We start from the raw sequence: 115,343 nt of genomic DNA, 5'->3' as shown, positions 1-115,343 counted from the left end.
TCCGCCGTCAAATATTGGCTATGGCTCCTGCTTCGCCCTGCAATGTTGATAAATCTTTTAGCTTTCAATTAGCAAATCGTTACTTGCTTGCTCTTGGTATTCAGTCCAAACTAACCACAGAAAAAAACTGGCAGTTTGGCAATGTTGTCTTTAAAAACTTAGAGTCAAATAGCGGCGGCTATCACAGAATCGATAATCTAGGTCATCAAGTGCTACTTAATTATCGCTCTTCCCATCAAGCTGCTACACAAGTAACTCTAACAGATGTTTTGAACAATAAACTCACTTCTGATTTAGTGAAGAATCGGATCGTTCTCATTGGTACAAGTGCTGAAAGTTTTCATGATTATTGGTCTACACCATATAGCGCCAGTCAGTGGTCGTATAATCAAATGCCAGGGGTAATGCTTCAAGCACAGATGGTGAGTCAGATTCTCAGTGCCGTTTTAGATAATCGTCCACTATTGTGGATGTTACCAAAGTGGGGTGAATTTATTTGGGTATGGGGTTGGTCGTTAATTGGAGGCATAATTGTTTGGCAATTTCGGTCATGGTTAAGATTGGGATTGGTAGGAGTGCTAACTGTTTGCGTTTTATATGGTGTATCCTTTGCTGCATTGATACAAGGAGCCTGGATACCGCTATTGCCATCAGTTTTAGTTTTGATAGTTAGTGGTTCTAGCGTAATAAAGCACACATCTCATAGTAGTGACGGTCAATAAAGTGATATGTAGGACTTCTGCTGAAAGAGTTAAAAGGGCTGATATCGCACTGAAAAATTAAAGCCGTTATCTTGCAGCGAACTACCGCGATCGCTTGTGCCCATTAATGGTATACCATAGTCTGCACGCAATACCAAACCGTTAAAAGGTTGCCAGTTCAAACCTAACCCCAAGCTGGCAATGGTTTGCGGGTCGGCATTAATACCGCGATTATTCCAAGCTGTACCGATGTCAAAAAACGGGATTAGCTGTAATTTTTCTACATTTGATGCCAGGGGAATCCGAACTTCCACACCTCCAACTACCCCATTGTCAGCCACAATTTGATTTTGATCGTAACCGCGTACTGTATCAACTCCTCCAATGCTAATTTTTTCCAAGGAAAGTAAGGAATCAGGAGTAAGTTGAGTGTTAACTTTGGCTAGCATCAAGATGCGGGGAGATAGTCGTTGTACCCATTGAAATTGTCCCACCCAAGAAAAAAAGCGCCCATCAGTACCACTATCGTTAACGGTTGCGTCAATTGCATCAATCCCAAAACTAAATTGCGATCGCGCCGCTAGAACACTGTTAGCATTACGTTGTAACCAATCTTGAGAAAAACGGATTACCGTAACTCTTGATTCCCCATCTTCGGGGCCTTCGGTAAAGGAGAAGGGGATATCATTCAAGATGTAAGTTTGACTGCGCCGTAAATCGAATGCTAAACCCAAAGCAAATTCTCTGTTTGGCGTGTGAATTAGCGGTTGACGGAGGTTAAAAGAAACGGTTTCGGCTTCGCTGCGGATATTTAAGTCACGAAATTCGCTTTCAATAATGCGGCTAGCGCTGTTGCTGTAGCGGACACCAATGGTTCCATCTAAAGCGTTGAAGGGAATAGAATAATTGATATTGTAAATGTCTAAACCTTCGCTACCAGCATATTCAGCACTAAATTTATCCCCAAATCCTAATAAATTATCATGAGCAAGAAAAACACTCCCTTGTTCTGAGCCGACGCTAGTTGATTGGTTATTTGCAAAGACAACGCCAAGGTGGAATGGTGGCGATTCGGTAATTGTCACCTGTAAGATATTATTTCCGGGAGTGCTACCTGCGGTTAACTCAGCATTAACTCGTTGAATCACAGGGTCAAGTTGTAATAATTGTAGTGCTTGTTCCAGGCTTTTTTGATTTAAAGGCTTACCTGTAAGCCGTTTAATCCGGGAACGCACATACCCAGGCTGCAATCTTTGTAACCCTAAAATGGAAATTCCTTCGAGTTCGCCTTCGACAACTTGGATTTGCACGACACCGCTAGCGACATTTTGATTGTTAGAAATAAATGCACCACTGGTGATATAGCCATTATCAACATAGAGTTTAGTGATTTGCGATCGCAGTTGCAATAACTGCTCAAATGTGATTTTTTTATTTTCTAAGGGCTGTTTTAATTTGATGATTTCATCTTTTAAAACAGAATAGCCTGTGACTTGAATTTCTTTGACAAAAAAACTTTCACCGCTAGGAAAGATGTTATCGGGTAGATTTTCCTGTGGGGGTGATGGGAGTATGGGGACAGTTGGTGTCGCTGGTGTAGGCGGAAGAGTTGGTGTAGGTGATGGTTGGGGTAGAGTTTCTTCGACTTTCCCTGGTGTATCGGGGGGAATTGTGACTCCTGGCGGGGGTGTCGATTGTGCAAATACTGCAAGTGGATTGATGCTGATACAGGTAAGTAATATGAAAAAAAGCTTTGGAAACCGAAAGTATGAACCCATTGTTGATATATGATATGTAAAATTTGTAAAAGATAAGGTCTAAATTTTTGCAAGTCACTATCGGGTATCTGAGAGGATAAAATACTCAGATATCCAACTTATGTTTAATAATTAATCAAGCAGACATGATGTTATATCATGTCTATATTAATAATTAATCAAGCAGACATGATCTTAGTAGATTCTCTAAAATTGTGTTCTCAGGCTGAAGTCTGGGACAGGATATTATTATTTAATTAAAATACCATAATAGTTTTCTTGATGATTGCATAAAAGTGCAAATCATCAAGAAACGATTTGGAAATCTCTAAGATTATTGATGCTCGCCTCCATGACCATAAAAAGTTATCTCATAGGTACTGCAAAGATCGGTCTGACGCATGACATCATAAGTACCATCGCTATAAATGGCTTTGACATCATAGGTACAATGATTACTATTATTGCCAAAAGTAACGGTGTCAGATGAACCGTTAACAATATCTGAATTGAGAATATTGCTACCCCAATATTTAGATTTTGTAGAGGATACATACAATTGAGTGATTTCTAACTCATTGTTGTTGTAAACTAAAAAATCGCGCTCGTCTGCAAGAGCATTTTGGCTGGTTAATGGCACTATTGGTAATGCCAAAGCTGTTGCTAAAAGTGTGTTGCGGAATAGCTTATAAAACATAATAAACCTCTCAATCTGAGTAAATAAAAATTACAAAATTTTTATCGGCAACGGTTAATCAATGATTTTTGGTTGTTTTTCGATTCATTAACCATTTCTTTAATACTCAGATTAAGGGATATGACTAGGTAATGCATTTACCATTTATGCACATATAGTTGCATGATTTGGATGGTGCGATCGCATGATTGTGTGTGCCATTTTGCAGAAAACTACATATAGGGTTTTTCCGATATGTGCAATATTTCTGTTTAACAACTTCGACTCAAGATTAATTGCCCATTGGGTAATCGATACAATCCAGTTGGTTCAATTATTGGGTCGCCTTTTTTCCAGGGGCGCGATGTTGGTTCAACATTACGCACATCACCAGTTGTGTATGCTGAAACGAATCCCTTTCCTGGAGTATTGCGTAAAGCACCAGAACCTGTAATGGTAAAAGAGTTTTCTTGTCGTTTGGTACCACGGGAAATGCAGCTATTGGCAATGAGTGCGTTGGTATCGATGACGTTTGGTGAGAATCCGGTAAAGCTGTTTTGAATAGAACTGTTATCGGGTGTATTGATATTTGTGATGCCGGAAATGCCTAATTCTGAACTTGCAGTAATATCACTATTCTGGGTTAGTTTTGTCCGCGACTCGATACCGAAGATACCTTGCGAGTTGATTTGAATGTTTCCACCAGTTCCAGTGAAGGCGTTAGCGCTAATATCGCTGTTTTCGTTGGGAGGTGCAACGATAAATCTTGAGATGATATTGATGTTACCGCCATCGCCACCTAATTTTTCTGTACCTGCGCTGGTGGAAATTTGACTGTTGTGACGGAGTAAGAGTAAATCACTGTTGATGTTGATATTACCACCGTTACCGGATGCAGTTTCGGCGTTGAGTTCGCTTTGGTTGTCTAAAGTAATTTTAGGTGAGTTGATTTCGATATTGCCACCCTTACCGACACCTCCGGCTTCCACGGTGCTGAGGATGTAAGCATTACCTGTAAGGGAGATAGTATTTTTTGCACCCACTGTCACATTCCCTGCATTCCCCTCTCCAAAAGTTGAGGCAGCAAGTTGAGCGCCATCACTTAGAGAGAAGTCACCAGAATCGATGGTAATGTTACCCCCCTTGCCAACTGTTCCTGTGCCCACACTGCTGCGAATACCACTTTCAATACCGTTTTTCTGCCCAGCAATATCAACAGCACCTGTTACTTTCACATTGACATTGCCTGCATCCCCTCTTCCTGCTGGTTGGGTATCAGATGCTTCACGAGTAACAGTTACCAGTTGAGCGCCATCAGTAAGTGACAGCGTTGCAGCATTGATGTCGATATTGCCACCTTTACCCACACCTCCTACTTGCACTGTGCTGAGGATAGCAGCATTATCTGCAAGGGAAACAGCATCTTTTGCACTCACTGTCACATTCCCCGCATTCCCCACTCCAAAAGTTGAGGCAGAAAGTTGAGCGCGATCGCGTAATGAGAATGAACCAGAATCGATGATAATGTTACCCCCATTGCCAACTCCTCCTGTGCCCACTACGCTGAAGATAGCAGTTGGTTGACCTGTAAGGGAAACAGTATTTTTTGCACCCACTGTTACATTCCCCGCATTCCCCACTCCTGAAGTTGAGGCAGAAAGTTGAGCGCGATCGCTTAGAGAGAAGTCACCAGAATTGATGATAATGTTACCCCCATTGCCAACTCCTCCTGTGCCCACACTGCTAAAAATCGCACTCTTCAAACCGTTTTTCTCCCCAGCAATATTAACAGGACCTGTTACCAAAATATTGACATTACCTGCATCCCCTCTTCCTGCTGGTTGGTTATCAGATGCACCACGAGTAATGGTTAACAGTTGAGCACCATCAGTAAGTGACAGCGTTGCAGCATTGATTTCGATATTGCCACCTTTACCCACACCTCCTGCTTGCACTGTGCTGAGGATGGCAGCATTATTTGCAAGGGAAACAGCATCTTTTGCACTCACTGTCATATTACCCGCATTCCCCTGTCCAAAAGTTGAAGCCGAAAGTTGAGCGCGATCGCGTAATGAGAATGAACCAGAATCGATGATAATGTTACCCCCATTGCCAACTCCTCCTGCTTCCACTGCGCTCAGGATGGCAGCATTATTTGCAAGGGAAACAGCATCTTTTGCCCTCACTGTCACATTCCCCGCATTCCCCACTCCTGAAGTTGAGGCAGAAAGTTGAGCGCGATCGCGTAATGAGAATGAACCAGAATCGATGAAAATGTTACCTCCGTTCCTAACAGTCCCCGTTTGCACATTGCTGCGAATCCCACTTTGAATACCGTTTTTTCCCCCAGCAATATCAACAGCACCTGTTACCTTAACGTTAACATTGCCTGCATCCCCTCTTCCTGCTGGTTCGGTATTAGATGCTTCACGAGTAATAGTTAGCAGTTGAGCGCCATCACTGAGTGACAACGTTACTGCATGAATGTCGATATTGCCACCCTTACCTACACCTCCGGCTTCCACGGTGCTGAAGATATAAGCATTACTGGCAAGGGAGACAGCATCTTTTACACCCACTGTCACATTCCCCGCATTCCCCACTCCTGAAGTTGAGGCAGAAAGTTGAGCGCGATCGCGGAGTGAGAAAGAACCAGAATCAATGGTAATATTACCCCCATTGCCAACCCCTCCTGTCTTCACAAGGGTGCCAATCCAACTGGGATTACCGTTTTTCTGCCCAGCAATATCAACAGCACCTGTTACTTTCACGTTAACATTGCCTGCATCCCCTCTTCCCGCTGGTTGGGTATCAGATGCTTCACGAGTAATAGTTAGCAGTTGAGCGCCATCACTGAGTGACAGGGTTGCAGCATTGATGTCGATATTGCCACCTTTACCCATACCTCCGGCTTCTACCACGCTGAGGATGTAAGCATTATCTGCAAGGGAAATAGCATTTTTTGCACCCACTGTCACATTCCCTGCATTCCCCTCTCCTAAAGTTAAGGTAGTAAGTAAAGCACGATCGCGTAACGAGAATGAACCAGAATCGATGGTAATGTTACCCCCATTGCCAACCCCTCCTGTGTCCACACTGCTGCGAATACCACTTTCAATACCGTTTTTCTGCCCAGCAATATCAACAGCACCTGTTACTTTCAGATTGATATTGCCTGCATCCCCTCTTCCTGCTGGTTGGGTATCAACTGCACTACTAGTAATGGTTAACAGTTGAGCACCATCAGTGAGTGACAGGGTTGCAGCATTGATGTCGATATTGCCACCATTACCGATACTTTCGGCTCTCACTATGCTCGCGATGCCAGCATTAGCAAGGAAAACAGCATTTCTTGCACTCACTGTCACATTCCCCGCATTCCCCTGTCCATAAGTTGAGGTAGAAAGTTGAGCGTCATCGCTTAGAGAGAAGTCACCAGAATCGATGGTAATGTTGCCTCCTTTACCTTTTGCTCCCAAACGCACTAGATTGCTAATCCCGCTCTCAAAACCAGCAACTTTGATTTCTCCGGTAGCATTTAGGATAATATCCCCTGCAACAGTCTCAGGTGTCCCCAAACCCGCCCCAATACCAGCAGAAAGAACACTTCCGCCTAATATCTCTATATTTCGGGCATTGATAGCAATATCACCGCCACCAGCCCCAGCCACAAACACATGCGCTTGATTGGTAAGCGATACAGAAGCACGAGTCACATCAAGAGGAAATTTCAAGCTGAGATTATCACTATTGAAAACAAGATTAATATTTCCAGGTTCTGCTAACCCTCCTAACTCCACTCTCCCACCAGAAGCAAATAATTGCCCACCATCCATGCTGACATTACCGCCCACTAGCAGCAAACTTTTACCATCTCCTACTCGTAAGCCAAACCGACTAACCCCAGATGAATCTATTCCTGCTGGTGCAATTGAGTTATTTTGAATCCCTGCACCAAGATTTAGCTGATTAAACCACAACGCTGAAGGTTGAATCGTCAACAATGGTGGTGCTTTGGGATTGGTGGCACTGAAAATACCCTGATTCCCAAACTGTACTCCATTGGCTGTTGTCCCGACAAAACTCCCCTGCACATCTAACCGCGCATTCTGCCCAAATAAAATTCCATTAGGATTAATCAAAAACAAATTTGCTGTACCATTAACTCCCAATGTCCCAAAAATATTCGACGCATTCCCACCTGTTATCCGTGTCAATATATTTTCTATACTACTGGGGTTGGCAAAATACACACGTTGCCGATCTTGGATATTAAACTCGCTGAAACTATGAAAAAGATTGTTGCCGCGTGTTGCACCACCGTTAATTTTGTCGCCCAGTGCCCCATTAATTATCTGATTTTGATTGAGTTGAGAAGCTTCTGCACCGAGTGTGTTATCGGGTGTGATTTGTGCTTTCGCTGGCGATGCTTGGCTAAATGCAATCGATATTAGGCATAAAAAAAGAATATTTTTAATACTGGCTTTTACCAGATGAGCTGCTTGATTCATAACTAATTTACTTTGGACAAATTAAAATAAAACTTACAATCAGGTAAACGACTGGCTAATACATCCACCTTTAATGCAAATATAGTTGCATAATTTTGTATCGTGCGATCGCATGATTATGCGTGCGATTTTGCACAAAACTGCACACTTTCCCAAAGCTCAGTTTTCGATGCCTATTTCTGGTAATTTAAAAATAAAAATCACATACACATAAATATTCCCTTTATCAATTAGCTGGGAATAACTGGCGATCGCCAAATAGCCTGTATAAAAATAACTTATTAAAATGGCTAAATTAAAGATGAAATCCCCAAAAAAATATCTCAAATTCTTACTCTTTAAGCCTTTGCAACTACCGTTCGCGCTTTGCGTAAGGTTAATTCATTTCTTCACACAGCAACACCAAAAACTAAACCGTCATCAATTTCTCAAAGTATTATTTTTAGCAACCCTCGTAATCTGTTTATTGTTTGGACAAGTCGTATCTGCACAAACTCAAAATGCTAGTTTACTGGTTGAACAAGGAATTAAAGACTATGATGCCGGAAATTTTCCGAATGCGGTAAAACACTGGCAAGAGGCATTAAATCAGTATAAAAATAATCCATCAGATGCTGCGGTTGTAAATGAAAATTTGGCGCGTGTCTATCAACAACTAGGACAAAACAAAGAAGCTATTGAGTCCTTGTCAGCAGCAATTCGTGACTATGGGGCTGTGGGAAACATCCAGCAAGTCGGACGAATGCAGTCAGAACTTGCCCAAGTTTACAGCAATTTGGGACAACCTCGCAAAGCGATCGCACTTTTGTGTGGCAAATTAGTAGATAAGTCGAAAAGCTCCGAAAATCAACCAAGTCAGGAAATAAAATGCACTCCAGAAAGTGCTGAACAAATCGCCACCAAATACAACGATAAACGCGGTCAGGTTGCGGCTTTGGGTATTCTTGGTGAAGCATATCGCTTAATCGGAAGTTACGACCAAGCAATTAAGTATTTAGACACAGCCCAACAAGTTAGTCCAGAATCTAAATTTTTGGTGTTTAATAGTTTGGGCAATGCTTACAAAAGTCGCGGTCAATTACGAGAGTTACAAGCAGATTCTGCAAATAAAGCTGGGATTTTTAGTAAAGAAAAGGAATTTACTAAAAAGTCACAAGAAGATTACGACAGAGCTTATCAATATTTTCAGGATAGTATAAAGTTCGCCCGCAATGAAAAACAACCTTTAGCAGAGATGCGGGGATTATTAAATTTAATTCAGTTGGGTTCCCAGACAAATCAGAGCAAATTTATTAACGATGGGGAGTTTAACACAACAATTAAAGATGCTTTAGAAGTTCTCGAAGAGTTGCCCGATTCAGCCACAAAAGTCTATGGGGCAATTGATTTAGCATACTTGCAGCACGATGCTAAAGGAACTTCACCCTTTACCTACTGTCCAACTGGGCTGGTTTTATCTGGTGACAACGAAGCATTAAATTTGCTTGAAAACTCAGTATTAACAAGTAAAAAATTACAAGATAATCGTCTAATTTCATTTTCTAATGGTGCTTTGGGCCATTTCTGGGAATGTAGCCCAGATAATGAAAAAGCATTAAAGAATGAAAAAGCATTAAAATATACCCAAGCTGCTATCATCGCAGCAGACAGCAAGTTGAGTGCAAAAGATAGCTTGTATTTGTGGGAGTGGCAAGCCGGACGGATTTTAGATAAACAGAATCGACAAGAAGAAGCGATCGCATCTTATCAACGAGCATTTGATACCTTAGAAGATATCCGCCAGGATATTTTGACTGCCGAACGGGATGTACAGTTTGATTTCCGTGATGTTGTTCGACCACTATACCGGACATTGGCACAGTCGCGGCTCGATTTGCTAGGAGTTGGGGCAATTGCAGACGAAGGACGTGCGAAGGAACTATCGAAAGTAGTTAACACCATCGATGCGTTGAAACTTGCAGAATTACAGAATTATTTTGGCAATGATTGCATTTTGAGCGGGTTGAATCCCAAACAGGTGGGCGAACTTCTCGAAGATAATAGTGTAGCGTTTAAGAATACTGGCTTTTTGAGTTCAATAATTTTAGATGGCAAAACCGGGATATTATTGCAGTTACCCAATCAAGCAACTAAATTTAAGTGGATTGAAGACCCCAATCAACAAGGTGACAAAGTAGTTAGCAGCGATACTTTACAGAAAAAAATTGCCGAGTTTCGCACCGGACTAGTTAAAAGAGAAGAAATTAACTACGATACAACAATTGCATCACAGCTTTATGATTGGATAATTCGCCCCTTTGCTGAGGATATCAAACCGGAGAAAGTCAAAACTCTGGTATTTATTCAGGATGGGTTTTTGCGTAGCATTCCAATGGCGGCACTTTATGACAGCAAACTCAATAAATATTTAGTTGAAACCTACGCGGTTGCCACAACTCCCAGTTTACGACTTAACACACCTAAACTACGCGATCGCAGTACGCAAAAGGCGTTAATTTTGGGTTTGACAAAAGAAGCCACTATCGACGGCAAGACTTTTGAACAGCTTTTTGCGGTTCCCGATGAAGTCAGTGCAGTTGAAAGTATATTCCCCAATCATACCCCCCTAATTGACGATAATTTTCTCGCCGAAAGTTTTCAGCAAACACTTGATAAAACCACATATCCCATTGTTCACATAGCTAGTCACGCTCAATTTGGGATTATTCCTGAAGACACCTTCATTGTCACCGGGAAAAACCAAAAACTTACCATTAGCCAATTAGAAAACTCACTGCGAAACCTCAACAGTAAATCAGATAGCGTCGAATTACTCACACTAACTGCCTGTGAAACCGCAGTTGGCGATGACCGTGCCACACTAGGATTAGCTGGAGTTGCATTACAAGTTGGAGTTAAAACTGCGATCGCATCTTTGTGGAGTGTTACCGATCAATCGACATCCGAACTAGTCAAAACATTTTACACCAACTATCGCAATACTGGCATGAGTATTGCCGAGGCTTTACAAACCGCTCAAATCAGAATGATTCATGCTAAGAAATTACCGCCATCTGAAGGTGTCAATCCCATGTACGATCATCCTGCATATTGGGCACCAATGGTTGCGATCGGTAATTGGCTTTGAAAAAGGGCGTTGCATATTTGCGGGATGATTTTGCTATTTTTGTGGGATGGGCATCTTGCCCGTCCCTTGTATTTCAGGGCGCTCGTGTCGCCCACCCTACAAAAATCATCCCTTGATTCAGCAACGCCTGAAAAAGATTCCCAGTACCGCAAGGCGGAAGTCAAAAGGGACGCATAGTTATGCGTCCCTAAAGCAAATTGCGTAAACTTTTAGAAGGTGAAAGTTGTTCTCAGCGTACCGATAATTGCATCATCGTTATTGCTGTTTTGACCAGGAGAGGTCAACCAGATTACGCCAGGGGTGATTGAGATATTATCTGACACGCGATACTTGTAAAAGCCTTCAAAGTGATAAGGTATATCATTACCAGTACCAGCAAAAGCTCCGCCTCGGTTAAAGGCATAAGGTTCAGCACCTGCAAAAATCCCTAAAACGTTACCCTTTTTACCGAAGTCAGGTAAGGCTACCCCAAGACCGTAGCTCCAAGCTTCATAATCATCACCAGCACCAAAGCCTGTGATATCGTGGTAAGAAACGAAGCCACTGACTGACAGTTTGTCGCTGGGTCTGAAAGCTGCTTCTATACCGTAAGAATTACTGGAAGATCCGTTTAGGGTAGTTAGAGTGTTAGCTTGACCAGTACCTACGACGCGGTTAGTACTACCCAAACCACCACCTAGATCGAATAAATTACCACCCCCAGCACCATGATAACCGTGAACGTAGGTAGCAGCTATAGATAAGCGATCGCCAACACTAAAGTTCAATTGTCCCAAGGCTGCATAGTTACCCTCTAACAAACCTTGATTTGCCCCAGGATTATTAGCATTTGATGCCAAGTAGCCTATAGTCAGTGAACTTGGTTTGAAAAAATTGCCACCCTTACCAAAGGGTAAAGTTAGTGCCGCACCGGCACCACCACCAATGCGATAAATCGGACTTTCAGAAGCAAAGGTAGACAAAGCACCATTACCGCCATCAAAATCCTCAAAGTAAGGGTTATTAGTGGCAACATAATCGCTATGAATACCTCCGGTGCCCGCAAAGTAGACTTGGGCTGGGCCTATGGGTACGTAATACGCCAGCCAGTCAATAATGACACTGTTGTTACTAGTGCTGCCGAGTTGAAATGTTTGCGTACCTTCAGCAGTATCGATAGCACCACCACCATCCCCTACTTGAGTAAAGGCTAGTGCATTCCCGGCTGCAAGACGGGTGTGTAAAACGTCTTTACCCGTGAAGCTGGTTTGCAAGTCTAAACGTACCCTATCTTGGAAAACAGTATTATTGGCATCACCACTATTATTGCCAAAAATATCAGTAACGACAAAAATGGCTTCACCCACCAATTTTGTGGTAGTAGAAAACTGATTAGCTTCAAGTTCCGCAGTCCGTGCTTCTACAGAATCTACTCGACCGCGTAGAGTTGCCAGTTCTGCCGAGAATTCCTCTTGCAAACGCTGGAGAGTCGCCAAATCCTGTTTTGTCACCAAGTCAGCAGTTGCTGTCGCAATCAGTTCATTAACTCGATCTAAACAAGCATTTAAACCTGCGGCAAACTCATAACGAGTCAGTGCCCGATTGCCACGGTAAGTAGAATTTGGGTATCCAGCAATACAACCGTAGCGCTCAACCAGGGATTGCAAAGCTTGAAATGCCCAATCAGTCGGCTGTACATCAGAAAATTGAGAAACTGATGTGACTTGAGACAGTGAATTCTGGTTCTTGCCTTCGTTGCTGTAGCGATTAACCTCTTCTAAAACCTTATTTTCATCAGTCTTTTGAGCAACCAATTGCTGATTAACTTTTGGTTGCTCTGTTTGAATGAATATTGAAGCATTAGCAGCTATTGGCTTTGTATCTTCAGCAGCAGCCATAGCCTTAGCGGAAACCAACACCGTCACTCCCAAAACTACTGGACTTAGTACCAGAGTTTTCCACAATAGATGAGACATTTTTATTTTCCTTTTCCAAAAAATAACCAAAATCAGTTGGTTCAAGAAAAAGAGAACAAGTGATTATTCTACTTGTTGGGAATCTTATCAGATTGCTGTTACCTAAGCTATATGTCTAAGAAAATTTTTCCAGATCGGGAATTGTCAAGTTTTGCAGATATCTTATTTGCCAAAGGTTGAGTTTATAATAAGGGAATTTCGGTCGTTTTTGTGCTATTGATGGACTTGAGCTTCTTGTTTTTAAGGCTGATTTGCGTTAGTTGCTTTTTATCTTTAAATTTATTCCTGAATCAAGGAAGCGTATTTCTATATGGGGTTTTGCTGATAAATTAGTAATTATTGATTATTAATTATTTTGAACCTCCAACCTGCCGAATGTCGGATAAATCAATACTGTTCAGTTAAGCCCAAAATCCTTAGTAAAGACACAAAATTTTACTTCTTACCGCTGCACTAACGCGTCTCTACAGGTTGAAAATCAGTACCAAAAATCTTTATCCAAGGGGATTTGGATATAAATGTTAGTGTAAATAATCTTTAATAGTAGCCAGTTTTGTGTCGAGATAGCTATCCTCAAACACATCTCCATCTTTATTTAAGTCTTTGATTTAGGCAGATAATTTTTCATAACTATCAGCAGTTATTGCTTCTAATCCCAGAATGGGATACACATCTGGTTCAGATGTTCCGTGTATCGTCAGAAGCAGAGCGTCGATTAAGGCTTTGGCTTTAAGCAGCGTTTCCTGAAACTCCATCTCAGGCTCAGAAAGGGCTATAATTCCGCCACCAATACCAATAGAGGTTTGATTGGGAGTCAAAACAGCAGTCCGAATCACAATATTCAAATCGGCTGAATCATTCAACCCCAAAAAACCGATCGCACCTGAATAGACTCCTCGCGCCTCTTGTTCTAAGCGATCAATAATTTGCATGGTGCGGATTTTCGGCGCACCTCGAAAGTTTTCTAGTAATCTTTGCCCATATTCTGTACAAATAGACTCTGGGTGAAATTGTACACCCCAAAAAGGTAGATGCAGATGACGCAATCCCATCACCAATCCTTCTTCAGTCCAAGCAATTTTTTCTAGACACTCAGGTAGTTCATCAGCAACTAACAACGAGTGATAGCGCACCACAGAAAACTGATTAGGAATACCTTGAAATAATTCTGAATTATTATGATAAATTTTACTGAGTCTGCCGTGTCGAACTTCCGGTGCATGAATCACTCTTCCACCATATAAGTAGCCAAGTCCTTGATGCCCTAGACAAACTCCTAGCAAGGGCACATCCACATTCTCAATTATTTGGCGGCAGACTCCAAAATCTTCTGACCTTTCTGGACGACCGGGGCCAGGTGAAATCACAATGTTATCAAATGCAATTTCTTTCAATTCATCCCAATTAAGCCGATCGTTATAAATTACTAGAGGTAGTTCCCCATTTACCTCGGCAATCATCTGGTAAAGATTAAATGTATAAGAGTCATAGTTATCAATAATTAGCGTTTGCATACATAGTCCATTAGCTAGCACATAGAAGGTTTTTGCATCTAGAATAGCACCTAGATCGTAACAATTCTATGTGAGGCTGTGCTTTATTCATCTAGAGGCAATTCATGAATTGCCTCTAGATGTTGTAATTTGGCTTAAGTTCTATAGGCGCATCTTCAAAAAGAAAGGGTTTGAGAACATTTTCCCGGATGAATGATAGCTTGTTTGCCAAAGGTCGCATTTATACGAGAATGTCGCTCGATTTTGTGCCATTTCTAGACTTTACCTTCTTGTTTTTTACCCTAATTTGTGGTAAATCTTTTTTGTCTTTGTAAAAGTAACAGATTTCCACTAGAGTTGGCCATATTTCTAGAGAACCGTGAAATTGGCTAATGACATCATCGATAATTCTGGAAACATTTTGCTGAAAAAAGTCTGGTTCAAATCCATAAAATACTCTCGATAAATTCTCAGCAAATAATTGAAGAGACAGTTTACGTTCTTCATTCTGGGCAGATATTGAGGCTTTGATGACCTGTCTGTGGATAGCAGCGATTTTTTCCAGGATTTCCTCAGAGTCTTGTAAAGTGACTTCACCAGAGTAATCAAACTTGATTCCCAAATCATCAAGATGATAAACACTGCTTTTAATCTTCTTTTTCAGCAAGCTACATATTTCTTCATTAAATAGTTCGCTAGCTAAAGGATTACGCATATAGTTATTTCTAATGTGGTTTTGGACAGCATCAACGTGTGCAGCCACAATCCCTTCTTGCTGTATCCAAATTCTATAAATATAATCTTCAAACCTGAGTCGAGTGGGAAAAAATGGTGGTAAACCTAGCTGATTATCATATCCAGCGACTCCACAATCCATTCTCCAGTTTTTGTTAGTAATAACGGGTCGAAAATTGGTAAGAATATAAAAATCATTCAGATCATTTGGACTAATTTGATTTTCATCATTGAGATACATGTGAATAAAATCAAGTGTATCGATATCATTAGTTCCTGTGCGAAAAGTTTGGGCAATCTTAACGATCGCATTATTCAATACTCTCCCCTGTTGTAATAAAAGGCTATTTTCTCGAAAGTAACCTTTAGTTGTATTAGTTTCTAAATCCATTGCTGTATCAAGGACTAATTCTCCAGCCTCGAAGTTTTCTGGTACATGACTGGCTTTTTGACCTAGAACATCACCAAAAGCCGTGAGTAAGTCAAAAGATTTATGGACGTAGCCACCTTGTTGGCTAGACTTGATTAATTTTCCTCGACATATTTCATCACCTGATAAAGATTCTGGGCTAGTTTCAATTAATGCATCTGGGCGCATATCGTCATCTGCACTAACCATTAAATGTCCAAGGGTATACATCAGCGTGAAGTTGCGATTTCCGCCATAACTAGGTCGGAATAAGTTTTTGACTAGTGATTCTAGCTTGCGATCGCGCAGTCTTTCGTTTAAAAATGTAATAAATTGCTCTTTCTGTTGTGGCCCAACATAAAACACGTCATTGACTGTCTTAGTCTGCTCTAAAAGCGGATAATATTTCTCATGGTTGGCAATGGTAGAATCATCGAAGACGATAATTTTTAAAGCATGACCATTTGCCCAAAAATTCTCATCATACTTTTCGATGGTCTGTGCTACATCTCTCAGTCGATGAGTCGGAATAACAAATACTGTTTCTTTTTGTTTCATAAAACTTGTTTGGGTTTTTCAAATGAAGTTTTCAAGCTTCAAACTTTGTTTAAAGGTTGTCAGGTTAACACGGCATTGCTCTGATTACAGCTACATGAGAATTATATATAGTGAGAAACTCACCTATTTCGGGCTGTAGTCAGAACAATTGAGTGCTTGTTTTGTGAGAGCAGTAGTAGGATGTACTGCACACTTTAGGAAATAGTTATTGTTAAAAAATTGGCATTTTTTACAGGTATGTTGCTCTAAATGTTTGATGCTTACTATTTCGTCTTTATCTTGTGCCGCATTTTCTGGGGGATCTTCTAGTGCCTTGCAGACAGATGAAACGAGAAAAACAACAATTGCCCAAACTAACATGAAGGAAATGTGAGCTAAAAACACTGCTAAAAAGGGAATGTCTCCGTCATGTGGTTTGCTGTTACTATGTGTTGTCTTAGACAAATTAGCTTCAATCAGGGTGGACTGATGAACACTTTTTTGGGCGGATACATAAAGTCGGAAAAGCTCCGAAGTATGCATATTAATAACCTTTAGTTAGTCGAACTCAGATTTAGTAAAGTTAAGGAGGCAGGAGGGAATGGCACACTTGAAAAGCTGAAACCTCCTTGCTGGCAGGGTGTGGGAGGTGTGGGAGGATGGGGAGGCAATGCAGCATTTGTTGATATGCAGTTATTCAATTTCTCCTCTTTCTCCCCACACTCCCCACACTCAAAAATCTTGTTAGATCAGGGCTTTGCGATTAACAAGCGTGCCATTCGAGGCAGGAGGCAAAAATATATCTTCTTACTCTTGTCGCAAACTCGACCTGCCTTCTGCCTTTATTCGGGAAATATTCATCTGTTTAATAATATGTGGAATTGAAAGTACTTGATAAATCTGAGTAATCTGAATTAACAGATTGGCTGTCTGTTAGTCGAGCTTCCAATAAGCAACTATTCAGGGAATAGTAAACAGAATGGATTTTTTTAAGAGTCACTTTGAGAGCGGGAACCATCATGGGATGGGTTGCTATTGCTAAAATGTAATCTCCGGCGAAAATACTAGGATTATCTGTTGCTGAAATGACTTGAGTCTCTCTTAAAACTCCTAGAAAAACGCATTTATTCGGCAACTTAATATCACTTAAATTAATGCCACAGTAAACGCTATTATCTTCGATAAAAACACCAAACAGGCTTGGTTCTAAAGCTTTTTTATTTTTCAACACAAACAAAATGTTTTTTAACTCTAATAGTATTGTCCAATACTTTACGAGGAAAATCTGCTGTTGCAGAGATATATTTTGAAGATATATAAAATGTATTAAGTAAATCAAGGATGTGTTTATTAATTATCTAGACAGGTATATGTTGAGAGATATAGGTTTTATATATACCTACTAAAAAGCAGATTCTCGGCTTATTAAATTAAGTCGAGAATCAAACATTTAGATTTTAAGTAATCATTAAGGATTACTATAGATAACTATTCCGAATAGGAGGCATAGCAAGAATCAGCAGCACTCTCTCAAGCCTTTATCCCTTAATCTTATCCAGAGCTAAATTCAGCTTTAACACATTAACTCCAGGCTCGCCAAAGATGCCAAGAAAGCGCCCGTCGGTGTTTTGAGAAATTAAAGTTTCGAGTTGGTTCGGTTGAACTCCTCGCGTCTTGGCTACTCGTGCAATTTGCGCGATCGCAGCTTCCGGGGTAATATGCGGGTCAAGGCTGGAACCAGAGGTGTAAACTAAATCGCCAGTCGGCTGCACACCCGCTTTTTTCAGACGATTGAAGTCACCTTCAACTTTTTTGCTGGGGTCTGGGTCATCTTTACCTTTGATGCGTTCCATTAATGTGGGATTACTGGGAGCCAAGTTACTAGCACCGGAAACTCCAGTTTGCAAAACTCCCGCATCATCTTTTTTGGGATCGGCTGTGCTGTAACTCGTAGTACTGGGACGGCTGTTAAAATAGCGATCGCTACTAAAAGGTTGACCAATCAAAGCAGAACCGACAACTTGACCTGTAGCATTTTTCAGGAGACTACCGTTTGCTTGAAACGGAAACACAATCTGCCCAATGGCAATCATCGCAAAAGGATAAATAATCGCTCCAATAACCCAGAGTACTAAGGTAGACCGAACAGCTCTACCAGCTTCACGTGCAAAACTCATTAGAATTTCTCCGGTACAAACATTACAAAAAATAAATAGATAGAAAGCCCTAGTGTCGTCAGTCCTAACAATCCCAATCCCCAAGATTGACTGCGGGAAAGTTCTTCACCAGTAGCTGCATAGACCATAGGTGCAACCACTAGGTTGAAAGACATCGCCAAGAATAAATACAGTGGTAGCTTTTGTCTACGCCATTGACACCAGATTTCAGTTATTTCTTCTAATACTTGGGATGTAGCAATCGCGCGGCGGATCTGAATAGGTTTCATAGTAAATTAAGACAAAGGTAGGATAATATCTATCAGTTTGATGGCAATGAAGGGAGCAACGATACCGCCAAGACCAAAGATCAAGATGTTACGACGTAGCAGTTGATCTGCTGTTAAAGGTAAAAACTTCACCCCTCTGAGTGCTAGCGGAATTAGTGCCGGAATAATTAAGGCATTGTAAATCAGCGCCGAGACGATCGCAGATTGGGCACTCTTTAATCCCATAATATTAAGTGCGCCGATTCCAGCAGCGGCAAAGATTGTGGGAATGATCGCAAAATACTTGGCAATATCGTTAGCGATGGAGAATGTTGTCAAGGCCCCACGAGTAATTAGCAACTGTTTACCGATGGTTACTAAGTCAATTAGCTTCGTGGGATCTGAGTCTAAGTCCACCATGTTAGCAGCTTCTTTGGCAGCTTGCGTCCCCGAATTCATCGCCACACCCACATTTGCTTGAGCCAAAGCAGGCGCATCATTAGTACCATCCCCAGTCATTGCCACCAGTTTACCCTGGGATTGTTCCGAGCGAATTACTTCAATTTTGTCTTCTGGAGTCGCTTCGGCAATGAAATCATCCACCCCAGCTTCCTCGGCAATCACCGAAGCGGTAATTCGATTGTCACCTGTGAGCATGATCGTGCGAACACCCATGCGGCGGAGTTGGTCAAATCGCTCCCGCAAACCGGGTTTGACAATATCTTTGAGATAGATAACACCATAAATTTTGTCATCTTGGCAAACAGCTAAGGGTGTACCGCCTAATCGGGAAACTCGCTCATAAGCTGCATCTATATCATCAGGAACGTTACCGCCACGGGAACGGACAAATCCCTTAATGGCATCTACCGCACCTTTGCGAATTTGTTTGCCATCGGGTAGATTCGTGCCACTCATCCGGGTTTTGGCGGAAAATTCTACACCTTCGGCTTTATCAATGTTAAAGTCTACCCCAGCCTGGGACTTTTCTGCTAAAATCACAATCGATTTGCCCTCTGGCGTTTCGTCAAACAAGCTAGCAGCTAGGGAGACTCGTGCCACATCTATGATTGAGTGATTATCCAAGGGAATAAACTCATCAGCCATCCGATTCCCCAAGGTGATTGTGCCTGTCTTATCCAGCACCAAGGTGTTGATGTCACCGCAAGCTTCTACCGCTCGACCAGAGGTCGCAATGACGTTAAATTGAGCAACCCGATCCATCCCGGCGATACCGATCGCACTGAGTAAACCACCGATAGTTGTGGGAATTAATGCTACCAAGAGCGAGATGAGAATAGCAACGCTAGCACCCGCCCGCAAACTGTTTCCCGCCTCAACTCCAAAGGCTGTGCTGATAAAGCTAGCGATGTAGCCCACGAAGGGAGGCATTGTCGCCACCACAATTAAGAACACTTGCGTTAACACTGCCAACAATACCGTCAAAGCAATCTCGTTGGGAGTTTTGCTGCGTTCTGCTCCTTCTACCAAAGCAATCATGCGATCGATAAAGCCTTGACCGGGATCGGCACTAATGCGAATTGTCAACTCATCAGAGAGTAAGCGTGTACCGCCTGTCACCGAACTCGCAATATCTGTACCTGGTTGCTTCAATACCGGGGCAGATTCCCCAGTAATTGCCGACTCATCCACCGAGCCGATGCCTTTAATGACATCTCCATCGGCGGGAATCATATTATTGGCACTGACTTTTACCAAATCGCCCCGCCGCAGTTCTGTAGAATTGACTTTTACTATCGAACCATCGGGGAGGATTTTGTTGGCAACAGTATCCGATCGCGTCGATCGCAGTGAATCAGCTTGTGCTTTACCGCGTCCTTCAGCTACGGCTTCGGCAAAGTTGGCAAAAACGAGGGTGAAAAAGAGAATAAAGGTAATCAACCCGTTTAAGACGCGTTGTTGGTTAATATCTGCCTGGATTGTGCCAAACAGATTTGGGTTTAAGGTAACAAGCAAGGTGACAATTGTCCCTACCCAAACAACAAACATAACTGGGTTTCTGACAGTAATTCGCGGATCGAGCTTAATAAATGACTCACGAATTGCTCTCTGGTAAAGTCCCCGCATATCTGTTTTGGGAGTGTGTTTGCGCGAGTCACGAGTTCCAGATGGAATACGGGAGGAGGGAGAATCAGTAGTAATTGGCATACATTAAATTTTGAGCATGAGTCTTTGAAGTCTATGAACGGAGTTCTGAGGTCGATGAATGGTGTTCCGAAGTGGATGAATGGAGTTCCAAGGTCGATGAATGGAGTTCCGAGGTCGATGAATGGAGTTCCGAGGTCGATAAATGGAGTTCCGAGGTCGATGAATGGAGTTCCGAGGTCGATGAATGGAGTTCCGAGGTCGATGAATGGTGTTCCGAGGACGATGAATGGTGTTCTGAGGTCGATAAATGGAGTTCCGAGGTCGATGAATGGAGTTCCGAGGTCGATGAATGGTGTTCCGAGGTCGATAAATGGTGTTCCGAAGTTGATGAATGGTGTTCCGAGGTCGATGAACGGAGTTCCGAGGTCGATGAACGGAGTTCCGAGGTCGATGAACGGAGTTCTAACTCTCCTCTGCTCCTCTGCTCCCCTGCCCCTCCGCTCCTCTGCCCCCCTGCTCCCCTGCCCCTCCGCTCCCCACTCCCTAGCCGATACCTTTGGCAATAAAGAAAGCTTCACCAATGGGCCCCAATGCTAAGACTGGGAAGAATGTAAGTGCGCCCAGGATTAAAATCACGCCTGCGGTAACGCCTGTAAATAGCCCGGTATCCGTTCGCAATGTACCAGTTGTGTATGGAACAGCTTGCTTACGAGACATACTATCTGCCAAAAACAGCAAACCGATGATGGGAATATAGCGTCCTGCAATTAAACTGAAGCAGGTACTTAAGTTCCACCACAAAGCAGTTGCAGTGGTTTTTGCACCTGTAGCGATCGCCAAAGGAGACGGTTGTGAATCTCCTAAACCTTCAAAGCCAGAACCGTTGTTAGCAGCAGCGGACGCATATTCATAGATAACTTGAGCAAAGCCGTGAAAGCCGGGATTACTAATTCCTGATAGCTGATCGGGAAACGCCAAGGCGATACCTGCGGGAATCATAATTGCGATCGGGTGAACCAGCAAAATCAGGAAACTAGCAAGTACAACCTCGCGCTTCTCAATCTTGCGTCCGAGAAATTCCGGTGTGCGTCCCACCATCAACCCTGTAGCGAACACAGCCAGAATCAGATAAGCGAACAAATAAGCGGTTCCTGTCCCCTGTCCACCCCAAATAATTTGCAGGAACATATTGGAAAGGGTAATAAAACCACCGTTGGGCATGAAAGAGTCGTGTAAACTGTTGACTGCGCCGCACATCGTGCCAGTTGTACTTACCGCAAACAGCACAGATTGCGCCCAACCAAACCGGACTTCTTTACCCTCTAAATTCGGTTGCTGACTACCCAGTACTCCATTCACAGCCGGATTGCCGTTGTATTCACCAATGGCAGTAACGATGATAAATACTAAATAGAGAACGCCTACCATACCGTAGACTAACCAAGCTTGCTTAGTGTTATTCGCAAACAACCCATAAGTGTAGATTAGGGATGTAGGAATCGAAAGCATGGCGACAATCTGAATCAAGTTAGAAAATCCGTTGGGATTTTCAAAGGGGTGTGCCGAGTTGATGGCGAAAAAGCCGCCGCCATTTTCCCCTAATTGTTTGATAATTTCAAAATGAGCAACGGGGCCACGAGCGATCGCCTGACTAATATTCGGATCTTCCAAGGTAGGAAATACAACTGCACCCCCCAGAGTTTCGGGAACGCCAGCTGCCATTAAGACAATGCCACCGACAAGACAAATAGGCAGTAAAATTCGGGTAATCGAGCGAATTAAATCTACATAAAAGTTGCCCAACGATCTACCCGTCAATCCCCGAATAAAGGCTATCCCCACCGCTAAACCAGTAGCAGCAGAAGTAAACATGTGATAACCAAGTCCCCACATTTGGCTACCATAGCTCATGTAGGTTTCACCAGAATAGTGCTGTTGGTTGGTGTTAGTAATAAAAGAAATAGTCGTATGCAGCACTGTATCCCAAGTTGGGGCATTTATCTTGGTTGGATTTAATGGCAACCATCCTTGATTAATGATGATGAAGAAAATCAGTAACCCCATTGCGACGTTACTGTATAAGATTGCCCGTCCATACTGCCAGCCAGTCATATTTTCTTTGGTTTTAACGCCAACCAAAGAATAAAGCACTCGCTCAACCGGATTCAAAATCGGATCGAGAAAAGTACTTTGCTCTAGATAGACCCACGCCATATAGCGCCCAAAAACAGGAGTAATTGCTACTACAATTAGTAGCGTTAATACAATTTGAATCCATCCTTCTAGCATGAGTTAATCAAACTCCAATCTAAGTAAATTTGAGATCAATATCAGATATTTTCTTGTTATGAATCGGAAATATTTATGAAGTATATTGGCATGGTTATTAACCAACCAATCTATAGTTATGGGCTTTCTCAATCAATCATGGAGCTTTTTTTGAAAGAACACAAGGTATAAATTGATATTTAAACTAGGCTATATAAGGAATATATGTTTCTATCTATAAGAGTGTTGCTCTCGATATATATCTGCAAATATAGAAGGACGGCTAAATACTAAACAAATAGCTATTTGACACTAAAACTAGCTGAGTCTTTGAGGATTACAGTAATTTTCAGCTTTCTTGACTACGTAGGGAATGAGTAAGAACCTTAAAAAGGTGGTTGTCAACTGCAACGATACAAACAAAACCACGATTTACGCGCAATTCGTCAAAAACCTTCATTTATTAAATCACTTTCTCTACAAAATGCTACGCTTTGCTTCTTTAAATATTTTACAAAACACCAAATTAACCTAAATATGGATATTTGCTAACATTACATTTCAATAATTGCATCCAATATTTTGTAGCGTTTTTTTGAGTTATTTCTATATCGCGCAAATTATGACCTTTGCCGATATTTAACATATAATATGTCAGTAGTAGAGCTGCAAATAAATAATTTAAACCCAAAGGTTTTAAATGTTGCAAAAACAGGTGATATATAACTTGAAGTTTCTGTCTATGGCGAAAATGTATCCACCATTTTGTTTGATGTTCGGCTATATTTTTTTGTAGACCTAATATAGCCTCAATCTCTATAAATTTATCTTTGACTTGATTATAAAATTTTATTTCTTTTTCAATTTCTCCAGCCTTATATGATAAATCAGCATCATCAGATAACTGATAGGCTTCACTAATTAAACGACCAACATTTTCTGCTTTTTGTTGGTCATATCCAAGTTTAATATATATTTCAGTTGCTGCTTCTGCCAATTCAGCAAATTTTTCAGCATCATGTAGCCAATATATTTTTGTTTGTAGTTCTCCTAAAGTAGAAGCTAGAGTATGATTCATCAATTTGGCTTGAAATATGCTTTCGATTATCTAACTTAAAATTAAACACTAAAATCTAGCCTTTTGAGCATCTGAACTCAACTCGCTCCAAAATTAGAAAATTAAGATTACCTAGTGCTACTCTGATGTATTAGATTTAGCCGATCTTTTTACCCACCAAACTCATTAACTGCTTATCCAGTTCGATGAGGTAATCTCTACCGTAAGCTCCATTCTCTAACCCAGTGACAAGATGATTAGGAATGTCTTGAGTAATTTCCTCGCTACAAGAACCAGCAGCCAAAGCGATCGCGGCTACTGTATCTACATCCCCAGTAAAAGCGATACAATCTTGTAAAAGTTCGCTCATGCTGTCATTACGCATCACCGCAGTAATCGCTGCTCTGACACTCATCCAGCCTTTGGACTTGACTTTACCTTCCCACGGTTTATTCCACTCTCCAGATACATAATTTTCCAGAAACTGTCCTAATTTGCGTTTTGCTCCCAGTCGATAGATGAAATAATGCGACATTAAGGCAGCCGCAACGGCAGCATTGATCCCATCGGTTGTATTGTGGGTAATTGCCGCTTGAATTGTTGCTGCCTCAATGACTTTTTCTGGTGTGAGATAGATGCCAATGGGCGCTGCACGCATTGCCGCCCCACTTTTGTCACTATCAGGGTTAATTTTGGTTAAAAACTCTTCCCCATCCTGAATTTCTAGTAGAAAATGGTAGAATCTTCGAGCATAACCTTCTCTTCGATCGCGTTTAAAAGCTCTAACAAAACTATCGGCTAAAACTTCTGGCGTCCACGGTGCTTGAGCGACAATCACTTCTGCAATGGCAATACTCATCTGGGTGTCGTCGGTGTAGCTGCCAGGATTGAGTCGAAACCGCGGATGTTCAACGTATCGACTCAAATCGTTGTTAGCGATCGTTTCGTCTGCATATTCAAAGCCTGCACCGTAGGCATCTGCGATCGCTAACTCTAACAGCATAAGGGTATTAAATTAAAAACGGACGCGCCAGAAAAAAGCTAGAAACTGATTTAGCATCTACCGACTCTCCCTCCAGAATAGCTTTTTCTAATTCTTCAGGAGTCATAAATACAGTTTCGATATCTTCGTCTCCATCTTGTGGTGGTGGTGTCTCCAGCTTTTCTAAATCTCGCGCCAGAAAAGCATAGATAATTTCATCAGAATAGCCAGGAGCTAGGAAAAATTCGCCTAATTTGTCCCATTTTTGGGCACTATAGCCAGTTTCTTCGGCAATTTCACGCTGTATTGTTTCTAAAGGCTGTTCATTTTTTTCCAATGTCCCCGCCGGAAATTCTAATATCCGTCCCTGAATTGCAAAACGGTACTGGCGCACCAGTATAAGTTTACCTTCCGCTGTCACTGGCACAGCTAACGCACCGCCAGGGTGACGAATACATTCCCATTCTCCTTCCGATTTATTCGGCAAACGCAAGCGATTAACTTCAAAATCAAACTTGCGTCCTTTATGAAACAGGCGTTGTCTCAGCAGTTGTGGTAATTCTCTACCTAATGGCATAGTAAAATCTGATTATCTGTGAATACAGAGGCAAAATCAGTGTTCTTCTGCTTTTAAGGATGGTAATTTTAATTGTCCATCCATAAATCTACATCAGAACAGTCTACCTCTTTCAGCAGCTCTTTAATAACACACCCGGAAACTGGTTCTATCCAATCTGGGGCAATTTCTGCCAGTGGGACTAACACAAAGGCGCGATCCCGCATTCGTGGGTGGGGAATCTGGAGATTTGGTGTATCCAAAGTAATGTCATCATATAATAACAAATCCAAATCTAGGGTTCGTGGTCCCCAGCGTTCCTGACGCACGCGCCCAAATTGTTGTTCAATCCCTAACAAAATTTCTAATAACTCCTGGGGGAGTATTTCTACCTGCAATGTGACGCAGCCGTTGAGGTAATCTGGCTGTGGTGGCCCGACAGCTTTGGTTTGATACCAATGGGATTTGGCTTCTAAAACAATACCTGGCGTTTGGGCTAAAGTCTCTATAGCTGCTTCTAAAATTCTCTGGGAATCGCCAATATTACTACCAAGAGAAACGGCGCTTCGTCTTAGCTCTGCTTCGTCGTAGCCCGATGTAGACATTATACTTTCCTGAAATAAGCCGTTTTCGGGCTGTCTTTGCGGATATTTGTCAATAGCTTTTATATTCGCGGTATTTATCAAAACTGCAACATTTTTTACAAAACTAAATTAACCAAATTTAAAAAACATTATTCTATAGTGAATTCAGTTAATTATTTATAGGATATTATACTAACACAATGGTAGTGCTATAACCCCAAAGTTGATTGATGGTGGTTATATAATAATTGCTTACTACTTTGAGCGAGGAACTGACGTGGGGAAGCTTACCTCCTGGTTCAAGCGAAGACCAACTAATTTGAGTGACTCTGGACGAGGAGGAACGAATGAGAGCTTACCACCAGCATATCTGGCGCAAACGAGGCAGTTACTAAGCAAAATGAAAATTTTACCATCTAAGATGAGGGTCAATCGGGCAACTGGCGCTAGACCACTCTATCGCCGCATCTGGTTTTGGGCAGGTTTGGGTGTTGGTGGTGGGATACTTGCCTTCATCTACGGCATCAGTTTAATAGATCGGACTTTGCCAGATCAGTCCGAGCTGAATGCTGTGTTTCGAGAGCAAACACTGACCATTAAAGCTGCTGATGGCACTATATTACAACAACAAGGTGAAGCGACTAGAGAACAGCTACAGCTAGAACAAATACCAGATAATTTAAAAAAAGCTTTCATCGCCTCAGAAGATAGAAGATTTAGACAACACAACGGAGTCGATCCGCAAGGTATTGCCAGAGCGGGTTTGAATAATTTGCGATCGCAAGGTGTGGTAGAAGGTGGTAGCACCATCACCCAACAGCTAACGCGGATTCTGTTTTTGAAACAAGAGCAGACAATCTGGCGCAAACTCAAGGAAGTCCGCCTTGCCCAAAAAATGGAGCAAGAATTAACCAAAGATCAGATTTTAGAGCGTTACCTAAATCTGGTTTATTTGGGATCTGGAGCTTATGGTGTGGCAGATGCCGCCTGGGTATACTTTAGTAAGACGCCAGATCAACTTTCCCTTGCGGAAATGGCAACGATTGCGGGATTAGCTCCTGCTCCTAGCTTGTACGCCCCAGACAAAAATCCCGAAGCGGCAAAACGGCGGCGTGACTTAGTATTGCTACGGATGCAAGAAGATAAAGTAATTACACCAGAGCAAAGGCAAGCAGCCATTCAGGAGCCATTAACCCTCAAAAGCAGTTTACCCAAACGAGTGCAAGTAGAATCACCCTACTTTACCAGTTACATCCAAAAGGAATTGCCGAAGTATGTTTCTCCTGACGTGCTAAAAAATGGAGGTTTAGTAGTAGAAACCACGCTCAATCCAAGTTGGCAGAAGGTGGCAGAAGAGGCAGTTGCGAAAACATTGCGAAATCAAGGACGCTGGGAAAACTTTAAGCAAGCGGCAATGGTGGCCATAGACCCCCGCAACGGTGAAATTAAGGCAATGGTTGGGGGAAAAGACTTTGGTAAAAACCAGTTTAATCGAGTTACCCAGGCACAACGGCAGCCAGGATCGACATTTAAAGGGTTTGTATATGCGACTGCGATCGCTACCGGCAAAAGCCCCTACGATAGCTACGAGGATGCGCCCTTTGTCGTAGACGGCTATGAACCAAAAAACTATAGTGAAAACTTCCGGGGTTCAATGAACATCCGAGATGCCCTCACCCGCTCTGTTAATATTGTTGCCGTCAAGGTGTTGATTGATGTGGGATTTACACCAACGATTAAACTTGCCCATGATATGGGGATAAAATCTGAACTTAAACCCACCTACTCCTTGGCTCTTGGTTCAAATGAAGTCAATCTGCTAGAGTTAACCAGCGCTTATGGCAGTTTTGCGACTCAGGGATTGCACGCAGAACCTCATGGTATTACCCGCATCCTCAACCGCCAAGGCAAAGTCATCTGGTCAGCTAATTTCAAGTCAAAACGCGCTCTGGACGCTGACAGTGCCGCCATCATGACTTGGATGCTACGCAACGTCGTCGAAGCGGGAACTGGCGGTGCTGCTCAATTAGATAATAGACCAGTTGCAGGCAAAACCGGCACCTCCGACGAAGCCCGCGATTTATGGTTTATTGGCTACATTCCTCAGATGGTAACAGGGGTATGGCTAGGTAACGACGACAACCGCCCCACTTATGGCAGTAGTAGTAGTGCCGCTTACACTTGGCACGAATTTATGGAAAAAGCGGTAGAGGGGATGCCTGTAGAAAAGTTTCCCAAACGACCCAAGTTAGACGGTCGCAAAGGCACTATCAAAGCCCAGTCCATCAAGCCCAAACAAATCCTGAATCGTTCTATTGCCTCTAAAGATGATGACTCAGAAGGGGAAAGTGCGAGAAATTCTGATGACAGTGGTTCATCTGGCAGACGTAGAAGAAGGAGAAGCTATTCTCAAGAAGAACAGCAATCGAGCGATTATACCCCAAGACGGAGAAGGCGCGATCGCAGCGAATCAAGTTCTACTAACTCCTCCTCAGAATCATCTACTCCACGGCGACGCTCTAGAAGAGTAGAATCTGATTCACCCCCGCCGAGAAGAAGTCGGCGAGAGTCCTCTCCTGCAAATAGTTCTGGTTCTTCAGGTTCTTCATCGTCACAACCATCTTGGCGGGAAAGACTTAGACCTTCTAACTAGTAATGAGAAGTGGGCATTGTTGATACTATGCACGACTAGTGCTTAAGTTACCTATCCCACTTACACTTACTTCTATGCTTTATTCCCCGATTGCTGTGTAACAATCTATACGTTTTATCGTAGGGTAGGGGGCAGGTGAGACAAGGAAAGATGAGTGAGAACTTGCAATAAGTCTTTCCCCTTGCCCTTTTACCTTTTTAGTCAAGCAGACTCGATTTCAGAAGTCAAAAGATAAAAACGCCCAGTTAAAAGCATTGCACCCATAAGTAGCCCTAGTACTAAACCCAACCATAAACCTATAGCACCCCAACCGAAAGTGAATGCCATCAGATAGCCCCCACCTAGACCTACTATCCAGTAAGCGAACATAGTAATTAACACTGGCACTTTGGTGTCTTTCAACCCGATTAAAGCACCAGCAGCAATAGTCTGAATAGAATAAAATATTTGGACTATTGCCCCCGCAGCAAGGAAAGAAGTTGCCGTTTTAACTATCTCAATATTATCTAGATTGCTGGTGTCCAAATACATGGCCACAATATAGTTAGGAAACAGCCAAAAAATTAGTGCCACAATACTCACAAAAGGAGTGACAAGGGCAATGCAGATTAATCCCGCTCTGCTTGCACCCTTGAGATCGTTTTGTCCCCTCAACTGTCCTACTCTCATCGTGACGGCATAGGAAATACCTATAGACACTGTTTCGACAAAACTTTCTGTCTCGACAGTAATTTCATGTGCTGCTAATGTCTCTGTTCCAAACCACCCCATCAGTAAAGCTGTGGCAGTGAATACTCCAATTTCTGCTCCATACTGCAATCCCAAAAACCATCCAGTTTGGAAGATATCTATAAACATATCTTTATCGAACTGATGCAAAGCACAATCAAGCTGATAGTCTTTAAAATAGTTATCAAAGCAAATCCAACTGGCGGCAGCGATAAAATTAAGCCAAAAAATGAGTGTGCTTGCCCAACCGATACCGGCTAAACCAAGGGCTGGTAAACCAAATTTACCGAACATTAGCATGTAATTAGCAACTGCATTTAATAATAGTCCAGCTACCGTAATTACAGTTAAGAATTGGGGACGATTGAGGGCAGAGCTAACTTCTTTTAAGATACAAAAACCGAGGGCAGCCGGAAAACCCCAAACAATAGACCGCAAATATGTTTGAGCTAATAATACATTGCTTTCTTCTTGACCCGTTAGCAGCAGGATATAGTCAAAGTGCCAAATGATAAACATCACAGGTAAGCACATCGTCACAGCTAACCAAATTCCTTGACCGGTAGCACGGCTCACTTGGTCTATCTTTCCTGCACCAAAAGCATTGGCGACACTCACACCCGCGGCTGAAAGAACAGAACGACAAACGGAAGCTAGAGTAGAAAACGTAACAGCACCTAAAGCACCCGCAGCTAAAGCTTGGCTGTTAAGTAAGCCCATCATCACCCCATCCAATAAAGGAATGCCCGCTTCTAATATTTGAGTAATTACCAAGGGAACTGCTAATTGCAGGCAGGCTTGGACTTCTAATATCAGTTCTGACTTAAATTCTTTTGAGGTTAACTCCATTGGGGCGCTAAAAAAGCAATACTGAATACATTAAGATATATTAACGCCACAGGTGTAATCAACTCAAGCTATTAGCGATCGCCTCTCAAAAAATTGTGTTTAATAACACTCTTACCAGCACATGACAAGCTATTGGTGTTTAGACTAAGAATTTAAGAGATTTAATAAACTTTTTATCTTTTGGGTGTACAGAATTTCGATTCCAAATTTGTACTTAGATATTCAGTACCTTGTATCTTCAGTACCAGTGCAAAGTGGGAAAGGTGGGAAAGGTATGATGTTTTGGCGTTTCCGTTGATTTTGCTGGTTACAGTTGCTAGCCTGTTATTGAACTGATATTAGGATTTATGAATATGAAAACGATAGAAATCAAAAACCTGCAAGCTCCAGAAATTGAAGAACTTGACGATTCAGAACTAATGGGTGTGGTTGGTGGGGGATTGTTGGATGGTGGTGGGGGAAAGTATATTCCGATTGAGAAACCTTTTAAATTTGTTGCATCTAAACTACCAAACTCTACAGAGTTCAAATGGTGGCCTTCTATTTTTGACGGCAAGACAGACGATGATTAATAAATTATTGGGGTTCGTAATGACCCCAATAATACCTCACACCCCCACATCAAACCTATTTACCAGCTTTAACTGTCAATAATGGCACATCGTCAACCTGGGTAAAAGTGATGCTTTTGACCAGGCTTTGCTATTACCTATGCCCAGCTTCAATGTACCAGCATCGTAGTTAGCATTAAAGGTAATACGTATTAGTAATTAGTTAAACAGATATCACTATGAGTTGTGAACTTTGAATTAAAAAATTGCTTGAACTCAACACTCACAACTCATAACTTTCTCAGATTATCGCGTCGGCAGTTGTGGGTGTGTAGTCGAGTACTTTGTCACTATGCCAGAAATTTCCGGGTTGTAAAGCCTTAGATAATTCCAGTAGTTGCCAAATACTTGCCGCACATAGTTTTTAGTTTCATCAAAGGGAATTTCTTCAACAAACTCATCTGGATCTTTTGTAGTTAGAGTTTGCAACCATTTGGAGACATTGCCGGGGCCAGCATTGTAACTAGCGATCGCCAGCAAGGAGTTATTGTTATATTGATCGTGGGTATGACCCAAATACCATGTACCCAGCATAATGTTATCGTTGGGATTTTCTAGACTTATTGTTTTGAAATCCACCTTGATTTGGGGCGCGATCCATTTAGCTGTACTCGGCAATAGCTGCATTAAACCAGTAGCTTCAGCGACAGATTTGATTTTTGGTTCAAACCGTGACTCTTGACGCATCAGAGCAGTTACTAGCAGAGGATTAAGTTTACGATCGATAGACCACTTTTCAATCTCTCGCTGATAGGGAAATGGATAACGCGCTTGCCAGTAGGTGATTTGTTTACTCAGAGTCTGATATTGGGCAAGTTCGGCTGGTATTTCTCGATCTTCTAATTTAGAAATTTCATCAATTCCGATGAGATTTTCTCCTTTAGCCTGCCGCATCAACCCTTCAGTAAATTGCTCTGCTACTGTTGGCTGAATTTTGTTCTGAAATTCTGTTTGCCATTGTAACCAGGCATCGCGGTCTTGACCTAGCAGATACAACTCTTTGAAAGTTTCAGAACCAGCAGGCGGTACTGGACGCTGGGATGCGATTACTTCTGGGTTCATGACGCGCACGTTGTCAAAGTTGCCGACATTTAGCCCCAACATTGTCGCGGCTCGCCATGCATAGTAAGAGTAGGGAAACTGGCTAACCACATATTCATAAGCAGTTTTAGATTCTTGCTGTTTCCCCAGTGCAGCCGCCCATTTGCCTACCCAAAAGCCCGCTCTTGGAGCCAAAATGCTATTGGGGTTATTGGTGACGATTGGTTCTGCCCATTGCCAAGCACCGACGTAATCTTTGGCATTGGCTTTATCTTGGGCGATTTTCCAACGGTATTCTGCTGCTTCGTCAGAGTTACCGTATTTAGCTATGAGTAATTGCCACGCCGCGCTAGCTGACTTTTGATCCTTGGGAGTTTGGATTTTGGCTTTTTGTGCCAGTGCAGTACCAGCTTGTTTGGGAAATTTACTAATTACCTGGTCAAGATATGGTAAGCCGTCTTGAGGTGTTTTTGCGGTTTCTGCTAACCGCAGTAGTGCCGTCCCAGTTTCCTCACTATTGGGAAATTGCTGCACTAATTGTTTATAGGTGGCGATCGCTTTTTCTTTATCTTTGCCTCCCACCTGTAAGCCTCGTGCAGTACGGTAGAGGTTGCGCGATGTTTTGGGCGCTTTGGCGTAAGCACTGGCCGCTTTGGGAAATTGACTATTTTCCCAATAGCTAGTACCAATGAGTTCCCAATCTTCGGGTTTGAGGGTAGTCTGTTTTGCTAACCGATCCAAAACGCCCACTATACCTGGTTGATCGTAGGCATACTTAGCCAAAATCAATTGTAATTCTGGCTGATTGGGATTTTCTTGCAAGCGTTTGCGGATAATTTCCCAAGTTAGAGGATTGGAAGGAAATTGAGCGATCGCAGTTTCTTGTTGCTTTGGTTGAGCAATCAAATATAACGCTTTCACGCTGGCCGCTTCTTTGGGATACTGTTTCAGCACCCTTTGCCTGAGATCCGAGGCTTTGCCGTCCTCGCCCAGCATATCCTCTGCCTGGGCTTGTTTGAGCAAAATGTAGGGCGCGAGGATGGGATAGTCTTTCTCTAGTCCTTGGAGTAAAACCAGAGCTTTTTGCCCTTGGGTTCTTTCAATATAATCACTCGCCAAAAGATAACGAGCGCGATTCCGATCTGGCGATCGCGATTCTTGAGCGATCGCAGCCAGTTTTGCCGCTCGTTCTGGCAGCGATTGCGATATCAACGGAAAAACGGCTGATTGAGCAACACTACCGTCCGATTTTTGCTCTGCTTGATTCTGACTCAGTTTGAGCCACTTCCCCAGAGACTTGCCAATCTCAGGTGCTGATACCATTGCCCCAGTTAAAAAGGCGAACAGTGCTGCACCCGCAATTATCGAAATTTGCTTTTTCTGTAATTTCTTCAGCATGAATACCCGCTGAAAAGTTTCGGTGAATTTCTTGAAACTTTAACACTCCTAACCATCAGTGTTACCAATTTTTAATTTTAGATTTTTTATTTTATGTAGAAAAATACTAATTTTCAATCCTTCAGTTGGTAGTATTGAGTAATTAGCACATCTTAGATACTATTACATCTATCTTGGGTATATCTTAATGGTTAAATATGGCAGGAGGTAGCTTTTCTGTTGGGGATTCGACTCCTACTCATTTGGGGCCACTGAACTCTCGTACCCTGCAAGAAGCTGACGCTGCAAATCTAAAACTCTTCTCTCGATAGATAAAATTTATCGCCACCACTTGGGCGTTTTTCCAAGCCATTAGTTTTGTAGTGACGTGGCAAGCTTAAAATGATGTATAAAATGTAGGTTGGGTTTCGTTCCTCAACCCAACCTACAAATTTTTTTTGCAACATTTTAGCTGTGTCACGCCAGTAGTGGCTTGGCAAGCCTAAAGTTGTAGATGGAAAAAGCAGAAAACATTAGAGGTTCTTTGAAAAGTAGTTAGCTGTGATTTTAAGCACTTGTCGATCGCCCCTAACCCTCCTTAAAAAAGGGGGGAACTGGGATGAAAGTCACCCAATTTATCGGGGGATTTAGGGGGATCTAAAACTTTTTGTTACCGAGAAAAGGACTTTTCAAACAACCTCTTAGAATTATCTCCATTTTCTGACTGTAGCCGAAACAGTGAGAGGAATGAAAACAGGGTTTCTTAGTATACTTTCAGACTTGACAAACATTCTCTAAATTCCCCATTCATGACATTCTGAATTCTGAATTCTGAATTCTGACTTCTCATTTAAGTTTTTCGTGAGCAGCCAAAATAATTTTTTCAGTTTCTTCCCAGTTAATACATTTATCAGTTACAGAAACACCATATTTTAATTCTTCTTGTTTACCAGTAATTGGTTGACTACCTTCATACAAATGCGATTCCAGCATCATGCCAACAATTGATGTATTCCCATCCACTATTTGCTGAATAATATTTTCTAAGACAGCACCTTGTAATTTGTAATCTTTATTGGTATTGCCGTGGCTACAGTCGATAACAATTCTCGGTGGTAAATTTGCCTGTTTTAATTTCTCTTCTACCAGTTTGACATTTGCTGGGTCAAAGTTGGGTTGACTACCACCCCTTAAAATTACATGACCGTAGCCATTACCTTTAGTTTTAAAGACGCTGACCTGACCGTTTTGATTAATTCCCAGAAAATTATGCGGGTTCCCAGCAGATTGTAGGGCATTTAAAGCTACTTGAATATTGCCATCAGTACCGTTTTTAAAACCCACAGGCATCGAAAGCCCACTTGCCATTTCACGGTGAGTTTGTGATTCGGTTGTGCGTGCGCCGATGGCAGACCATGTAATCAGTTCACTGATGTATTGAGGGATGATTGGGTCTAGTGCTTCTGTGCCAGCAGGTAATCCCAACTCTGTAATTTTTAATAGTAGCTCCCGTGCAATTAATAAACCTTTCTCTACATGGAAAGAATCATCCATGTCTGGATCGTTAATTAACCCTTTCCAGCCTACGGTTGTTCTTGGTTTTTCAAAATACACTCGCATAATTAGTAGCAAGTTGTCCTTGACTCGCTCGGACAATATTTTCAATCTCTCAGAATATTCGATCGCTGCTTTTGGGTCGTGGATTGAGCATGGACCAACTACTATAAATTTTCTGCGATCCTTAAAATCAAGGATATCTTCTATTTCCTGTCTATATGCTAAAACTCTTTGTTCGGCTAGTTGTGTTAAAGGTAATTTTGACTTTACTTCATTGGGGGTTAATAAAATGCGATCGTTCTCAATGTTAGCGTTGTCGATATTACTATTAAATAATTTGTTGTGCATGGGGATGCTTTGGCAATTTTATAGACGCACTTCAACTCAAAAGTGTAACACAAACCTATGAAATTTTAAAATAGCTTATTTTCTGCTTGACAAATTTTTAATTAGACTGTACTTAAACTAAGATAATAACTGAAAAGGGGAAAAGATGTTTCCCCTTTTCTTTGCTATTAGACTACTGATTCAGTGGTAGTGTATATAATTACTGCCATACAAACACTTTCGCTTCATATGGTCCCAAGTCTGTGATGATCCCATCATCACCAGATTCGACATCATAATTACCTGTCCACTCGTGCCATGTCCCAGCGCTAGGAAAGTTAGGAACATGATAGCCAGCTAGAAAATCTCCTGAGAAATTTGCAATTACGACTACACGAGAACCTTCATCATTCCAACGAGTATAAGCTAATACTTTTGCTTCAGGATTTTCGTGGATAAAATCAATATTTTCTGTGTAGAGAGCATGATTGCTTTTACGCAGGTTGGTCAAGCCTTTGTATGATTCAAATAAACTACGATTTAGATCGTTACCTAACAGCGTCCAATCGATTTTGGATGATTCAGGTTGTTTAGGTTTATACTCGCCAAATTCTTCTCCCATCCAAATCAAAGGCACACCAACAGCAGTCATTAAGATGGCTACTCCTAATTTAACCCGCCGAAATGCTTCTTCGTCAAAAATCTCACGGTTCCCCAGTTCAACCATGACATGATTATGGTCGTGGTTGGTGAGATAATTTACTACATTGGTGGCACCCAAAAAGCCTTGACGCTTGCAGTCAATCACATCTTTGAGACACTCCAAATCAAATGTATCACCGCAAATATGTTCTAGAATGCAGTGATAAAAACTGTCATGCCAGCAACCATCCATTGGCCCATCTACATTGGTAATGCTGGGAGTTTCAGGAATGTGTTCGGCAACATTGTAAAAAGGCTTCATGCTAGCAGTTTTTTTGGCTTCCTGAACAATCCAGTGCATGAAATCGTAATTAGCAATTTGCCGCGCCGCATCATAGCGAATACCATCAAGATGATATTCTGATATCCAAAAACGGATTGCCTCACCAGTAAATTTCCAGGCTGGCTTAATATCTAATTTTTCATCATAATGTTCGTAATTAAACTCAGGTCCCCAATTATTATCAGGGTCGCGAGGTTCGTGATGATACCAATAATCGTGGTCAATTTGTGTTAATGGAGCAGATGCTTCTGAGTGGTTATAAATACCGTCAAGAATTACCCGAATACCTTTAGCATGACACTCATCAATCAAATTTTTTAACTCAGCAGTCGAACCATAACTTGATTCTGTTGCAAAGAAATGGCGGGGATTATAACCCCAACTATAATCACCAGGATATTCTTTAAGTGGCATCAACTCAATAGCGTTGATTCCCAGTTCACATAAATAATCTAACTTTTCAATGACGTGTTTGTACTTACCTCGTGCATAAGGATCGTCCTCGCCACCAGAAAAGTCACCGACGTGCAATTCATAAATTACTAATTCGTGGTCAGCAGGTAAAGGTTTATCATCATGTTGCCAAACATAAGTATCGGTAATCTTTTTGCCGTCTTTTATCCTGATAATACCATCGTCTTTTCCACTTTGTTCATCTATATCAGTTGCACAAGGATCTGTAACATCAACCCATTGCTCTGGTTCCAAAAACCATGAATTTGATTGAACGCGGAATTTATATTTATAAACGCCGTCTTCTAATTCAATACTTGTGCGAAAATAACCATCATCACCTCTTTCCATTGGAATCTCTTGCCAATCAGAAAAAGAACCAATTAATGCGGCTCCTTTGTTGTAAGGTGCAAATAAATTAAATTCAATTGCCTTTGCCATAGAAGTATTTGTAATATCAAGGTTTGATATAAATATTCTCTTATGCTGAATTGAATTTGCAAATAGCTCTAGAGAAATAATTAGATCGTGAGTGCTTCTCTCTTCAGGAATAATTTATATCTTATTTATAAAATTTAACTGGATATTTTTGATTTTTGTCTGTTTATAGTATTTTAGTTTTTGACTCAAATACGGATTTACTATTTTGCTTGTAAAAATTGTCTATAAAACTAATGTTTTTTAACCTTCCGCATACAAATGCATAAAAAGATTAAATAAAACAATAGTTTTAATAATGTTCAAAGACAGTATGTATCTGATGAAGAGTGCTGAGTTCCGAGTTCATCAACTTAGAGTTAAAAGACCGCCCACAAACGCGAGTGCGTCTCGCAGAGAGGGGCGGGGTATCAACCTTCTCCCGCGTAAAAATAGGATGTTTTTTACCAAATATATGCTACAAAATTAATCTTTTTTGCTATTAGCTTGTTGTAGATAACTTAATAACCAATTTGCCGCTGTCGCCCTGCGAGTTTGCCGAGGCCCAAATTCCCCAATTTTGTAACCTTTGAAACCCAGTTTTTCTTTTAGCATTTGTTTATTTTCAGCCGGAATGGAACGAGTCAACTTGACAGTTGCGGGGCGAGATTCAATGAAATCTGGTGGTTGTGGGTACTCATTATGCCATTCTGGTGCAACTTGGCTAACGTCCCATTGTGCAATTGAGGAGTCATAGCGATAGCCTAAATAATGCCATAGCAACTGGTTGACTATGGCATCATCAAGTTTATCGTCAAGAATCGCCCAAATTGTTTCTGTATTAAGTGGTGGCAGGTTAGACATAACAATTCAAAATTCCAAGTGGAAAAACTGACTACTGATTAAATTACAGCAGTTTTCAGGTATTTAGACTAGGACTTCAATGAAGAGTAGGGTAGTTCAATTACTTGAAAAGTTCGGGAAATATATAAAAACTAGTAGGTATTGAGAAAGACTGGGATTAATTTGGCGAGTTGGAGTTAAAAACAGATTGTGTATACACAAACTAGGTAGACTGGAATCGTAAAGATTAGACCAGTCTATGCAGAATTCTACAGCACTGCCAAAGATTATCCGCGCCCATGTATTCATTTCTGGCCGAGTCCAAGGAGTGGGCTATCGCTATTCCACTGTCGATACAGCTAGGCAATTGGGATTAACCGGTTGGGTGCGGAATCTCCCCGATAATCGAGTAGAGGCAGTTTTTGAAGGGGGACGAGAGGTTGTAGATGACATGGTTCGTTGGTGTCACTCTGGGCCACCTGCTGCTGTAGTTAAAGATGTTGTGGTTGAGTATGAAGTACCAGAAGGGTTGCGGGGATTTGAAGTTAAGCGGGTTGAGTAAGGAGTTAACAAGGGCACAGGAAAGACAAACTATCCCCTGTACCAGCCTATAAACTATGCTGAAGTAACTTGTATACTCGTGGGTTTTTTCTGTTCATCTTTTGAAGCAGTTTACCGCGTGTGAAAAATTTTGATTACAATGCAGATGTCAACTAGGCGGCGTGCTGTCTATCCACGTAAATCCACAAGATACTCAATGAGTAATCAATTAAAAGACTACAATCCCAGCGGCGTAGGTGAAATAAATGGCAACCTCTTAGGTTTGCCCTGCGATTATCAGTCTGCAAACTTGATTGTCTTTGGTGTACCGTGGGAAGTCACTGTTTCCTATGGTGCTGGCACTGCTAATGGCCCACAGCGAATTCTAGATGCTTCGACTCAATTAGATTTGTTCGATTTTGATAACCCTGATGGTTGGAAGCAGGGAATTTTTATGGAAGAAATTCCCCAAGATATTTTAGAGAAGAACACATATTACCGCGCCTTGGCAGCAAAAATTATCGAACGATTAGCCCAAGGTAAACAACTCTCCGATATACCAGATTTAACATCTGTGCTGACAGAAATTAACCAGGCTGGTCAACAGGTCAATCAATGGCTGTTTGAAAATTGTCAGGCAGCATTTAATAATGGTAAGCGAGTTGCAGTCATTGGTGGAGATCACAGTTCGCCTTTAGGTTATTTCCAAGCATTAGCAGCTAAATACCCAAATTATGGTATTTTGCACATTGATGCCCACGCAGATTTACGCGATGCTTATGAGGGATTTGAGTTTTCCCATGCATCGATTATGTTTAATGCGATGAAAATACCGCAAATTTCTAAGTTAGTGCAGGTAGGTTTGCGTGATATTAGTCATGATGAAGTGCAAATGATTGACCAATCCGATCGTCGCATTATTGCTTATTACGACCCGGCTATTAAGCAAAAGCTTTACTCTGGAACAACTTGGATTGATTTATGCCGAGAAATGATCGGTCATTTACCTGAGCATGTTTATATTAGCTTTGATGTAGATGGTTTAGATCCAAAACTCTGTCCGAGTACGGGTACTCCTGTTCCAGGTGGGTTGGAATTAGAGCAAACTTTTTGTCTGTTTCGAGAATTGGTCAATAGTGGAAGAAAAATTATTGGCTTTGATATCTGCGAAGTTGGTGATGCAGAGTGGGATGGTAATGTTGGAGCGCGGGTAGTTTACAAGTTGGCAAATTTGATGGATTTATCAAACAGAATTCAGGAGTCAGGAGTCAGAATGGGCTAAACCTTAGCTATCCGCTATCAGAATTAATTCTGTACGGCTGGCGGATGAATAAGAGGGTTTATAACCCCCGCTAAATCATTCACGTAACGTCTATGAAAGAGAAGATTTAGTGTTATTTCAATCAGTGGCGGGTCTGTAGCAAGCAAGATCCCACAGGGTATCCCCCACTGATTGTTCTGAATTCTGAATTTTGAATTCTTCTTCAAACAGAATTTATATAAGGAACAAACAATCAGTACATCAACGTCTGTCTTTATATCTCTCTCAAAATATAGATACTAAATTAATTCCAGATAGTGAATGTATGGAATTATATAGTTTATTGTCTATTATAGCGGTTCTCAGTTGAGTGAGGTACAAGAACCCCACCCCCAACCCCCTCCCCGCAAGCGAGGAGGGGACTATGATGTACATCATGTGATTAGTAAACGCTATAGTGGCTGAATACTATTTATTTGTTATATTTTGCTATGAAAATCATGCTGAAAAACTACTTTAACACCAATCAAACGCGAATTTTCACTGCTTTGATTTTGACTGGAATTTTGTCTGTTAGTAGCAGTTTAACACTTATCAAAAGTGCTACAGGCGCTTCTGCAAACTTTTCTCTAGAAACAAGCAATGAAGTTCTCAAAGACAATATTAAACCAAATCGCTTGCCACGTCCAGTAGCTAATGCGGTACTGCGAGATTTAGCCCGTAGGCAGGGAATTTTTACTAGACAACTGCAAATTATTGACTACAATCAGCAGACTTGGCGCAATGGTTGCTTGGAACTACCTCAAGCTGATGAAATCTGCACCCAAGCGTTAATTCCTGGTTGGCGGGTTGTGGTATCTAATGGCAAAGAAAACTGGGTTTATCATACCAATAACAATGGGCGATCGCTACGTTTAGCTTCGGCAAACACTCCCTCAGAAAATCTGCCAAATAAATTACCCACATCTGTCAAAAATACTGTTTTACAAGCCGCATCCAGACGTTTGCAACAGCCAATTTCTCAGTTAACTATTATTGAGGCTCAACAGCAAACTTGGAGAGATAGCTGTTTAGAATTAGCTAATGCTGATGAATTCTGTACCCAAGCTTTGGTATCAGGCTGGCGGGTGGTTGTCGGTGGAGTTGGCCAAACCTTGGTTTATCATACCAATCAAACAGGTTCCGCACTCAGGCTGAATGAAAAGGCTAACGAAAATACATTGGGGCCTGTACAAATTCCAGCTAGCGAGTTACCACCACCGTTAGATCGAGGTATAGTATTTCGCCAAATCTCCAGTGGGGGTTTTGCTGGCAGAACCTATGAGACTGTTTTACTCAAAGATGGGCGACTGATTCGCGTGCGGATTGGTGATGCTAATGATTCTGAACGTAGTGTTCGCCGTGTTTCTGTACAACAGGTGCAAGAATTTGTGCGATCGCTAAAACGTTCTCAGTTTAGTCAATTTCGGAATCTGAGGTACCCAGCCCCCAGTGGTGCTGCTGATTATATCACCTACACCCTCACTAGCCAAGAAGGTACGGTTCAGTACAACGATATTTCTCAAAATAACCTGCCAAAGAATTTACAGACAGCAGTCAAAGCCTGGAATCAAATTGTAGACAACGCACAATCATAAACTTCATTGATGGAATAGAAGAATAAGAGAGTGGCGGGAACCTAGCTATAGACTCGCCACTCTCTTATAAATTGATGGGTTTTAAATTTCCCAGATGCTGGCGATGTCTACGACGGGCTACGCCTACGCGCTATCTTGAAAATAAACTTTCAAGATAGCGAAACTAATGAAAGGTGTTTACGGCAATATTTGGTTGAAATACTTATCTAATTCGCCGTTTTGTAAATACCACATAGGATTAAAATTAAACATGAAGGCAACTGTTAACTAGAAGCTGCTCAGACAGCAATATTATATTAAATTGTCAATCATCCAAAAGAAGTATATTAAAAATATTAATCAAGCTTATTTAGTTTAAATTGATGGGTAAGCAAGTTTGCAGTAATAACTAAAGTGCTTATTACAAAACCTCTTGTACTAGCTTAGAGATTGTACTAGTATAGCACGATGTAAATCTAGCTACTATCTCAATTAACTAGATAAGTTGCTTTGAACAAGTTGTTAAAGGTAGGCAAACTTCCGCCACAGCGAACTAATTCTTTTTGCTCAACTATACTCGATTGCTTTGAAAAAATAGCACACTTAATCAAGTAATATAGATTTGGTAAAAAACTGAGTAATAATAACTTATATAAACTTTAAAAATAATAGGCTTGTATATTAATCAAACATTTGAAAGGATTGCTAAAAAAATCACTAGTTATGTTGAATTATAATTATGATTATTGAGTTATTAATTATCACTATAATTATAGCGTCATCTAGCAAAAATTAGAGATTTTATCTTCCTATCACTTGAAATATTCTCTTTCCTCAATCTCATACATAAATTACATGGAACAAGTCATTACTTCAATGGCAGATGCTTTGTTAGTAACCAGTAATTCAGGAAAAATCAAAAAAGTAAATCGTGCTGCTCAAAAATTATTTGGTTTTGAGGAAAAAGAATTAATAAATCAACCAATTTCACTAATTATTGACGAGGATCAATTTTTAATTAAAGCTATTTATCAACATTCTTATTTAAAGCGTAATTTACAGAATCTAGAAGTAGTTTGTCGAACCAAAACTAGAGAGAAACTGTTGATTGCTTTTTCTTGCTCAGTGATTCCCAAAAAAACAGAAGAACTAGAAGATATTGTCTATATTGGTCGGGATATTACTGCTTGGCAACGCCGGGAACAACGTACAAGTGCCCAGTATTCTATTACTCGCATATTATCAGAATCACAGAGCATAAAGCAGGGAATTCCCCAAATTTTGCAGTCGATTTGTCAAAATTTGGGATGGGATTTAGGCGAACTTTGGACACCAAGCCAATATATTGGCACTTCCGTACAAGGAGATAGTCTCAATGCAGTACTAAGGTGTGTGGAAATTTGGTCAAGTCGATTAGTTTCTGTCCGAGAGTTTAAAGCAATCACCTGGCAAACTACTTATACACCTAGTGTTGGCTTACCTGGTCGAATTTGGATCGGGCGTCTGCCTTTGTGGATTAAAGATATCACAGTAGATGGAGATCAAAGGCGATCGCAACCTGCTGCTGAGGCTGGATTATATGCAGCTTTTGGCTTCCCCATTTTAGACGATAGTGAAATCTTAGGAGTGATGGTTTTCTTTAGCCGGGACGTACAACCAAAAGATAAAGACCTATTACAAATGATGGGTTCTATTGGTAGCCAAATCTCTCAGTTTATCAAACGCAAACAAGCAGAAAATGCTCTTGTAGAAAGTGAAGAACGATATCGAGATTTATTTGAAAATGCTAATGACTTGATTCAATCCGTCAATCCATCTGGTCGTTTTTTATATGTCAATCGTGCATGGCGAGAAACTTTAGGATATAGCGAAGCTGAAATCGCAAATATGAGTGTTTTCGATATTATACATCCAGAGTTTAAGCAACACTGTTTGCAAAGGTTTTATCGGGTTTTATCAGGAGAAAATCTTGGGCAAGTAACAGCCATATTCGTTACTAAAGACGGTCAAACAATCTTTTTAGAAGGCAATATTAATTGTAAATTTGTTGAAGGTCATCCAGTTGCGATTCGCGGCATTTTTCGCAATGTAAGCCAGCGAGTAGCAGCAGAAGAAGCACTTCGTTATCAGCAGAAAGAAACCGAACGTTTATTGCTGAATATTTTGCCAGTCGCAATTTCTAGAGAAGTAAAAGAAGAAGCAGCTAGCATTGCCGAAGACTTTGCTGATGTCACAGTTTTATTTGCAGATATCGTTGGCTTGAGCGAAATTGCTACTTCTATGAAAGCAATTCAACTGCTGAATCTACTCAACCCAATTTTCTCAGTTTTCGATCGCCTCACCGAACGATATAGTTTAGAGAGAATCAGAACTATTAACGATGCTTATGTGGTGGTTGGTGGCTTACCTACACACCGCCATCGTACTCAAGCGATCGCTCTGATGGCACTGGATATGCAAACTGCGATCGCTTTATTTAATACTGAGAATAACCAAAATTTCAGCATCCGTATCGGCATCCATAGTGGTTCGGTAGTGGGGGGAGTTATCGATCTGAATAAGTTTAATTATGAACTCTGTAAAGACACAGTAAACATCGCTAGCTATATGGAATCCCAAGGTATTGCTGGTAAAATCCAGGTTACAGAAAATACTTATAAGTGCTTGTGTGATGAATTTGTATTTGAAAAACGAGGCGAAATTGAAGTTAAAGGCAAAGGGAAGATGACAACTTATTTGTTGATTGGACGGAAGGAATGAGGGCATTGGGCATTGGGCATAAAAAGAGGCAGAGGGGAAAACATTACTGCAATTTCTCCCCTGCTCCCCTGCCCCCTGCCCCCTGCCCCCTGCCCCCCGCCTAATCCCCTAGTGAGTATTCGGAATCATCCGACCACAGGGATAAGTCGCTGTTGGCTGTGAAGCACTTTCAGCAACTGCTGCTGGAACCCGATCTGATGGTTGAGTTTTGGCTGCTAGATAATCTTTTTGCAGTTTATCAAAAATGGCTTCTCGCCTGTCGTAAATACGTTTCAGAGGACGAGGTTGGCATTTGTTTAACACATACGCTGTCACCAGTGGTAGAGCGATCGTGCTATCGGTATAACAAACGATTGTGTTAGGTAACTCATCCGGGTCAATTTTACCCCAGCTGACAGCTTCCGATGGGGTCGCCCCAGATAAACCGCCTGTATCTGGACGCGCATCGGTAAATTGCACAAAGTAATCGTGTCCTCGTTCTTCTAACCCCAAAACCTCGTGAAGTTGCGGTTGGGTTTGTAGCAAAAAGTTTTTAGGACTACCGCCACCAAGAATTACAGCCGCACTTTTACCTCCTGATTCACGGGCATTATATGCGATCGCTGCTGTCTCATTTACGTCAATTGATGGATCTATCACCAGCTGCGAACCTTCCAATGCTAAAGCCGCCACGTTCATCCCAATTGAACTATCTCCTGGAGAAGACGTATAAATCGGTACGCCATATTCATAAGCTGTAGCTAGCAAGCAGGAATGCTGCACACCCAATTGCTTTTCTACTTCTCGGACATATTTACCTAGTAAATGGTGAAATTCAGCCGTTCCCATCCGCTTTTGAAACGCTTCTCCTTGGAGAATCTTGCGGATGAACGCATCAGTTTCTAGCAGCACATCGTAACCAAAGATAATGTCATAAATGCGGATCGTGCCTTCCTGGCGAAGTTTCACATCATCCAAAAACGGATTACCAGCAAAGAGTTCAAAACCCAAACCGTAGTGCATATCGTGATAAAGATTTGCACCAGTGCTAATCATCCAGTCAATAAAGCCGTTGCGAATTAAGGGTGCAAGCGCTGAAACCCCAAATCCTGCTGGCGTCATCGCACCGGAAAGGCTAACTCCCACCGTGACACCTTCCGTTAGGACATCGCGACTCAGTAGTTGGCAGATTTCCCGCAACCGCGCTGAGTTGTAAGCGGTGAAGTATCGATCGATCAAATCCACCACACTAATATCATTTGATATAGGTGTGGGTGCAATTTTTTGACCCAGCTGTTTAGACATTTTGGCACTCCCGAACAGTAAACACGCCGAATCTAATGGTATCTAGCTTTCAGCCAAAGTGACAGCAATACTTTTTTACTACTAGCTTGAAAAAGCAAGTGAGGAGTAGGAGAAGAAACCTTTTTCAGCCCCTTTAGGATTTTCCTATAATTATCTGTCTTGAAACCGAATGACACTAAGAAAAAATACAGCCCTTGCTCTAACTGGTTCTCTACCTCTAGGCAGGGAACCTATTCTGGGAGGGCTGCCGCCTCCAGTAGCTTGACAAGAGGCAGAACCTCTTTTAAATAAATATATTCCCAGCCTCCAGGCTGGGAACAAGACGACACAAGCCTTTGGGCTTTTCTTCGTGCCATTCGTCTTAAAACCTTATAAGCATTTCACAGGCATATTAGTCACATCTCAAATAAAAAATATCCAATTATTTATTGTGAGGTAGTTCTAGAAAGCGGGCTTTCCGTACCACTCTCTAAATAGTAGTAATTTATTTTTGGGAAATCGCTAATACCAATTTCAAAAAAGAATACAAAGGTTTTTATGTCAGTTTTTTCTCTACCTTTGTGAAGGAGAGAAAACTAAATTTCATGTTTTCTCGCAATATGTATTACCGTGTATACACAAGTCTAAAATAGCTGATAAATTACGGTTTTACCCCGCCCTAACCCTCCCTGTATTTATTGGGAAGGGAACTAGATTTTCTGGTTTCCCTCCAATACATCGGGATGATTAAGGGGGGTAATTCGACTTGTGTGTACACCGTAGCAATATATCGGGGGATTAAGTGGGGTAATTCGACCGTAGCCAATACATCGGCGAAGGTGCGCAGGATACGCAAATATTTTTGGATTGCTATAAGCCACAAATGCTTATCCTGATGTGGTTTCAGGTAAACGCGTAATTTTCCGGTTTTGCCACGGTGATGCCTTAATAGACATTATTTGCAAAAATTAACAATTAGTAATTATTCTTTAATAACTATCTTAAATCTTTTAACTATCTGCTTAACTGTCTTAACTGTCTCCTAATTCTTCAATTTTTGATTTAACTATCTGCTTAACTGTCTTAACTGTCTCCTAATTCTTCAATTTTTGATTTAACTATCTGCTTAACGGCTTTAATGTACGGATTGCTTTTTATTTACAACTATGAAAAATTATGAGAACACGACGATCCAGTATTAAAAATTTATCTGCCAACATCGGAAATAAGTAATGACTTAAACAGCTTTTTCAAATGCTCGATCTTTCGGTATGGGAAACTTCAAATAAAACATACATAACTCATTCTTTAGATTAGGAGCATCTTAATATTATCGCCTTGAAACGAGCCACCACAAGCCAACCAGATGTGGGTATCTAACTGGGTAGTGATGATACTTATGAACTGCAACGATGCTCAGATCGGCCGCGAAACAAAGATAGCAAGAAGACCCCAGAGGAGGTTTAGCGCAGATCATGCAACCCTTTGAACTGCCAGAATTTTACACGCCTTGGCCCGCACGGCTGAACCCAAACCTGGAAGCGGCACGAGTCCATTCCAAAGCGTGGGCTTACGAGATGGGGATACTTGGCTCAGAAGAAGAAGCGCAAAGCTCGATTATCTGGGATGAACACACATTTGATTCCCACGACTACGCCTTACTTTGCTCCTATACCCATCCAGATGCGCCGGGAGCGGAGCTTGACCTAGTAACCGACTGGTATGTTTGGGTGTTTTTCTTCGACGATCACTTCCTGGAAATCTATAAGCGCACCCAAGACATGGCTGGGGCAAAGGAGTACCTTGACCGATTGCCAGCGTTTATGCCAGTGCATCCCACTGATACCCCTTCGGTTCCAACCAACCCAGTAGAGCGCGGCTTGGCTGACCTGTGGTCTCGCACCGCTTTTACTAAATCTGTGGACTGGCGACTTCGATTCTTCGAGAGTACCAAGAACCTCCTAGAAGAGTCTCTGTGGGAACTCGCCAATATCAACCAAGATCGAGTCGCCAACCCTATCGAATACATCGAGATGCGCCGCAAAGTTGGTGGCGCTCCGTGGTCAGCGGATCTCATCGAACACGCCGTGTTTATAGAGATTCCGGCCGAAATCGCCTCGACTCGGCCAATGCGTATCCTCAAAGACACATTTGCCGATGGAGTGCATCTTCGCAATGATTTATTCTCCTACCAGAGAGAAGTAGAGGATGAAGGCGAGAACGCTAACTGCGTGCTGGTCTTGGAACGCTTTTTAAATGTCAGTACTCAGGAAGCGGCTAACCTCACCAACCAACTGCTGACCTCGCGGTTATACCAGTTTGATAATACTGCCGTCACCGAATTGCCCCCCCTCTTTGAGGAGTACGGACTAGACCCAGTGGCTCGTGTGAATGTTCTCCTTTACATCAAAGGACTTCAGGACTGGCAATCAGGCGGTCACGAGTGGCACATGCGATCGAGCCGTTATATGAACAAGGGAGGAAACAATTCTTCGACATCCACGCCATTTCTGGGAGGCCCCACAGGGCTAGGCACATCGGCTGCGCGGATTGAATCGCTATACGCCGCCTTGGGTTTGGGAAGGTTCAAGAGCTTTACTCACGTTCCATACCAGGCTGTCGGGCCAGTAACACTGCCGAAGTTTTACATGCCCTTCACTACAAGCTTGAATCCCCATTTGAATGCTGCGCGGAAACATTCCAAGGAATGGGCGCGTGAGATGGGGATGCTGGAATCACTACCTGGGATTCCTGATGCCGTCATCTGGGATGACCACAAGTTTGATGTTGCCGACGTAGCCCTTTGCGGTGCGTTGATCCATCCGAATGGGTCTGGTGCTGAACTGAATTTGACAGCGTGCTGGCTTGTTTGGGGAACTTATGCCGACGATTACTTCCCGGCGCTCTACGGGAATAACCGCAACATGGCTGGTGCGAAAGTGTTCAATGCCCGACTGTCAGCGTTTATGCCTCTGGATGACTCCACCCCCAGCGAGGTTCCGACCAATCCGGTGGAAGCCGGCTTGGCAGATATTTGGTCTCGCACAGCTGGGCCAATGTCTGCCAACGCGCGGACTCAGTTCCGCCGCGCAATCCAGGATATGACTGACAGCTGGGTGTGGGAACTCGCCAACCAGATCCAAAATCGGATTCCCGACCCGATAGATTATATTGAGATGCGCCGTAAGACCTTTGGCTCGGATCTGACCATGAGTCTGTCGCGACTAGCTCAGGGGAGCGAGATCCCGCAGGAGATTTACCGCACCCGAACGATGCGATCGCTGGACAATTCCGCTGCCGACTTTGCCTGTTTTACCAACGATATCTTTTCCTATCAGAAAGAAATCGAATTCGAGGGCGAAATCCATAACTGTGTGCTGGTCGTTCAGAATTTCCTCAACTGCGGTAAACCACAGGCTGTTGAAGTTGTCAACAACCTGATGACCTCTAGGGCGCTCCAGTTTCAACACATCGTCGCCACCGAACTGCCAGTTCTTTTCGATGATTTCGACCTGGATGCAAGTACCCGCAAGAAACTGCTCGGATACGTCAAGAAACTAGAGCAGTGGATGTGCGGCGTCCTCAAGTGGCATATAACGGTAGACCGCTATAAGGAATTTGAATTGCGTAATTCGTTAGCAGGGCGGCTACTTAGCGGGCCCAGAGGGCTGGGTACTTCAGCTAGGCGTATTGGATCGGTAAGGGTTTAAGGTCATTACTCGGTCAATGAAGTTAGGTTTTTTGTCGGTGAATAGAGTTTTCAAGTTTCAAGGTCAGTGTGCGATCGCGTGAAATCGGTTTTTTTAGTAACTAAAAAGTGGAGGATTAAGTTGTGACGTATTCTAACGATCCCAATTTGAATGTAGAAGATCAGCAGCCCCATTTAACTTTAAGTACAGCAGCAGCGCGGAATTTGGCGACAACAGCCAAATCTGCACCGCAAACCCAGGAAATTACATCGCGGTGGTTATTGAAGTTATTGCCGTGGGTGCAGACAAAAGGTGGCGCTTATCGGGTCAACCGTCGGTTGAGTTATTCCGTGGGTGATGGACGGGTGACTTTCACCAACACTGGAGCTGCGGTGCAGGTGATTCCCCTGGAACTTACTGAGTTACCCTTGCTGCGAGGGTTTAACAACCTTGACGTATTGATCGGGTTAGCAAACCAGTTTGTTCAGCAGGAGTACGCTCCAGATGATGTAATCGTTGAACTGGGCCAGCCTGCCGATCGCGTGATTCTGATTGCTCGTGGTAAGGTCAACAAGATTGGTGTTGGTAAGTATGGCGAGCAGATCGTGTTCGATGTGCTAGCTGACGGCGACCATTTCGGCGATGAAACTGTGGTGCAGTCGGAGGATACTTGGCAGTACACCCTCAAGGCGATTACCAGAACCATAGTTTTATCGCTGCCTCAAGCGGTGTTTGAGAGGGCGATCGCTCAGTCTGAGGCGTTGCGAACTCATGTTGAACAGTTCCGCGTTCGCCTGAGCCAGCCACAGACTCCCCAAGGTGAAGCCGCTATTGAGCTGGCGGCTAATCATCCCCAAGAAGCTGAGTTGCCGGGAACCTTCGCCGATTACGAACTCAAACCTAGAGAATATGAGTTGAGCATTGCTCAAACGGTCTTGCGAGTAAGTACGCGGGTAGCCGATCTGTACAACGAACCGTACAACCAGACAGAAGAACAACTGCGGCTGACTATTGAGGCATTGCGGGAACGTCAAGAACACGAGCTGCTCAACAACCGCGAATTCGGGTTACTGCACAACGCCGACCTCAAACAACGGATCTACAGCAGTAGCGGCGCACCTACTCCCGATGACTTGGACGAGCTGTTAGCGACGGTATGGAAGGAGCCGGGATTCTTCCTGGCTCACCCCCGCACGATCGCTGCTTTCGGTCGTGAGGCCAACCGCCTGGGTCTCTATCCACAAAGCGTAGATGTGAACGGCGTTCAGGTGACATCTTGGCGCGGCGTACCTATTTTTCCTTCCAATAAGATTCCCATCACCAATAACCGCACCAGTTCTATCCTTTTACTCCGCACTGGTGTAGAAAAACAAGGTGTAATCGGCTTACATCAAACTGGTATCCCCGATGAATACCAACCCAGTCTGTCTGTCCGCTTCATGGGCATCAGCGAAAAGGCGATCATCTCCTACCTCGTTACCGCCTACTACTCCGCAGCCGTCCTCGTTCCTGACGCACTTGGCATCCTCGAAGATGTTGAAATTGGGCGCTAAATATTCGTGAAAGGATTTAGGCAACTGGCACATAGAACTAATTTGGCTCTAATGCTGAAAAATAAGAGCTTACAAGCATTACAGTAATTTTCAGTTAATTGAACCACAAATATTGGTAAGGGCACAGCATTGCTGTGCCCCTACTGCGTGGTCTATTTACCTACAAAAGGCTGTATGCAATTGAAGTATATGTAGCAGTTGACGCACTTTTATTAATAACTATGAGGATGAGGTGATGACGGATTTTATTGAGTCAAATTTAAATGTTGAGAGCGGACAACCTCAACTGAGTTTGAGTAAAGATGCTGCGCGTAATTTGTCCACCACCACCAAATCTGCACCGCAGACGCAGGAAATTACCTCACGGTGGTTGTTGAAGATGTTGCCGTGGGTACAGACGAAGGGTGGGACTTATCGGCTGAACCGTCGGTTGACCTATACGGTGGGTGATGGACGGTTAAGTTTTTCTAACACCGGAGCTGAGGTGCAGGTGATTCCCCAAGAACTTGGTGAATTGCCCTTGCTGCGAGGGTTTGACGACACCGAGGTGCTGAGGGCGTTGGCAAGTCGGTTTGTTCAGCAGGAGTTCGCGCCTGGTGATATCATAGTCCAGTCAGGTCAGCCAGCCAATCAGCTTTTCTTGATCGCACATGGCAAGGTAAACAAGATTGGTATTGGCAAGTATGACGAGCAGCCTCTATTGGATATGCTAGCTGACGGTGATTATTTTGGCGATCGCGTTTTGGTGGAGTCAGAAAGCAATTGGAAGTTCACCGTCAAAGCTGTCACCCGATGCACCGTATTAGTGCTACCACAACAGGCATTTCGGGAACAGCTCAACCAGTCGCAGGCTTTGCAGGCTCAGGTTGAGCAATTTCGGACTCGCGCAGAACAACCACAAAACAAGTATGGGGAAGCTGCGATCGCGTTGTCAACCAGTCATAGCACTGAGACGACGTTACCAGGAACATTTGTTGACTACGAACTCTCACCCCGCGAATATCAGTTAAGCATTGCTCAGACTATGTTGCGAGTGAATACTCGCGTTGCGGATCTGTACAATCAACCGTACAACCAGACGGAAGAACAATTGCGGCTGACAATTGAGGCATTGCGGGAACGTCAAGAATACGAGTTAATTAACAACCGCGAATTTGGATTGTTGCACAACGCCGACCTTAAACAGCGCATCTACACCCGCAGCGGTCCCCCCACTCCCGATGACCTTGATGAATTAGTCACCCGTCGGCGGAAATCGAGGTTCTTCCTAGCTCATCCCCGCACTATTGCAGCCTTCGGTCGCCAGTGCAACCGTCGAGGCATCTATCCAGACACCATCGATATGGATGGGAGCAAAATAATCACGTGGCGCAATGTACCAATTCTTCCCTGTAACAAGATTCCGATTACCAAGAATCAGACCAGTTCTATCCTTATACTCCGCACTGGTGAGAAAGATCAGGGCGTGATTGGCTTACATCAAACTGGTATCCCGGATGAATACCAACCTAGTTTGTCCGTCCGATTCATGGGCATCAGCGAAAAGGCCATTATCTCCTACCTCGTTACCGCCTACTACTCCGCAGCTGTCCTCATCCCCGACGCACTTGGTATCCTTGAAGATGTGGAAATCGGTTTGTAACTTTTTTGAGTAGAATATGAGTCAATTTTGGTAGTGTCAAAATAAGAGTTAATACGAACTCATAACTCACCACTCAAGACTGATGCAAGATAGGCAAGAACAAATTTCGCAAGTGGTAGTGACTGCTGGGCAGATGCGCGATATTGAAAAGCGGATCTTTGCAGCGGGAATGCCTGTAGTTGCTTTGATGGAAAAGGTGGCGGGATTAATTGCTCGTCGCATTCCAGAGATTCCTGCAAACACCCCTTTGTTAAGGGGATCTCATGTAGGAATTCTTGTCGGCCCCGGTCATAATGGTGGCGATGCTTTAGTCGTAGCCCGTGAATTATACTTTCGCGGGTATGAGGTTTGGATTTATTCTCCTTTTTCTAAGCTTAAAGAATTAACTTCACAGCACTTGCAATATGCCCAGAGTTTGGGCATTTCAATTTATCAAACAATTGAGCAACTGCCAGATTCTGATTTGTTGATTGATGGCTTGTTTGGGTTTGGTTTAGAAAGAAATTTGACCGATCCCATTGCCTCTGCAATTAATCAGCTAAATGAATTATCTATACCGATTTATAGTATCGATTTACCTTCAGGTTTACACACCGACACAGGCGAAGTATTGGGAACTGCCATTCGCGCCACTCACACATTTTGCTTAGGTTTATGGAAACTCGCTTTCTTCCAAGATCGAGCGTTGGAATATCTTGGTAAAGCTGAGTTAATCGATTTCGATATTCCTTTAGCTGATGTAGAAGCCGTTCTCAAAGATGCACCTAAAATTAAACTTATTACACGAGCAAAGGCACTTACTACTTTACCTTTACCCCGTCCAGCAGTTACTCACAAATATAAAGAAGGACATTTACTGCTAATTTGCGGTTCGCGGCGCTATGCAGGTGGAGCAATTTTAACTGGTTTGGGTGCTAGGGCTAGTGGTGTCGGGATGCTTTCGATTGCCGTACCCGAATCGCTGAAATCTCTTTTGGTGTCACACTTGCCAGAAGCGTTAATTGTCGGTTGTCCAGAGACGGAAAGTGGAGCGATCGCCCACCTACAATTACCACAAAACACCGATTTAAGTTCCTTTAATGCGATCGCTTGTGGCCCCGGTTTAACACGAGATGCGACTCCCATTGTGCAAGAAGTCATAGAAAGCAATCGCCCTTTGCTTCTCGATGCCGATGGTTTGAATATCTTGGCACAAATGGGAGCGATCGCCACATTAAAAAAACGCCAAGCAGTAACCATACTCACACCGCACACTGGCGAATTTGAGCGATTGTTTCCTGATGTCGCCGATGCCAAACATGACAGAGTGAAAGCCGTACAAGAAGCAGCCGCGCAAAGTGAGGCAGTAGTGTTGTTGAAAGGGGCAAGAACTGCGATCGCAAACCCTCAAGGTGCTGTTTGGATTGTTCCTGAAAGCACACCCGCCTTGGCACGTGGCGGTAGCGGCGACGTGTTAACTGGGCTACTGGGTGGATTGTTAGCGCAAGCCGCAACTAAACAGATTCCTGTAGAAGATATTGTGGCAACTGCCGCTTGGTGGCATTCCCAAGCTGGTATTTTAGCAGCCCAAGAGCGTACCGAATTAGGTGTAGATGCGTTTACATTGACACAATATTTGATGAAAGCTCTAACTTAGTCAAATTCCTCGTTCCCAGTCTCCGACTGGGAACGAGGAAACGAGGAATGAGGAATTGGGATCAGGGATTGACTAAATACCAACGCTGTAGCGCCAACCGTTGAATTTCGCGCCAGGGAATATTATGTTTTCGGGCTAAGTCTGCACAATCTTCATATTCGGGCTGCACATTTGCAATAACTTTTTCTGGTGATTGCCCTTTCCATGCTATCTTGACGCGCACCTTACCATATTCCGTTTCCACTTGTTGAATTTCCCGTTGTAAAATGGCGCGTTGCTGAGTTGTGCGCCGAATGCCTAAAGTTGTAGTTTCGCGGAATATGACAGCTTCACAACTGAGTAAATTTTCTGGCTGACAAATCACAGTTAGCAAAATTCCAGGACGCGACTTTTTCATACCGATCGCTTGGGTAAAAACATCCAGCGCACCAGCAGCAAACAACGCCTCAAACGCATAGCCAATAGCTTGTGGACTTAAATCATCAATTTGGGTTTCTAATACCGAGATGGTTTCCAAATTTGAGCTAGTTTCTTCAGAATCACTGAAATTTGACTGTAAACTTGTGCTTTCACCCAACCAGAGGCGTAAAATATTGGGAATGGGTAAATTTATGGTTCCCGCTCCCAGTCCTATCTGCTTGATAGCGATCGCAGGTGGTGAACCAAAATCCCTTGCTAAAGTAGTGGCGATCGCGGCTCCTGTTGGCGTTACTAATTCTCTGTCAATGCCATTGCTATAAACTGGACAACCCCGCATTTCCCATAGCTTTAATACCGCTGGGACTGGTACTGCCATCTGACCATGTGCAGCCCGAACAGTGCCGCCACCAGTCGGAAACGCCGAGCAGTAAAGTAGGGGCAATCCTTGCTGATTGCTCTCAATCCCCAACCAATCCAACCCCAGGCAAGTACCCACAATATCTACGATCGCATCTATAGCACCAACCTCATGAAAATGAACTTTTTCAGGTGCAATGCCATGCACCGCCCCTTCTGCCACCGCTAGCTGTCGGAATACCGCCAAACTCCAAGCTTCTACCCTTGATGGCAACTCCGCTTTGAGAATCATCTGCTCTATTTCTGGCAAGTGGCGTGTGTGATGGTGACTGTGTTCGCCATCGTGGTGATGGTGGTGATGGCGATCGCGTACTAAATCCACATGGACTTTAGTTGCCTGTTGACCATTCCGTTGGACAAGTTCTGCCCTTAACTGATATTCCTGTTCAATACCCAACCCATTAAGTTTTTCAATTAAATACTCCACAGGAACACCCAAACTTACCAAAGCACCCAGGCACATATCACCAGAAATTCCTGTCGGACATTGAAGATAAGCGATTTTATTCATAATAAATTTGTCATTAGTCATTAGTCATTAGTCATTAGTCATTAGTCATTAGTCATTAGTCATGGGGCATTGAGAATTGATCAATAATTAATAGTTCTTCTTCCCCTGCTCCCCTGCTCCCCTGCTCCCCTGCTCCCCTGCTCCCCTGCTCCCCTGCTCCCCTGCTCCCCTGCTCTCCTACTCCCTCCCCGTCCTATGGCAAAAATTTTCCCAGTTCATCCGGATAATCCTCAAATTCGCCGAATAGAGGAAATAAAGTCGGCACTCTCTAGTGGCGCAGTCATGCTTTACCCTACTGATACAGTCTATGCCATCGGTTGTGATTTGAATGCTAAGTCAGCGGTAGAACGAGTGCGGCAAATTAAACAGCTAGCAAACGATAAACCATTGACATTTTTATGTCCCTCGCTTTCAAATGTGGCAACTTATGCCTTCGTAAGTGACACAGCCTATCGGATTATGAAACGCTTGATTCCAGGGCCATACACGTTTTTGCTCCCAGCTACGAAGTTAGTACCGCGATTGGTGCAAAGCCCCAAGCGGAAAACTACTGGAATTAGAGTACCAAATCATACTGTGTGTTTGGAGTTGCTGGCAGCCTTGGGCAATCCGATTATTTCAACTTCAGCACATCTGCCACCAGATGAAGCAGATAATGGCATAGTTCGGATAGATCCTGAAACGATTCAGTCGCGGGTAGAGCTATTCGATCGTTTGGACAAGTTGGTAGACATAATTGTAGACACTGGCGAGGAACCTACTTATGAAGTATCTACCATCCTAGATATGACTGGAGACGAAGCAGCAATTATACGGAGGGGTTTAGGTTGGGAAACAGCAGCAGCATGGGTATAAGAATCCCACTTCACAGGCGCACCTTTCCGTTTCGGAAATTGTGATAAAAATAACTCCAGTTTTAAAATTGTCATATTTAAAAGCGATGTCTAGGATGGGCTGTTCCGTGAAGCCGTGGATATAAGAGGATGGTGGCAAAACTTGGCACAGTAAGGTATTTGACAACTTTAAGAAAATAGCGGGTACTCGTGTGCCAGCGTTGAGATGGTGGCTTGTGAAGAAAACCGACACATTGCCATAACTGTAACTCTTTCGTATTTCCTATAGTTTTGATATATGAGCTTTAGATGTGAGCATTATATACGGCAAGTCTTGATGGATGAATGCCTAAAGATTCACAAGCCTTGGACGGTCTTGATTGCTGTGTCTGCGTTGTAATTACGGTGCAATACTACTGGAAAAGTTATGAAAGCTAACGTCGTCAATCTACCAAACTCTACACCAATTTTTGAGAACCACGTTTCAACAGAAGAATTTTCAAATAGCAGCAGCGATCGCTTGATTCAATTGCTGTCTGAGGAAATGCAAGCGCAAGTGAAAGCAACACCCAAGTGTGTAGAAGCTTTAGCAAAGCGCATAGCCGTAGAAGTAGAACGCATTTGCGATAAAAGCTCCCGCATTCAAACATCTGGGGAAATCAAATCCTGGCAGATGACGTTGGGAAGGCATCGGATGCAAAAATGCTTACGTTACTACCAACTAGGCTCCAAACAAGGGCGGGTGGAATTACATAGCAATTTGGGTGCTATGGTTTACCGTCATGTCACTATGTCCGGCTCTGAGTTGGGCTTTGATGCTCGTTACAGCCTGATTGAAGATTTTTTACAAGCATTTTATATCGAAGCGATTAAAGCTTTCCGTAGAGAAAACGAACTACCAGAGAATCACACGCCGCGTACTCAGCTGCAATTAGCTGAATACATGGCTTTTACAGAACAGTATGCCAAACGCCGGATCAATTTACCTGGTGGTGCAAATCAGCAATTGATTATCTTGCGCGCCCAAGGTTTTGCTCGTCGTCAGCCCCAAGAAACTACCGTGGATATTGAAATGGCGGTAGAGTCTGCTAAGGGTGAAGAAGCAGAATCTTACCAGCGTAACTCGGCGGTGCAACAGCTGCGATCGCAAATGATCGCCCAAACTAATTTCGATCCATCTGAAGAATCAGAACGCGATCGCGTCATCACTGAATTGATGAAATATCTGGAGTCTCAAGGTCAATCTGATTGTATGAACTACCTCAGCTTGAAACTTCAAGACCTTTCAGCCCCAGAAATTGACCAAATTCTCGGTTTAACCAGCCGTCAGCGCGATTATCTCCAACAACGCTTTAAATACCACGTCGAAAAGTTTGCCAAACAACACCACTGGCAATTAGTACATCAATGGTTAGGCGCGGGTTTAGAGCAAAAGTTGGGTTTATCTTCCCAGCAGTGGGAAATCTTTGTAAATCAACTCACAGAACAGCAACAGCAAATATTGCAGTTAAAAACTGCACGGGAAAACGACGTTGCGATCGCCAAGACCATCAAATGCACCCCCAAACAGTTGCAAAAGCGCTGGACTCAACTTTTAGAAATAGCATGGTCTATCCGCAACGGCCATACTGAAGCTCAGACAGGTTGAAGTCAAGGCGAAATCACTAAAATTTATCCAAGCTAGATTCCAGTTATTAGAGAGGTTGTTGAAGACGTAAAAGCTAGAATTTCTCAACGTCATGGCTAGACAAGTTAACTATCCTTATAGCGGCAGAACTAGACATTATTGAGGCTTATGACTGGTAAAACGGACGCGAATTTGGGTTAGGCGCTAAGTTCCTACGCTGTATTGATACCTGTTTAAATTTAATTCAGCGTCACCCCAACACATACTAGATTGTTGATGAAACCTATAGCCACGCTACAATTAGGCATTTTCCCTACGTCGTTTTGTACGAGTTAATGAACAGGAGATTATTATCTACACTGTTTTCTACTGTTCCTAAGACCCAGAAAAATGGCGTAGTTGCTTGCAATAGTTGGTCTTTAAGACTAAAGATAAATCCATTATTTTAACTATTATCTAAATTAGTAACTCGTTCCTAATCCAAATTATTAATACATTTGTATTTGTTTAGTACAAAAATACCAATAAATTCGGATTTTTTACCTATTAATCCAACCAGATGTAGCCAAAATCAAAAATTCATATTAAGCAACTGAACCTTTTTTACTGCTTCTGTGAAATCCTATAATAAGCAGGAGTTTTGGCAGAGGGATTGAAGATGGCTCTGACTCAAGGCGGACGGGCAAATAAGTCTGGGAATATTTTAGAAGCAAATGTAGAAGCAATCTTGTATGGGCATCATTATTTCCAAGTAGGGAACTATGTGCAAAAAGAATTTATACTAAATGCTACTTTATTGCCAAAACGTTATGGCAAAGAAGTCTATATTGGAACTGGAATTTATCATACCTATCTGAAAGTTGATTTTTATGTTATCGGCTCATCTGCAATGCCATCTGGTTTAATTTTTGAGTGCAAATGGCAAGAAAGCCCCGGTTCAGTTGATGAAAAGTTTCCTTACTTGAACATGAATATTCAGCACTATTACCCAGCACCAACTATCGTAATTTTAGGCGGTGAAGGTATGCGAGAAGGCGCAAGCAAATGGCTGAAAGCAAGAGTTAATGATAACCATAATTTATTAGCAGTTTATAGCTTAGATAGATTTATTGCTTGGGCAAATAAAAATCTTTAAAAGATGTAATTAATAGTTCGTTAATAACGCCTCTATTTTTTATATTTGAGTTAATTGAACGCGCAGCTTTAATTTTGTAAGTTTCAAAATTGATATCAGTATAAATTTTTTGAATAAATTCACTATCAGAATTGCATACCATAACTTTGACACCACGACTTGCTAATTCTGCACAAGTATCTCTTAAAAGTTCTTGGTCTTTTTTACTAAAACAATTTTGACTATAAGCCGTGAAATAGCTAGTATGACTGATAGGATGGTAGGGCGGATCGAAAAATACAAAGTCATCACTGCCAGTCGCATGATTTAGGACTTCTGTAAAATCTGCTTGTTTAATTTCTGCATGGGAAAGTGCTTGGGAGGCTGCTTTTAGTAAAACCTCAGCACAAATATTGGGATTGTCATATCTGCCTAATGGCACATTGAATTTTCCCTGTGAGTTGACTCGATAAAGACCATTAAAACAAGTCTTATTAAGATAAATTAGACGAGCCGCTTTTTCTATATCAGTACCACTATAATTGTTTCTGACACTATAGTAATAATCTTTATCATGTCGGATTTTATGCTCTTTTAATAGAGAAATTAAATCCTCAACCCGATCTCTAACACAACAATAAGTGTTAATTAATTCGGCATTAATATCAGTTAAAATGGCTGCACTTGGTTGGAGATAGAAAAAAACAGCACCACCACCTAAAAATGGCTCATAGTAATTTTTATAACTCTTGGGAAAATAAGGAATATATTGCTGTATCAACCGACTTTTACCCCCCGCCCACTTCAAAAATGGACGCGGGCTAGTTTCCTTCGAGACTTGAATTACCATTTACTTACTATTTAACTGAAAATAATTATGACTAAATAAAGCCAATATAACCGACAAGCCAAATTTTAGATTAACTGGCTAATTTTCCAGCCGCATATATTACAATTGAGTAGATAAAGCATATCAAAACAAACGTAAGTATATAACAAGGCAGTTTACATTCAGATGTTTGACGGATTTTGGGATAACGTCTTTCGCTACCCCCGATACTTAATTACGATCGTCTTAGGCTTGTTTCTAAACACCTTTGCGCCATTAATGCCATTGTTGAAACGCCCTATCACCTCGATCGCTATCTTGGGTTTATTTGTGAGCAGCCTAGTCTTTCTTACTTTCACCCTACGGGCAATGCTGGGCTTAAGTCCAATCTAGACTAGCGTTATATCGGGGCTGTGCCCCACAGACGGTTGCTCTTGGCGTTGCTCCCGCTAAGTACCCCGTCTACCCTGCATCTATTTTTGTCGTACAACCTCTGTGATGAGGCGAAATTTTTATGGCTACAAATCGTCGGGTTTCCCGCGTTGCTGAACTGATCAAACGGGAAGTTAGCCAAATGCTACTCAACGGCATTAAGGATGACCGTGTGGGTACTGGAATGGTTAGTGTGACTGATGTTGATGTTTCTGGCGATCTCCAACACGCCAAAATCTACGTCAGCATCTATGGAACAGATGAAGCTAAGGTAGAAACAATGGCAGGCTTAAAGTCGGCCACCGGTTACGTCCGCAGCGAACTTGGGGCGCGGGTACGCCTACGTCGTACACCAGAGGTGATATTTCTCGAAGATCGTTCTATAGAACGCGGTAATAAAGTATTGGCATTACTAAACCAACTTAACCACGATCGCCCGCCAGAAAATCTGGTAGCAGTAGAAGACAGCACTGTTCAAAATGATGAAGAATTCTCCGAATAAGTAACTAAAACAACAATGTAACTTCAGAACAATTAATCTCAGCAAATCCGCCAAACAGTTTACAGACGTGACTAGATCGCGTCTGTTTTAATGTGAACATAACCCAATTCAGCAAGACACTTCTCTTCTTCTAGGCGAAACAAGGTTTAAACATTCTTCCTTGCTAAAACTCCATTCCTTTATGGGTGGAATATTCACTAATTCTGAAATTCTGACTCCTGTTTATGAATTAGAGTATTACTCGACCCTTTTACAGATGTTTTTCAAAACAAAACTGGATGGTGTTAGTGCTGAAATTAACTAAGAAATTACAGACTTACTTAAGAAATTGTTAACAGATGCTATGGTTAAAGCCTTCGCAGTATACTTTGTCCGTTATGTTTTGCAACAGTTTATACCCCAGTAACTGACAAATATTATTGTGTTGTTTACCTTAGATGAATACCCGCAGTTATAGATCCAGCTTTTAAGGTGATTATTTGATATGTAAGCGATAGCGATATAAACCCTTCCCACCCACCAAATCTTGCCTAAATACAGTAATGGCAAGACTTTCAGACTTGTGGCATCAAAGTCATACAGCTACATAAGCAGGTTAAGTTAACTACTTGGAATTTTTTTTGTAAAGCGGATTTTCGAGAAATGTCAGGATTCGTTGACTTTCTTAACATTTCTTGAGATAATTTCAGGAGATGTAGCGTCAAAATAAAAATAGTTCCGTATAGCAAACTACAAAATCCTAGCCACAAGTCTAATTTCTGTAATGTTTGTTCCTAATTATTAACGGGAACACTATCGTAAGTGTTAATTTGTGAGTAAAAAACATGAGTGTGAATACGGTGCCTTCTATCAATTACTACTCTCTAGATGTGATTCAAGACGAAGCACGCCGACTGGTGCAAAAGGGAATGGTTAGCCGACAACAGCCAATATATAGCCTCTGCCAATACATTCCAGCTAGAGAGTGGGTTTGCGTCGAATGTGAATTAGAGAAATGTGACTTTTTGTTACGCGATCGCATTGGCGACCTAATTGGTCGCGAACAGTGGGACAACGACTAATCAATGTTTGATTTCAGGTTTGGGATTGGGAATTTGTTTTTGATGTGTGGATGGCACCATCAAAGATTCAACGCTCAATCTGGGGGATAATCTCTAGTTTTGAATGAGCATTGCCCTATACAGAATCTTGCGTTTTTGATTAATACAGAAGCATTTGAGTCTGAACTTATACAACTTTTCAAGTTAAAGAAGGCATCAAAACCATTTGTTCTGTACATCTGGTGTCACGGCTTGAGTTTAGTATATAGATTCTGCGAAGTTCCTACATCGATCCGATAGAAGTGTAGGAACTTCACTTTTGACTCGCAATTTATTGCATCCCTTACTTGAGGGAAGCGATTGTCTACTTGCTGTTAAAAGCCAAAATCGACCTTGAAAAGTTTGCTAAGTCGGGCTAACCGTCACCAGTTGCGACAATACAGGGAACCTCCGCCAGCAACTGGCTCAACTTTCGCAAAATCCAAAATTTTTATAGTATTTTTTCTGAAAGAATCTCGAAAAGCCCAGAAAAAGTGGATGAACTATTATCCTACTTGCTCTAAATATTGATTAATGTCTTCAATGATGCGAGTAAGTTCCGCTTCAGTAGTCAAGCGAATGTTGACATTGCGGACAGTCAGTAAAACTTTGGCTGCGAAGGGCGTTGGCCAGATATTAGGATTACAAAAAACTTCTAAAAAGACTTCACCCGTATAACGATATTCCAGGGGAGGCTGGGGAGTTACTCTACCACCGCCAGGAGTGGGTTTAGCAGCGATCGCTTTTAGGCGTTCCATCAGTTGATCTGTCGCTGCCTTTAATTCTCGTGCTGCTTGGGGTGAAAAACTGAAGGAGACTGAACCTTCAATTAAGTTCAATGTTAGAGGAATTGAAGACATATTTTTTTTATTAAAACTTCTTGATAAGTACTTATATTACCGGAAGAAGGGGTCTGAATCCCACTCTGATAGTTCCCGATGTCTTCTTCAAAGACCATTAGTACAGCTTGGCGTAATTCGTTAGTCTGTCAAGACAAGTATTTTTTCCTCGGTAAATAAGTTTGTAGTAAGGACTTTAGTCCTTGTGTTAAGCACTGAAGTGCTTACTACGTAACAGGCTTTCATTAGTTTGCAACCAGAGTATTACCCTGTCGTTCTGTTACCGCCGAATCAGGCTGCGAAGCCGCCATCAATTTTCAGACTCGCACCAGTGACGAAACCAGCTTCTGCACTGGCAAGATAGGAAACCATGTCGGCTACTTCTTCACTCCGACCATAGCGCTGGAGGGCAATCATACTTCTCATGGTGTCGGCAAAGGAACCCTCCGCTGGGTTCATGTCAGTATTCACAGGGCCGGGTTGGATATTGTTTACTGTGATGCCACGAGGACCGAGATCGCGGGCCAGACCGCGCGTAAAACTAGCGATCGCACCCTTGGTCAAAGCATAGACGGAACCACCCGCAAATGGCATGATGTCACTGTTGACGCTGCCAATCATAATGATCCTTCCGCCCTCGCCGATATGGCGGACAGCCTCTTGAGTTGCCACAAACACGCCCTTAATGTTAACCGCGATGATTCGGTCAAAATCATCTAGTGAGAACTCGTCGATAGTGGCCAAGGTAGCGATCCCGGCGTTATTCACGAGGATATCGAGACGCCCAAAAGCTTTTACAGTCTCGGTGACAGCATTTTTCACCGCTTCAGCATTGGCACTGTCGGCGCGGATAGCCAAAGCTTGCCCACCTGCTGTTTCGATCGCAAGCACCACCTCATCGGCTTTTTGGGGCGAGCTAGTGTAGGTCAGGGCAACAGTTGCGCCATCTTGTGCAAGACGTTTAGCGATCGCTGCCCCCAAACCGCGTGAGCCACCTGTTACCAATGCCACCTTCCCAGTAAGTTTTTTGTTGCTCATAGTATTCTTTTGTCATTAAAGTTTTGTATCGTCTGGTATAGATATAAAGCATGGGGGTAAGGCTGTCAAGAAATTATTATACTGATGAGTATGAAACAGGAAAAAACTACTGCGGCCATAGGCCGACCCCGCAAGTTCGATACCGATGACGCGCTCAATCGTGCAATGTATGTGTTCTGGCGCAAGGGCTATCTAGGCACATCCCTCTCGGATCTGACCGAGGCTATGGGCATTAATCGTCCTAGCCTTTACGCCGCTTTTGGGAACAAAGAATCTCTATTCCGCAAAGTGCTGGAGCGTTATGCCGACGGGCCATCAGCCTATCTTCGTGAGGCTCTCAAAGAGCCAACTGCGCGCCAGGTTGCCGAAAGGATGATGCACGGAGTCGTTGACTTAGGAACCGATCCGCACAATCCACCGGGATGTCTCTGGGTTCATGGGACGCTTTCATGCGGAGATCCAGGCGATCCGATCCGGCAGGAATTGTCCGCACGCCGAGAATCGAGTGAAGCTTCTCTGCATAAGCGTTTCGAGCAAGCGATTTCGGAGGGGGACTTGCCAGCCAATTCAGATCCAGCTGCTCTCGCTCGCTTTGTTGTGACGGTCAATTGTGGAATATCAGTTCTGGCGGCAACCGGAGCTACCCAAACAGAACTCTTGCGGGTTGTGGAGACAGCGTTGCAAGCATGGCCTCAGTAGGATAACACCTATTTGGGCATGGACATCTGAGGTGGAAACTGTCAGATTTCGCGCCTCGAATTTTGACCATTTTTTGAATAAACCATGAGCTTACTTGTCCTTATCAGGCAGTAAATAACACTCATTAAGCCGATCGGTTATTTAGAGTAAATACAGACCACTGATGGTCGTCATAATATCTTTGAATACAATTCAATACGCTCTCAGTTGATGTATTAATAACAAAGTTAATGAAAATATTACTAAAATTAATGCTAACTATACGCGGTTATTTATAAAGCCATTACTAATGCTTATCAAACTTGTAGTAGCACAGTAGTCTCAGAAATTCTAAATCATGCCCTATTCTATGCTGGTTCCCCTTAAAAAGGCTTGCTTTATATTCCCTCATTAAAAGGAGAGTTAGGGGGGATCGAGCCTGAACCTAAGTATATTGTGTTATTACCAACATTTTTTTTCCAAACCAATACCTTACTAAAAGTGATGTTCTATAACCTTAATTTCTTCGTTTAAAAAATATGATAAGGAAAATGACAAATAACGACCGAGAAATAACTGCATCTTTGTATTAACTCTTATAAGAAGCAACCAATTCTGAGACGATCGCAACTAGTTCTCCGGGATCGACTGGTTTAGGTACATGAGTCTGAAAACCCGCTTCCAAAGCACGGCTACGATACTCACTATCGCCATAAGCAGTTAAAGCGATCGCGGGAAGTTTTCCATAAAGATCGGGCTTCAGTGCCCGGATCTTGCGAATCAGGGTGTAGCCATCTTCATCAGGCATAGCAATATCACAAATCAAGACATCTGGTTGCAACTCAGGTAATACTTTCAATGCTACCGCTGCAGATGCAACTGCCATAATGGTGGCTCCATCAGCTTCCAACACGGTAGTAATATAAAAGCGGCTATCATCATCATCATCAACTACGAGGATGTTTAAGCCAGCAAGGGGAAGAGCAGGTTCCATAACATCTCCATTAATGTTGATCGAATGAAATATATTTCCAATCAGCTGCTTGTTTTTTCTCTATCACCATACCATTGGTAATTTTACTGCGATCGCGCCGCTTTTTCTAGAAAATAACTCAATTTGTCTTGTCACCATACAATTGATGCTTAATTATTCACTGGCATTTATAATTATCGACTGGATAAAATTATGTTAGTGCTTAAATTCCTTTACATTAAAAAATTAACTTTCAGGAATAGTTTAAGTTAAAAAATAATTTTACTAGCTACTGACTGCTTTATTAATAACAGGTTTGGATTTTGATAGAGCTTGAAAAAAGTCAAAAAAAATAGACAATGCCGAGTCTTAAAACGAGTCAGGTCAGCATTGTCATTTTTAAATCAATACAGTTCAGATAAGCTCAAAATCCAGATATAGAGGAGCGAGAAATCACGTCGTGAAAGACCAATTATCTACACCAATAACCCTTAACTCAAGCTTATTGAAACTGAACCGAAGACGCTCCAGATCCAGTCAGTAATTAGGAGTCAGAAGTAATATACTTGACTATTAACTTGCAAACTGCTGTATGCGAATCTAAACTCCTGGAAGTAATCTGAAGCATAGCAAAAAGTAATGAGCTTTTAGTTAAGTCAACTCAAAACTTGATTACTCCCATTCAATGGTTCCAGGCGGCTTAGAGGTGATGTCATAAACTACCCGATTCACCCCTTTCACTTCATTCACAATTCGAGTAGAAATCACTTCCAGGACATCATAAGGCACTCTCGCCCAATCAGCAGTCATGCCATCTTCACTGGTAACAATCCGCAAAACAATGGGGTAAGCGTAAGTACGTTGATCTCCCATAACGCCAACACTACGAATTGGCAGCAATACAGCAAATGCTTGCCAGAAATCATGGTACATACCGCGTTGGTTAATTTCTTGCCGTACAATCAAATCAGCATCGCGCAAAATATTTAACCGCTCAGATGTAACTTCTCCCAGAATCCGAATTGCTAAACCAGGGCCAGGAAAAGGTTGCCGTTGAACAATTTCTTCTGGTAAACCAATGGAACGTCCAAGTTTGCGGACTTCATCTTTAAATAGTTTCCGCAGTGGTTCGACCAATTTAAATCTTAGGTCTTTGGGCAAACCGCCAACATTGTGATGACTCTTAATTTTCACCGCTACCCGCTCACCACTTTGGGGATCTACGTTAGTGTCAGCAGATTCAATCACATCTGGATAAAGAGTTCCTTGAGCTAGATAGTCAAAGTGACCGAGGCGCTTGGATGTTTCTTCAAATACACTGATAAATTCATGTCCGATGCGGCGGCGTTTTTCTTCAGGATCTGTTACCCCAGCAACTCTAGCTAAAAAGCGATCGCGGGCGTTAACATATTCAACAGGAATGTGAAACTGTTCTTGAAACAGCTTTACCAATCGCTCTGGCTCATATTTTCGCATAAAGCCTTGATCGATAAACACGCAAGTCAGTTGCTCGCCAATCGCTTTATACAGCAAGAAAGCCAGGGTAGAAGAATCCACTCCCCCAGACAGTGCCAACAGCACCCGTTTTTCACCAACTCTGGCGCGAATTTCTCGAATTGCTTCTTCGACAAAAGCCGCTGTTGTCCAAGTGGGTTCGCAATCGCAGATATGGTAGACAAAATTACGGATTAATGCTATACCACCAACAGAATGCACCACCTCTGGATGGAACTGAACGCCGTAAAGTTTCCTTTCGTGGTCGGCGATCGCAGCACAGGGAGTATTTTCTGTATGTGCCAGCAATTCAAACCCCGATGGCATGTGAGTCACTGAGTCTCCATGACTCATCCACATGGTAGTGCCATCTTCGACATTAGTAAGCAAATCTGTGGGATCGTCAATATATAATGAGGCTTTCCCGTATTCACCTCGATCTGCCTTTGCCACTTCCCCACCGAGTTGGTTCACCATCAACTGCATCCCATAGCAAACACCCAAAATGGGTATTCCCAAATTCCAGATTTCTGGGTCACAATGGGGAGCGTTATCACCATAAACTGAACTTGGGCCACCTGAGAGGATGATTCCCTTGGGATTGAGTTGGCGCAAATGTTCAGAAGTAGTGCGATAGGATAAAACTTCGGAGTATACTTGAGTTTCGCGGATGCGACGGGCAATCAGTTCAGAATATTGAGAGCCAAAATCCAGAATTACAATCAATTGGCGATCGAGCCGCCCAAAAGTTTCTAATGTTTGGGGCGCTTGTTCTGTTGGTAGAGTCACCGCTGTATTCATGACGGAAGTGTTATATCTGTTAAGGATAAATAGATGCTTTGTGGTCTATGGTGATGCTATTATCCAGCCTGGATAGGCTGATAATGGTATAGAAAGCCTTGACAAACGCTAGTTTACGTGCATTTGTCAAACCCCGGAGTTGGAGATGGTATTAAAACGATAAATCTACCCTAGAGTGGTTACTTAAAGGATTATTTTTTTGGATTGTTTACGATTATTCATAATAAATTAACATAATTTTCCCATCAACATACCAGCAGTTTTACTCTTCACGATAATTTTGCGATCGCGATCGAAGAGAATAGAGCCACAGATTGTTACTTTTGTGCCACTTTCGCTATGACTTTGAATGTATTCTTGAGAACGAACATCGATAGTTGCGGCGATCGCACTGTAAACTTGATTTACCCAATCACTACCAGTTGCAGCATCTAGCGATTTTAGGTGTGTTAGTGCTGCTTCAGCAGTTGCACTGTTAAACACAGCTTGGATATCCGGTAATTTTAAACCTGCGATCGCACAGTGAGCTGCTAAAATTTCTCGCCGTCCATCAGCTAAGTAGTGATGGGTGTGAAAAATCCCGCCAGCCAGTTTCATCAGTTTCCCGTGATAGCCAAATAATAAGATTTCTTTTACACCCAGCACATTAGCTTCTACTAACATTGGACCGAGCCAGTTAGCAGTTTTGACCAATTGATCGGGATTAATCCCTAGTTTACGCGCCAAATCTAGGCCATTCTCCCCGATACAGAATACTAAAGTTTCAAAACGACTGGCTTTATTTTGTAATTCCGCCCGAAAAACCGCAAGCTGATCTGGTGTACTTAAGGGTTGCGAAATGCCAGTTGTGCCTAAAAGGGAAAGTCCTTCAACCACACCAAAAGCAGAATTTGAAGTTCTAACAGCTAGCGATCGCCCTTCGGGTAAAATAATTGTCACCGTGATTTTTTGCCCAGGTGCTAGTATCTGTTGTAAATTCTCTTGCAACAGCTTTTGAGCGTATGCATAAATAGCAGGCTTGTCATCGGCATTCATCTGCCTACCAATCCCTTCCCCACCTTTAATAATTACAGCATCATCGCCCTGTTCTCGCCATTCCACCAATGCCCAAATCGGTGTATCTTTAGTCAAATCGAGATTATCACCAGGATCGCTGCGGGTAATTGCTAAAGCTGTATTCTCAGATAATCCTGCTACCTGTTCAATGGGGATTTCTACAATTTGAGCGGGTTCAATCAAATCTATAGATGCTAAAGTTAGGGGTTGGCGATCGTGTAACCAATGTAAAGCTGCAACAGCAGCAGCACACGCAAAGACGGGAAGTGTGTATCCAGAACGGGACATTTTTTAAATTTAAAAGTCAAAATAATTCTTCCAAATTGAACACAGTTTCAGACAAGAATTTAGACAAATCTGTAGCTTGCTTTCTTCAAGATAACGTTCCTAGCCAACGGATGTAAGTAACATTAAACTCAGCACCAGCGGCTTTCGTTCATCCGTTGCATTAGACTTGTTAGGCTGTGTCGCCGTCTGTAACTTGTGGCATTGACTCAATTAGTGCCCTTAGCACCTTATTGACCGATTCTGGTGTTGTAAAAACTTGAGCGACATCTTCATCTAGAACCACAACTTTTAGCAGTTGCTTTCTACTTTGAGCAGCAAAGCGGTTGGGCTTCGCCTTTTTATAATCAAAGTGGTACTCAGCTAGAAGCTCGTCATCTGAATTGTGTGACTCCTCAAAAGGCGTTTTGTTCATAATCTTCACGCTCCCTTCGAGTGGCTAAACGGGCACTGATAATGCGAATGATATTAGAACGTTCGGTGAAAGAAATCAATAGCAAGCGATTGTTTCGGGAGTGCCCAATAATAATCTCTCGCTTCTCATTTACTGAGTGAGCTTCATCATCAAAAATAACTGCTAGCACATTATCAAAAACGGTCTTAGCCTCTTCAAAGCTGACACCATGCTTTGTTAGGTTAGCTGTTGCTTTTAACTCATTCCACTCAAACTCCATATCTAAATCATATCTGATTATTCACTGAGCCAAGCAATCTTCTAGTCCAAACTTCTTTGCTTAAGCACAAGCGTTATTCCAGTGCAATCAATCCCTCATTCTGCATTGGAACAACTTCAAGGTTTTGATTACTGCTGTACTTTGCCTCTGCAATGAGTTTCTTACCTTGCTTGACGGCTGTACGAATTGCATTTTCATACATTTTTTTAGTAAATGTTAACGTTCGTAACGGTTCTGGTTGAATAACAGTCCAACGAATCAAATCTTGATTATGAAATACGTTTACGCCTTTGGTAACACCAGCACACTCTGGAACGCCACACCAACATGTGATGATATAAAATTGACCGTCCCGATCAATAGATTGAATTAACTCCTCTAAGTTCACTGCATAGTATGTAAAGTCAGTTAGCCTCTGACCATTCACAAGAATTTCAAAAACTAGATAATACGCTTCCTGTTTAGTTTTGTCGTCAGGAACAATATATAGATTACTACATATTTTGATATCATCAATTGGGTTCATTCTAATTAACTGATTTATCCACAAAGAACTTCTTATCACGTTCAGCAGCAAAAGCTAAACAGGCTTTGATGTCTTTGGAAGTTAATTCCGAAAAATCCTCTAAGATTTCTGTTTCAGTCATTCCACTAGCAAGATACTCCAAAATATCATAAACAGTGATTCGCATTCCCCGAATACAGGGTTTACCACTGCGTTTTCCAGGTTCAATCGTAATAATGTTGTGGTAATTCATAAAAAAGTAGATGACCTTTCTTTGGCTCTCACAGATCACTCTTGGTCAGTCCCGATCCAACGCAGTGTTAGTCTGCTTCTTGCTGTTTTTTGCTGCTTGCTTCTAGCTTTTGGCGAATCGCTGCTTGAACCTTCTGATCAAAATCGGGATCGTTGGGGCTTGCAACAATCCTACGTGGACGCTGATTAATCCTGTCCAAGTATGCTTGAAAAGCAGCTTGATCCCCACGATGCTTGAGAAAATACTGTTTTAATTCAACATCAGACATTAAATCGTAATTAATTCGGCTCATCAGACAACTCTCCGTTGGGTAAAATTTGGAATTCAATCTCTTCGTCATACCCAGCAAGGATGTATACATTACGAGTCCGATTATCAACACAAATGAGGTATATGGGTTGAAGCATGATATACGTCAGTTGATAGCTAATACGATACAAACTTGCTACTTGAGCAGCAGTAGGCATTTTACTTAATTACACCAAAATTACGAACGAATTACGAATTAGTAATTAGTCAAACACCTACTTCTAATAATAAAGCTTCCATAGCTTCCCAAGAAATTCCTTGTTGAATATAACGGGGTGCTTCAGGATTGTAAGGATTGGCTACTCGGTCAATGTTGAGGATGTTTGCCCCATCTGGTAGAACAGGTACATCTGCATCAAATGCCGTTGGACGCATCAAAGAACTGGAAAAGCCTTTGAAAATAGCAATTGTATCTTGCTCATCAGCAATTTCCACCGTTACAATTAGGACTTCTTTGGTGCGTTTAGCGGTGTATTGTTCCAGTCGCTTGCCAATGGAATTCATTTTTTTTAGAGTAAGGGTCACGTGATGCAGCAACGGTTACTGTGGTGTGGCTGAACGTCCCTGTTTGCCCAGCTTAATCAGAACAAAATAGCTTAAGTAAACCACATAAATGACTAAACTAGTTATACCAAGAAAACCTAAGAACTCAGCCTTGCTGTTAGCATGAAAATATTCTTTGAATAATAACGGAATCTCAAACCAGACGCGACAATAAGCAGTCTTCAGGATATTGCCAGAAAAAGCACAACCCAAAAAAGGGATAAAGGCTAGTGCGCCCAAAAAACAATAAACAGTTGTCGCCCAGCGCCAAGAGGTAAAAATCAGTTTCAAAGATCCACTGGTTTGATACTCAATTTCATCGTTGATATCTACCCAGAACCACAGCGAAATCGGGATCAAAATCTGAGCTATCAACCCAGAGATAAAGCTAACTGGATACTGGGCAATCATTAAGTAAATCGTGATTGCCACCAAGCTTGATACTCGCCAGTATATAGCCAATAAGCGTTGTATGCCTTCTGCTTTTTGTACAAATGCCCAAATTAGAAGAACTAGCGGAATAATTACCAGGAATAATACTGCCAGTCGGTAATCAATCCAGATGAAAGGTCGAAACCAAATATTATAGTCCATATTTTTTCTCAAACAATAGATAAAAAAGAAGTCAGGAGTTCAAATGATCAATCAAGTAGGATTTTATACCACTAATGGATTGTAGACTGCTAAATAAGGCAGGGATATTAAACCCTTTTATTCAGGAGTCAGTCGAACTCCCATTCATCCTGAATTCTTCTTGATAATAGTTTATTGAACCTCGTATGACTAGAAGTCACGAGTATTATAAAAAATTTATAGGGGCGTACAGATGTACGCCCCTAATACCAATTAATTGGTTGTTTAATTTATGGAAATCGCAACTTATCTCGTTGGGAGAAGCATCTTGATTAAAATAAGGAATTAACTTTTTGTTTCCACGACTAAAATCGGGGGTTTAAATAAAACGCTTGCGAGTGGAGGACACTGGTGAGTTTCCACGTCCTCCACTCTAGGCGTCTTCTTTAGTCAATACTGGTTATTTGCTGACCAAACAACAGAAAATCCAGTTGCCTCAATTTCTAGTCGTCGTAAACCCGGCATTCAATTGCATCTGGGTTGTCATCACAATACTGTTCTAGAGAGTTTTTTGGCTTGCTTTGGCGCTTGTGGGAAGCTTCGGCTTGCAATTCTTCTACTGCATCCCAAGCAGCAGCACACTCTGGTGAGTTGCTACCGTTAATATCACAGACAGTACGCGCTTGTTCCACTTCTTCTTGGATTTTCTCTTGGATGTCGCCTTTCGCTGTTTCTTGGATGTTGGTCATTAGCTTTAGTCTCGTTGTGTGTTGTTAATACTAGTATAGAAAATGTTCAGAAATGGCAGTTTTTCTCTTGATTACTAACCATTCTAACCATTTAGCCAATCATAAGTTAGTGTTTTAGCTTATTGATTTATAACCAATACAGCAAGCTACCGTATCTATAGTACATTTACCTTTATTTTTTAAGATTTTGTGGAATTAGTAGCATAGATAAATAATCATACAATATATTTAGATGCCTATATTAGGGAATGACAACCCCAACTTCTTGGGATGGAGGAGACAAAGGGCTGGCATCAATTCTTGTAAGATGCAATTCTTCCCAAAATAAAAAGTCAAAATCTACTAGCCTAAAAAGAGAAAGAAGCTCAAAACTCATGGCAGACCAAATGCAGTGGGCAAATGCCCTATCAACCCGTCATTCTCTGGAAGCCGCTGTTACAGATGTGGTAGAACGAGCTGTTTCATCGTTAACAGCACCTGCGGATCTAGGACTGGTATTCATTTCGTCTGCTTTTGCGAGTGAGTATTCCCGACTGTTACCCTTGTTAGCTGAAAAACTTTCTGTACCTGTGCTAATTGGCTGTAGTGGTGGTGGTGTAATTGGGACGACAGTTAGCGGAGAAACCCAAGAATTGGAAGCCAAACCAGCTATTAGCTTGACTTTAGCACACCTTCCAGGAGTGAATATTCAAGTTTTTCATGTTGTTGCTGAAGAATTACCTGACTTAGACAGTTCACCAGATGCTTGGCTTGATTTGATCGGTGTACCACCATCACCGACACCGCAGTTCATTTTGCTGTCTAGTTCTTTCGCCTCTGGAATCAACGATTTGTTGCAGGGGCTGGATTTCGCTTATCCAGGATCGACGATCGTGGGGGGACAGGCTAGTGGTGGAGGTATGGGTGGTCGTGTTGCCCTTTTTTGTAACGATACTAACGGTGAGGAACAGCAAAATTTGTATCGCGAGGGGACTGTAGGTATAGCTTTGACTGGCAATATTGTTTTGGAAACGATTGTCGCCCAAGGATGCCGACCAATTGGCAAGCCATTACAAGTTACAAAAGCCGATCGCAATATTATTCTAGAGTTAGATGAGAAAGTGCCTCTGGTAGTATTGCGAGATTTGATTGCTAGTCTCAGCGAACAAGAACGGATTTTAGCACAGCATTCTCTGTTTGTTGGTGTGGCAATGGATGAATTTAAGCTGGCTTTGCAGCAAGGAGATTTTTTAATTCGTGGTATTCTTGGGGTCGATCCAAATGCTGGGGCGATCGCAATTGGCGATCGCGTCCGTCCTGGTCAAAGGCTGCAATTCCACCTCCGCGATGCCCAAGCCTCTGCTGAAGACCTCGAATTACTCCTCCAAAGTTATCAACACCAACGAGAATCTGAACCCTCTGCCGTAGCTGCTTTGATGTTTTCTTGTCTGGGAAGAGGTGAAGGACTCTATGGTAAACCCAACTTTGATTCTGAACTATTTCAGCGCTACCTTAACGATATTCCTGTAGGTGGCTTTTTCTGTGGCGGTGAAATCGGCCCTGTTGGTGGTAGAACCTTCTTACACGCCTACACTTCAGCATTTGGAATTTGTCGCCAAAATCAGTAATGAGTGCTAAGTGCTGAGTCCGGAGTGATGAATCACCTTCTAACTCCTAACTCTTATTCAGCAAAAGTGTGCTGTTATTATCAATCATCGTCAAATTCCCATTAGTAGCGATACCTGGATTGGGCTGTGATGCTGCACTATATGTCTGAATGTAGCGCCGCACTTCTGGGGGAAAATGAGGGTAATCTAATACTGCATCCCCATCCGCAATAGTTGCCCAGAAATCGCGCAAACCAGGAGCTATTTTTTTTGCCTGTGATAACGGTAAGTTTAATGGAGAGTGAGTTAGTAGCTTGATTAAGAAGGGGAAAGAGCGATCGCCCATCCACTGCCGTGATGAATGTTGCAAGTCGGGAAACTCAGGCACTGACTCTACGCGATGGGATAAAATTTGCAACGATTCTTTACCTTGGTTATCCCGATGAAACTCTAGCACTCGGTAAGGGTGAGGATAGCTCACTAATGAACCAGTGGTAATATCATATACTCCATCTGAGTAAGCAATATCCTGAACGTGCAAATGCCCGGTAAACACTAGCTTGACTCCGTAGTGCCTCAGCAGCTGCAATAGTTCTGCTGAATTGGACAACATATAACGATTTGCTAGTGGATGGTTCGATTGATTGGGCAAATGCTCCACCACATTATGATGCACCATCACCAAAACTAATTCATCACCAGATGCTGCCAGCACCTCTTCTAACCACCGTAGCTGTTTGGTATCTAAACATCCCACTTGCTCGCCTTGGTCATTAAAGGAGTTAGAATTCAGTCCAATCAGCTTAACTCCAGGCCACAACTGACGAATGTAGTACATTTGCTGGGGATCGTCATAGCCAAACTTCGTGTAATAGTAAGGAAAATCCGCAAAAGCAATTGATTGCCGATCGGCCAACAGCACAGGAACGTCATGATTACCAGGAACTACATAGACAGGAAAAGGCAGTTGAGCTAAACATTGTTGTAACCAAGCGTGGTTCTCTGGTTCGCCGTGTTGGGTTAAATCTCCTGGTAACAACAGGAAATCTAAATCGAGTTGTATTAAATGTTCTAGTACACTTTTAAATGCTGAGATACTTACTTCTACCAGATGAAAGCGGCTAGGATGATCCCAGATTGTGTGAGGAAGTGCCAGGTGTAAGTCGCTGACTACCGCAAAGCGAAAATTGAGAGTCATTGATTTATGAAAATGTTAAAAGCAAAGGTTAAAATAAGCCTTTTCCCAAAAGTATAACGCTTGCTTTGTTTCCCTGCGTAGGAGTGCGTCTATTTAACATTTGTATACATGAAGCATCGATTATCCATTATGGTGACAATTGACTTAAGGGTTAATCATAAGCATTTAATCTCTAAAAATTATCGGAAATTTGATTGCTAAAAATTATTAATTAATGCTCGAATAAGTAGGCGATCGCTGCTATCTGTACCTGAATAAATAATAAATGGGTAATAATTCAATAGTGTTCGCGGTACAAAATGCGATCGCCTAGCTCATCGTAGATATCGCTTTGTTTTCTGCTACTCCCCTTTTCGATAAAATAACTGAGTAGATCGGCAAGGAACAGGTTCAGAATCATGGCTCAAGCTAGTATTGGGATTATAGGTGGTAGCGGTCTTTACAAAATGGATGCCCTCAAAGATGTCGAAGAGGTGCGAGTCGAGACTCCTTTTGGTTCACCATCTGATGCTTTGATTCTGGGGACTTTGGATGGTACACGGGTAGCTTTTTTGGCGCGTCATGGCCGCAATCACACGCTTTTACCCTCTGAGTTACCGTTTCGCGCTAATATCTATGCGATGAAGCAATTGGGCGTAAAGTATTTAATTTCAGCTAGTGCTGTGGGTTCCCTGAAGGAAGAGGCGAAACCACTGGATATGGTAGTGCCAGATCAGTTTATCGACAGAACGAAAAATCGAATTTCAACGTTTTTTGGTGAGGGAATTGTGGCTCACATTGCCTTTGGCGATCCGATTTGTAAGAACTTGGCTGCTGTCTTGGCAGATGCGATCGCATCTCTCAATTTACCAGAAGTTACTCTCCATCGCGGCGGTACTTATGTGTGCATGGAAGGGCCAGCTTTTTCCACTAAGGCTGAATCGAATCTTTACCGCAGTTGGGATGCAACAATCATTGGCATGACGAATTTACCAGAGGCGAAGTTGGCAAGGGAAGCGGAAATTGCATACTCAACTTTAGCACTGGTGACAGATTATGATTGTTGGCATCCAGATCACGACAGTGTGACGGTGGAATTGGTGATTGGCAATTTGCTGCGGAATGCTGTGAATGCTCAAAAGGTGATTCAAGAAACTGTGCGGCGCTTGAGTGAAAATCCGCCAACCAGTGAGGCGCATTCGGCGTTGCAGTATGCGATTTTGACTCAGTTGGATAAAGCACCAGCCGCGACGAAGGAAAAGTTAGGGTTATTGTTGCAGAAGTATTTATAGTGTTGGTGATGAATGAGCGATGTTTATGACGGGCTGTTCGGTAACGCACTTTTTCAGATTACAGCAAGAGCGATGTCTACGACGGGCTACGCCTACGCACGTAAATATATAAGCTGTCGTCACCAAAATCATGATTTTCATTGACAAACTCATGATTTTCATTGACAAACTCGTGATTTTTATTGACAAATTCATGATTTTCATTAACAAATTCATGATTTTCATTAACAAACTCATGATTTTTGTTATAAAACTTTGCTTATTCCTTGTGTCTAGCAAATGATAGTGGGTAGGCGTAGCCCGTCGTAGACATCGCACCATCAAATTATAAAGGCGATCGCTTTATCTCAACTTCGGGCGTAGGCGTAGCCCTTCTCTACGAGAGGCTGCGCTCAGGAACCACCCGTCATAGACATCGCTCATTACTAAAATCTCTTTGTGATAGACAAGACCTCGCTGATATAATACCTGTCTATGTTTGATAACGTTAGAAGCTTGGTTAGCGCAAACTCAAGGTTAATACAGCAGAATTGGTAAATTCTCAGAGTCAGAATTGGGAAGTAAAACAAGCTCTAAGTGTCAGCCGTTGTGATACTCCCAGATGTTCGTGTTCTTGCCACCAACTCACCACATCTGTATCAAACATCAGTTGGTCTTCCAGTTTGACCAAAAAGCCAAAATACCACTGTTCGGCTGTGACATTTGCCCCCAATTCCTGAAGGTCAACAATTACCGAGCGAATTCCCTCGTCCCTTAATGTTTATCTGAGGGAAGATACTCAGTACTCCTGAAGCAGCTTAAGAGCGTTATAGAATAGAAATAAACCTTACATAACATTAGGCTGATTCAGCATAATTCCCCATGACCACTTCTAAACGCCAATATCACATTACTACTTTCGGTTGTCAGATGAATAAAGCTGACTCAGAGCGCATGGCTGGCGTTTTGGAAGACATGGGCTTTGAGTGGTGTGAAGATCCGAATCATGCAGATGTGATTCTCTACAATACCTGCACCATTCGGGATAATGCTGAACAAAAGGTATATTCCTACCTTGGCAGACAAGCAAAGCGTAAACACGAGCAGCCTGATTTAACCCTCATCGTTGCTGGTTGTGTTGCCCAGCAAGAGGGAGAAGCGCTGTTGCGGCGAGTGCCAGAATTAGATTTGGTAATGGGACCACAACACGCCAACCGTCTGAAAGATTTATTGGAGTCAGTATTTGAGGGCAACCAAGTTGTCGCAACCGAGGCAGTTCACATTATTGAAGATATCACCCAGCCGCGACGAGATAGTACAGTGACAGCTTGGGTGAATGTGATTTACGGCTGTAACGAACGCTGTACCTATTGCGTGGTTCCCAACGTGCGCGGTGTCGAACAATCTCGCACGCCGTCAGCTATCCGGGCTGAAATGGAAGAATTAGGACGGCAAGGTTACAAAGAAATTACTCTACTCGGTCAAAATATTGATGCTTACGGTAGAGATTTACCTGGAGTGACACCAGAAGGTCGGCATCTGCACAACTTTACAGATTTGCTTTATTACGTCCATGATGTGCCGGGGATTGAAAGGCTAAGATTTGCTACTAGTCACCCCCGTTATTTTACTGAGAGATTAATTCAAGCTTGTGCTGAGTTACCCAAAGTGTGCGAACACTTCCACATTCCCTTTCAATCTGGGGATAACGAACTTTTAAAGGCGATGGCGCGGGGTTATACCCATGAAAAATATCGCCGGATTATCGATACCATTCGGCGGTATATGCCAGATGCCTCGATTAGTGCCGATGTAATTGTCGGTTTTCCTGGGGAAACAGAAGCACAGTTTGAAAATACCCTGAAACTGGTGGAAGATATTGGCTTTGATATGTTGAATACAGCAGCATATTCGCCGCGTCCAGGGACACCAGCCGCTTTGTGGGACAATCAACTGAGTGAAGAAATTAAAAGCGATCGCCTGCAACGGCTCAATCATCTGGGAAACTTGAAAGTAGCAGAGCGATCGCAACGTTACTTTGGACGCATTGAAGAAGTTTTAGTAGAAGACCAAAATCCTAAAGATCCAACCCAGGTAATGGGACGCACTGGCGGTAATCGTTTGACCTTTTTTAGCGGTAACATCAAAGAACTCAAAGGGCAGTTAGTGAAGGTAAAAATTACCGAAGTTCGTCCTTTTAGTTTGACGGGTGAACCAGTTGAAGTGAGGCAAACTGTTTTGCAGTAAGAACCATTTGAAGATTATACCCCTGACTTATGATGAAGTTACCGCAAACAATTCCAGTTCTTCTTTTTGGGGCTAGCTTGGCTATAATTTCCCCTCAACATTGTGCTGCTTTGACTATTCAAAAAATAGCTATTCTTGCGCAAGCATCAAGCGATTTGCCAATAGTCAAATCGGCTGGACTGTCCCCCGAAATGGATGTGCCTTGGTCAAAAGCCGTAAAAATTGTTGACCCCTTTGAAGGGGAGTTTGTTGCAGTTTTCGATCGCAATTCTTTAGGTGGCTATTTATTTCGTGAGGGTTCAACGCAAGTTATTAGTTTGTGGACACCTTCGAGCATTCGAGTACTCGTAACAGTAAATTCCGGTCAAGCAATGTCTTCTTTCTACACCGCAGGTCGTGTGTATCCCAGACCTGACTATTTTAGATTTGTCACAACTAAAAAAGTCGATAAACTTTTGCTCAAGGTCAGAGAAAAAGTTTTTCAATTAGACGGTTCAAATGGCACCTTTGCTGTCAGTAAAGAATTAGCCACTGCTTTGAAAAATGCTCCAGATGAGAATTTAGATATCAGACTAGTCTTGGAAGGAGGTCAAACTGTTGATAGCGAAATTGGTAAAGGAACGGTAAAAGCTTGGCGAACTATCTATTAAGCGATCGCATTTTTCAGCCAAGCAAGTAGTTTTCTATGTTTAATAAAGGAAAAGCCTCTCTTTTATCATCAGAATATTTATCTGGTAAAACTTATTTATAAATTTAATAACGAACATTGTTAGAAGTAAGCTTGATTAATTCTTCAACATTGTTGGAGATTGTATTGCAAATAGTATTTAAAGGTAAGTCATTAGGATCAAACCCAAAAGGTTCTTCAATTTCTGAGCCAATTTGTTCAATACTTAATAATGTAAAACTTACAAAAGCCATTACTATACCAGTCCACCAATTTAAAAAGCTCACAATTTCTAAAGGTAATATAAGACAAAAAATTAATAGCAGTTGTCTGAGTTTAATAGTATATATCAAAGGCAGCGGTGTTTTTAAAATGCGTTCGCAACCACCTAAAATATCAACTAAATCATCTACACAATTATGCATAGTAGTTAATTGATAGACATTTAGGCAATTTCGATCGTGCTGATACTGTAAGTAATCTCCTATCCAATAAGCAATTTGTAGTGGCGGATGATCGCTATCTTGGAGTTGTAAATATTGTTTTTCAGACATTAATGATGCCAACTGAGTGTCTAAAGGCACCGATCTTAGATGTAACTTCATTGCAACTGCAAAAGCAGTTACTAACCGAAGCATTGCTTCCTTTTCTAATTTATCTTCTGGTGTCTTCTCTTTAACTATTATTGCAATTCCACGAGTTAAATTACGCGATGTATTAACTAAAGCTCCCCATAGTTGACGACCTTCCCAAAATCTATCATGAGCCGTATTAGTCCGAAAGACTAATAGTAATGTAAAGCCAATATTAAAGCTTAAAACAGCATTGGTAAGAATATTGCTGGAATCTGAAAATGCAATTGGTAATCCTAAATGGGCTAAAAATGAGATGAAAGTACCATATATAGTACAAAAAATTACCCAAGGAAGAATAATAGAGATAATTGACCTTTCAAGCCTAAGAGTTACTTGAAGCCAATTCAGCTTTTCGCCTTTGTAAAGATGATACTTGTCTCTTAAAGAGTTTTTAGAATTATTTTGAAAATAGTTAGGTTGTTTCATATTGGTAAGATTTGAGGATTACATCAATTAGCAAACTAACTTTTTTAGCTAAATATATCTTGCTTAAGCAAGATATATGCAAAATCTAGGTTTCCAAATAGTCACTATAGTGTAACTATAATAAACACAAATTATAGTTGTAACATTGAAAATTATTTCTGTGAACCATCTTTAGGTAGGTAAATTCAATACTGTCTTCCAATTCTTCACCACACACCTGATTTTCTGCTTATTATTGATTAAACGTTGTGGTCTTTCACTGATTTATGAGATAATTAGACAAAATTTCCAGCTATTTACAGTAAATAGTTATTTTTTTTATTGACAGAGCGATGTCTACGACTAGACTACGCCTAAACATTTGGGTTAATAGCAGTGTAGCGAATGCGTAATTCTTAAGCTAGAAAAGCAGACAAATCCAATGAAATTTGATATTAAGCTAGGGAGTTACCCAATTTTAGATGTCCGTTTTGAGAAAAACCATTATTGGGTGAAGGGTTATGCAAGTACTTTTTAAAAGGACAAAACTATATCATCACTAGATGATTTAGTTGAAACTTATTTTAATAAAGATTTAACAACAGTATTTACACAAGTTGACATTGAAAGTATCAAAGTTACTGAAATCAATCGGCAAATTCTCAAAAAAGTAATCCTTGCTCAAGAGTTACTAGAGTCTGCTGGAGGTAAAAGCGATCTTGCTATCAATAAAGCTGATAATATTAAAACTATTAAGGCGCGATCGCATTAGCTAGGCTACATATCAGCAGGCAATCCTAACAGTGCAGATAGAGACAGAGAACTATTTGACGCAATCGAATTATTTCAATCAATTATTGCTGGTCGTAGTACTGTTAATGGTGATAGATGAAGTTTAATCTTTAAACTCTCCTCAATCATGCAGTGGGTTAAAAAATTTATAGTTTCTGTCCTGCATAAATCGATCGCACTTCACCATTACGTCGGATGACTGCTTCGCCATTACTGACATCTACTAGTGTCCAACCGCTTGAGCCGATACTTTCGCCCATATTGATGCGGCGAGTCACACCATCAATTTTAAACAAAGCGGCAGATTTGTTGCCCAACTCTAGCAATCCCTCTAAGGTATTACTCGGAGCAACTGCGATCGCAGTTGCCGGATATACTTGTTCTTGGGTAATAGTTGGTTCTGACTCTGGTGCGAGTGCAGCACGCAATGGAACTACTGGTAATGCAGGCAGAGGTTTGGGTGTTTGGCGCACGCTAATGGGTGCAGTTTTTGCTGCCACCGGTTTGAGTTCGGCTCGTACAGCCGCAGCTAACATATTGACAGTTACAGGCTTGGCAGCTTGTCGAACTGTATTCAGGGCAGTTTTCACAACATTAGGTTGAGATACCCGTAACGCACTGGCAACTTGTGGTAAAAGTGTGGGAGTCCCCGGAATGGCTGGAAGGGCGTAGCGCATTGGTGACGGCGCTTGATAAACGGGGACATAGATACGCTCAACAACACTTCCAGAACGATTGGGGGCTGGTGGTGTATTATTAGCTAGAAGTGGAAGTGCTGGTAGATTACCAGTTACTTGTTGGCGACCAAGGGCTATTTGGTTAGTATTTGCCTGACTGGAGAATCCTGGATAGAAAGATTTTTGATTGCTTTTTGCTCCTTGCTTATCTATAACAGCCAGCGCTTGGAGCATATAGTCAACTAACTCTGCCTCTATTTCTGTTTTTACTGGCAACCGTGACTGCGATTGCGGTAATAGAAGCGCTGACTCAGGCAATTTGTTATTTAAAAGATATACGACTCCAGACTGCACTAAGTAGATCGTGCTAGCGATCGCCACGCCTAAAGTTGTTCCTACAATTAGCAGTTTGCCCAAAACCGAACTAGTTTTCTGACGCTTTCTACTAACTGATTTAACAGTAGAGGTGCCAAATACAACGGTACTCAATTGCTTGTGGTTATCCTGAGCAACTGACTGTACTCCTTGGTTCAAAGTAATCTGTGGTATCGTAACTGTTTGCAGAGGAACGTATTCTGGAGGCGATTGGCGTTGAGCTTGGGCGGAAACTCCAGCAACAGAGTGGCTCGATCTGTTCTGACTACTGTGCCTAACAGTTTGAGAAGGTAGATTACCACTAGCATCCAGAATGTAGTCGATATCGGCAAAGAGTTCATCCATTAGGCCATCAGCATAGTTTTCTATCGACCAAGGCTCGTTGGTGATTAAGTCTTCTGATGGTTCTGGTACTATGAGACGGGTGCTGGCTTCTTGTAACATAGACGTTCTGGGTTGTTGCTTGGACGAGGAAACGCCACCCCTACTGCCTGGAAATTAGGATTATCAGAGAAGGCAATAGGTAGAGGGCAGTTCTTACTGAAAGAAATAAGTATGAATAAAAACTTTAGTCCTGGGTGATTACCCTGTTTAAAAAGAAGAATTGTATTGAGATGCATTGGGCAAGATACAAACAGAGGAGCCGCTCCGCCTCCGGTCTTGCGCCAATCCTATGCAGTTGTGCGTGGGTTACTCCTGCGTGGTTGTTGAGCGTAGTCGAAACACTGCCTCCTGAATAATGAAACATCCAATCCCCCATCTGATTGAGATAAGTTGATTGAGTGTTGGTATTAAACTCAACTTTCATCTGGGGATTGTTGATGATGACACTACTAATGTTTATGTCATCTATCATACCAATCTCTCTTCCTACTACTATACTCAGTCTTTATCAAGCTTGTGTTAAGCTAACGCTGGAAACTCCGACTGGCTCTTGCTTCTACGCAATTCTAGATATAATAATAAGGCGTTAATATCGGCTGGGTTTACACCACCTATACGTGCAGCTTGACCAAGGGTGAGTGGCTTTATGTGAGTTAGCTTTTCCCGTGCCTCTTTAGAAAGAGTATCAATTGTTGTGTAGTCTAAATCCCCAGGTAACTGACGGTGCGCTTGGCGGGCAATTTGGTCAATTTGATTTTGTTGCCTAGCAAGATAGCCAGAATACTTGATGTCAATTTCTGCGCCTTCTTTCTCAGCTCGGTTGAGGTTGGGGTTTCCCAGTCCGAACCTGTCGAGATCGACGTAATGTAATCCTGGACGCCGCAACAAGTCATTGAGGGTAATCGAACCTTTAATTGCTTGTTGGGTATCAGATGCGATCGCTATTCCAATTTCATCATGTTCTTTAACTCGTGTGGCTTGCAATCTTTGTTTTTCTGTGGTGATATTACCCTGTTTTTGAGTAAACATATCCCAGCGGCGATCGTCAATTAAACCAATCTCCCGTCCCAAGGGTGTCAGGCGTTGGTCGGCATTGTCAGAACGCAATAGCAATCGGTACTCTGACCTGCTGGTGAGCATCCGGTAAGGTTCCCGTAGGTCTTTTGTACACAGGTCATCAAGTAGCGTCCCAATGTAACTTTGCTCGCGGGCAAAGACAATCATTTCTTGAGAGCGAACAAATCGAGCGGCATTAATTCCCGCCACCAGCCCTTGAGCAGCAGCTTCTTCATAACCTGTGGTGCCGTTAATCTGCCCTGCACAAAACAGTCCGGCAATCTTCTTAGTCATCAGTGTGGGGTAACACTGAGTTGCTGGTAAATAGTCATATTCCACTGCATAAGCGGGACGCAGCATCACACATTTTTCCAAACCGGGGAGAGTGCGCAACATTTGCAGTTGCAAATTTTCTGGCAACCCTGTAGAAAACCCTTGAATATAAAGTTCGGGTATATCCCTTCCTTCCGGTTCAATAAAGATTTGGTGACTTTCCTTATCGGCAAAGCGGACAATCTTATCTTCAATACTGGGACAATAGCGCGGCCCTTTGGCTTCCACCCAACCGCCATAAACTGGCGACAGGTGCAAATTTTCTTGAATCAGGCGATGGGTTTCTGTGGTTGTGCGGGTGATGTAGCAAGGCATCTGTTCCCGTTCTACCCAAACATCTGGGTCAAAGCTAAACCAGCGCACATCTTCATCGCCTGGCTGGATGAGCATTTTACTATAATCTACCGATCGCTTGTCTACCCGTGCTGGAGTTCCAGTTTTAAGTCTGCCGGTTTCAAATCCCAGGCGATTTAGGGTTTGTGTCAATCCTTCCGCTGCAAATTCTCCAGCACGTCCGGCTGGCATTGATTTGTTACCAACCCAAATTTTGCCGCCCAGGAAGGTGCCGGTTGTTAAGATGACTGCTTTACATTGGAACCCTACACCAAAATAAGTTTCAACGCCGATAACTTCACCGTTAGCACCCAGCACTAAGTCTGTTGCCATACTTTCACGGATTGTCAAGTTTTCTTGATTCTCAACAATATTTTTCATCACCGCTGCATATTCGCGCTTGTCCGTCTGGGCGCGTAATGCCCAAACAGCAGGCCCCCGTGAAGAGTTGAGGATACGTTTTTGCAGATAGGTGCGGTCTGCTACTTTACCAATTTCCCCGCCGAGTGCGTCTACCTCATGGGTCAACTGGGATTTGGCTGGGCCACCTACTGCTGGGTTACAAGGTTGCCAAGCGATTTTATCCAAGTTGAGCGTCAATAACAGGGTACGACAACCGAGGCGTGCAGAGGCGAGAGCTGCTTCGCAACCGGAGTGACCTGCACCGACGACTATGACATCAAAAGCGTCTTGGAATTCAACGGAATTGTGCATGGTCATACTTACAGGATCGGCAAGCTTAGAGTTCTTTTCAATTTTAACTGTTCCAGTGGTTTCATGGATGTAACTTTCTAATAAAAAAGTTATCAAACTTACTAGTACTCAATTAAAAGCAAGGTTCCATTTTTTAAGTTTAGTAGTAAGGTGAAAAATCTCATTTTTTAAAATTTGTGACAACGTTCCGGTTTGTCGATCGCAGCTATTGTTCATATCGTTAGCCAGCATAAATTAATTTATAACTGGTTTGTATTAAATATTTTCTCTAGTTTGGATTAACCGATAGTTCAATGTCGACAAATTATCTGTGTTTTAAGTCATGAATAATCAATACTAGCTAAAAGTTTTTTAATTTTATTCTTGTTCGCTAAATAATTATTAAATATGAAACTCACCCTCAGAAATCAAAAAAATATTACTAGATTTATTAGAAAGACAAGTTTCATCAGTATCGTTATCTTGATGATTTTTGTATTAGTAGCTAGCAATGAGATTACCCACCACAAAGTTGCTAGAACTGCTCAACCATTACAAGAATGCTCGCTCAATAATTCATTACCTTGTATAGATACCTCTAAAACAACATCAGAACCATTTATTCCCGATCCAAAATTAGATGCTAAACAGCGTTTTTTATCTGCGATCGCTAGAAAATTACCTACAATTCCCCAGCCTGATACTTATGAATATACTTTGCTGCGAAGCTATGGTGCGGTATTCGTAAATCCCGATATTGGAATTAAACTACCGCTAAAAAATATCTTTGCTAATGAACAAGAAACCCAAGAGTTTCAAGCTACTTTAACAATGGGTCATGTTGATAACACTAACGACTGTTACTTACAAAAATCGGCGGCTGATGCTTTAAATAAAGCGCGAGTCCAGCAACAAATTCCGCTAAAATCTGGTTATGGTTCTGGTGATTGTACTCGCACTTTCAATACTAATTTAAAATTTTGGAATAAATATGCTAACAATCAAGTCTTAGCAAAAGTTCAACAGGGTAAAGAAACAAAAATTCTCGGTTTAGTTGCACCGCCCGGAACTTCACAACATGTCTGGGGATTAGCAATTGATTTACGCGTAGGCAGTAAAGAACAGAGAAAAGCTCTTAATCAAAATGGTTGGTTTCAAACTGTAGAAAATGATGTTCCACATTGGACTTATGTGGGTTTATCTGAAGAAAGCTTACCTCTGTTTGGTTTTAAAAAACAAGCTATTCGAGGTATTATCTATTGGATTACACCACTATAATTGTGTATACTAACTTAAAGATTAAAATATCTGTTTAATAAAATTAAAAATAAAAACCCGGTTAGTCTTATCTGCTAAAGCAGAAGTACTTTAGCAGATAAGACTTTTTTCATTTTTCGCTTCTTCAACTCTTGCAAAAGTACTTTTTACAAGAGTTGAAGAAAGAGCATCTTAACGACTGTTATTCATTCGCAATTGCAAAGCCTTCATACTGAACGGGTTGTGATGCCAAAGCATTTGGTAAAGTAACGTTACCAATTAAGGTGGCAGTTGCAAAGCCAGCGCCATTAGTACCTGTGGCACTACCTAAACCTAGACCTGATGCAGCAAGTTCATCTTGGTAGCCTGTGATCTCATAGACAGCACCAGTTTCCAGCCAACCGATCAATCTTTGAGAACCTAAGTTAGTAAATGACAAATCAGAATCTGCGTTGACATTCAAAGGTTGTCCTGAAGAATTTCTCAGAGCAATCGGCGCAGATAGCTGACCAGTGAGTAGATCGACTTTATAAAGATTGTTGCCATTTCCATCAGAGGTATGAAAATCGCTAGCAAAAGCGCGAGTTCTACCAGGATTGAGATTGTCGATAGCTAATCCATCGGCAAATTTTCCAGGGTTAGTAGGTTGAGTTCCTTGTATTTGTGCAGCAGTAGTAGGTGCGCCAAAAGCGTCTACAAGGCTAATAGTTCCAGGATTACCTGTAGTAATTTTATAAAGTGAGCTTCCTACTGGTTCTCCACCAAGATTAGCAGTTTTATTTCCTGAAATGTTGTACAGAGCATTTTGTTGTTTACTAAAGCCAGCACCTGACTCAAATCCAAAACGCACTAGGTTAGATGGTGTACGAGTTGGTGAGACCTGGGCTGGAGCAAAAGGCTGATCTACATTATTAACGATAATAACAGGACCTGGATTATTTGGAAGAGCAGTAGCCCGTGCTTCGTTAACTGCACTTACCCTTCCGGTAGTGGGGTTAGTTGCCAAACCCTCTAGATCTGCGTTAGCAACAGTACCTGCAATATTGACTGTACCTACTTTTGTAGGGGTAATAGAACCTTTAGGGCCAGAAGGGATTAAAAAGCGGTAAACATCAAGTTGCTTGCCATTACTAGCGTTGCCGTCACGATCCTCTCCAATGGTATAGCCGTAAAGAGCCATGAGAATTTTCTCCTTATTGAAACCTGTTAAACTTTTGAGAACACTCTAAATATGCAAATTGCTATCTGACTAAAAGCTTGTACGACACAAACAAAGCTAACTTTGCTAGGCTGAGATTTAAGATTAGTTTGCGTTATCTTACTTTGCTTATATAGCAGAAAAATTTGCAAAGCCGAAATACTAATTACTAAACTTTTGACTGTAAACAGGCTAGCAAAACTTAACTCAAGATTGTTGGAATTACTATTTGTTCAAGTTGTGAAATTAGGATATGTGAGAACTTGATGTCAGATTTAGAAATCTCAAAACTACATCTAGCTACAGGTTCACACATTTTTTTGAACCCATTATTTCCAAATTTGATTCCAATTAACCAAGAGTTAAGGATCTTAGATTTGCCCATTAAAAGTCAAAAATTAAGGTTATAATCTGTATTTGGAGTTATCTTAACAAGAGTGTATTTGAATAATATTAAGAATATTTTTTCTAATCATTAAGGTTCAATATGATCTTGGTTAAGGTTTAGTTTTTGCTGAGTTTTTTGGCTGGATTATATGATTTTTATATTTTTTCAAAAAAGGAAAATCATTGACTACATTAATCTGGAACTGCTACCAATTACCTATGAGGTAGCATAGAATAATTGCTTTAATAGCTATTAAACAAATTTGATTCGCAGGCGATCGCTTTTAAAAGCCTCATTGTAAAATACCTGGAACGAAAATAATTAAATAAGAGCTTAATGGCAAAATAAAAAAAGATTTCATGTTTTAACTTTTCTATTTGACCTGATTCTTCCAGAAACTTAATAAATTTTTGAGAAGGACTAAATCAGACTTTTTCTCAAGCGTAAACGCACAGCATAAAGCCGGAGACATTTCCGTGACTCCGGGATTTTCTTCGTATATTGCAACCTAGATACAATCAAATTGCGACTCTAGTTTCAGCAAAATATTAATTAGAAAGTGGATTTATTATTACTTCACTTCGCTAGGTTCAAATTTAGTTATCTTACCTTTTTTAATGGCAACAATCACATCGTAATGCGAACAGTAAGCGAATGTGACATCATTAGCTTTGTTATAAAGGTTAACTACATGACCTGCACCACCTACCTGGATACCGATTGGTTCCAAGTCAGCAAAAAAGAAACGACGCAGTTGATCGCCACTACCAATTTGACCCTTACTCTTAGTAAGCAAGTCTATTTTTTGTGCTACAGACATTTCTTCGGCTGCTGATGCCTGTACTAATAACGGATTGATCGCCTTTAATGGTACGTCCCAAACTGTGAAAAAACCAACTAAGGCTACGCTTGTAAGTAAGGGTGCAAGTTTCATTTGTTTCTTCTCTTCTTTGTTTTATCCCGAACATCCCAAGCATCTCAGGTGGCAGTGAGAGCTTATTGAAACTAAGCCACTATTTTCATGAATTTATTCCTTGAGAAAATTTAGTTAATTCTCAGCATTCTCTCAGCTAATCATGGTTGCTCAAAGTCACAGGATAATTTAAGTATTTTCTCAACAAAACCTCATTTTGAAGTGCGTGAGGGTAACTTAATATGATGAGCAATGCTTTCATTGCAGTGATGTTATTGTGACTAGATCCAAAAGACCACATCGCCAAATCTATAGAATTTCAGGACAAACATATCTCTGGCTAGCAATGCTAATTTTTGGAGCATCTAGCGCTGTTACCAGGAAACTAACAGAAATTGGTGCTCAACATTTTATCGGTAATCGCAATCCGATTTCTTTGTGTAATGTTTTATTCGTGGGAAATCTTTGCGCTTTGATACTTCTGATCCTAATCTATGGGCGGCAGTGGAACACAGCTACTTTGAAGCAACTCTCAAGGAAGGATTGGGTCAGTCTAACGGCAGTAGCTATTTTATCAGGAGCGTTAGCCCCTGGTTTAATTTTCCAGGCACTGGCACTTACAGGGGTGAACAATGTCATCTTGGTAGGACGTTTGGAACCACCTCTAACTTTGGCTTTATCAGTCTGGTTATTGAGAGAACGGGTAAATATTTGGGAATTTATTGGTGCGATCGCAGCTTTTGTTGGCGTTATCCTAACTATTATCCTTCAGCCTGCAACAGAAACCATGATGAACATGGGAGGTTTCGGTTTAGGAGTAGGGGAACTTTTAGCCGCAGCTGCATCTGTAGCCATAGCCGCTTCTACGATTATTAGCAAAAAACACCTTTCGCAGATTCCTTTGGGAATCTATAGCATCTTTCGGACTGCACTTGGAACTGTAATCTTTTTCTTCATTGCTTTAGTCCTCTATGGCAAGGATCATTTTGCTGATGTCCTCTCACCATTCTTGTGGCAGTGGATGTTTCTCTATGGCGGGTTGATTGTGGTGGTAGGCCAGTCTTTTTGGGTTAAAGGCTTGAAAACTTCCACTGTATCTACAGCTTCCCTAATTAGCTCATTTGGCCCAATTGTGGGAATTATAGCAGCCTATTTAATTTTGGGTGAAGCCCCTACCCGACCTCAATATATTGGCGGTAGCTTGATTTTAGGAGGTATATTCTTGAGCCAAGTTGGCACCAGGCGTCAGACTGCTAGCAGCACGGTAAATTCTACTCCAGCAAAGCAACAGGTAGAAACTGGTATGGGATTCAAAGGGATTTAAAGGATGAAAATTCTAGATCGCTAAAGATGTGATTTATTGCCATCAAGACAAAAGACTGAATATTGTAGAGACGGCGATTCATCGCGTCTCTTGCCTTAACCGAACAGTATTGCAAGTAAACGACCCATCCCAAATAAATTAAACCCTTGCGGTATATAAATTACAAATTACAAATACAAATTACGAATTCTGCACAGCGGTAGTAGTATGTCAAAATAAAAATACCCGATACATCAAGGTGAGCGATCGCTCCCAAAGCTAGATTAAAGGATTGACCTGAGCAATGGCAGACCCAACCAATCACAATCAAGCGGGAGAAGTAGCTCCCAGCACTGTTGACAAGCAAGCTCCCAGTGTGGCTGAAGAACACGCTCCTAGTACAGACTCACCCGAAGCCACAGATATTCCTACTGCCAACGCGCCAGATCCTAAAGCCGCAAACCCCGAAGATAATCCCAATGCTGCTAAACCAGCTGCATCACCCAAGCGAGAAAAACCCGCAGCCGCAGCTAAAGCCGCAAAAGGAGAAAAACCCGCTGCTGCCGAAGCAACAGAAGAAAAACCCGCCGCAGCTAAAGCCGCCAAAAAGGAAAAAGCCCCATCTGTTGAAGATAAGCCATTTGTAGAATTCATTGAGCAAGACTACTTGCCAGCTTTACAAAAAGCGATCGCTCAAAAAGGTGTGCAAGATTTACAGGTGTCTTTTGCCAAGCAGAAGATGCCAATCACTGGCTTTGAATCCGCTGAAGAATGCTGGCAAATTATCGGCAGTTGGTCAGAAATTGGTAAGCGTCAGTTTAACCTGTATTTCCCCGATGAAGATATTCAAGGAAAAAAAGGATTTTCCTGTAATGAAGGCAAAAAACCTAGCACTCTTGAGTCATTCTTAATCGATGAGCGCAAAATTACCCTCGATTTGTTGGTATATGGCTTAGTTCAGCGCTTAGATGGTCAAAAGTGGTTAGGTAGAAATTAGTCATTAGTCATTGGTCATTGGTCATTAGTTTTTAACAAAAGACAAAGGACAAAGGACAAATGACAAATGACTAATAATAATTAAAGTTCGTGGAAATGGTAGGTAACGGCTCCAGTATTGGGGTCGTTATCAATTTTTACATAACCTGATTTGTACATCTCTTTGAGAGTAGCTTCCACTTCAGCAAAGCTGGCTCCTGTAAACTTTACGCCTTGAGTGACAGTTAAAAAACCACCCTTGCTTTCCGCTGCTTCAATCAGTTTCATCATCAGTTGGTTGCCTGTTGGTCGGTGGACTTGAGAAGCAACTACAGCTTGATTCAACGGCACACCAAAAGGAGATACACCCGCCTTTAATCTCAAGTTGTGTTCGTATTCGTTAACCATATTGGGGATAAAGAATAAATCCACGAACTGCCCTATACCAAACACACCACCAGTCAACAGCCATAACAAACCAGTTCCGATCTTGCCATTGTAGAAACGCTGCAATCCTCCCACCCCCATAAATCCGACTGCACACAAGATATAAGAGACAAGAAGTCGGTCTTTCTGCTGCTGATTGTTTTCAAGATTCATCTTGTTTTCAACCTTTTGGATTTACTCTTGTTGTTTAAAATGGTTTTCTTGGACTGTTTTTTATACCAAGTGCTAATAGCTAGACTTACATCTTGCACTAGTTGCTTTCTAACAATTTTCGTAATAGACACTGCTGTTCTGATTTGAAGTTGTGGGCACTGTCTAATCTCCAATTATTGAGAAAGGTGCAAAAAATAACTAAAGTACTTAGATTTTTTCAGTAATTATGCTAGTCATGGATTGTTAATTTTAAGATGCCCAACGTATTAATAGAACCCTATAAATTTATTGTAGTAACAACTAGAGAAAATTACTGAGATAGTAGTGCTTTGAGAATCAAGAGGTGAGTGCTACTCCACTTGAACGAGATAATGCTGATTGCTGAACTATATTTATTTGACTACCAATCCGCGATTTTTGATTCCGTAAATATTGAATGATTGTTGCAACTCTTAATGTTTTGCTTAGAAATTTCTCACCCGCACCTTGGTAGACTGAACTTTATACAATTGGATTATTGTGGGCTGTTACGGTTTGCCAGAGCATTTCTGGTGAGATAGTCCGGTCTTCTTCCAAATGGAGAGGATAGCGCCAACGGGGTTTCCCCCATAAGGAACTGCCGCTACCGTAGCGGTAGGGACGTAGGAGCGTCACCCGAAAGGTCTACTTAAGATAATAAAGACGAAAGAGAAATCAAGACATGGTAGATTCCCTCAAAAAACCAGGCTTTGAAGAAATCCGGCCAGGGATTAAAGTCCCGGCAAAAGAAACCCTGTTAACACCTCGGTTTTATACTACCGATTTTGATGAAATGGCACGGATGGATATCTCCGTCAACGAAGACGAGTTAGAAGCCATTCTCGAAGAGTTCCGCACTGACTACAACCGCCACCACTTTGTTCGGGATGCCGAGTTTGAACAATCCTGGGATCATATTGACGGGGAAACTCGCAAGTTGTTCGTTGAATTTCTAGAACGTTCTTGTACGGCAGAGTTTTCCGGCTTTTTGCTGTATAAAGAACTTGGCCGTCGCTTGAAAGGAAAAAGCCCTGTTTTGGCAGAGTGTTTTAACCTGATGTCACGGGATGAAGCGCGTCACGCTGGCTTTTTGAACAAAGCTTTGTCGGACTTTAATATGTCCCTAGATTTAGGGTTTTTGACTAAGAGTCGCAGTTATACCTTCTTTAAACCGAAATTCATCTTCTACGCTACTTATCTTTCTGAGAAGATCGGTTATTGGCGCTACATCACCATTTATCGCCATTTAGAAGCACATCCCGAAGATCGGGTTTATCCAATCTTCCGGTTCTTTGAGAACTGGTGTCAGGATGAAAACCGTCACGGCGATTTCTTTGATGCGATCATGAAATCTCAGCCGCAAATGTTGAATGATTGGAAAGCACGGCTATGGAGTCGCTTCTTCCTATTATCAGTGTTTGCGACCATGTATCTCAATGACATCCAACGCAAGGACTTTTATGCCACCCTTGGATTGGATGCGCGAGAATACGATATCCATGTAATTCAGAAGACCAACGAAAACGCAGGTCGGGTATTCCCACTGATGCTGGATGTAGAAAATCCAGAGTTTTATGAGCGGTTGGATGTTTGTATAAGCAATAATGAAAAGTTGGGTGCGATCGCTAAGTCCAACACTCCCAAATTCCTGCAAATCTTCCAAAAACTGCCGCTTTACATCTCCAATGGCTGGCAGTTATTGCGCCTGTACCTGATGAAACCCATTGATACTGTTTCTGCTCAAGGGGCAGTTCGTTAATTAGATAACAGGTTTGTTTGCGAAAGCTTTGGTGGTTCTGCTGGTTGCAGAGCCACTTTTTTTGTCCTTTTTCCAAGCCAATGATTACCAATATGTCAAGTAATTAGTACTGCGATCGCTAATTTACTGTTAGGCAAAAATCGGAGATAGTTGGTTAAATGTAGTTTTGTTTTGTAGTAAATACCTTGAGTTAAGCTGATTTTTCCATTCTGATTACATCTGGAATCAATATTTGATGCTTGGCTGCTTCTGCCTCGTAACATCTGAGAATCAGTGATGTCAGCTTATCTAAATCACTGACAGAAGAAATAATTACTTTTGATGCGGCATCCCCCAGAGAAGCTGATACTTCCTGCACTTCAAAGTTTGAAGCTAGAGACTTTACTTCATCTACACTTAGTCGAGTAACAAAACTTTTTTTCTGCGAAGATAGATACAGCCGCAGAAACCACCAAGTACTTTTGCCAACAAGATTGATACCAAAGTATGAAACAGTATCTTTGTATTGGAGTTGATAATTGTAACTCGTTGAGGTTTGCGTAATTGTTTTAATTTTTTCAAAAGCTTCGATTTCTTCAGCAGTTGTTACTACTTTTGATTCTTGAGGATCTGGTTGTATATCCCCTGCTTCAATATCTATGTCTATTGGAGGTTCAACAGGCTGATCTATTACTGGAGTAAGTGAGCGAGTCATTAACTCTACTAAACTTCCCTGAATCGACTTTTTAACAATTGGTTTGAATTTATCAATAATTTTACCAGTAATTCGACCTTTAATTTCATAACTAGGAGCAACTGTACCAAGTTCAGTCACTAAAAAGCGAACAAATTCTTCAGAAGGAGAACGTAAAAGATTTCCTAGAAGTTGAGTCATGCCTTTTACATAAACCATTTCCTCAGCATGGTTGGTAATAGCTGTAACCTCAAAATTATCACGGTGAAAGAATTTGAGGTTATCAATATCTTTGGTATCATATTCCAGAATGTTAAAAGTAAAAAATGGCTCCTTGTCCATGACATTTGTTTCACGCAAGTCTGTAAAAAAACGGTATTCAATACCGTTAGTGACGATAGCTACTTTTGTTGTCGAAAGTGCATTAAAATATCTGCTCAATTGTCCATCATGTGCCTCAGCTTTTTGACCACGAGCTTTTGCTTCTACGAGCATAACTTTAGTACCGTTAATAGCTAAGGCGTAATCTACCTTTTCAAACTGCCCTGCTTTTTTGATAGCAAAATCTGCCACGTATTCTGGTATCACTTCACTAGGATCGTAGACATCGTAGCCAAGAACGCTCAAAAAAGGAACAATCAGTGCCATCTTAGTAGATTCTTCACCAACAACTTGGTCAGCCCGCTTACGCACTTGTTCAGATAGCTTGGTAATATCTTCAGTGAATGCCATCTTGCTTGCTCCTGGTAGATTAGTGAGTATTGATAGGTCTTTTTTGTAAAATAAGAGTGATTGTAAGGTGACGTAGTACATTTGAATTGAAAGTGTTAGTGCGATCGCCTTTCTTATCACTCCTATAAAAGTATTCCCAAATAAGTACCAGCCTGTAACACTCATGACTTGTTCACAGGTGCAATAGCATCGGTAATGAATAAAAACAAATCAAAATGATTTTTTATGAAGCTTCAGCCTCTGCGAGATGCGCAATGGGCAGACCAAAATATTGCTGAGTGAATGAATTTTACTTTTTACTCAGCAATATTTTGGTGAGAAAGGTTTTCGTGAGTTTCTACGGATATAACAGAAGCCGACATTAGGATACACTGGCATTTGAATACACCGGAGGTTCATCAGCGACTTAGTTTGTCGCTTCTGGTGACTTCCTTCCTAGTATCCTATTAGCTTTTGGCTGTATGAAACTTACTCTAATCTACGGTAAGTCTCCCTGAAGAAGGTTTTTAGCATCTAAAACGACTGCCACTGTTTTGAGGCTATAGCCTTAGAATATTTACAAGCTTTACTTACGAATTAGCTCTCTCTAGAGAAAAGTAGCATTTTTACTGTGTAAGCTGACATTCTACCTGTTTCATCCAGATTTGTGTAGCTTATTAACAAATCAACGGATTCATTAATATTAAGCCTGCTTTACTATTTAGTTTCTTAGCCCGACCTATTAGACAGCTAGAGTGTTCATTTCACTTTGTTCAATAGCTTTTAGCCCTTATCGCTCCCATGCTGACCCATCACCGCAAGCCCGTGTGCTTATCACTTATTTCCACTGACCTACCGATCTGGTCTGTTGTCGAAACTGCCGCGACATTGTATCAAAAAGATACCGATCGATTTCATTTACTGATGACCGCACCGCCTTTAATTAGCTGCGAAGTAGAGAGTGTCATAAGTCCAGAAGACACACTTCCTCAAAGCAAGAGCAAAGCTTACGCCCCTAACAGTCCCAGAATATTGTGGCTGGAGATTTCACCTTACCGAGTCATCATGACTATGCAAGGTAACGCTCAAGTGAGTTACCGTCACTTTTGGGAACAGGGTGTTTATGGCATTAGTCGCTATTGGTTGCCAACTGAGTCATTGCAACCTAACGATCCGATTCGTTTACGAAATTTTACTCGTAGCCTAACTCTCAACGGACATCCTTTGCCAGAGAATTTGCGCCTGGAATATGAATTGTGGGCAGAAAAAGTCCAATTAGGATGCTACATACTGAATTTGGAAATTAAACATTGATAAATGTGGGGAGTGAAGAAGAGAACAGGGTACAGGTTACAGGGTATAGATTATTTCCTATCACCTCTCCCCTGTCACCTCTCCCCTAATCTAAATGCCCAATCCCTCTTAACCAAAATAACTGGGTTGGTTTCCTGGTTTCCATTTAATATTGCAACCAACACTCGGCTTTTGCTCACTTGGAACAGGTTTACCCGCTAGCACTGCTTCAATGGCTGCGCGTAAATCTGCACCTGTTACAGGTTTACCGTTACTGGGGCGGCTATCATCTAATTGTCCCCGATAAACAAGTTGGCGTTGATCGTCAAATACAAAAAAATCTGGTGTGCAAGCTGCTGTGTAAGCCTTCGCCGTTTCTTGGCTCTCGTCGTAGCATAAGGTAAAATTTAACCCTTGTTCTGTGGAAAATGCTTGTAACGACTCTGGCGCATCATCTGGGTAATTTTTTGCATCGTTAGCACTAATAGCAACGATCGCTAAATCACTTGTAAAATAATCTCTTCCTAACTGCACTAATTCGTTTTGGACGTGTTTTACAAACGGGCAATGCCGACAAATAAACATTACCAATAGTGCTTTTTTATCTGCAAAGGTAGAAAGTGAAGTTGCCTTTCCAGATACTACTTCCGGTAGATTAAAATCTGGCGCTTTAGTGCCTAGTGGCAACATAGTTGAAGTAGCTAAAGCCATAGTTCACCCAATATTTTTACGCTGATAACTAACGGCTTTTGTTATCAGTATATTTTCACTCTAGCACTAAGTTTTCCATAAAAATAAGAGACGGTAAATTTACCATCTCTTACATTTTTTGAGATTTATTTTAAATAAATTAGTTTTTACAGACTTGCCAAAACACCAACAATACCGTGTCCTGTGAATACTTCTAATGCTATCAGAGAGACAAAACCAATCATTGCTAAACGACCGTTGAGCATTTCTGCATAAGGAGTGAAACCAGTGCGATCGCCTTGCTCATCTATATAAACTTTTGGCTCGATCGCAAAGTTGTTCAGTTTGCCTTGGTCGTCAATGATAGCAGTACTTGTACGCATGGATTTTTCCCTGTCTTCGTCTTTATGTAAACAACTGTAACAAAGTTATTAATATTTGTAAAGCAAAAGCATTGATTTATTAAGATATTGGCTGCGTGTTAGGTAAACTTCCAAAGCCTACCTTTTATGAAACTAGTACCAATTTATGTTTAGTGATATAATAAAAGATTGTAAATTTTTATTTTTAGCCAATCATGACAGCAACGGGTAAGGCAACCCAATTCGAGTACAAAGCACTGTACAAGCCCAACCAGCTTATTTATGGTCAAGGTCAGACGGCAGTGATTACAGGATGGACGGTAAAGCAGGCGATCGCTAAACACCTGCAACCCGAAGATTATGCTGTAATTGGGCAACTATACTCGCCGACCCGTGGGATAAACTTACTAATTCGCAATTTGCTGTTTAATCCCCACGTCCGCTTTTTGGTTGTTCTCAATGCCACAAGGGAAGATAATAACGCAGGTGCGTGCCAATGCTTGCTAGACTTTTTCCGTAATGGCTTTGAAGAAGATGTTTGTGATACTGGGTTGCGTTCCTGGGTAATTCGCTCCCCTATCCCTGGATATATTGATCTTGAAGTGGAAGCTAGTGATTTAGAACACTTGCGGCATTCTGTAGATTGCAAAGAAGTCAAATCAATTGTTGAGGCAGTTAGTCTAGTTAAATCTTATGCCCAATTAGAAGCACTTTCTCCTTGGGGTTCGCGGTTAGAATTTCCCATGTCCCTCGTTGAACCAAGTGTTTTACCAGGCTCGCGTTACGGGCATCGAATAGAAGGTAAGACTATAGCCGAAACTTGGGTAAAAATCATTCATCGGATTAAAACAACAGGAACAATTAGACCAACTGGCTATGATGGGCAATGGCAAGAATTAATTGATTTAATGGCAATTATTACTGATGAGCCTGTTGACTTTTATTTTCCCGATCCGAATTATTTGCCAATTGATCGCCCGTTTCTTAAAGAATACGTTTCGCAGATTTTAGATGATGCACCTTATAGGGAAGGATTGAAATATACTTATGGTCAACGTTTACGTTCCTGGTTTGAGCGCGATCAAATTGACCAGGTGATTCAGAAGTTAATTGGAGAAATTGATGCTGCTAGTGCAGTGATGAATTTATGGGATGTAAAAGACCATGAAAAAGGTGGTAGTCCTTGTCTGAATCATATTTGGTTGAGAGTGGTTGATAATGAATTATCATTAACTGCAACTCTTAGAAGTAATGATATGTTTGCTGCATGGCCTGCAAATGCAATGGGGTTGAGGGCTTTGCAACAACATATTAGGGATGAAATTGCTCAACGTTCTGAGTATGACTTGAAAATGGGGCCACTCATAACCATTAGTCAGTCTGCTCATATATATGATGATACCTGGGACAATGCAGAGAGGCTAATTGCAAATCAATACGCTGCAATTTTTAATCAGCGTAGCTATTATGATCCCTCCGGCAATTTCTTAATTGAGGTTGATGGCAAAGAGATAGTCGTTACCCACACAACCCCTGGTAGTGGTGAGGTGATTAAGTTTTATCGTGGGAAAAACTCCCTTAACTTATTAAGAGAGATTTGTGCTACCTCTCCAGCAATTCAGCCTGAACATACTGGTTATTTAGGTATCGAACTGCAAAAGGCTAGTAGCTGTATTAAAAGTGGCAAGGTTTACATTCAGGATCAGTAAATTAAAAAACTGTAATTCATATAAATAAATAAACAGTAATGCTAGGGTAGAGATCATCAGGCTAAATATATCAAGTAATTTGCAACACACCAGAATATAACTTAAAATACGTATTATCAAAGTAGCATTTTCATCAAGACAGTCAGAGAGTCCTATTTAGCAACTGACAGGATGTACTTGATTTTATAACTACATTGAATGCCTTTGTCGAAAATTCTGGTGGTTTGTCGAATTAGGGGGTATTTAGATGTCAGTCTTGAGCGATCGGGATATTATTGATGAATTGGTGCGTGGAAAAATATTTTTTTATCCATTCAAAAAAGAGAATTTGCAAGGTTGTGTTCTGGGTCTAACTGCAAGTCATTTTGCTTACTCTATTGAACAGCAAGTTCTTTTAACGATTGAAACAGATGCAAATTCAAATACCAGCTTCTTTGAAATAACACCAGGAGATACAGTTTTGGTATTTACTCATGAATGTGTGGCACTGAATAATTCTTATTGTGCCACTATTCATTCTAAGGTCAAAATTGTATCAAGGGGACTAGGACATATAGGTACGAAAGTAAATCCAGGTTGGTCAGGAATTTTGTCTATCCCGATTCAGAATCTTTCAAATAGAAGTAACAGAATTTATGTTGATGAAGTTATTGCCTATTTAATATTTCATAAGTTGAGTTCGAGGAGTTTAGATATTGTTGCAGAACATAAATCAGGGAGATTGAATGATTTTCCTGGGAATGTTCCTCAAAAACTTAATGAATGGATTCATGATAGTAAAAATCCGTGGAGGAATGGTGATAGAAACGCACTTAAACAAAGATTAGAGACATCCTCTGAGTATCAAGAAGCTAAGAAAAATCTTATTCAGGAAAGGGCAAGCTACCAACTTAAAAGTATGATAAAGAGATGGGCTGCTCCTCTAGTAGTTTCCCTGCTCTTGTTACTTTATTTATATCGTAATAATAAACTTAGCAATGAGTTGATTATTGCTATTATACCCGTTGCTTATGCAGCTGTATCTGAATTTACCAGAAATACGAGAAACAACTAACTTTAAATATTTCAACTTAGTAATTATATTTTTCAATTCTGGCAATGATTGAGTCTTAAACAAAATAGTTATTTTTTCGCAAGCAAACAGTGAGAAAAATGTACAAAGTATATGTGTCTGGGGCCTTAACTGATATAGAAAATCCAGCAGAAACTAAAGCACTTTATGAAAAAATTGGTTTCCTTTGCGAAGAAATTGGTTTTCAAGCCTATGTTCCACACAAACAAACTGATCCCGTAAATAATCCCGATATTAGTCCTCGTGAAGTTTTCGAGCAAGATAAGTATCAGGTAAGCAATTCAGACTTAGTTATTGCTTACCTTGGCTCACTATCCTTTGGTGTTGGAATGGAATTAGCTTTTGCAGTGACAAACAATATTCCTATTATTCTTCTATACGAAACAGGTAAAAAAATATCAAGATTTCCACGCGGTATTCCCACTGTGATTGCGGAAATACAGTTTCACGATCATGAAGATGCTTTGAATCAGCTTAAAAAAGTTTTGGCGAAGTGGAACCCAGAACATCCATAGTTCCCTTTGTCAGCAAGGCAGCAAGGCAGTAGAATAAAGTTTGAAATTGACAAATTATGCAAGATATTTCCCAAATCGACGAACGCCATCAAAGACCAACATGGGATGAATACTTTCTGATGTTGGCTAAACTTGCAGCAACTCGTTCAACGTGTTTAGCCTTTCCTGTGGGTGCTGTAATTGTAAAAAACAAGCAGGTTGTAGCAACTGGTTACAATGGCTCACCATCGGGTTCGGCTCACTGTACGGCTCAGGGATACTGTTATCCAGGGTTAAGTAGCTGTGATGCTAGCAAAACTTTACCCTCAAGGGCTGTACATGCAGAAGCAAATGCGATCGCACAAGCAGCAAAGCATGGGACTTCTACAGATGGTGCAAGTATTTACGTCACTCTAGAACCTTGTCTGTCTTGTTTGAAATTAATTATCTCCGCAGGGATTAAGGAAGTGTTTTATGAAACTTCTTTCAACAGTGGGGAGAAGGTCTTAGTGAGAGATTCTTTTGTCAATGAACGTCTAGTCACCCTTAAACAGATTCAGTTATCTCAAGTAACGGCACAACAAGCTGCTCAATTTCTCCTCAATCCGACATCTGTTGCTAGAACAGTAAGGTGTGTTCATGAACTTTAACACACCCTATTCTTGAAGATTATTAAATCCAAAATCTCAAAGCCTGAGATTATTTAAGGTCGATAACTCCGGCGGATTTCTGTAATTTGATCTGCCACATCTAAGAGAGATTTGGGCATCTCTGGCCCTGTGAGAATGATATCGACGTGGGGAGGGCGTTTTGCCAAAAACGCTAAAACTTCCGTTTCAGGAATTAAACCAAAGTTAATCGCTAAACTTAACTCATCTAACACCACGAGAGAATACTTACTCTCACACACAACTTGTTGTGTATACTGCCACAGCTTTTGTAAGGCTTGATTTTCTGTATCGTCTAAATGTGGTGTATCGATACAACGAGGCAAATCACAGCGAATCCAATCTAAATTTTGTCCTAATTGTATAGGTCGATCGTGTCCTTGGCGAATACCTCCTTTGAGAAACTGCACTATTAATACTGGCGTTCCTTGTCCTGCTATTCTCAGTGATTGAGCCATCACGCTCGTAAAAAAGTTGCGATGAGAACTAGTGAAAACTTGCACTAGTCCTTCAACTGGATATGGTAGGGTTAGGGTTGAATTGATACTTTGAGTTTCTAGCTGGGCAACCATAAAGTTAAGTTCAAAAAAATACAATAAGTCAAGGGTTATTACTGGCGGTAAAACTGACAAATTTGCCTGTATAATCAATCTGTTTTTCACAGGTGTGGTGGATTTGGCAAATTGCATTCTTAGTCAAACACTAGGTTTGTATTGAAGTCAAGAGTTATTTTGATTTACAGCAGATTTCAGGTAAATGAAGTACATAGACAAAACCCGAAAGCCTGTAGAGACTTTGTATGTAACGTCTCTAGATGTGTAGTTTATAAAACCGCTAACTGCTGTAAATTTTCGTCTTTTCCCTGTAATGAGTAGTAAAAATGAAAACATAAGAGTTACAGTTCCAATTATTTAAAAAAGCTAGGCACAACGCCTAAAAATCGCTAAATGTTAGATTTGTCGGTTGTTTGGGCAAAACAGACTTAGCTAGTAGTGAATTTGACAGGATGAGGAGTAAATCGTTGTGAGATTGGTGATTCTGGGAGGTTCAGGATCGGGGAAAAGCACTCAAGCACAGAGGCTTTGCAGATACTTTGATATTCCTCTGATTTCCACAGGTGAGATTTTACGAGAAGCAATATCTGGCAATCAGTCCCTGCCGGAATTTCGATGGTTGGAAGCCGATCCCCGGACTTCTCTTTCGGTTTACGCTAGCTTGAGTGAACTAGGCTACCACGCACGACCCTATATGCAAAAAGGGGAGTTAGTTCCAGACGAAATGATCGTTGAATTGATCCGAATTCGCCTCAGACAACCAGATATTAATTGCGATTGGGTATTAGAAGGCTATCCCCGTACTGCCTTCCAAGCTGAAGAATTAGATTTTTTATTGGATGATTTAGGGCAAAAGTTAGATTGGGCAATTTATCTCCAAGTCCCGGAAGCAGTGATGGTTAGTCGATCCTTGGGGCGATCGCTACCAGATGACCAACCAGAAATCGTGCAGCGCCGTGTAGAATTATTCTACGATCGCACCATTCCCATCCTAGAATATTACGACCGTCGCCGCTGTTTATTGACCATCAACGGCGACCAGTCACCAGAGATGGTGCAGCAAAATATTTTGACTCTGCTTTCAGTTCCTTAGAAAAGAAGCAGGGAGCAGGGGAGCAGGGGAGAAGTTGCAGTAAGTCTTTCCCCTCTGCCCCCCTGCTCCTCCGCACCTCTGCCTCTTGTGCCCAATGCCCAAAAAGATGATTTACAAGACTAAGGTAATCTTAAGGCAGTATTGTAAAACTTGAGGCAATTCCAATGGCTTGGCAGCGTCCTGACGGTCGTATTCCCTACGAACTACGTCCGATTAGCTTTCACCCCAGTTTCACCCGCTTTGCCCCCGGTTCTGTTCTGGCAAGATGCGGTGATACTCAGGTACTTTGTACTGTTAGCGTTAATAAGGGGGTTCCAAAGTTTCTCGAAGCAACTGGTAAAGGATGGCTAACTGCTGAGTACCGAATGCTACCATCCGCTACCCAAAAACGCCAAGAAAGGGAATTATTGAAATTATCTGGACGGACGCAAGAAATTCAACGTCTAATTGGACGTAGCTTACGCGCAGCAGTGGATTTTGAGGCACTGGGAGAACGCACGCTAACTGTGGATGCTGATGTGTTGCAAGCAGATGCCGGAACTCGGACAACAGCTATTACAGGCTCGTTTGTGGCATTGGCTCATGCAGTTTCTAAATTGTTGCAAGAGGGCGTGTTGGAGCGATCGCCTTTGTGTGGACAGGTTGCAGCAGTTTCCGTAGGATTACTGGAGGGAGAGCCATTTTTGGATCTAAATTATATCGAAGATGTGGCTGCAACAGTAGATTTTAATGTGGTGATGAATCAACATCTGGGAATCATTGAAGTCCAAGGAACAGCCGAAGAAGGCAGCTTTAGCCGCACTCAGTTAGATCGACTGCTAGATGTCGCCCAAAAAGGAATTCAGGAATTGTTAATCGCCCAACGTGAAGCGATCGCTGACTGGGAAGGGTTGTTTGCGAACGATTAGTTTTATTAATTTTTAATAAGAATTAATAAACGTATCCTTTGTAGCGTTAATCAACAAAGTATCAAGTAACTGGATGTAAATAAAAATAATCATGACACTGGTTAGTAGTTAGTACGACTCACTACTGACAACTTACGGTAAAAGGTGATAAGGAGGGTCTATATTTTCCAGTCTACTTAATCCACGATGTTAAATGTTTCAAAAGTTAAAAAGGGAGATTGTAATAAGTTCGGTATTGTATTGCCAGAAGCCAGCAATATGATGATGAAGCCATGAACAAAACCGTTGAAGTTCTACCGGATCAGCCGGCACTGGTTGCACGAGCGCTAGAATTAATTCTGTCTAAGTTAGAAACTGCCATTGAGCAGCGGGGGCGGTTTACCATCGCCTTATCTGGCGGCAGTACACCTAAACCGTTATACGAAGCGATCGCTACTCAAAATCTGCCTTGGGATAAAATTCATATATTCTGGGGAGATGAGCGTTACGTACCACCAGATCACCCCGATAGCAATGAACTGATGACGCGTCGTGCGTGGCTAGATCGCGTTGATATCCCAGCGGCTAACATTCACCCCGTACCAACTTTAGAAGCCAATCCAGAACTGGCTGCTGCCAAGTATGAACAACACCTCAAAGAATTTTTCAATTCTTCTGGGGTCGAGTTTCCCGCCTTGGATGTAGTATTACTAGGAATGGGTGATGATGCACATACTGCATCTTTGTTTCCCCATACAGAGGCTCTTAAAGTACGCGATCGCCTTGTGACTGTGGGTAACAAAGACGGAAACCCCAGGATAAGTTTTACATACCCCTTCATCAACTCTGCTCGTAGCGTGATTTTTCTGGTTGCTGGTGCTAATAAACGACCAGCTTTAGCGCAAGTCTTTGCACCTGTAGCCGATGACTTCACTTACCCATCCCGTTTAATTAAGCCCCAAGGAGAACTTTGGTGGCTGCTGGATGCGGCAGCAGGTTTGGAACTTCAACATTGAACAATCGGGAGTGCTGAGTGCTGAGTGCTGAGTTAGGAGTTAGAAGTTACTATTATTTCCCCTGCCCCTCTGCTCCCCTGCCCCTCTGCCCCTCTCGGTCACTGAGCGTAGCCGAAGTGCTGCTCCCCTTCCCCGTGTAAGAGTGTCCAATTCATTGTTCCATTAGCAGTAATTGCTAGAATCTAAAGCTAGGGCCGCCCTCTGCTTGCCAGTCCTACCTATATTTATGATGATCTTGAACAAAGGCTAAATATCGATGATCGTCTGCCCTAATTGCAATCATCCCAACCCTGACGGCGCTGTTCAGTGTGAAGCTTGTTATACACCGTTACCTGCGACTACTAATTGTCCCAGTTGTGGGGCAACTGTGCAGGCAGATGCTGCATTCTGCGGTCAGTGTGGCTATAACCTTCACTCCGCAGGAGTTCCACACGTTCATCCCGCAGTAGCTACAACAGTCACTCCCGATATTCCTGTGGAAGTGCCAGCGTTAGTTCCACCCGATCCATTGTTAGAACTTTTACAACCAGATGCTTTGGGAATGAGCGGTTCTACTAACTCCCGTCCTCCCGAATCATCTTTACCACCAACAGAGATGGCAGTTCCCCCAGAACCTACGCCACAGATGCCTGTTGCAGAAAGCAGCCCTCCAGAACCTGTGGCAACCGTTGTAGCTCAACCCGTCGTCTCTGGACAAAGTAGTATTCCGACTCCGCCTCCTGTGGAACCAGCACCAGCCTCTGAAGCCGAAGTACCCCCGCCAGCAGCAGCACCAGCACCAACTGCAACTGTTGCCAGAACGCAATTGCAGCAGGTTACAGCGCGGTTACTCCACATTCAAAGCGATCGCTTAATTGAATTGCCGCAAAATTTCTCTGTGATTCATATCGGCAAGCCCAATGACCGGATTCCTCCAGATATAGATGTTTCAGGATTTCCTAATTCCGAAATTGTCTCGCGGATTCATGCAGATATTCGCGTCGAGGGAGATGCCCATTATGTAGAGGATGTAGGAAGTTCTAATGGCACTTATGTTAATAATTTGCCACTTTTACCAGGGAACCGTCATCGCTTGCGACCAGGCGATCGCATCAGCTTGGGTAAAGGAGACTTGATGACATTCCTGTTTCAACTTGCTTAACTGATTCTCCATCGATTGTGACATCAGTCTAAGTATTTTCTGCCCATCCTCCGGCATCCATTTTGGAGGAGCAACAAATGAACTGCATCAGACAAGCGACGGATAACTATGTTGTTATTGATAGCGCCATAGTTGACAGCCGTCGCTTTGATGTGCAAATTATTACATAGCCAAGCAACTCCATTACCTTAATAATTACACTAGGATGGATGGAAATACACTGCCAATTTTAGATTTTGAATTTTTCAGAAAATCTAAAATCTAAAATCTAAAATCTAAAATCCAAAATTGAGTGACCTATGAGGGAACCAAGTAAAAATTTTGAAACCTTGCTCGCTAAAGAAGCCCCGCCAGTTGTTGAACGTATGGGGCTTACCTGGCTAGTTGCAGCAGCGATCGCAACTGCTTTATTGTGGCAAGTACCAGGAGGGGATTATATCTTATACCCATTTACAATTCTGGCAACTTGGTTTCATGAAATGGGTCACGGCTTAATGGCACTGCTATTAGGGGGACAGTTTCAGAAGTTGCAGATTTTTAGCAATGGTTCTGGTGTCGCAACTTATGGCATCCGGTCGCCATTGGGGCCAATTGGCCCAGCAATAATCGCCGCAGCCGGGCCAATGGGGCCACCTCTTGCCGGTGCAGCTTTAATTCTGGCTTCCCGCAGTTTTACAGCAGCAACCCTCTGTTTAAAAATTTTAGGGAGTTTTTTGCTATTTTCGACATTAATTTGGGTGCGTTCCTGGTTCGGATTGGTGGCAATTCCCTTACTAGGTTTAATAATCTTAGGTATTTCCCTGAAAGCACCTCGCTGGGCGCAAGGGTTTGTAATTCAATTTTTGGGTGTACAAGCTTGTGTAAGTACTTACCATCAACTTGATTATCTATTTAGTAGTTCTGCTGGCCCCCTTGGAATTTCTGATACAGCGCAAATGCAGCGATATTTGTTTTTACCTTACTGGTTTTGGGGCGGGTTAATGGCGATCGCATCTTTGGTGATTTTAATCCAAAGTCTCCGCGTTGCCTATCGTTCGGAGTGATGAGTAAGAAGCACCATCAAAAAGCGATTGAATCTTTAGCTCAAAGAATTACCGAACATCAAGAAAAGATTAGACTGGAATCAGAGAAGAGTTTTCCTGACGAAGGTTTAATTAAGCATTGGGAAAAAGAGATTCGTGCTTTTGACAAGGCAATCCAACAAGCGCGTAAAAGATTGGGACAATAACTAAAATATGCAGATTAGCGATCGCCCTCTTGCAGTCACCAATTCAACCCTCAGTACCTTGATTGCTGAATTAGGTACAGAATGCCTGAAAGTACAAGCCTTAATTAACCAGTTACAGTTAACTAGTTTAACTGCTAACCAACAAGCTGAAATTCTAGCAGAACTCCTAGCTGCTGCGGTTCATCTGTATAATCATTGTGACGAAGATTTTCAGACGCTAATTACTGAAGAAATGGAAAATTTGCCTGATGATGAGGATTAAAGAAGAATTCCGAAGTCAGGAGTCAGAATTAAGAGTTTTTATCAGTATAATAGCCTGGATATTGTTAAAAAATTCGCCGCTAATAACTCTTGCCTTCGCGGTTCGATACTCTAAGCATGTCCACCCAACTTACAATTCAAAGCATATACACCGATGGTGCTTGCACCGGTAATCCTGGCCCTGGCGGTTGGGGTGTTGTCGTCTACTTCAGCGACGGCTCAATCCACGAAATGGGCGATGCATCCCCTCATACCACTAATAATAAAATGGAGATGCAAGCTGCGATCGCCGCCCTGCAATTTCTGCAAACATCTCAACAAGCCCAACCAATCACCCTTCATACCGATAGCGAATACCTGATTAACTGCGTTACCAAATGGGTGAAAGGCTGGAAAAATAAAGGCTGGAAAAAGTCAGATGGTAAACCCGTCCAAAACCAAGACCTTTTAGAAATCTTAGATGAACTCAATACCCAACAAGTAAAATGGCAACACGTCCGGGGACATTCTGGTAACATAGGTAACGAACGTTGTGATGCGATCGCTCGCACTTATGCAAGTGGCAAAACCCCTTCGCTACAACAATTATCTTCCACAGATTTTTATAAATCTTTACCTTCCACAAATGAACTAAATGTAGCAAAAGTAGCTGATTATGAAAAAAACTCTAGAATAACTAACCAAAGTCCGCAAGAAATCAGTACTTCTGCACCAGAAATAACCGTTATGGAACCATCAACCGGGCCAACTGCGGCCGTAACCGATGAAAAACCGCCAGAAATGAGGGTTTCGCAACTCCGCAGCTTGGTCGAAACTTTGCGTATAGCTGACGAAATTTCTGAAAAAGGCTACTTAATCACCAGTTCTGAGTTAGCAGACTTGATGGATGTCCACGCCAGCGCTGTCACCAGTCGTGGAGATCAATGGCGCTGGCGAAACTGGATAGTGTCACGGGTACGCCGTGAAGGAAATCAAATTCTTTGGGAATTGGAACGCGGGGATCGAGTAGGAGGTGAAGAAGAGTGAGCAGGGGAGCAGGGGAGCAGAGGAGCAGAGGGGAAGTTGCAGTAAATCTTTCCCCTCTGCACCTCTGCCCCTCTGCTCTTTTCAATGCCCAATGCCCCATGCCCCACTATATATACTTGCGTCCTCGCCACTCGCGCGGGGTGCGGAACGCAGATAAGAAGATTCGCAGCACAGCTAAGGGATCGGCCAAAGGAGAAAGCCAGAACAACCAGCTGCCTTTAGCGTTTGTGCGATCGTAAGAAGGTGCGATCGCTATTAGCATGGCAAAGCGAATCACCAACAGGAATAAGTTCAGTCCCAGCAGCAGGAATGGGGGGGTGGGCGAATATGAGAGTATGGGAGAAATCAACAAAAAAGTCAAGACAATTAAAAAGGGTAGACCTTGAACAGATGCGAGTAACCATAAATCTCCCCACAACTGAGAGCGAGAAGTTGCATCTTTAAGATCGAGACTCCGCCCCCATTCTTTCCACGTCTCCATCGCCCCTTCATACATTCTTACCTTCAATACCTTTGCGCCATCTAAAAAGCCGACCTTATAACCTTGAATAGCAATATTGCGTGCCAACGTGACATCATCACAAAAAGAACTTCTGGCACTGCTATAACCACCTACAGCAGCTAAAACGGAGCGACGACACAAAAAACACTGCCCATTAGCCATTACCCGTTCTGGTTGCTCTGTATTGATCCCCGCTGGGTCAAATCGGTAAAGCAAAGTCATTAACAAAGCCGGTTGTAGCCAGCACTCCCCAGGATATTTGAGGATGAATTGGGGTGACAGAGAAACCAAATCGTAGCCCTGTGCTTCGGCCGTCTTCACCAAACCAGCAACTAAACCAGGATGCGGTTGGATATCAGCATCCAGCCCCAGGAACCACTGACTAGCCTCTGAACTATATAGAAAACCGTTATGCAACGCCCAAGGCCGCCCCACCCAACCAGAGGGTAAGGGATCATCTGTCATCACGCGAAAGCGGGGATCTTTCTGCTGTGAGGCTTTTACTAAGTCGGGGGTGCCATCACTGGATTTGCTGTCTACAACCATAATTTCCCGAACTTCATAGCTTTGCTGACTTAAACCAGCCAACAGAGGGCTAATGCGAAGCGCCTCGTTCAGTGTGGGAACGACGATGCTAACCCTACCCAAAAGCTCAGGTGTGGGTTGTTGGGGTTCTATTGGAGGATGGCGTCTTGGCCCTTTTAACAAGCGCGAAAACAGAATCGCCGTTGCTGGTACTTGGATAAGTAGCAATAAAAGAGAGATAGCGCTTTCTGCTATCAAAGCGTTGTCATTAGTCATTAGTCATTAGTCATTAGTCATTGGGTATGGGGCATCGGGCATCGGGCATTGGGCATTGGGCATTGGGAAAAGACAAGGAAGAGGGGGAAGACAAGGGAGAGACTTGTTCAATAATTCCCCCTTGTCTCCTCTGCCCCTCTGCCCCTCTGCTCCCTCTGCCTCCCCACTCCCCACTCCCTAATTTCTAGACTTATTTCAAGGCAACTTTAACCTTTGCTACTGATACTTCTTTGGTTACTGGTTCAACAGTAACTTGAGCAGGTGTGGTTGAACTCCTTGACCACAGCACCACAGCCGGAATCACACCTAGCAATAAGCCGAGTAACACAGGGATAGAGAATCCAGCTGCCAAGCTGAGTCCGGCGGCGAAGGCAAAGTTAGTTAAATAAACGACTAATGGCAGATTGAGTTGCGATCGCTCTAATTTAATCGAGGTATTTCTCCACAATAATCCTGCCACACTCATAAACAGGGCGCTAGTACCAAACCAACCTACATAGTTCTGGTAAGGTGTTCCAAAGAAAGCTCCTGGTTGTTCCCAATACCAGAAGGGCAGAGAAGTTTGACTCATAGCCGGTTCAAGGGCAAAGTCCCAGCAAGTGAAGAGCAAAGCACCAACGGCTATCGCAGCAATATGGCGACCCCAACTGGGTTTTTGAGCCACTTTTAAACCAGTTCTCGCAATTAAATAAGACGACAGCCCAACATAAAACCAAGATAAAGGAATTGTGAAAGGAACTAGCCCTCCAATCTTATAACCCAAGCCACTCAAGTAGCTATAATCACCAAATGGAAACCCTGTACTAGTTCCCAGTAGTTCACTTCCCAAAGAGATAAACATAGCCGGTAGCATAAATGCTAGCCAAGTTCCTAATCCCAAAGTCCGGTAGGCATAAATAGAGACAGCTACTGTCCCTAAAATGATATCAACTACACCGCCGCCAGCCATACTTAACTGTACGGCAGTTTCTCCTACCTGCGATAAGTTGAAAATTATTTCGGCATTAGGTACTACCAGTAGCATCCCTACCAGTCCAAAGGCTTTTGACGCGATATGACCAATGAGGCATACGCGTTCAGCAATAATAAGTTGTTTCATGATAATTCCTTAACAAGATGTGACACGCGGCTACTCGGCTGCTAACAGTTTACAAATCTTTAACTACTTTGTACCGCAATTTTCGACAAACTTGTTTAGCTTTCTTGTGAACAGCATAAAAGTCTATTGATTGAAGCTATAAAAATATGATGCTAAACTTACCAGTTTAAGCCATATATTCAAAATCTACATAATTTTATCTGTAAGAACTTCTGGTTTCTTGTCTCACTTCCTTCGATATCTTAAAAAACTCCTTTGATACTGGGATATCGTTAAGGGAGAACGACCATCATAACTGAGCAAGTCCTCAAGCAAAATAAATTCTTGAGTTACTACACTTATTTATGCGATCAAACCTTAATCCTGTACTAGAAATATAAACCCATGTCAATTTTGAAAAGAGTTCCTTGGGTGTCCCTGGCGCTAGTACTGCTGAGTTACAGTACTTTGGGCTGGGTAATATCAGAAACACGTGCTCCTATATTTGTGTGGGTGGCAACTGTAATTGCTATCTTGCTTTTAATCATCACGTTGACCGCTCCTTGGCCGAAGATGACATATTATTACAGTCTTTTTCTGCAATCAAATACCAGGGCTTTCGGCGTTGCCGTCTTAGCAGCTTTCTTATTCTTTATTATGATTGCCTGGTTTCGGGTATTTCTTGATACTTTACTCATCATTTCAGCGACTATATTAGTCAGGATAGACTTTCAAAGAGCAGGTCTTAGGGAAGGGTTAGCTTTTTCGACTGCCTCTATCTTTTCATTGGGAGGTTTAGCTTTGGGTGCGCTAATCTACAAGTTCATATATTCCCAAATTCCGTTAACGTGATGAAGTATACCCGAAAAAGCAAGCGATGCCTGGGTTGGGTTACGCCAATCCTTTAGAAGCAGTATTATTTACCTACAATTTACTTTGTAGCTCAAATTCCCAACTTCTTAGAAAGTCGGGAATTTTGTTCAATACTTACTTGGATTCAAAATGCAGGCTGTTCAAACAGTAGTAGAGATAGGAAAAAATCCATAATAAAAATTGATACCCAACTAGTAACAACTGCTTTTGTTGCCGATTCACCTACTTCCTTTGCTCCCCCTCTAGTAGTTAAACCCCAACTACAGCCAATGACAGCAACCAGCACTCCAAAAATAAACCCTTTTAGCAAAATAATAAACAAATCTGACGGTTCTAAAAAATTTCTGACTGATTCTAAAAATGTTTCAGGAATAATTTGGTAGAACTTTGATGCGGCAAAAACTCCGCCAATGATGCCTGTAACTAAAGCCAAAATCGTCATCAAAGGCACCATCAAACAACAAGCAATTACTCTAGGAAGTACTAGATAATCAATTGGATCGGTTTTGAGCATATAAAGTGCATCAATTTGCTCGGTAACTCGCATTGCACCTATTTCCGCTGCAAAAGCAGAACCTACTTGTCCCGCCATAATACTAGCGGTCAAAATTGGAGCTAATTCTCTACAAAAAGCTAAGGCAAAAGCACCTCCCACTGCATCAACAGCGCCAAATCGCACTAATTCTCTCGCCGTTTGAATAGTAAAAATCATTCCTGCAAAACCGCTGACAAGGAGAACTGGAGAGATAGAACCTGGCCCAGCGGTAACAAGATGTTGCAAAATCTTCCGATAGTAGGTTTTCCCTTGGAGTAAATGTAGCCACACTTGACCAAAGAGCAGTATTGCTGCAAAACAACGTGTAATCCCAGATTGCTCAAATTTTGTTTTCGGTTGCAATTTTATCGTCCTTACGACTGACTTTTTTTGCACATTTGTTGTTATATCAATTTTCCACAATCAGACTACAGATACAAATGGTGGGAACCCAGCCAGATGTAATCTGATTTTCTCAATTAAATAGACGCACTAAGTGCGGCTTACCGCACGATATTATGAATTGGTATTAGGGTATGGTACATGAACAGACGCACTACTACCGCAAGGCGGAATTCAAAATTTAAAATTCAAAATTCAAAATGAATACAGTATAACTGTTTCATTTATTTGGAATGTGTGGTTTATGTAAGCCGTGTTGTACTAGATATTGATCCTCAAAGTAGAGAAGGAGTTTGGGCATGGTTCAATTTAGCTTAGTAAACTTTAGCGGAAAATAGTACAACATAAAGCATTGTGAGCTTTTTTGCTGCTGCTCTCATGCTTTGTGTGCTATGGAGTTGCAATCTCTCGTCCGTCAAACTAGGAAAAGTAATTGAATCAACTCAAAGGTTGAAAAATCTAATAATATTTCCCAATAATGTTAAACAATTTTTTATGAGCAGGATTAAATACATAATATTTCTGTTGCTATTAATACTACCTTTCTCCGTGGTACATCCGGCTTTTGCATCTGTATGCCGCAATTACGCTGTCTACGACGGTCTACGCCACCAGATTTGCATTCTTAGTATCAGCCGAAGTGCCAAAAATTATTGGGAATACAAGGCAATTGTTAGTGTAGATGGCATAAAAAGACCTACAGAGGTTTACAATTGTCGCGAACGAGTCAAGGTTCAACAAGCTGGGACTGTTTTGCCCTTTGAGCAAAAAGGCCCTGGTGAGATGATATGCAGCTTTTTTAATTCTTCTCGGCGGTAAACACGCGCCAGATAATGAAGACGGTAAAACCTAGATAGGTGAATACTGTTAGCCATTCTTGCCAACTACCAAATGTATTGTTCATCAGCAAAAGCCGGAAAATTAATATTTATCAATCCTACACGCTGATGTTACCAGTAGGTTGCTGTATTTTAGGAGATCAAAGAAGACTAGTCAAAAATTCTTAGCTAATTTTCCGGAATGGGTAACAATGGCGTGGTAGTAAATATCAGAGCATCGATATTATACTGAACCTCTATAACTAACCTTCGGGGAATATATCCCCATTGTTTTCCCTCAAAAACCCGGTCATGAAGACCGGGTTTTTGGTGTTAATAACACAATACAGTTCAGTTAAGGCTAAAACTTTTTGCCAAAGTCAATTTTTTTGACGAACCGCAAAGGACGCATTCGCGCAGCGTCTCGTCAGAGAAGGACGCAAAGGAAAGAAATAAAAATGCTTAACCCAAGCGTATTGGTTTATAACAAGTTACAGTCGAGAAAATCAGTGACAGAGGGATGCCTACGCCAACGCAGCACTTATTTAAACTGTCAAGGTATCAAATAAAACTATTGTCCAGAAACTTTTAAGAGATTTTATTGGTCTGGTTCTCCAAATTCTGCAAAAATCAACCAATGTCATCTTCTGCTCAAGGTATTCCCGGATTACCCGATTTGACGCATCCAGTTGAGCTTGTCCAATTTGGAACCCAGGCGCTCAAAGCTTCACTGTTATTAGTATTTTTGGTCGTAGCTTTGGGAGTTGCGATCGCACTCATCAGTTTTTCTCTGCGTCGCAGCCAGCCGGAACAATTTATATTCATTGGCGAATGGGCTGTTCGTTATTCCCAACTGCTGCGGGGATTACAGCATTTAACTCTAGTATTAGTCCTGTTAGTTCCGGGATTTTTTCTGTGTTCGACTTTGAGCAATCGCTATCACTACTGGGAACAAACAAAGGTGGCTCAAGTGGCTGAAAGTGTCGCAGGTGAAAAACTCGAACAATTTGCGCCTCAAGTCCGCTACTCGATTCAAGAGCCATACTCCTATAACACTCAAGTCAATGGCAAAATTGTCAAGGTAAATGAGACACGACAAATCAACCGCTTCTTAACGTTGGCTGGTTCGCAAATTCAAGTCAAGCTTGACCAAAGTGTAGATGTTCCAGGCCGCAGTTCAATTTATCAAGTAAATTACACTGCTGATTATAAAGTAGTTAACCAACTCAAGGATATTAATAATTTTTTCTTTGAAACACCGCCACCTAACGGCTACACACTGCTTGCTAGCTACAAAGTAGAGCGTAACGGTACTAGGCTACAACAAACTAATCCGGGAGACTATGGCTTTCCCTTCCAGCTGCAACCAGGGGAAGAAACTACCTTTCGAGTTACCTATCAGGCTCAAGGCGGGCCTCGCTGGGTTTATAGTGCAACGGGACAGTTGCTTTCTAATTTTCGCCTCACAGCAATTGCTAACTTTGCCCCGGCTGATTTTGCTAGTGGTGTTGTACCGAATGAGATTAAAGTTAACGGAGGCAGTACTCAATTTACTTGGATATTTGACGATAATGTTTCAGTCAAAAATCCCTTTGGAGTCTTTACCAATACTGAACCCATTCGTCACACGGGGATTATTCCGCGGCTTTTATTGCTAGCACCAGCAATATTTTTGTGGTGGATATTATTGTTATATTTGTCACTGCCAATGAGTTTTAGAAATATTGCGATCGCTGGTTGTATTTTCTTTGCTTGTCTGTTGACTTTGACCTATCTAGCTCGCGTTATCAATGCTCAGTTGGCTTGGACTTTAATTTCTATTATTTTACTAATTGTAACATGGGGATTGGGAGCTAGCCGCAGTGCTTCCTTAGCTGCGATCGTTGCCACTATTGCTGGAGCTGTGCTACCTATTTTTGGATTATTAATACCGTTTAGCGGGCTAACCCTTAGTTTGGCGGGTTTGCTTTCAGCGGTTTGGCTAGCAGTTCGTCACTGGTATGGCTGGTACAGTCTGCACCCAGAAGATCAAAGATTGCAGACTCAGAAAAATGGTAAAGATTAGATGATTCCGCTATGATTAGCGAAGTTTTAGCGAATACCATGAGACTGTTGGCGAATAAATGAGGGGTCTTACCCCTCATCAAAGAAGGCAGTAATCAGTGAGCAGAATAATTGTGAGACAAAAGTGGCATA

At 42.0% G+C, this 115,343-nt stretch carries 101 protein-coding genes (1 of these 101 running past the window's edge); 43 read left to right on the top strand and 58 right to left on the bottom strand.

What is annotated here, in order from left to right; all coding sequences use genetic code 11:
• Positions 1 to 722: the 3' portion of a CHASE2 domain-containing protein gene (locus tag V7K84_RS21815; protein WP_334841091.1), read on the top strand. 1,627 nt of this gene lie to the left of the window's left edge; 722 of the gene's 2,349 nt are visible here — the last part of the coding sequence; the start codon falls outside the window, past its left edge; it ends in the stop codon at positions 720 to 722.
• 29 nt (positions 723 to 751) lie between these two features.
• On the opposite strand, the gene V7K84_RS21810 is transcribed toward V7K84_RS21815, so the two are convergent.
• The 3 genes from V7K84_RS21810 to V7K84_RS21800 form a co-directional block, all read right to left on the bottom strand.
• Positions 752 to 2,479: a ShlB/FhaC/HecB family hemolysin secretion/activation protein gene (locus V7K84_RS21810; protein ID WP_334841090.1), complete on the bottom strand. Its 1,728-nt coding sequence runs from the start codon at positions 2,477 to 2,479 to the stop codon at positions 752 to 754.
• A gap of 313 nt (positions 2,480 to 2,792) precedes the next feature.
• A complete protein-coding gene (locus V7K84_RS21805; protein ID WP_334841089.1) occupies positions 2,793 to 3,155 on the bottom strand; it encodes a hypothetical protein in 363 nt (120 codons plus the stop codon).
• A 251-nt stretch (positions 3,156 to 3,406) separates the two neighbouring features.
• Positions 3,407 to 7,645, bottom strand: coding sequence for a two-partner secretion domain-containing protein (locus V7K84_RS21800; RefSeq protein ID WP_334841087.1), 4,239 nt, complete (start codon positions 7,643 to 7,645; stop codon positions 3,407 to 3,409).
• A gap of 301 nt (positions 7,646 to 7,946) precedes the next feature.
• Here V7K84_RS21800 and V7K84_RS21795 point away from each other — a divergent pair, with 301 nt between their 5' ends.
• Complete coding sequence (locus V7K84_RS21795) at positions 7,947 to 10,772, top strand: CHAT domain-containing protein (RefSeq protein ID WP_334841085.1); 2,826 nt, start codon at positions 7,947 to 7,949, stop codon at positions 10,770 to 10,772.
• A gap of 209 nt (positions 10,773 to 10,981) precedes the next feature.
• On the opposite strand, the gene V7K84_RS21790 is transcribed toward V7K84_RS21795, so the two are convergent.
• The 14 genes from V7K84_RS21790 to folK form a co-directional block, all read right to left on the bottom strand.
• Positions 10,982 to 12,727, bottom strand: coding sequence for an iron uptake porin (locus tag V7K84_RS21790; RefSeq protein WP_334841083.1), 1,746 nt, complete (start codon positions 12,725 to 12,727; stop codon positions 10,982 to 10,984).
• 608 nt (positions 12,728 to 13,335) lie between these two features.
• Positions 13,336 to 14,241, bottom strand: a complete 906-nt coding sequence (locus V7K84_RS21785; RefSeq protein WP_334841081.1) for an anthranilate synthase component II — start codon at positions 14,239 to 14,241, stop codon at positions 13,336 to 13,338.
• Between the two features lie 220 nt (positions 14,242 to 14,461).
• The gene (locus tag V7K84_RS21780) at positions 14,462 to 15,922 is read right to left on the bottom strand and encodes a hypothetical protein (protein WP_334841079.1); all 1,461 of its coding nucleotides are present in this window, start codon (positions 15,920 to 15,922) and stop codon (positions 14,462 to 14,464) included.
• A 123-nt stretch (positions 15,923 to 16,045) separates the two neighbouring features.
• Positions 16,046 to 16,444 (bottom strand): hypothetical protein, encoded by a 399-nt coding sequence (locus V7K84_RS21775; protein ID WP_334841077.1) that lies wholly within the window; start codon positions 16,442 to 16,444, stop codon positions 16,046 to 16,048.
• Between the two features lie 322 nt (positions 16,445 to 16,766).
• Complete coding sequence (locus tag V7K84_RS21770; protein WP_334841075.1) at positions 16,767 to 17,132, bottom strand: TrkA C-terminal domain-containing protein; 366 nt, start codon at positions 17,130 to 17,132, stop codon at positions 16,767 to 16,769.
• A gap of 307 nt (positions 17,133 to 17,439) precedes the next feature.
• The gene (kdpC, locus tag V7K84_RS21765) at positions 17,440 to 18,078 is read right to left on the bottom strand and encodes a K(+)-transporting ATPase subunit C (RefSeq protein WP_334841073.1); all 639 of its coding nucleotides are present in this window, start codon (positions 18,076 to 18,078) and stop codon (positions 17,440 to 17,442) included.
• On the bottom strand, positions 18,078 to 18,347 hold the full coding sequence (locus tag V7K84_RS21760) for a potassium-transporting ATPase subunit F (RefSeq protein WP_334841071.1): 270 nt from the start codon (positions 18,345 to 18,347) through the stop codon (positions 18,078 to 18,080). The genes kdpC and V7K84_RS21760 overlap by 1 nt, the downstream gene beginning before the upstream one ends.
• Positions 18,348 to 18,353: 6 nt before the next feature.
• Positions 18,354 to 20,414 carry a potassium-transporting ATPase subunit KdpB gene (gene kdpB / locus V7K84_RS21755; RefSeq protein ID WP_334841069.1) on the bottom strand — a complete coding sequence of 687 codons (2,061 nt, stop codon included), beginning with the start codon at positions 20,412 to 20,414 and terminating at the stop codon, positions 18,354 to 18,356.
• The gene (locus tag V7K84_RS21750; protein WP_334841068.1) at positions 20,318 to 21,016 is read right to left on the bottom strand and encodes a hypothetical protein; all 699 of its coding nucleotides are present in this window, start codon (positions 21,014 to 21,016) and stop codon (positions 20,318 to 20,320) included. The genes kdpB and V7K84_RS21750 overlap by 97 nt, the downstream gene beginning before the upstream one ends.
• Positions 20,979 to 22,724, bottom strand: coding sequence for a potassium-transporting ATPase subunit KdpA (gene kdpA / locus V7K84_RS21745; RefSeq protein WP_334841066.1), 1,746 nt, complete (start codon positions 22,722 to 22,724; stop codon positions 20,979 to 20,981). Before kdpA ends, V7K84_RS21750 begins: the two co-directional genes overlap by 38 nt.
• A gap of 505 nt (positions 22,725 to 23,229) precedes the next feature.
• The gene (locus V7K84_RS21740) at positions 23,230 to 23,781 is read right to left on the bottom strand and encodes a hypothetical protein (RefSeq protein ID WP_334841064.1); all 552 of its coding nucleotides are present in this window, start codon (positions 23,779 to 23,781) and stop codon (positions 23,230 to 23,232) included.
• A 136-nt stretch (positions 23,782 to 23,917) separates the two neighbouring features.
• Entirely contained in the window at positions 23,918 to 24,763 is an 846-nt protein-coding gene (locus V7K84_RS21735; protein ID WP_334841063.1) for an ADP-ribosylglycohydrolase family protein, read from the bottom strand.
• A 7-nt stretch (positions 24,764 to 24,770) separates the two neighbouring features.
• Positions 24,771 to 25,319 (bottom strand): NUDIX hydrolase, encoded by a 549-nt coding sequence (locus V7K84_RS21730; protein ID WP_334841062.1) that lies wholly within the window; start codon positions 25,317 to 25,319, stop codon positions 24,771 to 24,773.
• 68 nt (positions 25,320 to 25,387) lie between these two features.
• On the bottom strand, positions 25,388 to 25,903 hold the full coding sequence (gene folK / locus V7K84_RS21725) for a 2-amino-4-hydroxy-6-hydroxymethyldihydropteridine diphosphokinase (protein ID WP_334841060.1): 516 nt from the start codon (positions 25,901 to 25,903) through the stop codon (positions 25,388 to 25,390).
• Between the two features lie 256 nt (positions 25,904 to 26,159).
• Here folK and V7K84_RS21720 point away from each other — a divergent pair, with 256 nt between their 5' ends.
• The gene (locus V7K84_RS21720; protein ID WP_334841059.1) at positions 26,160 to 28,535 is read left to right on the top strand and encodes a transglycosylase domain-containing protein; all 2,376 of its coding nucleotides are present in this window, start codon (positions 26,160 to 26,162) and stop codon (positions 28,533 to 28,535) included.
• 201 nt (positions 28,536 to 28,736) lie between these two features.
• On the opposite strand, the gene V7K84_RS21715 is transcribed toward V7K84_RS21720, so the two are convergent.
• Complete coding sequence (locus tag V7K84_RS21715) at positions 28,737 to 30,113, bottom strand: MATE family efflux transporter (protein WP_334841058.1); 1,377 nt, start codon at positions 30,111 to 30,113, stop codon at positions 28,737 to 28,739.
• Positions 30,114 to 30,466: 353 nt separating this feature from the next.
• Here V7K84_RS21715 and V7K84_RS21710 point away from each other — a divergent pair, with 353 nt between their 5' ends.
• On the top strand, positions 30,467 to 30,685 hold the full coding sequence (locus V7K84_RS21710; RefSeq protein ID WP_334841057.1) for a hypothetical protein: 219 nt from the start codon (positions 30,467 to 30,469) through the stop codon (positions 30,683 to 30,685).
• A gap of 285 nt (positions 30,686 to 30,970) precedes the next feature.
• Here V7K84_RS21710 and V7K84_RS21705 read toward each other — a convergent pair whose 3' ends face one another.
• The 5 genes from V7K84_RS21705 to V7K84_RS21685 all read right to left on the bottom strand — a co-directional run bounded on the left by V7K84_RS21705 (position 30,971) and on the right by V7K84_RS21685 (position 37,745).
• Positions 30,971 to 33,163, bottom strand: coding sequence for a lytic transglycosylase domain-containing protein (locus V7K84_RS21705; protein WP_334841055.1), 2,193 nt, complete (start codon positions 33,161 to 33,163; stop codon positions 30,971 to 30,973).
• Between the two features lie 290 nt (positions 33,164 to 33,453).
• Positions 33,454 to 33,609: a hypothetical protein gene (locus tag V7K84_RS21700; RefSeq protein ID WP_334841054.1), complete on the bottom strand. Its 156-nt coding sequence runs from the start codon at positions 33,607 to 33,609 to the stop codon at positions 33,454 to 33,456.
• Between the two features lie 379 nt (positions 33,610 to 33,988).
• Positions 33,989 to 35,047 carry a 3-deoxy-7-phosphoheptulonate synthase gene (locus tag V7K84_RS21695; RefSeq protein ID WP_334841052.1) on the bottom strand — a complete coding sequence of 353 codons (1,059 nt, stop codon included), beginning with the start codon at positions 35,045 to 35,047 and terminating at the stop codon, positions 33,989 to 33,991.
• A 199-nt stretch (positions 35,048 to 35,246) separates the two neighbouring features.
• A complete protein-coding gene (locus V7K84_RS21690; protein ID WP_334841050.1) occupies positions 35,247 to 36,905 on the bottom strand; it encodes an alpha-amylase family glycosyl hydrolase in 1,659 nt (552 codons plus the stop codon).
• A gap of 462 nt (positions 36,906 to 37,367) precedes the next feature.
• A complete protein-coding gene (locus V7K84_RS21685; RefSeq protein ID WP_334841048.1) occupies positions 37,368 to 37,745 on the bottom strand; it encodes a DUF1823 family protein in 378 nt (125 codons plus the stop codon).
• A 238-nt stretch (positions 37,746 to 37,983) separates the two neighbouring features.
• Between V7K84_RS21685 and V7K84_RS21680 the strand changes: the two genes are divergently transcribed.
• The 4 genes from V7K84_RS21680 (at position 37,984) to V7K84_RS21665 (ending at position 43,901) form a co-directional block, all read left to right on the top strand.
• Positions 37,984 to 38,286 (top strand): acylphosphatase, encoded by a 303-nt coding sequence (locus V7K84_RS21680; RefSeq protein WP_334841046.1) that lies wholly within the window; start codon positions 37,984 to 37,986, stop codon positions 38,284 to 38,286.
• Positions 38,287 to 38,481: 195 nt separating this feature from the next.
• Positions 38,482 to 39,546 carry an agmatinase SpeB gene (gene speB, locus V7K84_RS21675; RefSeq protein WP_334841044.1) on the top strand — a complete coding sequence of 355 codons (1,065 nt, stop codon included), beginning with the start codon at positions 38,482 to 38,484 and terminating at the stop codon, positions 39,544 to 39,546.
• A 470-nt stretch (positions 39,547 to 40,016) separates the two neighbouring features.
• On the top strand, positions 40,017 to 41,162 hold the full coding sequence (locus V7K84_RS21670) for a hypothetical protein (protein WP_334841043.1): 1,146 nt from the start codon (positions 40,017 to 40,019) through the stop codon (positions 41,160 to 41,162).
• Between the two features lie 834 nt (positions 41,163 to 41,996).
• Complete coding sequence (locus V7K84_RS21665; protein ID WP_334841042.1) at positions 41,997 to 43,901, top strand: adenylate/guanylate cyclase domain-containing protein; 1,905 nt, start codon at positions 41,997 to 41,999, stop codon at positions 43,899 to 43,901.
• A 108-nt stretch (positions 43,902 to 44,009) separates the two neighbouring features.
• On the opposite strand, the gene V7K84_RS21660 is transcribed toward V7K84_RS21665, so the two are convergent.
• Positions 44,010 to 45,185 (bottom strand): homospermidine biosynthesis protein, encoded by a 1,176-nt coding sequence (locus tag V7K84_RS21660; RefSeq protein WP_334841040.1) that lies wholly within the window; start codon positions 45,183 to 45,185, stop codon positions 44,010 to 44,012.
• A gap of 1,454 nt (positions 45,186 to 46,639) precedes the next feature.
• On the opposite strand from V7K84_RS21660, the gene V7K84_RS21655 reads away from it, so the two are divergent.
• The 4 genes from V7K84_RS21655 to V7K84_RS21640 all read left to right on the top strand — a co-directional run bounded on the left by V7K84_RS21655 (position 46,640) and on the right by V7K84_RS21640 (position 53,684).
• The gene (locus tag V7K84_RS21655; protein ID WP_334841038.1) at positions 46,640 to 48,874 is read left to right on the top strand and encodes a family 2 encapsulin nanocompartment cargo protein terpene cyclase; all 2,235 of its coding nucleotides are present in this window, start codon (positions 46,640 to 46,642) and stop codon (positions 48,872 to 48,874) included.
• Between the two features lie 122 nt (positions 48,875 to 48,996).
• Positions 48,997 to 50,406, top strand: coding sequence for a family 2B encapsulin nanocompartment shell protein (locus V7K84_RS21650; protein WP_334841036.1), 1,410 nt, complete (start codon positions 48,997 to 48,999; stop codon positions 50,404 to 50,406).
• Between the two features lie 235 nt (positions 50,407 to 50,641).
• A complete protein-coding gene (locus V7K84_RS21645; RefSeq protein ID WP_334841034.1) occupies positions 50,642 to 52,048 on the top strand; it encodes a family 2B encapsulin nanocompartment shell protein in 1,407 nt (468 codons plus the stop codon).
• An 82-nt stretch (positions 52,049 to 52,130) separates the two neighbouring features.
• Positions 52,131 to 53,684, top strand: coding sequence for an NAD(P)H-hydrate dehydratase (locus tag V7K84_RS21640; RefSeq protein ID WP_334841032.1), 1,554 nt, complete (start codon positions 52,131 to 52,133; stop codon positions 53,682 to 53,684).
• 61 nt (positions 53,685 to 53,745) lie between these two features.
• Here V7K84_RS21640 and larC read toward each other — a convergent pair whose 3' ends face one another.
• The gene (gene larC, locus V7K84_RS21635; protein ID WP_334841490.1) at positions 53,746 to 55,032 is read right to left on the bottom strand and encodes a nickel pincer cofactor biosynthesis protein LarC; all 1,287 of its coding nucleotides are present in this window, start codon (positions 55,030 to 55,032) and stop codon (positions 53,746 to 53,748) included.
• A 195-nt stretch (positions 55,033 to 55,227) separates the two neighbouring features.
• Here larC and V7K84_RS21630 point away from each other — a divergent pair, with 195 nt between their 5' ends.
• The 3 genes from V7K84_RS21630 (at position 55,228) to V7K84_RS21620 (ending at position 58,627) form a co-directional block, all read left to right on the top strand.
• The gene (locus V7K84_RS21630) at positions 55,228 to 55,887 is read left to right on the top strand and encodes an L-threonylcarbamoyladenylate synthase (RefSeq protein ID WP_334841030.1); all 660 of its coding nucleotides are present in this window, start codon (positions 55,228 to 55,230) and stop codon (positions 55,885 to 55,887) included.
• A 405-nt stretch (positions 55,888 to 56,292) separates the two neighbouring features.
• Positions 56,293 to 57,513, top strand: a complete 1,221-nt coding sequence (locus tag V7K84_RS21625) for a HetZ-related protein (RefSeq protein WP_099099514.1) — start codon at positions 56,293 to 56,295, stop codon at positions 57,511 to 57,513.
• Between the two features lie 637 nt (positions 57,514 to 58,150).
• Positions 58,151 to 58,627: a PD-(D/E)XK nuclease superfamily protein gene (locus V7K84_RS21620; RefSeq protein WP_334841028.1), complete on the top strand. Its 477-nt coding sequence runs from the start codon at positions 58,151 to 58,153 to the stop codon at positions 58,625 to 58,627.
• On the opposite strand, the gene V7K84_RS21615 is transcribed toward V7K84_RS21620, so the two are convergent.
• Entirely contained in the window at positions 58,599 to 59,456 is an 858-nt protein-coding gene (locus V7K84_RS21615) for a DNA adenine methylase (protein ID WP_334841027.1), read from the bottom strand. The genes V7K84_RS21620 and V7K84_RS21615 overlap by 29 nt on opposite strands.
• Positions 59,457 to 59,621: 165 nt before the next feature.
• Here V7K84_RS21615 and V7K84_RS21610 point away from each other — a divergent pair, with 165 nt between their 5' ends.
• The 3 genes from V7K84_RS21610 (at position 59,622) to V7K84_RS21600 (ending at position 61,430) form a co-directional block, all read left to right on the top strand.
• The gene (locus tag V7K84_RS21610; RefSeq protein WP_334841026.1) at positions 59,622 to 59,828 is read left to right on the top strand and encodes a DUF751 family protein; all 207 of its coding nucleotides are present in this window, start codon (positions 59,622 to 59,624) and stop codon (positions 59,826 to 59,828) included.
• A 121-nt stretch (positions 59,829 to 59,949) separates the two neighbouring features.
• A complete protein-coding gene (gene rbfA, locus V7K84_RS21605; RefSeq protein WP_099099512.1) occupies positions 59,950 to 60,369 on the top strand; it encodes a 30S ribosome-binding factor RbfA in 420 nt (139 codons plus the stop codon).
• A gap of 824 nt (positions 60,370 to 61,193) precedes the next feature.
• Positions 61,194 to 61,430, top strand: a complete 237-nt coding sequence (locus V7K84_RS21600; RefSeq protein ID WP_094347157.1) for a DUF4327 family protein — start codon at positions 61,194 to 61,196, stop codon at positions 61,428 to 61,430.
• Between the two features lie 524 nt (positions 61,431 to 61,954).
• Here V7K84_RS21600 and V7K84_RS21595 read toward each other — a convergent pair.
• A complete protein-coding gene (locus tag V7K84_RS21595) occupies positions 61,955 to 62,308 on the bottom strand; it encodes a hypothetical protein (protein ID WP_289797408.1) in 354 nt (117 codons plus the stop codon).
• Between the two features lie 270 nt (positions 62,309 to 62,578).
• Positions 62,579 to 63,325: a 3-oxoacyl-ACP reductase family protein gene (locus V7K84_RS21590; RefSeq protein WP_334841023.1), complete on the bottom strand. Its 747-nt coding sequence runs from the start codon at positions 63,323 to 63,325 to the stop codon at positions 62,579 to 62,581.
• Between the two features lie 84 nt (positions 63,326 to 63,409).
• Between V7K84_RS21590 and V7K84_RS21585 the strand changes: the two genes are divergently transcribed.
• On the top strand, positions 63,410 to 64,024 hold the full coding sequence (locus V7K84_RS21585; RefSeq protein ID WP_334841021.1) for a TetR/AcrR family transcriptional regulator: 615 nt from the start codon (positions 63,410 to 63,412) through the stop codon (positions 64,022 to 64,024).
• 568 nt (positions 64,025 to 64,592) lie between these two features.
• On the opposite strand, the gene V7K84_RS21580 is transcribed toward V7K84_RS21585, so the two are convergent.
• The 13 genes from V7K84_RS21580 to V7K84_RS21520 form a co-directional block, all read right to left on the bottom strand.
• On the bottom strand, positions 64,593 to 64,997 hold the full coding sequence (locus V7K84_RS21580; RefSeq protein WP_334841020.1) for a response regulator: 405 nt from the start codon (positions 64,995 to 64,997) through the stop codon (positions 64,593 to 64,595).
• A gap of 651 nt (positions 64,998 to 65,648) precedes the next feature.
• Positions 65,649 to 67,271, bottom strand: coding sequence for a glutamine-hydrolyzing GMP synthase (gene guaA / locus V7K84_RS21575; RefSeq protein WP_334841018.1), 1,623 nt, complete (start codon positions 67,269 to 67,271; stop codon positions 65,649 to 65,651).
• Between the two features lie 228 nt (positions 67,272 to 67,499).
• On the bottom strand, positions 67,500 to 68,615 hold the full coding sequence (cbiD, locus tag V7K84_RS21570) for a cobalt-precorrin-5B (C(1))-methyltransferase CbiD (protein ID WP_334841017.1): 1,116 nt from the start codon (positions 68,613 to 68,615) through the stop codon (positions 67,500 to 67,502).
• Between the two features lie 169 nt (positions 68,616 to 68,784).
• The gene (locus tag V7K84_RS21565) at positions 68,785 to 69,027 is read right to left on the bottom strand and encodes a hypothetical protein (RefSeq protein WP_334768627.1); all 243 of its coding nucleotides are present in this window, start codon (positions 69,025 to 69,027) and stop codon (positions 68,785 to 68,787) included.
• Entirely contained in the window at positions 69,008 to 69,286 is a 279-nt protein-coding gene (locus V7K84_RS21560; RefSeq protein ID WP_334841016.1) for a BrnT family toxin, read from the bottom strand. Before V7K84_RS21560 ends, V7K84_RS21565 begins: the two co-directional genes overlap by 20 nt.
• A 73-nt stretch (positions 69,287 to 69,359) precedes the next feature.
• Positions 69,360 to 69,812: a hypothetical protein gene (locus V7K84_RS21555; RefSeq protein WP_334841014.1), complete on the bottom strand. Its 453-nt coding sequence runs from the start codon at positions 69,810 to 69,812 to the stop codon at positions 69,360 to 69,362.
• Position 69,813: 1 nt separating this feature from the next.
• Positions 69,814 to 70,044 carry a DUF433 domain-containing protein gene (locus tag V7K84_RS21550; protein ID WP_334841012.1) on the bottom strand — a complete coding sequence of 77 codons (231 nt, stop codon included), beginning with the start codon at positions 70,042 to 70,044 and terminating at the stop codon, positions 69,814 to 69,816.
• Positions 70,045 to 70,111: 67 nt separating this feature from the next.
• Entirely contained in the window at positions 70,112 to 70,336 is a 225-nt protein-coding gene (locus V7K84_RS21545; RefSeq protein WP_334841010.1) for a DUF6887 family protein, read from the bottom strand.
• Entirely contained in the window at positions 70,323 to 70,511 is a 189-nt protein-coding gene (locus tag V7K84_RS21540) for a DUF6888 family protein (RefSeq protein WP_099099501.1), read from the bottom strand. The genes V7K84_RS21545 and V7K84_RS21540 overlap by 14 nt, the downstream gene beginning before the upstream one ends.
• Positions 70,512 to 70,560: 49 nt before the next feature.
• Positions 70,561 to 70,857, bottom strand: a complete 297-nt coding sequence (locus V7K84_RS21535; RefSeq protein ID WP_334841008.1) for a DUF7734 family protein — start codon at positions 70,855 to 70,857, stop codon at positions 70,561 to 70,563.
• Positions 70,858 to 70,893: 36 nt separating this feature from the next.
• Positions 70,894 to 71,490, bottom strand: coding sequence for a DUF3177 family protein (locus V7K84_RS21530; RefSeq protein WP_334841007.1), 597 nt, complete (start codon positions 71,488 to 71,490; stop codon positions 70,894 to 70,896).
• Positions 71,491 to 71,972: 482 nt separating this feature from the next.
• Positions 71,973 to 72,218, bottom strand: a complete 246-nt coding sequence (locus V7K84_RS21525; RefSeq protein ID WP_069074399.1) for a Calvin cycle protein CP12 — start codon at positions 72,216 to 72,218, stop codon at positions 71,973 to 71,975.
• Positions 72,219 to 72,459: 241 nt separating this feature from the next.
• The gene (locus tag V7K84_RS21520) at positions 72,460 to 72,594 is read right to left on the bottom strand and encodes a hypothetical protein (RefSeq protein WP_334841005.1); all 135 of its coding nucleotides are present in this window, start codon (positions 72,592 to 72,594) and stop codon (positions 72,460 to 72,462) included.
• On the opposite strand from V7K84_RS21520, the gene V7K84_RS21515 reads away from it, so the two are divergent.
• Entirely contained in the window at positions 72,593 to 73,825 is a 1,233-nt protein-coding gene (locus tag V7K84_RS21515; RefSeq protein WP_334841003.1) for an FIST signal transduction protein, read from the top strand. The two genes, V7K84_RS21520 and V7K84_RS21515, sit on opposite strands and share 2 nt — an antisense overlap.
• 46 nt (positions 73,826 to 73,871) lie before the next feature.
• Here the strand turns inward: V7K84_RS21515 and V7K84_RS21510 are convergent, their stop codons facing one another.
• A complete protein-coding gene (locus V7K84_RS21510; RefSeq protein WP_334841001.1) occupies positions 73,872 to 75,002 on the bottom strand; it encodes a metallophosphoesterase family protein in 1,131 nt (376 codons plus the stop codon).
• A gap of 277 nt (positions 75,003 to 75,279) precedes the next feature.
• Positions 75,280 to 75,402 carry a hypothetical protein gene (locus tag V7K84_RS21505; protein WP_334840999.1) on the bottom strand — a complete coding sequence of 41 codons (123 nt, stop codon included), beginning with the start codon at positions 75,400 to 75,402 and terminating at the stop codon, positions 75,280 to 75,282.
• On the opposite strand from V7K84_RS21505, the gene V7K84_RS21500 reads away from it, so the two are divergent.
• The gene (locus V7K84_RS21500) at positions 75,401 to 76,273 is read left to right on the top strand and encodes an S-methyl-5'-thioadenosine phosphorylase (RefSeq protein WP_334840997.1); all 873 of its coding nucleotides are present in this window, start codon (positions 75,401 to 75,403) and stop codon (positions 76,271 to 76,273) included. The genes V7K84_RS21505 and V7K84_RS21500 overlap by 2 nt on opposite strands.
• Before the next feature lie 547 nt (positions 76,274 to 76,820).
• Here V7K84_RS21500 and V7K84_RS21495 read toward each other — a convergent pair.
• Positions 76,821 to 76,985 carry a hypothetical protein gene (locus V7K84_RS21495; RefSeq protein ID WP_334840995.1) on the bottom strand — a complete coding sequence of 55 codons (165 nt, stop codon included), beginning with the start codon at positions 76,983 to 76,985 and terminating at the stop codon, positions 76,821 to 76,823.
• Positions 76,986 to 77,134: 149 nt separating this feature from the next.
• Between V7K84_RS21495 and miaB the strand changes: the two genes are divergently transcribed.
• Positions 77,135 to 78,499, top strand: coding sequence for a tRNA (N6-isopentenyl adenosine(37)-C2)-methylthiotransferase MiaB (gene miaB, locus V7K84_RS21490; protein WP_334840994.1), 1,365 nt, complete (start codon positions 77,135 to 77,137; stop codon positions 78,497 to 78,499).
• Positions 78,500 to 78,528: 29 nt separating this feature from the next.
• A complete protein-coding gene (locus V7K84_RS21485) occupies positions 78,529 to 79,149 on the top strand; it encodes a hypothetical protein (protein WP_334840993.1) in 621 nt (206 codons plus the stop codon).
• Positions 79,150 to 79,252: 103 nt separating this feature from the next.
• On the opposite strand, the gene V7K84_RS21480 is transcribed toward V7K84_RS21485, so the two are convergent.
• From V7K84_RS21480 to mnmG, 3 genes are all read right to left on the bottom strand, one after another.
• On the bottom strand, positions 79,253 to 80,227 hold the full coding sequence (locus V7K84_RS21480) for a bestrophin family protein (protein WP_334840992.1): 975 nt from the start codon (positions 80,225 to 80,227) through the stop codon (positions 79,253 to 79,255).
• A gap of 917 nt (positions 80,228 to 81,144) precedes the next feature.
• On the bottom strand, positions 81,145 to 82,494 hold the full coding sequence (locus tag V7K84_RS21475; protein WP_334840991.1) for a hypothetical protein: 1,350 nt from the start codon (positions 82,492 to 82,494) through the stop codon (positions 81,145 to 81,147).
• A 459-nt stretch (positions 82,495 to 82,953) separates the two neighbouring features.
• A complete protein-coding gene (gene mnmG / locus V7K84_RS21470; protein ID WP_334841488.1) occupies positions 82,954 to 84,876 on the bottom strand; it encodes a tRNA uridine-5-carboxymethylaminomethyl(34) synthesis enzyme MnmG in 1,923 nt (640 codons plus the stop codon).
• Positions 84,877 to 85,257: 381 nt separating this feature from the next.
• Here mnmG and V7K84_RS21465 point away from each other — a divergent pair, with 381 nt between their 5' ends.
• Positions 85,258 to 86,127 (top strand): D-alanyl-D-alanine carboxypeptidase family protein, encoded by an 870-nt coding sequence (locus V7K84_RS21465; protein ID WP_334840990.1) that lies wholly within the window; start codon positions 85,258 to 85,260, stop codon positions 86,125 to 86,127.
• 181 nt (positions 86,128 to 86,308) lie between these two features.
• Here the strand turns inward: V7K84_RS21465 and V7K84_RS21460 are convergent, their stop codons facing one another.
• Positions 86,309 to 87,286, bottom strand: a complete 978-nt coding sequence (locus V7K84_RS21460) for a water stress protein WSP1 (protein ID WP_334840989.1) — start codon at positions 87,284 to 87,286, stop codon at positions 86,309 to 86,311.
• 977 nt (positions 87,287 to 88,263) lie between these two features.
• On the bottom strand, positions 88,264 to 88,626 hold the full coding sequence (locus V7K84_RS21455; protein ID WP_334840988.1) for a hypothetical protein: 363 nt from the start codon (positions 88,624 to 88,626) through the stop codon (positions 88,264 to 88,266).
• A gap of 256 nt (positions 88,627 to 88,882) precedes the next feature.
• Here V7K84_RS21455 and V7K84_RS21450 point away from each other — a divergent pair, with 256 nt between their 5' ends.
• Together V7K84_RS21450 and V7K84_RS21445 are read left to right on the top strand one after the other, a co-directional pair.
• Positions 88,883 to 89,929 carry a DMT family transporter gene (locus V7K84_RS21450; protein WP_334840987.1) on the top strand — a complete coding sequence of 349 codons (1,047 nt, stop codon included), beginning with the start codon at positions 88,883 to 88,885 and terminating at the stop codon, positions 89,927 to 89,929.
• A 283-nt stretch (positions 89,930 to 90,212) separates the two neighbouring features.
• A complete protein-coding gene (locus V7K84_RS21445) occupies positions 90,213 to 90,905 on the top strand; it encodes a DUF2996 domain-containing protein (protein WP_334840985.1) in 693 nt (230 codons plus the stop codon).
• An 80-nt stretch (positions 90,906 to 90,985) separates the two neighbouring features.
• On the opposite strand, the gene V7K84_RS21440 is transcribed toward V7K84_RS21445, so the two are convergent.
• Both V7K84_RS21440 and V7K84_RS21435 read right to left on the bottom strand, forming a co-directional pair.
• Positions 90,986 to 91,483, bottom strand: coding sequence for a TM2 domain-containing protein (locus tag V7K84_RS21440; protein ID WP_334840983.1), 498 nt, complete (start codon positions 91,481 to 91,483; stop codon positions 90,986 to 90,988).
• A gap of 501 nt (positions 91,484 to 91,984) precedes the next feature.
• On the bottom strand, positions 91,985 to 92,137 hold the full coding sequence (locus V7K84_RS21435) for a hypothetical protein (protein WP_334840982.1): 153 nt from the start codon (positions 92,135 to 92,137) through the stop codon (positions 91,985 to 91,987).
• Positions 92,138 to 92,183: 46 nt separating this feature from the next.
• On the opposite strand from V7K84_RS21435, the gene acsF reads away from it, so the two are divergent.
• Entirely contained in the window at positions 92,184 to 93,260 is a 1,077-nt protein-coding gene (gene acsF / locus V7K84_RS21430; protein WP_334840981.1) for a magnesium-protoporphyrin IX monomethyl ester (oxidative) cyclase, read from the top strand.
• A gap of 190 nt (positions 93,261 to 93,450) precedes the next feature.
• Here the strand turns inward: acsF and V7K84_RS21425 are convergent, their stop codons facing one another.
• Entirely contained in the window at positions 93,451 to 94,665 is a 1,215-nt protein-coding gene (locus tag V7K84_RS21425; RefSeq protein WP_334840979.1) for a type I restriction endonuclease, read from the bottom strand.
• Positions 94,666 to 95,445: 780 nt separating this feature from the next.
• On the opposite strand from V7K84_RS21425, the gene V7K84_RS21420 reads away from it, so the two are divergent.
• On the top strand, positions 95,446 to 95,958 hold the full coding sequence (locus tag V7K84_RS21420; protein WP_094348271.1) for a hypothetical protein: 513 nt from the start codon (positions 95,446 to 95,448) through the stop codon (positions 95,956 to 95,958).
• A gap of 108 nt (positions 95,959 to 96,066) precedes the next feature.
• On the opposite strand, the gene V7K84_RS21415 is transcribed toward V7K84_RS21420, so the two are convergent.
• Positions 96,067 to 96,648 (bottom strand): thioredoxin family protein, encoded by a 582-nt coding sequence (locus V7K84_RS21415; protein WP_334840977.1) that lies wholly within the window; start codon positions 96,646 to 96,648, stop codon positions 96,067 to 96,069.
• 146 nt (positions 96,649 to 96,794) lie between these two features.
• The gene (locus V7K84_RS21410; RefSeq protein ID WP_094348273.1) at positions 96,795 to 97,010 is read right to left on the bottom strand and encodes a chlorophyll a/b-binding protein; all 216 of its coding nucleotides are present in this window, start codon (positions 97,008 to 97,010) and stop codon (positions 96,795 to 96,797) included.
• 194 nt (positions 97,011 to 97,204) lie between these two features.
• Between V7K84_RS21410 and V7K84_RS21405 the strand changes: the two genes are divergently transcribed.
• The 4 genes from V7K84_RS21405 (at position 97,205) to V7K84_RS21390 (ending at position 100,914) form a co-directional block, all read left to right on the top strand.
• Positions 97,205 to 98,698 (top strand): thymidylate synthase, encoded by a 1,494-nt coding sequence (locus tag V7K84_RS21405; RefSeq protein WP_334840975.1) that lies wholly within the window; start codon positions 97,205 to 97,207, stop codon positions 98,696 to 98,698.
• 247 nt (positions 98,699 to 98,945) lie between these two features.
• Entirely contained in the window at positions 98,946 to 99,752 is an 807-nt protein-coding gene (locus tag V7K84_RS21400) for a dCTP deaminase domain-containing protein (protein ID WP_334840973.1), read from the top strand.
• A gap of 98 nt (positions 99,753 to 99,850) precedes the next feature.
• Positions 99,851 to 100,285 carry a nucleoside 2-deoxyribosyltransferase gene (locus V7K84_RS21395; RefSeq protein WP_334840971.1) on the top strand — a complete coding sequence of 145 codons (435 nt, stop codon included), beginning with the start codon at positions 99,851 to 99,853 and terminating at the stop codon, positions 100,283 to 100,285.
• Between the two features lie 56 nt (positions 100,286 to 100,341).
• Positions 100,342 to 100,914, top strand: coding sequence for a deoxycytidylate deaminase (locus V7K84_RS21390; RefSeq protein ID WP_334840969.1), 573 nt, complete (start codon positions 100,342 to 100,344; stop codon positions 100,912 to 100,914).
• 53 nt (positions 100,915 to 100,967) lie between these two features.
• Here V7K84_RS21390 and V7K84_RS21385 read toward each other — a convergent pair whose 3' ends face one another.
• Positions 100,968 to 101,504 carry a P-loop NTPase family protein gene (locus tag V7K84_RS21385; protein WP_322636907.1) on the bottom strand — a complete coding sequence of 179 codons (537 nt, stop codon included), beginning with the start codon at positions 101,502 to 101,504 and terminating at the stop codon, positions 100,968 to 100,970.
• 451 nt (positions 101,505 to 101,955) lie between these two features.
• Between V7K84_RS21385 and V7K84_RS21380 the strand changes: the two genes are divergently transcribed.
• The 8 genes from V7K84_RS21380 (at position 101,956) to rnhA (ending at position 108,138) form a co-directional block, all read left to right on the top strand.
• A complete protein-coding gene (locus V7K84_RS21380; RefSeq protein WP_334840968.1) occupies positions 101,956 to 102,579 on the top strand; it encodes an adenylate kinase family protein in 624 nt (207 codons plus the stop codon).
• A 164-nt stretch (positions 102,580 to 102,743) separates the two neighbouring features.
• Positions 102,744 to 103,487, top strand: coding sequence for a ribonuclease PH (rph, locus tag V7K84_RS21375; protein WP_334840967.1), 744 nt, complete (start codon positions 102,744 to 102,746; stop codon positions 103,485 to 103,487).
• Positions 103,488 to 103,759: 272 nt separating this feature from the next.
• The gene (pgl, locus tag V7K84_RS21370; protein WP_334840966.1) at positions 103,760 to 104,482 is read left to right on the top strand and encodes a 6-phosphogluconolactonase; all 723 of its coding nucleotides are present in this window, start codon (positions 103,760 to 103,762) and stop codon (positions 104,480 to 104,482) included.
• Positions 104,483 to 104,738: 256 nt separating this feature from the next.
• Positions 104,739 to 105,623: an FHA domain-containing protein gene (locus V7K84_RS21365; protein WP_334840965.1), complete on the top strand. Its 885-nt coding sequence runs from the start codon at positions 104,739 to 104,741 to the stop codon at positions 105,621 to 105,623.
• Positions 105,624 to 105,922: 299 nt separating this feature from the next.
• The gene (locus V7K84_RS21360) at positions 105,923 to 106,666 is read left to right on the top strand and encodes a M50 family metallopeptidase (RefSeq protein ID WP_334840963.1); all 744 of its coding nucleotides are present in this window, start codon (positions 105,923 to 105,925) and stop codon (positions 106,664 to 106,666) included.
• Positions 106,666 to 106,851 (top strand): hypothetical protein, encoded by a 186-nt coding sequence (locus tag V7K84_RS21355; RefSeq protein ID WP_229488400.1) that lies wholly within the window; start codon positions 106,666 to 106,668, stop codon positions 106,849 to 106,851. The genes V7K84_RS21360 and V7K84_RS21355 overlap by 1 nt, the downstream gene beginning before the upstream one ends.
• 7 nt (positions 106,852 to 106,858) lie before the next feature.
• A complete protein-coding gene (locus V7K84_RS21350; RefSeq protein WP_292854786.1) occupies positions 106,859 to 107,113 on the top strand; it encodes a hypothetical protein in 255 nt (84 codons plus the stop codon).
• Positions 107,114 to 107,229: 116 nt separating this feature from the next.
• Positions 107,230 to 108,138 (top strand): ribonuclease HI, encoded by a 909-nt coding sequence (gene rnhA, locus V7K84_RS21345; protein WP_334840961.1) that lies wholly within the window; start codon positions 107,230 to 107,232, stop codon positions 108,136 to 108,138.
• Positions 108,139 to 108,244: 106 nt separating this feature from the next.
• Here rnhA and cruG read toward each other — a convergent pair whose 3' ends face one another.
• Both cruG and cruF read right to left on the bottom strand, forming a co-directional pair.
• Positions 108,245 to 109,441 (bottom strand): 2'-O-glycosyltransferase CruG, encoded by a 1,197-nt coding sequence (gene cruG, locus V7K84_RS21340; protein WP_334840960.1) that lies wholly within the window; start codon positions 109,439 to 109,441, stop codon positions 108,245 to 108,247.
• Between the two features lie 190 nt (positions 109,442 to 109,631).
• Positions 109,632 to 110,540, bottom strand: a complete 909-nt coding sequence (gene cruF / locus V7K84_RS21335; RefSeq protein WP_334840958.1) for a gamma-carotene 1'-hydroxylase CruF — start codon at positions 110,538 to 110,540, stop codon at positions 109,632 to 109,634.
• 384 nt (positions 110,541 to 110,924) lie between these two features.
• Between cruF and V7K84_RS21330 the strand changes: the two genes are divergently transcribed.
• On the top strand, positions 110,925 to 111,371 hold the full coding sequence (locus V7K84_RS21330) for a hypothetical protein (RefSeq protein ID WP_292733172.1): 447 nt from the start codon (positions 110,925 to 110,927) through the stop codon (positions 111,369 to 111,371).
• A 145-nt stretch (positions 111,372 to 111,516) separates the two neighbouring features.
• Here the strand turns inward: V7K84_RS21330 and V7K84_RS21325 are convergent, their stop codons facing one another.
• Positions 111,517 to 112,290 (bottom strand): MlaE family ABC transporter permease, encoded by a 774-nt coding sequence (locus V7K84_RS21325; protein WP_292733175.1) that lies wholly within the window; start codon positions 112,288 to 112,290, stop codon positions 111,517 to 111,519.
• 534 nt (positions 112,291 to 112,824) lie between these two features.
• Here V7K84_RS21325 and V7K84_RS21320 point away from each other — a divergent pair.
• Together V7K84_RS21320 and V7K84_RS21315 are read left to right on the top strand one after the other, a co-directional pair.
• Positions 112,825 to 113,148, top strand: a complete 324-nt coding sequence (locus tag V7K84_RS21320; RefSeq protein WP_334840957.1) for a hypothetical protein — start codon at positions 112,825 to 112,827, stop codon at positions 113,146 to 113,148.
• Between the two features lie 636 nt (positions 113,149 to 113,784).
• Complete coding sequence (locus tag V7K84_RS21315) at positions 113,785 to 115,212, top strand: hypothetical protein (protein ID WP_334840956.1); 1,428 nt, start codon at positions 113,785 to 113,787, stop codon at positions 115,210 to 115,212.
• Positions 115,213 to 115,343: the final 131 nt, after the last annotated feature.

It is taken from the genome of Nostoc sp. (assembly GCF_036917315.1).
Lineage (GTDB): Bacteria > Cyanobacteriota > Cyanobacteriia > Cyanobacteriales > Nostocaceae > Nostoc.
Note: the sequence above shows the minus strand (reverse complement) of the source record. Positions and strands in the feature narration are given on the sequence as shown.

What these genes read in the sequence shown, in the direction of transcription:
- V7K84_RS21810 (WP_334841090.1), bottom strand. Translation starts at nt 2,479, where the DNA reads ATGGGTTCATACTTTCGGTTTCCAAAGCTTTTTTTCATATTACTTACC.
- V7K84_RS21805 (WP_334841089.1), bottom strand. Translation starts at nt 3,155, where the DNA reads ATGTTTTATAAGCTATTCCGCAACACACTTTTAGCAACAGCTTTGGCA.
- V7K84_RS21800 (WP_334841087.1), bottom strand. Translation starts at nt 7,645, where the DNA reads ATGAATCAAGCAGCTCATCTGGTAAAAGCCAGTATTAAAAATATTCTT.
- V7K84_RS21795 (WP_334841085.1), top strand. Translation starts at nt 7,947, where the DNA reads ATGAAATCCCCAAAAAAATATCTCAAATTCTTACTCTTTAAGCCTTTG.
- V7K84_RS21790 (WP_334841083.1), bottom strand. Translation starts at nt 12,727, where the DNA reads ATGTCTCATCTATTGTGGAAAACTCTGGTACTAAGTCCAGTAGTTTTG.
- V7K84_RS21785 (WP_334841081.1), bottom strand. Translation starts at nt 14,241, where the DNA reads ATGCAAACGCTAATTATTGATAACTATGACTCTTATACATTTAATCTT.
- V7K84_RS21780 (WP_334841079.1), bottom strand. Translation starts at nt 15,922, where the DNA reads ATGAAACAAAAAGAAACAGTATTTGTTATTCCGACTCATCGACTGAGA.
- V7K84_RS21775 (WP_334841077.1), bottom strand. Translation starts at nt 16,444, where the DNA reads ATGCATACTTCGGAGCTTTTCCGACTTTATGTATCCGCCCAAAAAAGT.
- kdpC (WP_334841073.1), bottom strand. Translation starts at nt 18,078, where the DNA reads ATGAGTTTTGCACGTGAAGCTGGTAGAGCTGTTCGGTCTACCTTAGTA.
- V7K84_RS21760 (WP_334841071.1), bottom strand. Translation starts at nt 18,347, where the DNA reads ATGAAACCTATTCAGATCCGCCGCGCGATTGCTACATCCCAAGTATTA.
- kdpB (WP_334841069.1), bottom strand. Translation starts at nt 20,414, where the DNA reads ATGCGGGGACTTTACCAGAGAGCAATTCGTGAGTCATTTATTAAGCTC.
- kdpA (WP_334841066.1), bottom strand. Translation starts at nt 22,724, where the DNA reads ATGCTAGAAGGATGGATTCAAATTGTATTAACGCTACTAATTGTAGTA.
- V7K84_RS21740 (WP_334841064.1), bottom strand. Translation starts at nt 23,781, where the DNA reads ATGAATCATACTCTAGCTTCTACTTTAGGAGAACTACAAACAAAAATA.
- V7K84_RS21735 (WP_334841063.1), bottom strand. Translation starts at nt 24,763, where the DNA reads ATGCTGTTAGAGTTAGCGATCGCAGATGCCTACGGTGCAGGCTTTGAA.
- V7K84_RS21730 (WP_334841062.1), bottom strand. Translation starts at nt 25,319, where the DNA reads ATGCCATTAGGTAGAGAATTACCACAACTGCTGAGACAACGCCTGTTT.
- folK (WP_334841060.1), bottom strand. Translation starts at nt 25,903, where the DNA reads ATGTCTACATCGGGCTACGACGAAGCAGAGCTAAGACGAAGCGCCGTT.
- V7K84_RS21715 (WP_334841058.1), bottom strand. Translation starts at nt 30,113, where the DNA reads ATGGAGTTAACCTCAAAAGAATTTAAGTCAGAACTGATATTAGAAGTC.
- V7K84_RS21710 (WP_334841057.1), top strand. Translation starts at nt 30,467, where the DNA reads ATGAAAACGATAGAAATCAAAAACCTGCAAGCTCCAGAAATTGAAGAA.
- V7K84_RS21705 (WP_334841055.1), bottom strand. Translation starts at nt 33,163, where the DNA reads ATGCTGAAGAAATTACAGAAAAAGCAAATTTCGATAATTGCGGGTGCA.
- V7K84_RS21700 (WP_334841054.1), bottom strand. Translation starts at nt 33,609, where the DNA reads ATGTTGCAAAAAAAATTTGTAGGTTGGGTTGAGGAACGAAACCCAACC.
- V7K84_RS21695 (WP_334841052.1), bottom strand. Translation starts at nt 35,047, where the DNA reads ATGCACAACAAATTATTTAATAGTAATATCGACAACGCTAACATTGAG.
- V7K84_RS21690 (WP_334841050.1), bottom strand. Translation starts at nt 36,905, where the DNA reads ATGGCAAAGGCAATTGAATTTAATTTATTTGCACCTTACAACAAAGGA.
- V7K84_RS21685 (WP_334841048.1), bottom strand. Translation starts at nt 37,745, where the DNA reads ATGTCTAACCTGCCACCACTTAATACAGAAACAATTTGGGCGATTCTT.
- V7K84_RS21680 (WP_334841046.1), top strand. Translation starts at nt 37,984, where the DNA reads ATGCAGAATTCTACAGCACTGCCAAAGATTATCCGCGCCCATGTATTC.
- speB (WP_334841044.1), top strand. Translation starts at nt 38,482, where the DNA reads ATGAGTAATCAATTAAAAGACTACAATCCCAGCGGCGTAGGTGAAATA.
- V7K84_RS21670 (WP_334841043.1), top strand. Translation starts at nt 40,017, where the DNA reads ATGAAAATCATGCTGAAAAACTACTTTAACACCAATCAAACGCGAATT.
- V7K84_RS21665 (WP_334841042.1), top strand. Translation starts at nt 41,997, where the DNA reads ATGGAACAAGTCATTACTTCAATGGCAGATGCTTTGTTAGTAACCAGT.
- V7K84_RS21660 (WP_334841040.1), bottom strand. Translation starts at nt 45,185, where the DNA reads ATGTCTAAACAGCTGGGTCAAAAAATTGCACCCACACCTATATCAAAT.
- V7K84_RS21655 (WP_334841038.1), top strand. Translation starts at nt 46,640, where the DNA reads ATGCAACCCTTTGAACTGCCAGAATTTTACACGCCTTGGCCCGCACGG.
- V7K84_RS21645 (WP_334841034.1), top strand. Translation starts at nt 50,642, where the DNA reads ATGACGGATTTTATTGAGTCAAATTTAAATGTTGAGAGCGGACAACCT.
- V7K84_RS21640 (WP_334841032.1), top strand. Translation starts at nt 52,131, where the DNA reads ATGCAAGATAGGCAAGAACAAATTTCGCAAGTGGTAGTGACTGCTGGG.
- larC (WP_334841490.1), bottom strand. Translation starts at nt 55,032, where the DNA reads ATGAATAAAATCGCTTATCTTCAATGTCCGACAGGAATTTCTGGTGAT.
- V7K84_RS21630 (WP_334841030.1), top strand. Translation starts at nt 55,228, where the DNA reads ATGGCAAAAATTTTCCCAGTTCATCCGGATAATCCTCAAATTCGCCGA.
- V7K84_RS21625 (WP_099099514.1), top strand. Translation starts at nt 56,293, where the DNA reads ATGAAAGCTAACGTCGTCAATCTACCAAACTCTACACCAATTTTTGAG.
- V7K84_RS21620 (WP_334841028.1), top strand. Translation starts at nt 58,151, where the DNA reads ATGGCTCTGACTCAAGGCGGACGGGCAAATAAGTCTGGGAATATTTTA.
- V7K84_RS21615 (WP_334841027.1), bottom strand. Translation starts at nt 59,456, where the DNA reads ATGGTAATTCAAGTCTCGAAGGAAACTAGCCCGCGTCCATTTTTGAAG.
- V7K84_RS21610 (WP_334841026.1), top strand. Translation starts at nt 59,622, where the DNA reads ATGTTTGACGGATTTTGGGATAACGTCTTTCGCTACCCCCGATACTTA.
- rbfA (WP_099099512.1), top strand. Translation starts at nt 59,950, where the DNA reads ATGGCTACAAATCGTCGGGTTTCCCGCGTTGCTGAACTGATCAAACGG.
- V7K84_RS21600 (WP_094347157.1), top strand. Translation starts at nt 61,194, where the DNA reads ATGAGTGTGAATACGGTGCCTTCTATCAATTACTACTCTCTAGATGTG.
- V7K84_RS21595 (WP_289797408.1), bottom strand. Translation starts at nt 62,308, where the DNA reads ATGTCTTCAATTCCTCTAACATTGAACTTAATTGAAGGTTCAGTCTCC.
- V7K84_RS21590 (WP_334841023.1), bottom strand. Translation starts at nt 63,325, where the DNA reads ATGAGCAACAAAAAACTTACTGGGAAGGTGGCATTGGTAACAGGTGGC.
- V7K84_RS21585 (WP_334841021.1), top strand. Translation starts at nt 63,410, where the DNA reads ATGAGTATGAAACAGGAAAAAACTACTGCGGCCATAGGCCGACCCCGC.
- V7K84_RS21580 (WP_334841020.1), bottom strand. Translation starts at nt 64,997, where the DNA reads ATGGAACCTGCTCTTCCCCTTGCTGGCTTAAACATCCTCGTAGTTGAT.
- guaA (WP_334841018.1), bottom strand. Translation starts at nt 67,271, where the DNA reads ATGAATACAGCGGTGACTCTACCAACAGAACAAGCGCCCCAAACATTA.
- cbiD (WP_334841017.1), bottom strand. Translation starts at nt 68,615, where the DNA reads ATGTCCCGTTCTGGATACACACTTCCCGTCTTTGCGTGTGCTGCTGCT.
- V7K84_RS21565 (WP_334768627.1), bottom strand. Translation starts at nt 69,027, where the DNA reads ATGAACAAAACGCCTTTTGAGGAGTCACACAATTCAGATGACGAGCTT.
- V7K84_RS21560 (WP_334841016.1), bottom strand. Translation starts at nt 69,286, where the DNA reads ATGGAGTTTGAGTGGAATGAGTTAAAAGCAACAGCTAACCTAACAAAG.
- V7K84_RS21555 (WP_334841014.1), bottom strand. Translation starts at nt 69,812, where the DNA reads ATGAACCCAATTGATGATATCAAAATATGTAGTAATCTATATATTGTT.
- V7K84_RS21550 (WP_334841012.1), bottom strand. Translation starts at nt 70,044, where the DNA reads ATGAATTACCACAACATTATTACGATTGAACCTGGAAAACGCAGTGGT.
- V7K84_RS21545 (WP_334841010.1), bottom strand. Translation starts at nt 70,336, where the DNA reads ATGAGCCGAATTAATTACGATTTAATGTCTGATGTTGAATTAAAACAG.
- V7K84_RS21540 (WP_099099501.1), bottom strand. Translation starts at nt 70,511, where the DNA reads ATGCCTACTGCTGCTCAAGTAGCAAGTTTGTATCGTATTAGCTATCAA.
- V7K84_RS21535 (WP_334841008.1), bottom strand. Translation starts at nt 70,857, where the DNA reads ATGAATTCCATTGGCAAGCGACTGGAACAATACACCGCTAAACGCACC.
- V7K84_RS21530 (WP_334841007.1), bottom strand. Translation starts at nt 71,490, where the DNA reads ATGGACTATAATATTTGGTTTCGACCTTTCATCTGGATTGATTACCGA.
- V7K84_RS21525 (WP_069074399.1), bottom strand. Translation starts at nt 72,218, where the DNA reads ATGACCAACATCCAAGAAACAGCGAAAGGCGACATCCAAGAGAAAATC.
- V7K84_RS21515 (WP_334841003.1), top strand. Translation starts at nt 72,593, where the DNA reads ATGGCAGACCAAATGCAGTGGGCAAATGCCCTATCAACCCGTCATTCT.
- V7K84_RS21520 (WP_334841005.1), bottom strand. Translation starts at nt 72,594, where the DNA reads ATGAGTTTTGAGCTTCTTTCTCTTTTTAGGCTAGTAGATTTTGACTTT.
- V7K84_RS21510 (WP_334841001.1), bottom strand. Translation starts at nt 75,002, where the DNA reads ATGACTCTCAATTTTCGCTTTGCGGTAGTCAGCGACTTACACCTGGCA.
- V7K84_RS21500 (WP_334840997.1), top strand. Translation starts at nt 75,401, where the DNA reads ATGGCTCAAGCTAGTATTGGGATTATAGGTGGTAGCGGTCTTTACAAA.
- V7K84_RS21505 (WP_334840999.1), bottom strand. Translation starts at nt 75,402, where the DNA reads ATGATTCTGAACCTGTTCCTTGCCGATCTACTCAGTTATTTTATCGAA.
- miaB (WP_334840994.1), top strand. Translation starts at nt 77,135, where the DNA reads ATGACCACTTCTAAACGCCAATATCACATTACTACTTTCGGTTGTCAG.
- V7K84_RS21485 (WP_334840993.1), top strand. Translation starts at nt 78,529, where the DNA reads ATGATGAAGTTACCGCAAACAATTCCAGTTCTTCTTTTTGGGGCTAGC.
- V7K84_RS21480 (WP_334840992.1), bottom strand. Translation starts at nt 80,227, where the DNA reads ATGAAACAACCTAACTATTTTCAAAATAATTCTAAAAACTCTTTAAGA.
- V7K84_RS21475 (WP_334840991.1), bottom strand. Translation starts at nt 82,494, where the DNA reads ATGTTACAAGAAGCCAGCACCCGTCTCATAGTACCAGAACCATCAGAA.
- mnmG (WP_334841488.1), bottom strand. Translation starts at nt 84,876, where the DNA reads ATGACCATGCACAATTCCGTTGAATTCCAAGACGCTTTTGATGTCATA.
- V7K84_RS21465 (WP_334840990.1), top strand. Translation starts at nt 85,258, where the DNA reads ATGAAACTCACCCTCAGAAATCAAAAAAATATTACTAGATTTATTAGA.
- V7K84_RS21460 (WP_334840989.1), bottom strand. Translation starts at nt 87,286, where the DNA reads ATGGCTCTTTACGGCTATACCATTGGAGAGGATCGTGACGGCAACGCT.
- V7K84_RS21455 (WP_334840988.1), bottom strand. Translation starts at nt 88,626, where the DNA reads ATGAAACTTGCACCCTTACTTACAAGCGTAGCCTTAGTTGGTTTTTTC.
- V7K84_RS21445 (WP_334840985.1), top strand. Translation starts at nt 90,213, where the DNA reads ATGGCAGACCCAACCAATCACAATCAAGCGGGAGAAGTAGCTCCCAGC.
- V7K84_RS21440 (WP_334840983.1), bottom strand. Translation starts at nt 91,483, where the DNA reads ATGAATCTTGAAAACAATCAGCAGCAGAAAGACCGACTTCTTGTCTCT.
- acsF (WP_334840981.1), top strand. Translation starts at nt 92,184, where the DNA reads ATGGTAGATTCCCTCAAAAAACCAGGCTTTGAAGAAATCCGGCCAGGG.
- V7K84_RS21425 (WP_334840979.1), bottom strand. Translation starts at nt 94,665, where the DNA reads ATGGCATTCACTGAAGATATTACCAAGCTATCTGAACAAGTGCGTAAG.
- V7K84_RS21420 (WP_094348271.1), top strand. Translation starts at nt 95,446, where the DNA reads ATGCTGACCCATCACCGCAAGCCCGTGTGCTTATCACTTATTTCCACT.
- V7K84_RS21415 (WP_334840977.1), bottom strand. Translation starts at nt 96,648, where the DNA reads ATGGCTTTAGCTACTTCAACTATGTTGCCACTAGGCACTAAAGCGCCA.
- V7K84_RS21410 (WP_094348273.1), bottom strand. Translation starts at nt 97,010, where the DNA reads ATGCGTACAAGTACTGCTATCATTGACGACCAAGGCAAACTGAACAAC.
- V7K84_RS21405 (WP_334840975.1), top strand. Translation starts at nt 97,205, where the DNA reads ATGACAGCAACGGGTAAGGCAACCCAATTCGAGTACAAAGCACTGTAC.
- V7K84_RS21400 (WP_334840973.1), top strand. Translation starts at nt 98,946, where the DNA reads ATGTCAGTCTTGAGCGATCGGGATATTATTGATGAATTGGTGCGTGGA.
- V7K84_RS21395 (WP_334840971.1), top strand. Translation starts at nt 99,851, where the DNA reads ATGTACAAAGTATATGTGTCTGGGGCCTTAACTGATATAGAAAATCCA.
- V7K84_RS21390 (WP_334840969.1), top strand. Translation starts at nt 100,342, where the DNA reads ATGCAAGATATTTCCCAAATCGACGAACGCCATCAAAGACCAACATGG.
- V7K84_RS21385 (WP_322636907.1), bottom strand. Translation starts at nt 101,504, where the DNA reads ATGGTTGCCCAGCTAGAAACTCAAAGTATCAATTCAACCCTAACCCTA.
- rph (WP_334840967.1), top strand. Translation starts at nt 102,744, where the DNA reads ATGGCTTGGCAGCGTCCTGACGGTCGTATTCCCTACGAACTACGTCCG.
- pgl (WP_334840966.1), top strand. Translation starts at nt 103,760, where the DNA reads ATGAACAAAACCGTTGAAGTTCTACCGGATCAGCCGGCACTGGTTGCA.
- V7K84_RS21365 (WP_334840965.1), top strand. Translation starts at nt 104,739, where the DNA reads ATGATCGTCTGCCCTAATTGCAATCATCCCAACCCTGACGGCGCTGTT.
- V7K84_RS21360 (WP_334840963.1), top strand. Translation starts at nt 105,923, where the DNA reads ATGAGGGAACCAAGTAAAAATTTTGAAACCTTGCTCGCTAAAGAAGCC.
- V7K84_RS21355 (WP_229488400.1), top strand. Translation starts at nt 106,666, where the DNA reads ATGAGTAAGAAGCACCATCAAAAAGCGATTGAATCTTTAGCTCAAAGA.
- V7K84_RS21350 (WP_292854786.1), top strand. Translation starts at nt 106,859, where the DNA reads ATGCAGATTAGCGATCGCCCTCTTGCAGTCACCAATTCAACCCTCAGT.
- rnhA (WP_334840961.1), top strand. Translation starts at nt 107,230, where the DNA reads ATGTCCACCCAACTTACAATTCAAAGCATATACACCGATGGTGCTTGC.
- cruG (WP_334840960.1), bottom strand. Translation starts at nt 109,441, where the DNA reads ATGACTAATGACAACGCTTTGATAGCAGAAAGCGCTATCTCTCTTTTA.
- cruF (WP_334840958.1), bottom strand. Translation starts at nt 110,540, where the DNA reads ATGAAACAACTTATTATTGCTGAACGCGTATGCCTCATTGGTCATATC.
- V7K84_RS21330 (WP_292733172.1), top strand. Translation starts at nt 110,925, where the DNA reads ATGTCAATTTTGAAAAGAGTTCCTTGGGTGTCCCTGGCGCTAGTACTG.
- V7K84_RS21320 (WP_334840957.1), top strand. Translation starts at nt 112,825, where the DNA reads ATGAGCAGGATTAAATACATAATATTTCTGTTGCTATTAATACTACCT.
- V7K84_RS21315 (WP_334840956.1), top strand. Translation starts at nt 113,785, where the DNA reads ATGTCATCTTCTGCTCAAGGTATTCCCGGATTACCCGATTTGACGCAT.